The sequence below is a fragment of the Streptomyces sp. NPDC003327 genome, assembly GCF_053589515.1.
Genome location: NZ_JBSFSA010000019.1, coordinates 1 through 100,395, shown reverse-complemented (window position 1 = coordinate 100,395; position 100,395 = coordinate 1). Strand labels below are relative to the sequence as shown.

The 100,395-nt window shown below is 73.4% G+C and carries 83 protein-coding genes, 3 tRNA genes and 3 pseudogenes; 39 read left to right on the top strand and 50 right to left on the bottom strand.

The genetic code is table 11. The features are described 5' to 3' along the window. Positions 1 to 210 (bottom strand): annotated as a pseudogene (locus tag ACWDVG_RS17555) (hypothetical protein); the annotation flags it as partial. Positions 211 to 292: 82 nt separating this feature from the next. Between ACWDVG_RS17555 and ACWDVG_RS17550 the strand changes: the two are divergent. From ACWDVG_RS17550 to ACWDVG_RS17535, 4 genes are all read left to right on the top strand, one after another. Then, a complete protein-coding gene (locus ACWDVG_RS17550; RefSeq protein ID WP_451700105.1) occupies positions 293 to 2,227 on the top strand; it encodes an SPFH domain-containing protein in 1,935 nt (644 codons plus the stop codon). A gap of 132 nt (positions 2,228 to 2,359) precedes the next feature. Beyond that, on the top strand, positions 2,360 to 2,953 hold the full coding sequence (locus tag ACWDVG_RS17545; RefSeq protein ID WP_451700104.1) for a lytic polysaccharide monooxygenase auxiliary activity family 9 protein: 594 nt from the start codon (positions 2,360 to 2,362) through the stop codon (positions 2,951 to 2,953). Positions 2,954 to 3,131: 178 nt separating this feature from the next. Next, positions 3,132 to 4,424 carry a sensor histidine kinase gene (locus ACWDVG_RS17540; RefSeq protein ID WP_451700103.1) on the top strand — a complete coding sequence of 431 codons (1,293 nt, stop codon included), beginning with the start codon at positions 3,132 to 3,134 and terminating at the stop codon, positions 4,422 to 4,424. Further along, positions 4,364 to 5,017, top strand: a complete 654-nt coding sequence (locus ACWDVG_RS17535; RefSeq protein WP_451700102.1) for a response regulator — start codon at positions 4,364 to 4,366, stop codon at positions 5,015 to 5,017. Before ACWDVG_RS17540 ends, ACWDVG_RS17535 begins: the two co-directional genes overlap by 61 nt. A gap of 82 nt (positions 5,018 to 5,099) precedes the next feature. Here ACWDVG_RS17535 and ACWDVG_RS17530 read toward each other — a convergent pair. Together ACWDVG_RS17530 and ACWDVG_RS17525 are read right to left on the bottom strand one after the other, a co-directional pair. Next, a tRNA-Lys gene (locus ACWDVG_RS17530) sits at positions 5,100 to 5,173 on the bottom strand. Between the two features lie 98 nt (positions 5,174 to 5,271). Further along, complete coding sequence (locus tag ACWDVG_RS17525) at positions 5,272 to 6,030, bottom strand: IclR family transcriptional regulator (RefSeq protein ID WP_451700100.1); 759 nt, start codon at positions 6,028 to 6,030, stop codon at positions 5,272 to 5,274. Between the two features lie 468 nt (positions 6,031 to 6,498). Here ACWDVG_RS17525 and ACWDVG_RS17520 point away from each other — a divergent pair, with 468 nt between their 5' ends. Together ACWDVG_RS17520 and ACWDVG_RS17515 are read left to right on the top strand one after the other, a co-directional pair. Beyond that, positions 6,499 to 7,527 (top strand): LLM class flavin-dependent oxidoreductase, encoded by a 1,029-nt coding sequence (locus ACWDVG_RS17520; RefSeq protein WP_451700110.1) that lies wholly within the window; start codon positions 6,499 to 6,501, stop codon positions 7,525 to 7,527. A 347-nt stretch (positions 7,528 to 7,874) separates the two neighbouring features. Beyond that, on the top strand, positions 7,875 to 9,569 hold the full coding sequence (locus ACWDVG_RS17515) for a glycosyl hydrolase family 18 protein (protein WP_451700099.1): 1,695 nt from the start codon (positions 7,875 to 7,877) through the stop codon (positions 9,567 to 9,569). 121 nt (positions 9,570 to 9,690) lie between these two features. Here the strand turns inward: ACWDVG_RS17515 and ACWDVG_RS17510 are convergent, their stop codons facing one another. Beyond that, positions 9,691 to 11,700, bottom strand: coding sequence for a putative bifunctional diguanylate cyclase/phosphodiesterase (locus ACWDVG_RS17510; protein WP_451700098.1), 2,010 nt, complete (start codon positions 11,698 to 11,700; stop codon positions 9,691 to 9,693). Between the two features lie 354 nt (positions 11,701 to 12,054). On the opposite strand from ACWDVG_RS17510, the gene ACWDVG_RS17505 reads away from it, so the two are divergent. Beyond that, positions 12,055 to 13,308 carry a M6 family metalloprotease domain-containing protein gene (locus tag ACWDVG_RS17505; RefSeq protein WP_451700109.1) on the top strand — a complete coding sequence of 418 codons (1,254 nt, stop codon included), beginning with the start codon at positions 12,055 to 12,057 and terminating at the stop codon, positions 13,306 to 13,308. 70 nt (positions 13,309 to 13,378) lie between these two features. Here the strand turns inward: ACWDVG_RS17505 and ACWDVG_RS17500 are convergent. The 4 genes from ACWDVG_RS17500 to ACWDVG_RS17485 all read right to left on the bottom strand — a co-directional run bounded on the left by ACWDVG_RS17500 (position 13,379) and on the right by ACWDVG_RS17485 (position 15,311). Further along, positions 13,379 to 13,452: transfer RNA gene (locus ACWDVG_RS17500), tRNA-Lys, on the bottom strand. After that, positions 13,443 to 14,072 (bottom strand): hypothetical protein, encoded by a 630-nt coding sequence (locus tag ACWDVG_RS17495; RefSeq protein ID WP_451700097.1) that lies wholly within the window; start codon positions 14,070 to 14,072, stop codon positions 13,443 to 13,445. The genes ACWDVG_RS17500 and ACWDVG_RS17495 overlap by 10 nt, the downstream gene beginning before the upstream one ends. A gap of 155 nt (positions 14,073 to 14,227) precedes the next feature. After that, the gene (locus ACWDVG_RS17490; protein WP_451700095.1) at positions 14,228 to 14,584 is read right to left on the bottom strand and encodes a hypothetical protein; all 357 of its coding nucleotides are present in this window, start codon (positions 14,582 to 14,584) and stop codon (positions 14,228 to 14,230) included. Between the two features lie 64 nt (positions 14,585 to 14,648). Continuing rightward, entirely contained in the window at positions 14,649 to 15,311 is a 663-nt protein-coding gene (locus ACWDVG_RS17485; RefSeq protein ID WP_451700093.1) for a TetR/AcrR family transcriptional regulator C-terminal domain-containing protein, read from the bottom strand. An 81-nt stretch (positions 15,312 to 15,392) separates the two neighbouring features. Here ACWDVG_RS17485 and ACWDVG_RS17480 point away from each other — a divergent pair, with 81 nt between their 5' ends. Beyond that, a complete protein-coding gene (locus ACWDVG_RS17480; protein ID WP_451700092.1) occupies positions 15,393 to 15,974 on the top strand; it encodes a peroxiredoxin-like family protein in 582 nt (193 codons plus the stop codon). Between the two features lie 4 nt (positions 15,975 to 15,978). Here the strand turns inward: ACWDVG_RS17480 and ACWDVG_RS17475 are convergent, their stop codons facing one another. The 4 genes from ACWDVG_RS17475 to ACWDVG_RS17460 are packed head-to-tail and all read right to left on the bottom strand — an operon-like array spanning position 15,979 to position 20,849. Continuing rightward, entirely contained in the window at positions 15,979 to 17,310 is a 1,332-nt protein-coding gene (locus ACWDVG_RS17475; protein WP_451700091.1) for an AAA domain-containing protein, read from the bottom strand. Continuing rightward, complete coding sequence (locus ACWDVG_RS17470; protein ID WP_451700090.1) at positions 17,307 to 18,896, bottom strand: hypothetical protein; 1,590 nt, start codon at positions 18,894 to 18,896, stop codon at positions 17,307 to 17,309. The genes ACWDVG_RS17475 and ACWDVG_RS17470 overlap by 4 nt, the downstream gene beginning before the upstream one ends. Further along, entirely contained in the window at positions 18,887 to 20,029 is a 1,143-nt protein-coding gene (locus tag ACWDVG_RS17465) for a hypothetical protein (RefSeq protein ID WP_451700089.1), read from the bottom strand. The genes ACWDVG_RS17470 and ACWDVG_RS17465 overlap by 10 nt, the downstream gene beginning before the upstream one ends. After that, a complete protein-coding gene (locus ACWDVG_RS17460) occupies positions 19,962 to 20,849 on the bottom strand; it encodes a phosphatase PAP2 family protein (RefSeq protein ID WP_451700088.1) in 888 nt (295 codons plus the stop codon). Before ACWDVG_RS17460 ends, ACWDVG_RS17465 begins: the two co-directional genes overlap by 68 nt. Positions 20,850 to 21,019: 170 nt before the next feature. Here ACWDVG_RS17460 and ACWDVG_RS17455 point away from each other — a divergent pair, with 170 nt between their 5' ends. Beyond that, a complete protein-coding gene (locus ACWDVG_RS17455; protein ID WP_451700087.1) occupies positions 21,020 to 21,616 on the top strand; it encodes a histidine phosphatase family protein in 597 nt (198 codons plus the stop codon). Positions 21,617 to 21,670: 54 nt separating this feature from the next. On the opposite strand, the gene ACWDVG_RS17450 is transcribed toward ACWDVG_RS17455, so the two are convergent. After that, positions 21,671 to 22,960 carry a tetratricopeptide repeat protein gene (locus ACWDVG_RS17450; protein WP_451700086.1) on the bottom strand — a complete coding sequence of 430 codons (1,290 nt, stop codon included), beginning with the start codon at positions 22,958 to 22,960 and terminating at the stop codon, positions 21,671 to 21,673. Positions 22,961 to 23,183: 223 nt separating this feature from the next. Between ACWDVG_RS17450 and ACWDVG_RS17445 the strand changes: the two genes are divergently transcribed. Together ACWDVG_RS17445 and ACWDVG_RS17440 are read left to right on the top strand one after the other, a co-directional pair. Then, on the top strand, positions 23,184 to 23,627 hold the full coding sequence (locus ACWDVG_RS17445) for a hypothetical protein (RefSeq protein WP_451700085.1): 444 nt from the start codon (positions 23,184 to 23,186) through the stop codon (positions 23,625 to 23,627). Between the two features lie 54 nt (positions 23,628 to 23,681). Further along, positions 23,682 to 24,548 carry a spermidine synthase gene (locus ACWDVG_RS17440; RefSeq protein WP_451700084.1) on the top strand — a complete coding sequence of 289 codons (867 nt, stop codon included), beginning with the start codon at positions 23,682 to 23,684 and terminating at the stop codon, positions 24,546 to 24,548. A gap of 20 nt (positions 24,549 to 24,568) precedes the next feature. Here the strand turns inward: ACWDVG_RS17440 and ACWDVG_RS17435 are convergent, their stop codons facing one another. Continuing rightward, positions 24,569 to 25,207 (bottom strand): hypothetical protein, encoded by a 639-nt coding sequence (locus tag ACWDVG_RS17435; protein WP_451700083.1) that lies wholly within the window; start codon positions 25,205 to 25,207, stop codon positions 24,569 to 24,571. A gap of 79 nt (positions 25,208 to 25,286) precedes the next feature. On the opposite strand from ACWDVG_RS17435, the gene ACWDVG_RS17430 reads away from it, so the two are divergent. The 3 genes from ACWDVG_RS17430 (at position 25,287) to ACWDVG_RS17420 (ending at position 29,077) form a co-directional block, all read left to right on the top strand. Then, positions 25,287 to 26,027 (top strand): response regulator transcription factor, encoded by a 741-nt coding sequence (locus tag ACWDVG_RS17430; RefSeq protein ID WP_451700081.1) that lies wholly within the window; start codon positions 25,287 to 25,289, stop codon positions 26,025 to 26,027. After that, positions 26,024 to 27,433, top strand: coding sequence for an ATP-binding protein (locus tag ACWDVG_RS17425; RefSeq protein ID WP_451700080.1), 1,410 nt, complete (start codon positions 26,024 to 26,026; stop codon positions 27,431 to 27,433). Before ACWDVG_RS17430 ends, ACWDVG_RS17425 begins: the two co-directional genes overlap by 4 nt. Before the next feature lie 141 nt (positions 27,434 to 27,574). Next, on the top strand, positions 27,575 to 29,077 hold the full coding sequence (locus ACWDVG_RS17420; RefSeq protein ID WP_451700079.1) for a glycoside hydrolase family 18 protein: 1,503 nt from the start codon (positions 27,575 to 27,577) through the stop codon (positions 29,075 to 29,077). Positions 29,078 to 29,159: 82 nt separating this feature from the next. Here ACWDVG_RS17420 and ACWDVG_RS17415 read toward each other — a convergent pair whose 3' ends face one another. The 6 genes from ACWDVG_RS17415 to ACWDVG_RS17390 form a co-directional block, all read right to left on the bottom strand. Then, positions 29,160 to 30,815 carry a bifunctional aspartate transaminase/aspartate 4-decarboxylase gene (locus tag ACWDVG_RS17415; protein WP_451700078.1) on the bottom strand — a complete coding sequence of 552 codons (1,656 nt, stop codon included), beginning with the start codon at positions 30,813 to 30,815 and terminating at the stop codon, positions 29,160 to 29,162. A gap of 85 nt (positions 30,816 to 30,900) precedes the next feature. Continuing rightward, the gene (gene aspT, locus ACWDVG_RS17410) at positions 30,901 to 32,604 is read right to left on the bottom strand and encodes an aspartate-alanine antiporter (RefSeq protein WP_451700077.1); all 1,704 of its coding nucleotides are present in this window, start codon (positions 32,602 to 32,604) and stop codon (positions 30,901 to 30,903) included. 17 nt (positions 32,605 to 32,621) lie between these two features. Next, positions 32,622 to 34,304 carry an aspartate-alanine antiporter gene (aspT, locus tag ACWDVG_RS17405; protein WP_451700076.1) on the bottom strand — a complete coding sequence of 561 codons (1,683 nt, stop codon included), beginning with the start codon at positions 34,302 to 34,304 and terminating at the stop codon, positions 32,622 to 32,624. Positions 34,305 to 34,468: 164 nt separating this feature from the next. Next, on the bottom strand, positions 34,469 to 35,293 hold the full coding sequence (locus tag ACWDVG_RS17400) for a carbohydrate ABC transporter permease (protein WP_451700075.1): 825 nt from the start codon (positions 35,291 to 35,293) through the stop codon (positions 34,469 to 34,471). Next, positions 35,293 to 36,297, bottom strand: a complete 1,005-nt coding sequence (locus tag ACWDVG_RS17395) for a carbohydrate ABC transporter permease (RefSeq protein ID WP_451700074.1) — start codon at positions 36,295 to 36,297, stop codon at positions 35,293 to 35,295. The genes ACWDVG_RS17400 and ACWDVG_RS17395 overlap by 1 nt, the downstream gene beginning before the upstream one ends. 88 nt (positions 36,298 to 36,385) lie before the next feature. Continuing rightward, positions 36,386 to 37,702: an ABC transporter substrate-binding protein gene (locus ACWDVG_RS17390; protein WP_451700108.1), complete on the bottom strand. Its 1,317-nt coding sequence runs from the start codon at positions 37,700 to 37,702 to the stop codon at positions 36,386 to 36,388. 286 nt (positions 37,703 to 37,988) lie between these two features. Between ACWDVG_RS17390 and ACWDVG_RS17385 the strand changes: the two are divergent. Beyond that, a pseudogene (locus ACWDVG_RS17385) lies at positions 37,989 to 38,204 on the top strand (hypothetical protein); the annotation flags it as partial. 107 nt (positions 38,205 to 38,311) lie between these two features. Here the strand turns inward: ACWDVG_RS17385 and ACWDVG_RS17380 are convergent. The 4 genes from ACWDVG_RS17380 to ACWDVG_RS17365 all read right to left on the bottom strand — a co-directional run bounded on the left by ACWDVG_RS17380 (position 38,312) and on the right by ACWDVG_RS17365 (position 41,225). Continuing rightward, positions 38,312 to 38,384, bottom strand: a tRNA-His gene (locus ACWDVG_RS17380). 151 nt (positions 38,385 to 38,535) lie between these two features. Continuing rightward, positions 38,536 to 39,138 carry an oligoribonuclease gene (gene orn, locus ACWDVG_RS17375; protein WP_451700073.1) on the bottom strand — a complete coding sequence of 201 codons (603 nt, stop codon included), beginning with the start codon at positions 39,136 to 39,138 and terminating at the stop codon, positions 38,536 to 38,538. Between the two features lie 117 nt (positions 39,139 to 39,255). Then, entirely contained in the window at positions 39,256 to 40,425 is a 1,170-nt protein-coding gene (locus tag ACWDVG_RS17370) for a helix-turn-helix domain-containing protein (protein WP_451700072.1), read from the bottom strand. Positions 40,426 to 40,823: 398 nt separating this feature from the next. Further along, complete coding sequence (locus tag ACWDVG_RS17365) at positions 40,824 to 41,225, bottom strand: hypothetical protein (RefSeq protein WP_451700071.1); 402 nt, start codon at positions 41,223 to 41,225, stop codon at positions 40,824 to 40,826. A gap of 346 nt (positions 41,226 to 41,571) precedes the next feature. On the opposite strand from ACWDVG_RS17365, the gene ACWDVG_RS17360 reads away from it, so the two are divergent. Together ACWDVG_RS17360 and ACWDVG_RS17355 are read left to right on the top strand one after the other, a co-directional pair. Next, complete coding sequence (locus ACWDVG_RS17360; RefSeq protein WP_451700070.1) at positions 41,572 to 42,093, top strand: universal stress protein; 522 nt, start codon at positions 41,572 to 41,574, stop codon at positions 42,091 to 42,093. A 175-nt stretch (positions 42,094 to 42,268) separates the two neighbouring features. Next, positions 42,269 to 42,832 (top strand): GPR1/FUN34/YaaH family transporter, encoded by a 564-nt coding sequence (locus tag ACWDVG_RS17355; protein ID WP_451700069.1) that lies wholly within the window; start codon positions 42,269 to 42,271, stop codon positions 42,830 to 42,832. 119 nt (positions 42,833 to 42,951) lie between these two features. On the opposite strand, the gene glmS is transcribed toward ACWDVG_RS17355, so the two are convergent. Both glmS and ACWDVG_RS17345 read right to left on the bottom strand, forming a co-directional pair. Then, positions 42,952 to 44,769 carry a glutamine--fructose-6-phosphate transaminase (isomerizing) gene (glmS, locus tag ACWDVG_RS17350; RefSeq protein ID WP_451700068.1) on the bottom strand — a complete coding sequence of 606 codons (1,818 nt, stop codon included), beginning with the start codon at positions 44,767 to 44,769 and terminating at the stop codon, positions 42,952 to 42,954. Between the two features lie 36 nt (positions 44,770 to 44,805). Then, positions 44,806 to 45,081, bottom strand: a complete 276-nt coding sequence (locus ACWDVG_RS17345) for a hypothetical protein (RefSeq protein WP_451700067.1) — start codon at positions 45,079 to 45,081, stop codon at positions 44,806 to 44,808. A gap of 195 nt (positions 45,082 to 45,276) precedes the next feature. Here ACWDVG_RS17345 and ACWDVG_RS17340 point away from each other — a divergent pair, with 195 nt between their 5' ends. After that, the gene (locus ACWDVG_RS17340) at positions 45,277 to 46,935 is read left to right on the top strand and encodes a beta-N-acetylhexosaminidase (protein ID WP_451700066.1); all 1,659 of its coding nucleotides are present in this window, start codon (positions 45,277 to 45,279) and stop codon (positions 46,933 to 46,935) included. A 91-nt stretch (positions 46,936 to 47,026) separates the two neighbouring features. Here the strand turns inward: ACWDVG_RS17340 and ACWDVG_RS17335 are convergent, their stop codons facing one another. The 8 genes from ACWDVG_RS17335 to ACWDVG_RS17300 form a co-directional block, all read right to left on the bottom strand. Next, positions 47,027 to 48,886: an IucA/IucC family protein gene (locus ACWDVG_RS17335; protein WP_451700065.1), complete on the bottom strand. Its 1,860-nt coding sequence runs from the start codon at positions 48,884 to 48,886 to the stop codon at positions 47,027 to 47,029. After that, entirely contained in the window at positions 48,883 to 49,413 is a 531-nt protein-coding gene (locus ACWDVG_RS17330; protein WP_451700064.1) for a GNAT family N-acetyltransferase, read from the bottom strand. The genes ACWDVG_RS17335 and ACWDVG_RS17330 overlap by 4 nt, the downstream gene beginning before the upstream one ends. After that, on the bottom strand, positions 49,410 to 50,684 hold the full coding sequence (locus ACWDVG_RS17325) for a lysine N(6)-hydroxylase/L-ornithine N(5)-oxygenase family protein (RefSeq protein WP_451700063.1): 1,275 nt from the start codon (positions 50,682 to 50,684) through the stop codon (positions 49,410 to 49,412). The genes ACWDVG_RS17330 and ACWDVG_RS17325 overlap by 4 nt, the downstream gene beginning before the upstream one ends. Then, positions 50,671 to 52,110 carry a pyridoxal phosphate-dependent decarboxylase family protein gene (locus tag ACWDVG_RS17320; protein ID WP_451700062.1) on the bottom strand — a complete coding sequence of 480 codons (1,440 nt, stop codon included), beginning with the start codon at positions 52,108 to 52,110 and terminating at the stop codon, positions 50,671 to 50,673. Before ACWDVG_RS17320 ends, ACWDVG_RS17325 begins: the two co-directional genes overlap by 14 nt. 164 nt (positions 52,111 to 52,274) lie before the next feature. After that, a complete protein-coding gene (locus ACWDVG_RS17315) occupies positions 52,275 to 53,159 on the bottom strand; it encodes a siderophore-interacting protein (protein WP_451700061.1) in 885 nt (294 codons plus the stop codon). A gap of 3 nt (positions 53,160 to 53,162) precedes the next feature. After that, a complete protein-coding gene (locus ACWDVG_RS17310) occupies positions 53,163 to 54,221 on the bottom strand; it encodes an ABC transporter substrate-binding protein (RefSeq protein ID WP_451700060.1) in 1,059 nt (352 codons plus the stop codon). A 377-nt stretch (positions 54,222 to 54,598) separates the two neighbouring features. Further along, entirely contained in the window at positions 54,599 to 55,021 is a 423-nt protein-coding gene (locus ACWDVG_RS17305) for an ATP-binding protein (protein WP_451700059.1), read from the bottom strand. Continuing rightward, positions 55,021 to 55,341: a hypothetical protein gene (locus tag ACWDVG_RS17300; RefSeq protein WP_451700058.1), complete on the bottom strand. Its 321-nt coding sequence runs from the start codon at positions 55,339 to 55,341 to the stop codon at positions 55,021 to 55,023. Before ACWDVG_RS17300 ends, ACWDVG_RS17305 begins: the two co-directional genes overlap by 1 nt. Positions 55,342 to 55,598: 257 nt before the next feature. On the opposite strand from ACWDVG_RS17300, the gene ACWDVG_RS17295 reads away from it, so the two are divergent. Both ACWDVG_RS17295 and ACWDVG_RS17290 read left to right on the top strand, forming a co-directional pair. Continuing rightward, positions 55,599 to 56,462 (top strand): helix-turn-helix domain-containing protein, encoded by an 864-nt coding sequence (locus ACWDVG_RS17295; protein WP_451700056.1) that lies wholly within the window; start codon positions 55,599 to 55,601, stop codon positions 56,460 to 56,462. 6 nt (positions 56,463 to 56,468) lie between these two features. Further along, on the top strand, positions 56,469 to 56,678 hold the full coding sequence (locus tag ACWDVG_RS17290; RefSeq protein WP_451700055.1) for a DUF397 domain-containing protein: 210 nt from the start codon (positions 56,469 to 56,471) through the stop codon (positions 56,676 to 56,678). Between the two features lie 101 nt (positions 56,679 to 56,779). Here ACWDVG_RS17290 and ACWDVG_RS17285 read toward each other — a convergent pair whose 3' ends face one another. From ACWDVG_RS17285 to ACWDVG_RS17270, 4 genes are read right to left on the bottom strand one after another with little or no spacing between them, the layout of a single operon-like run. Beyond that, positions 56,780 to 57,940: an acyl-CoA dehydrogenase family protein gene (locus tag ACWDVG_RS17285; protein ID WP_451700054.1), complete on the bottom strand. Its 1,161-nt coding sequence runs from the start codon at positions 57,938 to 57,940 to the stop codon at positions 56,780 to 56,782. Between the two features lie 2 nt (positions 57,941 to 57,942). Continuing rightward, positions 57,943 to 58,881, bottom strand: a complete 939-nt coding sequence (locus ACWDVG_RS17280) for a hydroxymethylglutaryl-CoA lyase (protein WP_451700053.1) — start codon at positions 58,879 to 58,881, stop codon at positions 57,943 to 57,945. Next, positions 58,878 to 60,815: an acetyl/propionyl/methylcrotonyl-CoA carboxylase subunit alpha gene (locus ACWDVG_RS17275; protein ID WP_451700052.1), complete on the bottom strand. Its 1,938-nt coding sequence runs from the start codon at positions 60,813 to 60,815 to the stop codon at positions 58,878 to 58,880. The genes ACWDVG_RS17280 and ACWDVG_RS17275 overlap by 4 nt, the downstream gene beginning before the upstream one ends. Before the next feature lie 11 nt (positions 60,816 to 60,826). After that, complete coding sequence (locus ACWDVG_RS17270; RefSeq protein ID WP_451700051.1) at positions 60,827 to 62,434, bottom strand: carboxyl transferase domain-containing protein; 1,608 nt, start codon at positions 62,432 to 62,434, stop codon at positions 60,827 to 60,829. An 87-nt stretch (positions 62,435 to 62,521) separates the two neighbouring features. Between ACWDVG_RS17270 and ACWDVG_RS17265 the strand changes: the two genes are divergently transcribed. Next, a complete protein-coding gene (locus ACWDVG_RS17265; protein WP_451700050.1) occupies positions 62,522 to 63,109 on the top strand; it encodes an SACE_7040 family transcriptional regulator in 588 nt (195 codons plus the stop codon). Between the two features lie 76 nt (positions 63,110 to 63,185). After that, a complete protein-coding gene (locus tag ACWDVG_RS17260; RefSeq protein ID WP_451700049.1) occupies positions 63,186 to 63,968 on the top strand; it encodes a phosphatase in 783 nt (260 codons plus the stop codon). 2 nt (positions 63,969 to 63,970) lie between these two features. On the opposite strand, the gene ACWDVG_RS17255 is transcribed toward ACWDVG_RS17260, so the two are convergent. From ACWDVG_RS17255 to ACWDVG_RS17240, 4 genes are all read right to left on the bottom strand, one after another. Beyond that, positions 63,971 to 64,909, bottom strand: coding sequence for a cation diffusion facilitator family transporter (locus tag ACWDVG_RS17255; RefSeq protein WP_451700048.1), 939 nt, complete (start codon positions 64,907 to 64,909; stop codon positions 63,971 to 63,973). A gap of 22 nt (positions 64,910 to 64,931) precedes the next feature. Further along, the gene (locus tag ACWDVG_RS17250; RefSeq protein ID WP_451700047.1) at positions 64,932 to 65,792 is read right to left on the bottom strand and encodes an acyl-CoA thioesterase; all 861 of its coding nucleotides are present in this window, start codon (positions 65,790 to 65,792) and stop codon (positions 64,932 to 64,934) included. Then, a complete protein-coding gene (locus tag ACWDVG_RS17245; RefSeq protein ID WP_451700046.1) occupies positions 65,793 to 66,950 on the bottom strand; it encodes an acyl-CoA dehydrogenase family protein in 1,158 nt (385 codons plus the stop codon). It lies immediately after the preceding gene. A 76-nt stretch (positions 66,951 to 67,026) separates the two neighbouring features. Further along, a complete protein-coding gene (locus tag ACWDVG_RS17240) occupies positions 67,027 to 68,256 on the bottom strand; it encodes a helix-turn-helix domain-containing protein (protein ID WP_451700045.1) in 1,230 nt (409 codons plus the stop codon). 164 nt (positions 68,257 to 68,420) lie between these two features. Here ACWDVG_RS17240 and ACWDVG_RS17235 point away from each other — a divergent pair, with 164 nt between their 5' ends. Beyond that, entirely contained in the window at positions 68,421 to 69,026 is a 606-nt protein-coding gene (locus ACWDVG_RS17235; RefSeq protein WP_451700044.1) for a hypothetical protein, read from the top strand. Between the two features lie 12 nt (positions 69,027 to 69,038). On the opposite strand, the gene ACWDVG_RS17230 is transcribed toward ACWDVG_RS17235, so the two are convergent. Next, a complete protein-coding gene (locus ACWDVG_RS17230; protein ID WP_451700043.1) occupies positions 69,039 to 70,478 on the bottom strand; it encodes a PucR family transcriptional regulator ligand-binding domain-containing protein in 1,440 nt (479 codons plus the stop codon). A 119-nt stretch (positions 70,479 to 70,597) separates the two neighbouring features. Here ACWDVG_RS17230 and speB point away from each other — a divergent pair, with 119 nt between their 5' ends. The 5 genes from speB (at position 70,598) to ACWDVG_RS17205 (ending at position 79,437) form a co-directional block, all read left to right on the top strand. Beyond that, complete coding sequence (speB, locus tag ACWDVG_RS17225; protein ID WP_451700042.1) at positions 70,598 to 71,575, top strand: agmatinase; 978 nt, start codon at positions 70,598 to 70,600, stop codon at positions 71,573 to 71,575. A 118-nt stretch (positions 71,576 to 71,693) separates the two neighbouring features. Next, complete coding sequence (locus ACWDVG_RS17220; RefSeq protein ID WP_451700041.1) at positions 71,694 to 73,376, top strand: thiamine pyrophosphate-binding protein; 1,683 nt, start codon at positions 71,694 to 71,696, stop codon at positions 73,374 to 73,376. 137 nt (positions 73,377 to 73,513) lie between these two features. Further along, complete coding sequence (locus tag ACWDVG_RS17215; protein ID WP_451700040.1) at positions 73,514 to 77,293, top strand: ABC transporter ATP-binding protein; 3,780 nt, start codon at positions 73,514 to 73,516, stop codon at positions 77,291 to 77,293. A gap of 170 nt (positions 77,294 to 77,463) precedes the next feature. Further along, positions 77,464 to 77,892, top strand: a complete 429-nt coding sequence (locus tag ACWDVG_RS17210) for a hypothetical protein (RefSeq protein ID WP_451700039.1) — start codon at positions 77,464 to 77,466, stop codon at positions 77,890 to 77,892. Positions 77,893 to 77,991: 99 nt separating this feature from the next. Beyond that, a complete protein-coding gene (locus tag ACWDVG_RS17205; RefSeq protein ID WP_451700037.1) occupies positions 77,992 to 79,437 on the top strand; it encodes an aminopeptidase in 1,446 nt (481 codons plus the stop codon). A gap of 85 nt (positions 79,438 to 79,522) precedes the next feature. On the opposite strand, the gene ACWDVG_RS17200 is transcribed toward ACWDVG_RS17205, so the two are convergent. Both ACWDVG_RS17200 and ACWDVG_RS17195 read right to left on the bottom strand, forming a co-directional pair. Continuing rightward, positions 79,523 to 81,313 carry a glycoside hydrolase family 3 protein gene (locus tag ACWDVG_RS17200; RefSeq protein WP_451700036.1) on the bottom strand — a complete coding sequence of 597 codons (1,791 nt, stop codon included), beginning with the start codon at positions 81,311 to 81,313 and terminating at the stop codon, positions 79,523 to 79,525. Positions 81,314 to 81,466: 153 nt separating this feature from the next. Further along, positions 81,467 to 82,378 carry a LysR family transcriptional regulator gene (locus ACWDVG_RS17195; RefSeq protein WP_451700106.1) on the bottom strand — a complete coding sequence of 304 codons (912 nt, stop codon included), beginning with the start codon at positions 82,376 to 82,378 and terminating at the stop codon, positions 81,467 to 81,469. A gap of 101 nt (positions 82,379 to 82,479) precedes the next feature. On the opposite strand from ACWDVG_RS17195, the gene ACWDVG_RS17190 reads away from it, so the two are divergent. Together ACWDVG_RS17190 and ACWDVG_RS17185 are read left to right on the top strand one after the other, a co-directional pair. Continuing rightward, positions 82,480 to 83,454, top strand: a complete 975-nt coding sequence (locus tag ACWDVG_RS17190) for an EamA family transporter (protein ID WP_451700035.1) — start codon at positions 82,480 to 82,482, stop codon at positions 83,452 to 83,454. Between the two features lie 22 nt (positions 83,455 to 83,476). Beyond that, positions 83,477 to 84,031 (top strand): AAA family ATPase, encoded by a 555-nt coding sequence (locus tag ACWDVG_RS17185; protein ID WP_451700034.1) that lies wholly within the window; start codon positions 83,477 to 83,479, stop codon positions 84,029 to 84,031. A gap of 1 nt (position 84,032) precedes the next feature. On the opposite strand, the gene ACWDVG_RS17180 is transcribed toward ACWDVG_RS17185, so the two are convergent. Continuing rightward, positions 84,033 to 84,311: a hypothetical protein gene (locus ACWDVG_RS17180; RefSeq protein WP_451700032.1), complete on the bottom strand. Its 279-nt coding sequence runs from the start codon at positions 84,309 to 84,311 to the stop codon at positions 84,033 to 84,035. Positions 84,312 to 84,352: 41 nt separating this feature from the next. After that, positions 84,353 to 85,399 carry a LacI family DNA-binding transcriptional regulator gene (locus tag ACWDVG_RS17175; protein WP_451700031.1) on the bottom strand — a complete coding sequence of 349 codons (1,047 nt, stop codon included), beginning with the start codon at positions 85,397 to 85,399 and terminating at the stop codon, positions 84,353 to 84,355. Between the two features lie 110 nt (positions 85,400 to 85,509). On the opposite strand from ACWDVG_RS17175, the gene ACWDVG_RS17170 reads away from it, so the two are divergent. The 7 genes from ACWDVG_RS17170 to ACWDVG_RS17140 all read left to right on the top strand — a co-directional run bounded on the left by ACWDVG_RS17170 (position 85,510) and on the right by ACWDVG_RS17140 (position 94,757). Next, positions 85,510 to 86,661 carry a Gfo/Idh/MocA family protein gene (locus ACWDVG_RS17170; protein WP_451700030.1) on the top strand — a complete coding sequence of 384 codons (1,152 nt, stop codon included), beginning with the start codon at positions 85,510 to 85,512 and terminating at the stop codon, positions 86,659 to 86,661. Beyond that, a complete protein-coding gene (locus ACWDVG_RS17165) occupies positions 86,658 to 87,806 on the top strand; it encodes a dihydrodipicolinate synthase family protein (RefSeq protein ID WP_451700029.1) in 1,149 nt (382 codons plus the stop codon). Before ACWDVG_RS17170 ends, ACWDVG_RS17165 begins: the two co-directional genes overlap by 4 nt. After that, complete coding sequence (locus ACWDVG_RS17160) at positions 87,803 to 88,606, top strand: sugar phosphate isomerase/epimerase family protein (RefSeq protein WP_451700027.1); 804 nt, start codon at positions 87,803 to 87,805, stop codon at positions 88,604 to 88,606. The genes ACWDVG_RS17165 and ACWDVG_RS17160 overlap by 4 nt, the downstream gene beginning before the upstream one ends. A 245-nt stretch (positions 88,607 to 88,851) precedes the next feature. After that, the gene (locus ACWDVG_RS17155; RefSeq protein ID WP_451700026.1) at positions 88,852 to 90,237 is read left to right on the top strand and encodes an AAA family ATPase; all 1,386 of its coding nucleotides are present in this window, start codon (positions 88,852 to 88,854) and stop codon (positions 90,235 to 90,237) included. Next, positions 90,234 to 90,983 carry an HNH endonuclease gene (locus tag ACWDVG_RS17150; RefSeq protein ID WP_451700025.1) on the top strand — a complete coding sequence of 250 codons (750 nt, stop codon included), beginning with the start codon at positions 90,234 to 90,236 and terminating at the stop codon, positions 90,981 to 90,983. Before ACWDVG_RS17155 ends, ACWDVG_RS17150 begins: the two co-directional genes overlap by 4 nt. 79 nt (positions 90,984 to 91,062) lie before the next feature. Next, on the top strand, positions 91,063 to 93,288 hold the full coding sequence (gene recD2, locus ACWDVG_RS17145; RefSeq protein ID WP_451700024.1) for an SF1B family DNA helicase RecD2: 2,226 nt from the start codon (positions 91,063 to 91,065) through the stop codon (positions 93,286 to 93,288). Between the two features lie 179 nt (positions 93,289 to 93,467). Beyond that, positions 93,468 to 94,757 carry a citrate synthase gene (locus ACWDVG_RS17140; protein WP_451700023.1) on the top strand — a complete coding sequence of 430 codons (1,290 nt, stop codon included), beginning with the start codon at positions 93,468 to 93,470 and terminating at the stop codon, positions 94,755 to 94,757. 374 nt (positions 94,758 to 95,131) lie between these two features. Here the strand turns inward: ACWDVG_RS17140 and ACWDVG_RS17135 are convergent, their stop codons facing one another. Together ACWDVG_RS17135 and ACWDVG_RS17130 are read right to left on the bottom strand one after the other, a co-directional pair. Beyond that, complete coding sequence (locus ACWDVG_RS17135; RefSeq protein WP_451700021.1) at positions 95,132 to 97,387, bottom strand: heavy metal translocating P-type ATPase; 2,256 nt, start codon at positions 97,385 to 97,387, stop codon at positions 95,132 to 95,134. A gap of 115 nt (positions 97,388 to 97,502) precedes the next feature. Beyond that, on the bottom strand, positions 97,503 to 97,727 hold the full coding sequence (locus ACWDVG_RS17130; protein ID WP_451700020.1) for a heavy-metal-associated domain-containing protein: 225 nt from the start codon (positions 97,725 to 97,727) through the stop codon (positions 97,503 to 97,505). A gap of 151 nt (positions 97,728 to 97,878) precedes the next feature. Here ACWDVG_RS17130 and ACWDVG_RS17125 point away from each other — a divergent pair, with 151 nt between their 5' ends. Then, positions 97,879 to 99,132 (top strand): cation:proton antiporter, encoded by a 1,254-nt coding sequence (locus ACWDVG_RS17125; protein ID WP_451700019.1) that lies wholly within the window; start codon positions 97,879 to 97,881, stop codon positions 99,130 to 99,132. Between the two features lie 46 nt (positions 99,133 to 99,178). Here ACWDVG_RS17125 and ACWDVG_RS17120 read toward each other — a convergent pair whose 3' ends face one another. Then, positions 99,179 to 99,820, bottom strand: coding sequence for a TetR/AcrR family transcriptional regulator (locus ACWDVG_RS17120; protein ID WP_451700018.1), 642 nt, complete (start codon positions 99,818 to 99,820; stop codon positions 99,179 to 99,181). Between the two features lie 163 nt (positions 99,821 to 99,983). Between ACWDVG_RS17120 and ACWDVG_RS17115 the strand changes: the two are divergent. After that, positions 99,984 to 100,395, top strand: a pseudogene (locus ACWDVG_RS17115) (MMPL family transporter); the annotation flags it as partial.

Below are 100,395 nucleotides of genomic sequence, written 5' to 3'. Positions count from 1 at the left end.
GTGACGGGTGCGGGAGGGGCGGAACCAGGTGCCGATGGAGCCGGTGAGGCGGCGGAGCCGGGCGGCGGGTGGGGCGGTCTCGGGTACGGCCGCGGCTCCGGGCACGGGACGGCCGGTCGCCCGCGAGGACGCGGCGCCCGGCGCCGAGGGCGGCGCGTCCTCGGCGCCGGGGGTTCCCTCCGCGTCGGGCGCGGCCGAGTCCCCGGCCACGGGCGGTGCCCCGCCTGCGGCCCCGGGCACGGCACGGCCCGTCGGCGGTGCGGCCTCATCGGTCGCGGGCCCGTCCGGCACCGTGCGCCCTGTCGGCGGGGAGCGCGCGGCGGCTGCCGGGCCGGGCGGCTCGCCCTCGCCGGCGGGGCACACCGCTGCCGCGTCGGCTCCCCGGGCCACCCCGGCCGACACCGTACGGGCGGTCGGCCGCGAGGCCGTGGCCTCGACCGTCACGGACCCGTCCGGAGGCGCCGGGGCGGCCGGGCTCGGGGCTGCGCCGGTCGCCGGGGCGGCCGCGCCCCGCGTCGCGGGAGGTGCGGTGCCGCCGCTCGCCGGTGCGGCCGCGTCCCGCGCCACCGAGGGCTCGCCCGCGTCGGGGCGGGCGGTGCCGTCGGCCGGGGCGGCCGGGGCGTCGCCCGGCTCCGGCGCTGCCGCTTCCCAGGCCCCGGCGACCCCGGCGGCCCCCGCCGCCGCGTCCGACACCGTACGGCCGGTCGGCCGCGAGGCCGTGGCCTCGCCTGTGACGGACCCGTCCGGAGGCGCCGGGGCGGCCGCACCCCGCGTCGCGGGAGGTTCGGTGACCCCGCTCGCCGGTGCGGCTTCGGCCCCGCTCGCCGGTACGGCCAACGCGGCGCCGGTCAACGGGGCGGCCGCGCCCCACGCGGCGGGGGCCTCGGCCTCGGCGGCACCAACCCTCTCGCCCGCCTCCGCGCCGGACGCCCCCGGCACCGTACGGCCCGCGACGGCCGGGGGTGCCGCGGGAGGGGGGTTCCGGGTGGCGTTCGGGGAGAAGCCCGACTTCCGGGTGATCACGACGGCACGCATCGGCGCCCTCGCCGAACCCGTCGCCGGCGTCGTCCGCGTCGTACGGCGCAAGAACGTGATCGGCACCGAGACCACCGGCTCCATCCCCGTCCACCTGCTGTTCCGCGACGAGCCGCACACCGCGCCCAAGGGCGACGCCGACGACGGCGGCCCCGACACCGTCGCCATGGACGCGCCCGGCGCGAAGCCGCGCAGGACCGTGATCCCGTCCCCCGGGGCCGTCCAGGCACAGGGCAGGAAGACCGCCCGGCACGCCGCCGCCGTCTCGCGGCCGGCGCCGACCGCCGACCCGGATCTCGTGGAGCGGCCGGGACGGGCGCTGCCCGGCTGGGTCGGCGTCGTGGGGGGCGCGCTGGCCGTCGCCGGATCGGCGGCGGTCGTGTGGTGGGCGGGGGCCGTGCCCGCCGAGCTCGCGCGGATGCTGCGGCTGCCGGTCCGCCCGTACCACGGCATCCACCTCGGCCAGTGGGCGCTGCTCGCGCTCGGCGTGGTCGCCACCCTCTTCGCGCTCGGCGGCCTCGGCCGCGGCCGGGTCGGCTACGCCTGGGTCCTGACGCTGTTCGGCGACTACCGGGGCACGGTCCGCCGCACCGGTCTCGTCTGGATCAGCCCGCTGCTGCTGCGCCGCAGGGTCGACGTACGGCTGCGGCACTGGCGCAGCGAGCCGCTGCCCGCCGTCGACGCGAAGGGCACCGCGCTCGACGTCGTGGTCCTGGTGGTGTGGCGGGTGCGGGACACCGTCCGGGCGGCGCTCGGGGTGGACGGTCACGAGGACTACCTGCGGGAGCAGGTGGAGGCGGCGATGGCCCGGGTGCTGTCGCAGCTCCCGGCGGACGCGTTCCACGAGGACGCGCCGACGCTCCGGGACGCGGAGGCGGTGGGGGAGGCGCTCACCCGGATGCTGTCGGCGGAGTGCGCCCCGGTCGGTGTGGACGTGTTCTCGGCGCAGCCGACCCGCATCGAGTACGCCCCTGCGGTGGCGGCCGCGATGCAGCGGCGCCGGATCGCGGCGATCGACGCCAAGCACCGGGACAGCGTGCTGACGTCGGTGGTGGACGCGGTGGACGACGTGGTCCACCGGCTGACCAGTCGTGGTCTGGTGGAGCTGGACGACTACGAGCGCAAGGCGCTGGTGAAGGACCTGACGGTGGCGTTCTACACGGGCCGCACGGCTCCGGCGGAAGGTGCGTGACGGCCGTGTGACGGGGATGGACAGCGCGAACTTCCGTCCATACCTTGTTACTTGGTCCAGACCAAAGCAGTGACATCCGTACGCGCGCGCACGGCCCCACGGAACTCCCCCACGTTCTCCAGGAGCGTCAGCATGCGCAAAAAGTCAGTCGGAGCGGGACTGGTGGCGCTCGGCGTCGCCGGTGCCACCCTCCTCGCCACCGGCAGCGCCGGAAGCCACGGCTACACCGACGCGCCGATCAGCCGCCAGAAGCTCTGCGCCAACGGCACCGTGACCAACTGCGGCTCCATCCAGTGGGAGCCGCAGTCGGTCGAGGGGCCGAAGGGCTTCCCGTCCGCCGGCCCCGCCGACGGCCGGATCTGTTCGGGCGGGCTCTCGCAGTTCGCCCAGCTCGACGACCCCCGGGGCGGCACCTGGCCGGCGACCAGACTCACGGCGGGGCAGAGCTACAGCTTCCGCTGGCAGTTCACCGCCCGCCACCGCACCACCGACTTCCGGTACTACATCACCAGGAACGGCTGGGACCCGAGCCAGAAGCTCACCCGGGCCGCGCTCGACCCCCAGCCGTTCCTGACCGTCCCCTACAACAGCCAGCAGCCGCCGTCGACCCTCTCGCACTCCGGGACGATCCCGGCGGGCAAGACGGGCCGGCACCTCATCCTGGCGGTGTGGACGATCGCGGACACCGCGAACGCCTTCTACGCCTGCTCGGACGTCCAGTTCTGACGGAGCACCAGCCGCCGTCCGCCCCATGAGGGCAGGGCCACGGCGGCCCCTCGCGGGGGGCCGCCGTGGCCGCGACCACCCGGTGGGGCACCCGCCCCGCCCGGTAGGGCGGGCACCACCTCCGGTACGCCCCCCAGGCCCATGGTCCCGGCCCCCGCCGCCGCCTAGCGTGGGGGCCATGGACGCCCGAAACCTCTGGCAGGCACTCGCCCGGTCCCGCTACCCCCGCGGCTCCTGGCCCTGGCGCGCCGCCGGGTACCTGGCGAGCGGGGCCGTCGCCGGAGCCACCGCCTGCGCGGTGCTCGTGGTGCTCGCCGCGTTCTCGCTGGTCCTCGTCGGGCTTCCGCTGCTCCTCCTCGCCGGGGTCGCCCTCGGCGGCGCCGAACGCCGCCGCCTCCGGCTCGTCGACCGGGGCCCGGCCCACGACCCGCACCGCGTCCCCGGCGCGCCCGGCCTCGCCGCCTGGCTTCGGCTGCGCGCGGGGGAGCAGGCGACCTGGCGGGAGCTGGCGTACGCGCTCCTCTTCGCCACCGTCCTGTGGCCGCTCGACGCCCTCGCGCTCGCCGTCGGCGTCGGACTGCCCGCGGCCCTGCTGAGCGCCCCGCTCCAGCTGGCGGCCGACGGCCGGGAGGCCAAGGTCGTCAAGGCCTATCTGGTCACCTCGTACCCCGAGGCCCTCGCCGCCGCCCTCCTCGGCGCACTGCTCCTCGTCGTCCTCGCCTATCCGCTGGGCGCCGTCGCCGGGTCCCGCGCCGCCCTCGCCCGCGCCCTCCTCACCCCGCGCGAGGCGGAGGAGGACGGCATCGGCGAGGTCATCGCCTCCCGGGCGCGTCTCGTCGACGCCTTCGAGGCCGAGCGCCGCCGCATCGAGCGCGACCTGCACGACGGGGCGCAGCAGCGGCTCGTCGCGCTCACGATGACCCTGGGTCTCGCCAGGCTCGACGCCCCGCCCGGCGGCCCGCTCGCCGAGCAGCTGGCGAAGGCCCACGCCGAGGCCGGTCGGGTCCTGACCGAGCTGCGGGAGCTGATCCACGGCATCCGGCCGCAGGTCCTCGCCGACTACGGGCTCGGCGCGGCCCTCGCGGACGCCGCCGACCGCTCGGCCGTGCCCGTCGACACGGACGTCGACCTGCCCCGGCTGCCGGACGCCGTCGAGAGCGCCGGGTACTTCGCCGGCTGCGAGGCGCTCGCCAACGTCGCCCGCCACAGCGGCGCCTCCCGGGCCCGGATCACCGCCCGCCTCACGGACGGGGTGCTCCGCATCGAGGTCACGGACGACGGCCGGGGCGGCGCCGATCCCGCGCGGGGCTCGGGTCTCACCGGACTCGCCGACCGGCTCGCCGTCCTCGATGGCACACTGAAGATCATCAGCCCGCCGGGCGGGCCGACCGTCCTCCGAGTGGAGATCCCGTGCAGCGCTCTCTCCGTGTCGTCCTCGCCGAGGACAGCGTCCTCCTCAGGGAAGGCCTGATCGGACTCCTGGCGCGTTTCGGCCACGAGGTGGTGGCCGCGGTGGGGGACGCCGACGCCCTCCGGGAGGCCGTCGCCGCCCACGACCCGGACATCGTGGTCACCGACGTCCGGATGCCGCCCGGCTTCCAGGACGAGGGGCTGCGCGCCGCCGTCGCCCTGCGCGCCGAGCGCCCGCGCCTGCCGGTCCTGGTCCTCAGCCAGTACGTGCAGCGCAGCTACGCCGCCGACCTGCTCGACGCGGGCGACGGCACGGGCGTCGGCTACCTCCTGAAGGACCGGGTCGGCCAGGTCGAGGAGTTCGTCGAGGCCCTGGCCCGGGTCGCCCGCGGGGGCACGGTCGTCGACCCCGAGGTCGTACGCCAGCTGCTGCGGCGCCACCGCGACCCGCTGGAGGCGCTGACCCCGCGCGAGCGGGAGGTGCTGGCCCTGGTCGCGGAGGGGCACTCGAACGCGGAGATCGCCCGCCGTCTGGTCGTGACGGAGGCGGCGGTCGGCAAGCACATCGGCAACATCCTGGCCAAGCTGCGCCTGCCGCCGGCCGAGGACACCCACCGCCGGGTCCTCGCCGTCCTCACCTACCTCCGGGCCTGAGGCGCGGGAGGGCAGGGGGGCGAAGGCGAGGGGAGACGAAACAAGGGAGCCCCTCGCTTCCGCGAGGGGCTCCCTCTGTCTGTGCGCCGCCAGGGACTCGAACCCCGGACCCGCTGATTAAGAGTCAGCTGCTCTAACCAACTGAGCTAGCGGCGCCTGCTGACAGAGAAAATACTACCCGGTCCCGCGAGGTGCTCGTGACCACCCCGCCGGGACCGGGTTTCCGGTGCGGCTCCCCTCCGCTCCGGTACGGCTCAGATCGCCAGCGACAGCACCACCGGAGCCGCCCTGCGGTTCAGCGTGTCGGCCGCCGCGCGCAGCCGGTGGGCGTGCTCGATCGGCAGGGACAGGGCCAGACAGCCCACCGCCGAGCCCGCCGTCAGCGGGACGGCGGCGCAGACCGTGCCGACCGCGTACTCCTGGAGGTCCAGGACGGGGACGGTCGCCGGCTGGCTGTCGAGCTTGGAGAAGAGGATCTTCTCGTTGGTGATCGTCCGGGAGGTCAGCCGGGCGATCTTGTGCCGGGCGAGGTGGTCGCGGCGGCCGTTCTGGTCGAGCTGGGTGAGCAGGCACTTGCCGACGGCGCTCGCGTGCGCGGCCGAGCGGAAGTCCACCCATTCGTTGACCTTGGGCGTGCGCGGGCCGTCGGCGAACTGGGTGATCTTCACCTCGCCGTCGATGTACCGGCTGATGTAGACGGCGGCTCCCACGGAGTCGCGGAGTTCGGTCAGGGTCTCCTGGAGCTTGGCCTCCAGGGCTTCGCGGCGGGTCAGGCCGGAACCGAGGAGGACGAGGGAGTCCCCGATCACATAGGCGCCGTCGGCGACCTGCTCGACGTACCCCTCGCGGCGGAGCATGAGCAGCAGCGACGACAGGTGGGCGACGGGCAGTCCGGTCTCACGCGCGATCTGGACGTCCGTCACCCCGCCACCGTGCCGCGAGACCGTCTCGAGGACGCGCAGGGCGTATTGCACCGAGTGGAACGGTGCGGTGGGCTCGGGCTTCAGCGCCACGGTTTCCCCCTACCAGGTTGTGACCGCAAGCTTCCGTACCACGATAGCCGCCAAGGGCCGTTTGCGGGGCGGCTGTTGGCGAGAATGATGCGCCGGATCCGGGCCGTACGCTGGGCCGCGCCCCCTTGGCATATGCCCCTGTCACGCGTGCTCCGTAGAGGCTCAGGTCAGCGGGGTGAGCGACGGGCCGGAGCACCTGTGGCCGACCCGTGGAGGGCGCGGGATTTTTTTCGGAGAACCCGGCCTCCGGGGGCCTCGGCGACGTCCCGGGAACAAACGGAGTCACCCTCCTGTTGTGTTCCGGATGTATTCCCACAGGTGCCGAGGAGGGTCCAGACGGTGAGCGACAGCGTGCGAGGGGACAGCGTCCCGAGCGAGGCCGTCCGGGGCGAGGTCGTCCCGGACGAGAGCGTCCGGGGCGAGGCCCCCCGCGACAGCGTCCGGGGCGAGGCGCGGGGGACCGCCCCCGTGCCCCTGTCCGTACTCGACCTGGTGACCGTCGGCAGCGGGCGCACCGCGTCCCAGGCGCTCGCCACGAGCGTCGCGCTCAGCCGGCTCGCCGAGCGGCGCGGCTTCCACCGGCACTGGGTGGCCGAACACCACTCCATGCCCGGCGTCGCCTCCAGCTCCCCCGCGGTGATCCTCGCCCACCTCGCCGCCCACACCCGCCGCATCCGGCTCGGCTCCGGCGGCGTCATGCTGCCCAACCACGCGCCCCTCGTCGTCGCCGAGCAGTTCGGCACCCTGGAGGCCCTCGCGCCCGGCCGGATCGACCTCGGCCTCGGGCGCGCCCCCGGCACCGACGGGGCCACGGCCGCCGCGCTGCGCCGCTCCGACTCCCTGAACGAGGGCGCCGACGACTTCCCCGAGCAGCTCTCCGAGCTGACCCGGTTCCTCGACGACGACTTCCCCGACGGCCATCCGTACGCCCGGATCCACGCCGTCCCCGGCCCGGTGCAGGGGCCGAAGGGCCGTCCGCCGATCTGGCTGCTCGGCTCCTCCGGTTTCAGCGCGCGGCTCGCCGGACTGCTCGGGCTGCCCTTCGCCTTCGCCCACCACTTCTCGGCCAGGAACACGATCCCGGCGCTCGACCTCTACCGCGACTCCTTCCGGCCCTCCGCCGTCCTCGACGAGCCGTACGCGCTGATCGGCGTGGCCGCGCTCGCCGCGGACGACCCGAAGGAGGCGTACCGGCAGGTCCTCACCGGTGCGCTGTCGATGCTGCGGCTGCGCACCGGCCGGCCCGGGCTCATCCCGACGCCGGAGGAGGCGGAGGCGTACGGATTCAGCCAGGCCGAGCGGGAGTTCGTGGACGGCTGGCTCGCCAACGTCGTCCACGGCACGCCGGACGAGGTCCGGACCGGCCTGGACGACCTGCGGAAGCGGACCGGGGCCGACGAGCTGATGATCACGGCGAACGCGCACGGCGGGGACGCCCGGCTGCGGAGCTACGAACTGATCGCCGACGCCTACGACCTGCCGGACCTCCCCGCGTAGGACCGCAGCAGCACCGCAGCACGCGCGGGACCCGCAGAACACGGACACCCCGCACGCCCGCGGGAGCCCGAGGAGGCGCGGCCGCGACCGTGGAACCGCGGATTCGTGGGCGGTTGGTTCATCCTCGAACGAACCGCAGCCGCACCCTAAGCGAACCTTAAACCGCTCGTCACCGATGGTGGCGGGCGGTTCCGCTTTGTGCTGCGCGCCTCTGACAAGGGCTTTCTTCCGCGAATTGGTCTAGTCCTCAATCTGGTTCAGACCATTGACGCGCTGTTCGTGCGCCGGTTATCACTTCTCCAACTCCTGTACGGCACATCCCAGTACCCCCCCATCGGAGGCCGCACGTGCACCCCCGTAAGCCCCTGCTCGCCGCGCTGCTCAGCTCGGCCCTCGCCGCCGGCGCGCTCGCCGCGACCGCCGGTCTCGGATCCGCCCAGGCTGCCGACTCGACGACCACCGCCGCTGCGGGCAACGTGCGCATCGCGTACTACGACCAGTGGAGCGTGTACGGCAACGCGTTCTACCCCAAGCACCTCGACACCCGGGGCATCGCGAGCCAGCTGGACGTCATCAACTACTCGTTCGGCAACATCCACCCCACCAACCTCACCTGTTTCATGGCCAACAAGGCCGCGGGCGACGACAACAACCCCAACGCGGGTGACGGCGCGGGCGACTCGTACGCCGACTACCAGAAGTCCTTCTCCGCGGCCGACTCCGTCGACGGCGTCGCCGACAAGTGGGACCAGCCGATCGTGGGCGTCTTCAACCAGTTCAAGGAGCTGAAGGCGAAGTACCCCCACCTGAAGATCAACATCTCGCTCGGCGGCTGGACCTACTCCAAGTACTTCCACGACGCGGCGAAGACGGACGCGAGCCGCAAGAAGCTCGTCTCCTCCTGCATCGACCAGTACCTGAAGGGCAACCTGCCCGTCGAGGGCGGCTTCGGCGGCCCCGGCACGGCGGCCGGCATCTTCGACGGCATCGACATCGACTGGGAGTACCCCGGCTCCTCCGGCGGCCACCTCGGCAACCACTACGGCCCCGAGGACAAGCAGAACTTCACCCTCCTGCTCGCCGAGTTCCGCAAGCAGCTCGACGCGTACGGCGCCGCCAACGGCGGCAAGAAGTACCTGCTGACCGCGGCCCTTCCGGCCGGCCAGGACAAGATCAAGTACATCGAGACGGACAAGATCGGCGCGTACCTCGACTACGCGAACATCATGACGTACGACATGCACGGCGCCTGGGACGGCGACGGGCCGACGTACCACCAGTCCCCGCTGTACCCCTCCCCGAACGACCCGACCGACGTCATCGCGCCGGGCACCGAGAAGTACTCGATCGACGCGGCCATCGACTCCTGGATCGACGGCAACCCGGCGTACGGCATCGCGGGCGGCTTCCCGGCGGGCAAGCTGACCCTCGGCTACGAGTTCTACTACCGCGGCTGGAAGGGCGTCCCCGCCGGCACCACCAACGGCCTCGCCCAGACCGCGACCGGCGGCTCCGGCGCCCGTCCGCTCAGCCAGCAGGCCGGCATCGCCCACTACAAGGAGCTGGGCGGCATCGTCGACAACGCGGCGACCACCTTCTGGGACGACCAGTCGAAGTCCTCGTACTTCTACAAGGACGGCGAGTTCTTCACCGGCCTCAACCAGCGCTCCATCCAGGCGCGGGTGGACTACGGCAAGCAGCGCGGCCTGGCCGGCGCGATGATGTACTCGCTCCTCGGCCTGGACGAGAACGCCACCCTGCTGAAGCAGATCAACACCGCGCTCGGCACTCCCACCACCCCGCCGACCACGCCTCCGACCACTCCGCCCACCACCCCGCCGACGACTCCCCCGACCACGCCCCCGACGACGCCGCCCACCACGGGCTGCACCGCCCCGGCGTACGTGGCCGGCACCGTCTACACCGGCGGCAGCCTTGTCTCGCACAAGGGCCGCACCTGGAAGGCCCAGTGGTGGACGCAGAACGAGGAGCCCGGCACCACCGGCGAGTGGGGCGTCTGGAAGGACCAGGGCGCCTGCTGACGCCGAGGCCCTGATCCGCACGACCCCCTCATGAGCGCTGCCCCCGCCCGGAATGTCCCTCCGGCCGGGGGCAGTTCCATGCCCGGGCGTACGTCCCCGGGTACGCTCGCACCGCCCCGGCTCAGACCCGCAGCGGCTCGGTGCCGATCAGCGCGGCGATGCGGTCCGGGGCGACGGCCCGCGAGTACAGCCAGCCCTGCCCCGTGTCGCAGCCGATCCGCCGCAGCCGGCTCGCCTGGCCCGAGGTCTCCACGCACTCGGCGGTGACCGTGAGCCCCAGCCGGTGCGCGAGCTGGACCAGCGCCTCCACGATCAGCTCGTCCGCCGGGTTGGCGTGCTCCTCGTCCTGGAAGCCGCGGACGAAGGAACCGTCCAGCTTCAGGACCGAGACCGGCAGCCGGCTCAGATAGGCGAGGTTCGAGTAGCCCGTGCCGAAGTCGTCGATCGCGATCCGCACGCCCATGTCGCTGAGGGCCTGGAGCGCCTGGAGCGGGCGGCCCGCCGAGCCCATCACTGCCGACTCGGTCAGCTCCAGCTGGAGGAGGTGCGGCGCGAGACCCGTCTCGGAGAGGATCCCGGCCACGTCCGCGACCAGGTCGGAGTCCCACACCTGGCGGACCGCCACGTTGACGCTCACGAAGAGCGGGCGCTCGCGCGGATGGTCCTTCTGCCACTGCCGGGCCTGCCGGCACGCGGTCCGCAGCACCCACCGCCCCAGCTCGACGATGGTGCCGTCCTCCTCGGCGATCCCGACGAACCGATTCGGCGCCAGCGTGCCGAACTGCGGGTGGTTCCAGCGCACCAGCGCCTCCACCCCGCGCACGGCCCCGTCCGCCAGATCGACCAGCGGCTGGTACTCCAGGGCGAACTCCCCGCGCTCCAGCGCCGGCCGCAGCGTGGAGGAGAGCGCCTGCCGGGTCATGCGGTGCGCGTTGCGCTCCGGGTCGAAGAGCGTCCAGCGGGCCTTGCCGTCGGCCTTCGCCCAGTACAGCGTGGTGTCGGCGGCCTGCATGAGGCCGGTCGCCGTCGTCCCGGTCGCCCCGCGCTCGACGACCCCGATCGAGGCCGAGACCGAGAGCCGCTGCCCGGCCAGGTCGAAGGGCCGCTGGAGTGCGTCGAGCACCGAGCGCGCCAGGTCGGCCAGTTGTTCCGTACCGGTGGAGTCCTCGACCAGGATGGCGAACTCGTCGCCGCCGAGCCGCGCCACGAGGTGCCCGCCGCTGCGGGTGTAGCCGTCGCTGTCCGCGCACTCCGTGAGCCGGGCGGCGACGGCGGCGAGCAGCCGGTCGCCGACGCGGTGGCCGAGCGTGTCGTTGACGGCCTTGAACCCGTCGAGGTCGAGGTAGCAGATGCCGATCCGCCCTGTTCTGCCATACCCGTACGACTGGTGCGACCGGTACGGGTGGGGGGCGGCGTGCTCCCGTCCGGCGCCGTCGCGGGGACCGCCGTCCCGGGAGGCGGGGCCGCCGCCGCGCCGCTCCTCCGCCAGGGCGGCGGCGTCCTGGACCGCGGAGTCCAGGGCGGCGGAGAGGCGCTCGAAGAACAGGGCGCGGTTGGGCAGCCGGGTCACCGGGTCGTGCATCTGCAGGTGGCGCAGGCGGGCCTGGAGCTCGCGGCGGTCGCTGATGTCCGCGACCGAGAGGAGGACGCGCCGGCTCTCCGGCATGGGCGCGACGGTGACCTCGGCCCACAGGGAGCGGCCGTCGGGGTGCTTGAGCCGGCGGGTGCAGCGGAAGCGGGAGCGGTGGCCGCGCAGCACCTCGTGGTACGCGTGCCAGGTGCGGCCGTCGGCGGCGAGGTCGACGAGGTCGGCGGCGGCCTGCTCGCGGAACGAGGCGGCCTCGGCCCCCAGGAGGGAGCCGAAGGAGTCGTTGGCGTCGACGACGACGCCGTCCTCGTCGACGAGGGCCATCGCGAGGCGGGCGGCCATGAACGCGGCCCGGTGGTCGCGGAGTTCGGCCTCCCGGCGGGCGTCGGCTCCGGTGGAAGCTCCGGGGTGTGGTCCGGCGAGGCGTCCGGCTCCGGCTCCGGCGGAAGCTCCGGGGTCCGCGTGACGCTCCGTGAGCGCCCGTTCGGCGGGGGTCGTGCCCGGCGGCTCTGGGTGCACCGGTCCTTCGGGGGTTCCGCTCACCGCTCGCTCCCGTAGTGCAGTCGGGCCGTTCACATGTGGTCGGGATGGTCGGCCAAGGAAAGTGAGCCGATCATAGAGCCAGGCCGGGGGGCCGTTCCAGCTCCGGAGCCGCCGCCGGGGGCGTGCGGGACTGTGAGGCTCCCCACCGCCCGCTCCCGCCCGATCGTTTCTGCGCGGGTCTGACGGGGGTCGACGCCCCCTGACCGAATGTGACTTTCCGTGAGCTGATGCCCGCTCGTGTCGCGTCGACCCAGCGCCACGCCCTCACCCGACCGGGGCAGCGGAAATATGCGAAACCCGGCGAATCATCACAAGGTGGGTGGGGTGTCCCGCATTCGCGAACCGGAGGTCCACGTGAGGGGTCAGCAGCCACCCGGGGGAGTGGAGCGCCCGCGTCTGCGTGCCGGTGCGGCGGCCTTCACCGCCCTCGCCGCGCTCGCCGCGACCGGGCTCGTCGCGGGCCCCGCCGTCGGCGCGCCGACGGCCGGACCCTGCGCCCTGCCGCGTACGGCCGCCCACCACTCGCTGGGACTCGACACCTGGAACAGCTCCTACCCCCGGCCGACCCGCTCGCTCGACGCGATCATGGTCTTCCTGTCGTTCCCGGACGCGACCCCGCTCACCACCCCGGCCGAGCTGGCCGCCGACCACTTCCCGGCCACCAGCGAGTTCTTCGACCGCGCCTCGTACGGGCGCTTCACGCTCCGCCCGCACCCCCGGGCCGCGTGGACGCCGATGCCGCGCCCGTCGACCGCGTACGACATACGGCGTGACTGGGACCCGGGGCAGCGCGCCGCCTATCTGCGGGACGCGATCGCCGCCGCCGACGACGGCGTGGACTTCTCCCGGTACGACATCGTCTATCTGGTCGCCGACCCCGACGCGCCCGGCGTGGACTCGGACGCGACGAAGGTCGTCAACCTGGAGCGGCCGCTGGAGGTCGACGGCGCCCGGATCAAGCGGGTCGTCACCGTCTTCGAGCGGCACCCGCCCGACCGGAACGTCCTCGCCCACGAGACCGGCCACGTCTTCGACCTGCCCGACCTCTACCGCCGCCCGGTGGACGGCAAGGGCGACTGGGACACGCACGTGGGGGACTGGGACGTCATGGGCAGCCAGTTCGGCCTCGCCCCGGACCTCTTCGCCTGGCACAAGTGGAAGCTCGGCTGGCTCGCCCGCGGCCAGGTGGCCTGCGTCCAGGGCGCAGCGCCCGAGGTCCTGAGCCTGGAGCCCGTCGCCGCCGCGGCCGCCGCCGGGTCGACGCCCGGCACCCGCCTCGCCGTGGTCCGTACGGGCCGGGACAGCGTCCTCGCGATCGAGGCGCGCGCCGCGACCGGCAACGACGCCGACACCTGCACCGAGGGGGTCCTCGTCTACCACGTACGGGGCGGGGCGGCGTCCGGCGACGGCCCGGTGGAGGTGGTCGACGCCCACCCCGAGACGGAGGCCTGCTGGGAGCGCTCGGTCTACCCTCCGCTCGCCGACGCGCCCCTGGAGGAGGGCGAGACGCTGACCGTGCCCGGCACCGGCGTGCGGGTGGAGGTCGTGGAGCGCACGGGGACCGGCGTGTGGACGGTGAAGGTCACGCCCCCGCCCCCGGGCGACTGAGCGCCGCGGCGGGAGCGGTGCCGGGAACACGAAGAAGCCCCCCGCTTCCGCGAAGGGCTTCTTCCGTCTGTGCGCCGCCAGGGACTCGAACCCCGGACCCGCTGATTAAGAGTCAGCTGCTCTAACCAACTGAGCTAGCGGCGCCTGCTGACGTCGTAGACATTAGCATCCGAATCGGCGGGAGCAAAAATCGATACCCGCACGTCGGCCGCCGAAACCGCCCGGGCGGCCCGGACGCAGGCCCAGAGCATCACCTCGGGTCCCGGAAGCCAGGGGCTCCGCGTGTCGGGGGCGACCAGCCAGCGCGGACCCGACGCCCCGGAGGGCAGCAGCGGCGGTACGGTCACGGCGTCCCCGACGCCGTGACAGAGCGGGCGCGGCACGGCCTCGCTCCACTCCTCCCAGTCGAGCAGCGCGGGCAGCCGCTGGGCGGTACCCGGGGCGGCGAACAGCATCATCCGGCCCCGGTGCACGGCCACGGGGCCGGAGCCCGGGCCCTCCTCCCACAGCCGGTCCAGCATCCGGCGCCCGAAGACCGGGTCCACGTTGACGACGTCGAAGAGCGTCCCGCAGGGCAGGGCCGCCGGCGCGGCGGGCCTGGCCTCCCAGCGGGCGAGCGCCGCGCCGCCCCCGGCGGCGGAGGCCAGCCAGGCGGCGCCGTCGGAGGTCACCCGTGCGGTCTGGTGCCGTTCGTCACCGCCCTCGGCGAGGAAGCGGAAGACGTCGTGGGCGGTCTGGTCGCGGAGCCAGGTCGTCGTCGTCATGCGTCCAGGTGTACCGGCGGTGACGGACCGGTTTCCGAGAGTTCCCGGAATCCCGGACAGGAGGGGTGCGGGCGCAGTATCGTGCGCACCGCATATGCCAGGGGTGGCGTCCGGCGGACTACTCCCGAGGCCGCTCCCCGCCCCGCTTCCGGGGGCTACTCCTCGGCGTGGCGGCCGCTCGTACGGATCAGGTCGCGGCCGAACTCGATCATCTTGTGCGCGTAGTCCTCGGTCCAGTCGGCCCGCTCGGCGACGTCCGCCGCCGTCAGCCGGTCGAACCGCCGCGGGTCGGCGAGCCGGGCCGCCGCGATCGCCTGGAACTCCACCGCCCGGTCCGTCGCGGCCCGGAAGGCGTGCGTCAGTTCCGTCGCGCGGGCGAGCAGCTCGCGCGGGTCCTCCATCGACTCCAGGTCGAAGAAGTGCTCCGGGTCGGCGGTCGCCTCGGCAGGCTCGAAGATCAGCTGGGCCGGCCTGAGCCGCCGCTGTCCGCTCCGCTCCGCGGGTTCCGCCATCGCTCGTCTCCTCTTCGCGCACGTGCCCGCGGCACACGGGCGGCCCGGACACCCGGGCCGCTTCTCATTGTCCCGCGCCCCGCAAGGGGGTGCCCTGGCCAGGGGTGGACGGTCGGTCGTCGAGCCCGCGCAGGAGCAGACGCAGCCCGCCGAGGAACTCCTCGTCGGGGCCGACCCCGCCGGCGGTCCGCGCCGTCTCCGCGAGGAGCGGGAACCGGTCCCCGGGCAGGGCCGCGATGGCCGCCGTGCCGTCCCCGGCGAGCGGCCCGAGGTGTCCGAGCTGGATCGCCCCGGTGACGTACGCGTGGAGCGCGCGCAGGGCCACGACCCGCCGGGCGCCCGTGACGCCCGCCTCGGTGAGGATGCCGAGCACCGTCTCGGACCAGCGCAGCCCGGCGGGCGCGCGGTGCCGGTGGGCGACGGTCAGCGGGATCGCGCCCGGGTGCCGGACGACGGCGTCGCGCAGCCGTCCGGCCATCGTCTCGACGCGCTCCCGCCAGGGGGCGCCGGGGGCGGGCGGGGTGGTGTCGACGGCGGCGAGGACGCGGTCGACGACGAGTCCCTCCAGCTCCTCGCGGTCGGCGACGTACCGGTAGAGCCCCATCGGGCTCATGCCGAGTTCCGCGGCGACCGAGCGCATGGAGAGGGCGGCGAGCCCGTCGCGGTCGATGACGGCGAGGGCGGCGGCGGCCAGGGCGTCGGGGGTGAGGGAGCGTGGTCGAGGCATGGCGGTTGACAGCGTACGCCTTACGCCTACGCTGATGGGAGTACGCCGTACGCCTACACCTCCCGTGAAGGAAGGCGCCCCATGCGCACGCCCCTGACCCGCACCCGTCTCGCACCCGGGGCCGTCGTCCCGGCCCGGCGGCTGGACCCCGTGATCGGAACGCCGCTGACGGTTCCCGACCCCGAACGCCTCACCCACGTGCAGTTCCGGCGCTTCGCCGGCTGCCCCGTCTGCAACCTCCACCTGCGGTCGGTGGTCCGGCGCCACCAGGAGATCGAACGGGCCGGGATCCGCGAGGTGGTCCTCTTCCACTCACCCGCGCCGGAACTCCGCGCGCACGTGGCGGACCTGCCGTTCGCCGTCGTCGCCGACCCGGACAAGCTGCTGTACGCGGAGTTCGGCGTGGAGGCCCACCGCAGGGCCCTGCTCGACCCGCGCGCCTGGCCCGCGATCGTCCGGTCCGTCGCGAGCGGCGCCCGGGAACTCGACGCGGGCCGGGGCCGGCTGCCCGCCGCCGCCCAGCCCGCGGGCAGGCTGGGCCTCCCCGCGGACTTCCTGCTCACCCCGGACGGCCGCGTCGCCGCCGCCGGGTACGGCGAGCACGTCTACGACCAGTGGTCGGTCGACGAACTCCTCGCCCTGGCCGCCGCCACCGGCCGCTGACGCCTCAGGGCGTCCAGCGCACGCGGTGTTCCGCCAGGTGGGAGAGGACCGCGTGGTTGGCCTCCCAGCCGTCCGGGAACTTCACCGTGACCCCGAGCTGCACCGGCTCCGTCGAGGGGTGTTCGTCGAGGAGTTCGGCGACGCCCGCGCGGCAGACCACGACGCACGCGTGGCGGTGGCGGGAGGCGAGCACGCAGAGGCGGCCCGTCTCCAGGTGGAAGGCGGTCGCGTCCGGACGGCCCGACAACGGGTGGAGGACCACCGTCACGTCGTACTCGCGGCCCTGGAGGCGGTTCGCGGTGTCCACCGTCACGCCCGCGACGCCGAGGTCCGCGAGCGCCGCGCGGACCGCCGCCGCCTGGTCGCGGTGGGCGGTCCCGACCGCGATCCGGTCGGGGGTCAGCGGCACCGGGTGCTCCGAGCGCTCCGAGACCGCCGCCCCGCCCCGGTCGAGGAGGCGCCGCACGACCAGGGCGATCGCGCCGACCGCCTCGGGGTCGGTGCGCGGCGTGTGGCGGGCCGGCAGTTCGAGCAGGCCCCAGCCGGAGGCGGCGGCCTCGTCGAGGACCCGGTCGGGGCCCGAGCCGTCCGACGGCACCCCGAACGCCAGCCGCCGGTCCCCGTGCCCCGTACCGCTGCGGAACGGGGTGTACGGGTAGAAGGCGTCGGACACCAGCGGCGCCGCCGAGGCGGGCAGCCGCCACGACACCGGGAGGCGGTGCTGCGGCAGCTCCGGGTTGTGGGCGAGCAGCGTGGAGACGGCGCTCGCCGACGGGTCGTACGACAGGCCCGCCCACTGCTCGGCGCCCACCACCGAGAACGGGTCGAGCTGGCCCGGGTCGCCCACGAACAGGGCCCGCTCGAAGAGCCCGGCCACGGCGAGCAGCGCGTCGGAGCGCATCTGGTACGCCTCGTCGACGATCGCGTGCGACCACGGCTCGACGTTCTTCACGTGCGCCCACTTCGCGGCCGTCGAGACGACCACGGGAAGCCCCACCAGATCACCCGCCTTCGCCGACTTCCGTACCTGCGCGAGGTCGTCGAGCGCCTTGTCGTAGGCGTCGCTGTCGCTGGAGTGCAGCCGGCCCACCTCCAGGTCCGGCTCCTTCTCGGCGAGCCGCAGCACCAGGTCGTCGACCTGCGCGTTCGTCTGGGCGACCACCATCAACGGCCGCCCGGCAGCGGCCAGTTCGAGGGCGGCCCGCACCACGAGGGTCGACTTGCCGGCGCCGGGCGGGGAGTCGACGACCACGCCGCGGGAGGTGCCGTGCAGGGTGTCGGCCAGGATCGCGGCCGTGGCCCGCGCCGCCTCGGCGGAAGGATCGAACTCGGTCACAGCAGGTCCTCGGGGGTCACGGCGTCGGGCAGTTCGGGGGCGTCCGTGCGCGGCGGTCCGCCGTGCGTCCAGGGCGTCTCCTCCGGGTCCGGCAGCTTCGGCCCGACCCGCTGGTCGTGCTCGAAGAGCGTCCAGGAGATCCGCTCGCCCTTCTCCGGCACCGAGCCCTCGGCCGGCTCCTTCGACCGGCCCATCCGGTCGAGGAGCCGCAGCACCAGCGCGCCGTCGTCCTCGTACCGCACGAACTCCGCCGCCTGCGGCTTGCCGTCGAGCGAGCGGAACACCCGCACCTTCTCGGCCAGGTGCGGCCGGTCGTCGGTGCGGACCGTGAGCAGCGGGCGCGGCGCCGGGCGCTTCGACTCGGTCCACGCCATCGTCACCTCGACGACCTCCGCCGCGAACGCCTCCCCGGCGAGCCGCCGCCCGGCCAGCACGAGCGGATCGTCGAGGGCCTCGTGCGCCTCCAGCTGGCCCTGCGCCTGCTCGCGCGCGGCGAGCTTCGCGGCCGCCGTCACGGCGTCGTCCCGGCGCGGCTGAGGCGGCTCCCCGGCCGTGATCCGGTCCCGGTGGGCGGTGAACGACCAGCGGTCCCGGGTCCAGCGGTCGGCGACCCTGGACCCCTCGGGCAGCGCCCGCAGCAGCCCGAGGGCCCGCCACACGGCGTCCCAGGTCGGCTTCAGCTGGGAGGCGACCAGACGCCGCAGCTCCCCCTCGGCCCGGTGCAGCTCGGCGAGGCCGCTGTCGGCGGCCTCCCCGTCCTCGGCCGCGCCGAGCGCCTGCCGGGCCCGGTCGTACCGCTCGATCGCGGGCGCCAGGAGCGTGTTGTCGAACGCCGGGTCGGTCGCGGGACCGGCCGGCGGGCAGAGCAGCCGGCCCTGCGCGTCCCGGCCCAGCTCGGCCCGGAGCGCCCCCTCGGCGCCCGGCTCGCCGTCGGCCGGGTCGATCCAGGCGAGCAGGGCGCCCAGGTGCTGGTCCTCCAGGGACGACTGGCCGGTCGCCCAGTGCCGGTTCAGCAGGTCGGTCGCCGCGAGCAGGAGCGAGGAGCCCGGCACCCGGGCCCGCTCCCCGTAGTGCGTCAGCCAGCGGCCGAGCAGCGGCACCCGGGGCGGCGCGGGGAACGGCGTCTCCGGGTCCTGCTCGGCCGTGCGCCGGAACCGCATCGAGCGCCCGAGGAGCCGTACGTACTCCACGCCCGCCCGGCTGGGCACGATCAGCTGCGGCGCGTCCGCGCACAGCTCGACCTCGACCTTCACCTTCTTGCCGGTCTCGGGGTCCGTCTCGCTGCGCTCGGCCGGCCCGACGACGTCCGCGTACGCGTCGATGTACGGCAGGACCTCCTCCGCCAGGTCGGCGAGGAACGCGAACCGCAGGTCCCGGTCGCGGGGCTGGGCGACCACCAGGAGCCGCGGCTCCGCCGGGTCGGTGCCGACGAGGGCGCCCAGCGGGGCGCCCGCCTCGCCGGCGGTGGTCAGCGGGACGAGGACGAGCGGCCGGGACGACAGGTGCCGGTGCCGGACGGTGGCCAGCGGCTGCGCGCGGCCCGACTCGACGGCCTCCAGCCGGGCCAGGGTGGCGATCAGTGACACGCCGCCACCCCCGCGGACCCGGCGGCCTCCGTCAGGGCCTCGTCCCGCAGGGCGCGCGCCCGCCGCAGTGCCGCGACCGCCGGGTCCTCGGGGTCGCCCTCCTCGCCGCGCGCCGCGGCCAGGACCGAGCCGACCGTCGTCAGGCCGCCCAGCTCGCCCCGCACCGAACGGCCCAGGGTCTCGACGGCGCCCGCCTCGCGGGCCCGCGCCCGGCAGTGGAAGGCCAGCTCGCAGGCGGCCAGGCACTCCGGCGCGTACGCGTGGGGCACGCACTCCACGGACCGGGCAAGCTCCTGCGGGGTCCGCTCCGACACGTCGAAGCTGGTGCCCTCCGGCAGGGCGTCCGCGATCTCCTCGATGCGGGTCAGCCGGGCCAGCTGGCGGCGGGTGACCGAGCGCTGTTTGCGGACGTCGACCGGGGTGGCCGTCGGCACGTTCGAGAAGTCCTTCGGGCAGACGAGGAGCACCGTGTGCGCCACCTCCGCGCCCTCGGTCCTGGCGGCGACCCGCTCCAGGGCGAGGACGTAGACGGCCGCCTGGCGGGCCGCCGCCCCCACCTTCGCGGCGTCGGCGGCGCCGTCGACCGTCGGGAAGGACTTGATCTCCACAACCGTCCACCGGCCGTCGGGGTGCACGACGACCGCGTCCGGCTCCAGGTAGACGGGCGAGCCCGCCACGTCGAGGGCGAGCAGCGGATGGTCGAGGAGCGTCCACGCCCCCGCCGCGGTCGCCTCGCGCAGCGCGAGCGCGGTGCGGGCCGTGCGTCCCTCGGGTCCCGAGGCCGCCAGGTCGGGCACGGCGACCGCGTCGGGCTCCGGGGCGCCGAGCAGCCGGACCAGCTCGCGGCCGCCGTCCGCCTTGACCTTGGCCTCGAAGGAGTTCCCCCGGACGATCGCGAACTGCGACTGGCCGAACGGCGCGGGCGAGCCGAGCTTCGACGCCAGCGCCGCCTTGTCGACCCCGGCGCCGTCGAGCAGGGCCCGCCGCTTGCAGCCGGGGTTGGCGGCGAGCGCCGCGAGCGCCCGCGCGTCCAGGGGACGCGGGGCGACGGCCGGTCCGCGCAGCTCAGCGAGCAGATGCCGGAGTGTCGTCTGCGGCGGTCGTGGCAGACCGCCGCCCAGGGATGTGCTCACCCGTGGAAGTCTCGCATCCGCCACTGACAACCGGGGCGGGTTCCGGGCTTCCCCCACCCCGTCCGGCGATCCCGCCCCGTCCGGTGACCCTGTCCCGTCCGGCGATCCGGTCCGCGTACCGCAGCACGTGCGGGGCGAGCAGCAGCCCGGCGCCCATCACGGCCGCCCCGGCGACCGCGTCGAGCAGGTAGTGGTTGGCGGTGCCCATCACCACGAACGTGGTGACCAGCGGATAGGCCACGCCCAGGGCGCGCGGGAGCGGAGTCCGCCCGTACCGCCAGAGCAGCACCCCGCACCACAGCGCCCAGCCGACGTGGAGGCTGGGCATCGCCGCGTACTGGTTCGTCATCCCGCCGAGCCCCCGCGGCGCGCTGGCCTCGCCGCCCCACCAGCCGTACGAGGCGAAGTGGGCCATCGTGTCGGTGAAGCCGTGCACCGGGTCGAGCAACCGGGGCGGGCAGGTGGGCAGCAGGGTGAAGCCGACCAGGCCGAGGAGGGTGGAGACCATCAGCCAGGTGCGGGCGGACCGGTAGGCGGCGGGCCGCCGCCGGAAGAGCCAGACGAGGACCGCCGGGGTGACCAGGTAGTGGAGCGAGGCGTACGCGAAGTCCGCCGGGACGCCGAACGCGGCGACGTCCGTGAAGAGGCGGTTCAGCGGGCGCTCGGCGTCGATGCCGAGGTTCCCCTCCAGGCGCAGGATCGCGAGGCCGTGCTCGACGGCGGTCGCCTCCCCGCCGCGCACCAGGAGCCGGGCCCCGGTGTAGGCCGCGTACACGGCCGCGAGCAGCAGAAGTTCGGCCCACCAGCGTGGCTTGCGCATGACACGGTCCCCCGGATGATGTCGATCGCCCCGGAGGGGGGACGCGCCACGACGCCGCGGGGTTGCCCGCCGGTCGCCCGCGGCTCGCCGCCGGCTTGCCCGTCATTCACCTGGGCGATGATGGAGGGGCACCACGCACCGCACCCGTGAACCCCAGGAGAGCCCTTCCCATGGCACCGCGCATCCTGCTCGCCCGGCACGGCCAGACCGAGTGGTCCCTGCTCGGCCGGCACACCGGCAGGACCGACATACCGCTGCTCGACGAGGGCCGGCGCGGCGCCAAGCTGCTCGGCGAGCGCCTGCACCGCGGCCCCTGGCAGGCCCTGCCCGACGTCGAGGTGCGCACCAGCCCGCTGGTCCGCGCGAGCGAGACCTGCGGGCTCGCGGGCTTCGGCGACCGGGCCGAGCCGTGGGACGCGCTCATGGAGTGGGACTACGGGGCGTACGAGGGGCTGACCCCGGCCCAGATCCACGCGCGGCGGCCGGGCTGGCTGATCTGGCGCGACGGCGTCGAGGAGGGCGAGACGCTGGCGCAGCTCTCCGCGCGGGCGGACGAGGTCGTGGAGTGGGCCCGTTCGGCCGACCGTGACGTGCTGGTCTTCGCGCACGGCCACATCCTGCGGTCGATCGGCGCGCGCTGGCTCGGCGAGGACGTCTCCTTCGCCTCCCGCATCCGCCTGGACCCGACGAGCCTGTCCGTCCTCGGCTGGGCGTACGGCGCCCCGGCGCTCGAACGCTGGAACGACACGGGCCACCTGGAGCAGTAGCCCCCCGGGCCGCCCGCCTCGGCCCGGACCGCGCCCCTCCCTCACCCCCCGGCCTCAGGTCGACGCGGCGAGGACCCGCCGGGTGTCGGCGAGGAGGTGCTCGACGCGGGCCGAGCCGATGTCCGCGAGGGAGTCTTCGACGCGCCGGGCCTCGGCGGCGGCCTCGTCGAGGCGCCCGGCGCGGGCGAGGTTCCCGGCGAACTGCGCGCGGTAGAGCGCGAGGTTCCGGGCGAAGTGCGGGTTCTGCAGGACGGTGGCCCGGTGCGCGTGGCGGGCCGCGCGGCCCCACTCGCCCAGCGCCGACCAGCAGTGCGCCTCCAGGGCCTCCAGTTCGGGCTCGCCGAAGAACGACATCCACTCGGGGTCGTCCTCGTGCGCGCCCCGGTCGAAGTGGCCGTGGGCGCGGCCGAGGGCCTCCTCGCACGCCGAGCGGTCGCCGAGCCCGGCCCAGGCGGCGGCCTCGCGCAGCGAGAGCAGCGCGAGGAGCCGGGACGAGCCGAGCGGCCGGGCGGCGCGCAGGCCGGCCTGCGCGGCCCGGACCGCCTCGCGGAACCGACCGGTGTCCTTGGCGAGGAAGGACGTGTTGCAGAAGGCGTGCGCCTCCAGGGCCGCGTTCCCGGCGACCCGGGCGGTGGCGAGGGCCTCGGCGTAGTGGGAGCGGGCGTCCTCGTGGCGGCCCGAGTCGTGGGCCAGCCAGCCCACCGAGAGGGACAGTTCGCCCGCGCCGGCGTGCAGCCGGTCCTCGGTGGAGCGGCGGGCCGCGGTCCCGGCGTCGAGCAGGGCGTAGGCGGTGCGGAGCGGCTGGGCGGCGACCTTGTAGAGCCCGTCGCCGCCGTGCCGGTCGTCGAGCAGCCGGATCCGTCGTACGGCCTCCTCGACGGCCCGCACCTCGGTCTCGCCGATCCGGTGCGTGCCCCGGGGGGCGGGGATCGCGACGGCCGTGCCGCCGAGTCCCAGAGAGGCCGCCGCCAGGGTGGCGGTGCCGCTCGTCATGAATGCGCGACGCAGCACGTCGCTCTCCTCATCGTTCCGGGTTGTGACGGCGGGGGGCGCCGGTGATCCGGCCGGGACGCCGTGTCTCCGGCCGCGCACCGCCTCCCGCGCGGAGAAGCCCAGGTCGGCGAGGGTGAGACCGGGGAACATGTGCAGGAAGACCCGCTCGTACGCGTAGTTGGGACAGCGGATCTCGCCCGCCTCCACGCGCCCGATGTAGCGGGCGTCGCACGCGACCTGTTCGCCGATCTCCCGTGCCGCCCGGCGGACCGTGGCGGCGAACTCCGCGGGGGAGTGCTGTCCGCGGAGCCGTCGGAAGGCGAGATTGGGAACTGCCCGTGACATGGCCATGGCCGAGCCCTCTCCTGGTGCTGCCGGGTGGTCCGGCGGCAAGAACGTACCTGCTGTGACCGGATGCCTACGCAGAGTTTGGCTACAAACCGGATATCTCGCCTGCGATCTGCCATGAACTGCCATCCTTTGCGGCGGCGTGCCGCCGTAGCCGTTGACGCGCACGGGCGTTGAACCGTAGGGGAGACGGAACGCGTCTCCTCCCGAGCGAGGAGGGGTCCCCATGACGGAGATCGGATCGCAGACGGCCACCCGGGCCGTGACCGCCCCGGACACCGGAGCGGGCCTGCCCCCCGCGGGCCCCTGCGACCTGGTGACCGTGCCGGCCCGCCAGGGTCTGGAGGCCGTCGACATCCTGCGCCGCGGCGGCGCCCCCGCGGTCGGCCCCGTCCTGCACGACGGCGCCTGCGACACCCTCGGCTTCCTCGTGCCGCCCGGCACGGCGGCGGCCTGGGACATGCCGGGCAGCGCCTGTACGCAGACCAGCGGGCGCGGTCTGCGCCTGCCGGAACTCCCCGAACTGCCCGAACCGGCGGGCGACGCGCCCCGCCCCGCCGGCTGGCTCCTGCCCCCCGACGACACCGGGGCGGTCACCGACCCGGCCGTCCTGCGCGAGGCCCTCGGCGAGGCCGCCCGCCTCATCGAGGCCGCCGACGGCTGCCACTGAGCCCCGCCCCGGCGCGGTGGGCCGCTCCGGTGCGGCCGCCCCGATAATGGGGACGTGGCCAGGAACAAGCAGCGTGAGCGGGGTGCGGGGGACGCCTCCGTCGTCGAGACCGTCGACGGGGGGCTCGCCGAGCTGATACCCGACCGGGAACGGCCCCGCGCCTGGACGCTGCTCATCGACGGCGCCCCGCAGTCGCACGTCGACCTTGACGACCCGGCGCGCCTCACCTTCGAGTACCAGCGGCGCCTCGGGCACGTCGCCGACCTCGCCGCCCCGCCGAACCGGCCGCTCCAGGCCGTCCACCTCGGCGGCGGCGCCTTCACCCTCGCCCGGTACGTCGCCGCGACCCGGCCCCGCTCCACCCAGCAGGTCGTCGAGGTCGACACGCCCCTCGTCCAGCTGGTCCGCAGGGAACTGCCGCTCGACCCCGGGGCCCGCGTCCGGGTCCGCTCCACCGACGCCCGCGCCGGACTCGCCAAGGTCCAGGACGGCTGGGCCGACCTGATCATCGCCGACGTCTTCAGCGGGGCCCGCACCCCGGCACACCTCACCAGCACCGAGTTCCTCGCCGAGGTGCGGCGGGCGCTGCGGCCCGGCGGGTTCTACGCGGCGAACCTCGCCGACGGCCCGCCCCTGGCCCACCTCCGCGGCCAGATCGCCACCGCCGCCACCGTCTTCCCCGAACTGGCCCTCGTCGCCGACCCGACCGTGCTGCGCGGCCGCCGCTTCGGCAACGCGGTGCTGCTCGCCTCGGACCGTGCCCTGCCCGTCGCCGAGCTGACCCGGCGGGTCGCCACCGACCCGCACCCCGGCCGCCTCGAACACGGCCGGGCCCTCGCCGACTTCACCGGCGGCGCCGCGCCCGTCACCGACGCGAGCGCCAAGCCCTCGCCCGTACCGCCCGCGTCCGCCTTCCGCTGAGCGCGGCCCGCCGCCGGACGTCAGATCCGGCGGTCGTCGATCTCCACCCGGGGCGCGGTGTCGTGCCAGACGCAGAAGACGGACAGTTCGCGGCCGTCCTGCGTGAACGTCACCCGGATCCAGGACGGCTGCTTCCACACCTGCATCCGCCAGCCGGACGCCGGGGTCGCGGAGACCAGCTCCGCCGAGGTCTCGCCCAGGTCGAAGGCGACCCGGCCGCCGTCCACGGAGTAGCTCTTCACCCCGGACGGGTCGTCACCGGCGGCGGTCGTCGCCCCGGCCGCCGGGAGCTCCGGGCCGGGCGAGGGCGTCGCCGTCCGGGACGGCGCGGCCGTGGGCGCGGTCGGCGTGGCCGCGGACGGGGTGCGGCTCGTGGCGGGGGCGGCCGGCGGCGACCCGCCGGCCGTGTCCGGGCGGTGGGTCGAGGAGGTCAGCGGGGTGCCGCCCGCACCGGCCGTGCCTCCGTCGGCTCCCGTGCCGGTTCCGGCGTCCGTGCCGGCGTCCGCGCCGGTTCCGGCGGGCAGGGGCAGCGCGCGCGGCGGGTCGTACACCGTGCCGGACAGCACCGTGTGCACCCCCCACCAGGAGAGCGTGACCGCCGCGCCGGTGGCGAGCGACCAGGCCAGGGCGTGAACGAGTCCTCTTCGCACGCGGGTCATACTGCACCACCCCGGCCGGGGACGTACCGGAGGGTGGACCCTGCCGACGGGCTCACCCGAATGGCGTACGGTGCCGCCCATGGCAAGTGTGCTCGTGGTCGAGGACGACCAGTTCGTGCGCTCCGCCCTCATCAGGCACCTGTCCGACGCCTCCCACACCGTACGGAGCGTCGGCACGGCCCTGGAGGCGCTGCGCGAGGTCGCCCACGTCCGCTTCGACGTCGTGATCCTGGACCTGGGGCTGCCCGATCTCGACGGGTCCGAGGCGCTCAAGATGCTGCGCGGCATCACCGACGTACCGGTGATCATCGCGACGGCCAGGGACGACGAGGCCGAGATCGTACGGCTGCTGCACGCGGGCGCCGACGACTACCTCGTCAAGCCCTTCTCGGTCGACCACCTCTCCGCCCGGATGGCCGCGGTCCTGCGCCGGGCGCGGTCCGCGGGCGGTGACGCGCCCGCCTCGACCGTGATCCGGGTCGGCGGGCTCACCGTCGACCCGCTGCGGCGGCAGGCGGAACTCGACGGCGCCCGGCTCGACCTGACCCGGCGCGAGTTCGACCTGCTGGCCTTCCTCGCCGGGCGGCCCGGGGTCGTGGTCCCGCGCAAGGAGCTGCTCGCCGAGGTGTGGCAGCAGTCCTACGGCGACGACCAGACGATCGACGTCCATCTGTCGTGGCTGCGGCGGAAGCTGGGCGAGACGGCCGCGCGGCCCCGCTACCTCCACACCCTGCGCGGTGTCGGCGTGAAGCTCGAACCGCCGGCGGAGTCCCCGGCGGAGACCCCCGCGGAGCCCTGGCGCCAGGAGCCGCGGCCGTGAGATGGGCCCTCGTCAAGGTGGCGCTCGCCGTCACCGCCATGGTCGTCGTCGCCTTCGCCGTCCCCCTCGGGCTCGTCGTCAAGGAGATGGCCCGCGACCGGGCCTTCTCCAACGCCGAGCGGCGGGCCGCCGGGCTCGCCCCGGTCCTCGCCATCACCACCGACCGCGCCGAGCTCGACAAGGCCGTCGCCACCACCGAGGACGGCGCCGCCGGTCGCCTCGCCGTCCACGTGCCCGCCGCCGGACCCGGGGGCACGGACCTGGAGATCGGCACCCGCAGGGCCGGTGCCCGGTCCGTCGCCGCCACCCGGGAACTCGGCCGCGCCTCGATCGCCGCCGTCCCCGGCGGCTTCGCGCTGCTCCAGCCCACCGCGCTCAGCAGCGGAAAGGTCGCCGTCGTCGAACTCTTCGTCCCCGAGGGCGAGGTGAGCAACGGCGTCGCCACCGCCTGGCTCGTGCTCGCCGGGGTCGGCGTCGCCCTGATCGTCGGCTCCGTCGCCGTCGCCGACCGGCTCGGCGTCCGCATGGTCCGGCCCGCCCAGCGGCTCGCGGGCGCCGCCCACGACCTGGGCGAGGGCAGGCTCGGCGCACGCGTCCCCGAGGAGGGGCCGCCCGAGCTCAAGTCGGCGGCCGTCGCCTTCAACTCGATGGCCGACCAGGTCGTCCAGCTCCTCGCCAACGAGCGGGAACTGGCCGCCGACCTCTCCCACCGGCTGCGCACCCCGCTCACCGTGCTGCGCCTCAACGCCGCCTCGCTCGGCGGCTCCCCGGCCGCCGAGCAGACCAGGACCGCCGTCGAGCAGCTGGAGCGGGAGGTCGACATCATCATCCGTACGGCCAGGGAGGCGAAGCCGCAGACCCAGGGCCCCGGACCGGGCGCGGGTTGCGACGCCGCCGAGGTGGTGCGCGAGCGGATGGGCTTCTGGTCCGCGCTCGCCGAGGACGAGGGGCGGCGCGTACGCGTCGCGGGCGTGGAGCGTCCCGTACGCATCCCGGTCGCCCGGCCCGAACTCGTCGCCGCGCTCGACGCCCTGCTCGGCAACGTCTTCCGGCACACCCCTGAGGGCACCGCCTTCTCCGTCGACGTCCACAACGGGGAGGACGCCGTCATCGTCCTCGTCTCCGACGCCGGACAGGGCATCGCCGACCCGGCCGCCGCCCTGGCGCGCGGCAACCGCGGCGACCGGGCCGGTTCGACCGGGCTCGGCCTGGACATCGTGCGGCGCATGGCCGAGTCCACCGGCGGGGACGTCCGCATCGGCCACTCGGTCCTCGGCGGCACCGAGGTCCGCGTCTGGATCGGCCTCGACGGCCGGGCCGGGGCCGGCGCCCCGGCCCGCCGCGGCCACCGTCCGGCCCGCCGCCGCCTCGGTGCCACCGGCTCCCGGCGGGCCGACGCGTCCTGAACCTTTGCTGGTTCCGATGGCTTCCTTAAGCGGAGCCTAAGGATCCCGGCCCCCGTCCGTGCCGGGGCTTTTGTCCGGTTCGGCGGCGCTAGCGTGCTGCCGCACCCCCACCCCACCCCGGCACGCAGAGGCAGGCACCCGATGGGCACGAGATCGCACCGGCGCACGGCGAGCACCAGGACCAAGGTGGTCGGTGCGGTCGTCGCGGCGGCCGTCGTCGGCGGGACCGTTCTCGCCCTCACCGGCACGGCGCAGGCCGCCGCCGTCGGAGCCGCCTACACCCGCACCAGCTCCTGGACCGGCGGCTACACCGGGCAGTACGTCGTCACCAACGAGACCAGCACCGCCCAGTCCGACTGGACCCTGGAGTTCGACCTGCCCGCGGGGACCACCATCGGCTCCCTCTGGAACGGCGAGCACACCGTCTCCGGCCGCCACGTCACCGTGCGGCCCGCGAGCTGGAACCGGCAGCTGGCCCCCGGCCAGTCCGTCACCGTCGGCTTCGTCACCTCCGCCGGCGGCCAGGCCGGCGACCCCACCGGCTGCCTCATCAACAAGACCGTCTGTTCGGCCGGAGGCCCCGCCCCCACCCCCAGCGGCCGCCCCACCGAGCAGCCCACCGCGACCGCGAGCCCGCGGCCGACCGCCACCGCCACGCCGACCGCCACCGCGAGCCCGCGGCCGACCGCCACCGCCACCGCGACGGCGAGCCCGAAGCCGACGGCCACCACCACCGCAACCCCCGCCGCCGGAGCCGCGAAGTACGCCCCGTACGTCGACACCTCGCTCTACCCGGCGTACGACCTCCTCGCCACCGCCGACGCCACCGGTGTGAAGGAGTTCAACCTCGCCTTCATCACCTCCGGCGGCGGCTGCGCACCCCTGTGGGGCGGCGTCACCGACCTGGCCAACGACAAGGTGGCCGCCCAGATCGGCGCCCTGCGCGCCAGGGGCGGTGACGTCCGCGTCTCCTTCGGCGGCGCCGCCGGCCGCGAACTGGCCCTCAACTGCGCGACCTCCGCCGACCTCGCGACGGCGTACGGCAAGGTGATCGACCACTACGGGCTCACCAAGGTCGACTTCGACGTCGAGGGCGCCGCCCTCCCCGACACGGCCGCGAACACCCGCCGATCCCAGGCCATCGCCCAGCTCCAGAGGACCCACCCCGGCCTGAACGTCTCCTTCACGCTGCCGGTCATGCCCGAGGGCCTCACGCAGCCGGGCGTCGACCTGCTCGCCGACGCCCGCCGCAACGGCGTCCGCGTCGACGCCGTCAACATCATGGCGATGGACTACGGACCGGCCTACAGCGCCGACATGGGCACCTACGCCGTGCAGGCCGCCACCGCGACCCAGGCCCAGATCAAGGGCGTGCTCGGCCTCTCCGACGCCGCCGCCTGGAAGACCGTCGCCGTCACCCCCATGATCGGAGTGAACGACGTGGCCAGCGAGGTCTTCCGGGTCGACGACGCCACCCAGCTCGTCGAGTTCGCACGGTCGAAGGGCATCGGCTGGCTCTCCATGTGGTCCTCGACCCGCGACAAGCAGTGCGCGGCCGGGGCCGTCTCCTACGCCGACGCCACCTGCTCCTCGATCCTCCAGCAGCCGCTGGCCTTCACGAAGGCCTTCGCCGCCTACAAGTAGCCGGACCCCCGAGTCCCCCCACACCGCGCGCCCCGGCCGGCACCACCCCACCCCGGCCGGGGCGCGCACCCGTCCCCGTACGTCAGCCGGCGGCCCGGGCGGCCTTCCACTCCTCCGCGTAGTCGGTGAAGATCGCCCGCAGGTGGTGGCCGATCTTCAGGTAGTCGAGGTCGTCGAGATTGGCGAGGGAGACCCGGACCGACCACTGGGGGCCGTCGAAGCCGCCGCCGTTGAGGAGGACGACGCGGGTCTGCTCGGCCAGCCGGAAGAGCGGGTCCACCGGCTCGTAGTTCTTCTCCAGGAACTCCGCGAAGTCCTTGCCGTGGACCCGCTCGGCCTCCGCGAGGAGGTCCAGTTCGACGTAGTACCCGGCCCGCTGCGGGTCGTCCGCGATCTTCATCCGGGCGCCTTCGAGGAGCAGGTCGAGCCGCCGGCGCACGATGCCGCGGATCCGCCGCTTGTACGCCTGCCCCTCCTCCAGCATGTCGAAGAGGGAGAAGAGCACCATCATCGTCTGCTGCGGCAGCGAGAGCCCGGCGGTGTGGTTGAGGGCGACCTGACGGGAGTCGGCGACTAGGCGGTCGATGAACCGGATCTTCTCCGGCTCCAGGGACAGCGAGCCGTACCGCTTGTTCAGGCGGTCCTTCTCGGCCTGCGGCAGCGCGGCGATCATGTCGTCGACGACGTTGTCGTCGTGGAGGCCGATGACGCCGAGCCGGTGGCCGGTGCAGCCGTAGTGCTTGGAGTACGAGTACACGAGCAGCGTGTTGCGCGGGAGGTCGGCGGCGAGCGAGCGGAAGCCCTCCACGAACGTGCCGTAGACGTCGTCCGTGACGATCAGCAGGTTCGGGTTCCGCGTCGCGACGATGTCCCCGATCTGGCGCGCCACGCGCTCGCTCATCGCGAGCGACGGCGGGTTGGAGGGGTTGACGACGCAGACCAGCTTCACCGACGGGTCGGCCAGCTTCTCCACCTCCTCCGCCGGGTAGCGCCACTCGCGCACACCGGTCTCGGCGAACAGCGAGGCCTCGACGTGGACGACGTCGAACTCGTACGTGTCCAGCTCGGGGATCTCGATGTACGGCGTGAAGACCGGGACCATCAGGGCGATCCGGTCGCCCTTGCGCAGGATCCCGTTCTTCACGAGGGAGTCGAAGACGTAGCACATGGCGGCGGTGCCGCCCTCGGTCGCGAAGTACGAGATGTTCCCGGCGGGCGGGCGGCCGGCGAACAGCTCGTCGCTGACGTAGCCGCGGACGACCTCCTCGGTGTGGGCGAGGATCCGGTCCGGCACCGGGTAGTTGTCGCCGATGGAGCTGTCGGTCAGCTCGTGGACGAACGCGTCCCGGTCGAAGCCGAAGCGCTCGACGGCGTACGCGACGCATTTCTGGAGCAGGTCGATGCCGGGCAGGTCCGGGTGGCGCCGCACGAACGTGTCGAAGCGGTCGCCGGAGCCGACCAGCTCCGGCATCCCGCCGAGGTCGTCGGCGGTCCAGACGCGGCGCGACTCGGAGAGGGCGAAGTAGCCGAGCGCGTGGAAGGCCTCGCGGGGGCCGGTGGCAACCCAGTTCGGGTTGCCGCGGCCCGCGTTCAGCATCTGCGTCTGCGACTTCTCCTTCTGGCCCGGCTCGTCCGCCTGCGTCGCCTGCGCGAGCTGGATGAACTTGTCCTTCAGCTCGAACGGCGACAGCTGCGCGAAGGACTTGATTTCCTCACGGGTGAACGTGGTCTTGGGCACGGCATGTCCTCTGGGTGCGTCGGGTCAGTCGGGTCAGTGGGGTCAGTGGGCCAGTGGGCCAGCGGGATCAGTGGGGTCAGTGGGGTCAGTGGTGGAGGATGACGATGACGGCGCCCCAGATCGTCAGCAGGACGTTGCCCACCGCGTAGGGGATCGTGTAGCCGAGCGTCGGGATCTGCGACCTGGCCTGTTCGTTGATCGCGCCGATGGCCGCGGTCGTCGTCTGGCCGCCCGCGAGGACGCCCATCAGGATCGGGAAGCGGATCCGCTGGACGTAGTGGCCGACGAGGAAGCCGACGAGCAGCGGGACCAGGGTGGCGACCGCGCCCCAGAGCAGCAGGCCCCAGCCGGCCGTGGACAGGCCGCTGGTGAAACTGGGCCCCGCGTTGATGCCGACGACCGCGACGAAGGCGCACAGCCCGAAGGTGTCCATGAACCACTGGGCTCCCGGCGGCACGTTGCCGTACGTGGGGTACTTGCCCCGGATCCAGCCGAAGACCAGGCCCATGATGAGCGCGCCGCCCGAGGTCGACAGCGAGATCGGCACCCCGGAGACGGTGAGCGCCGGGATCCCGACGCAGCCGCCGAGGAAGACGCCGAGGCCCACCCAGAGCATGTCGGTGGCGAAGGAGGTCGGCACGGGCTTGCCGATCGCCCGGCCCGCCGGGTCCACGAGCCGCTTCGGCCCGGTCAGGACGACGGTGTCGCCGCGCTCCAGCTTCGTGGAGAGCCGGTAGGGGAACGCGGCGCCGGAGCGGTAGATCCGGTCGACGTACACACCGACCATGAAGGGTTCGCGGCGCAGCTCCGCCACCGTCTTCCCGAGCTGCTCCTTCTCCGACGCGACGACGTGCAGCGTCTCGGTCCGGTAGCCGAGCAGCTCGACGTCGTCGGTCTCGGCGCCGATGTGGGTGCGGGCGTCGAACGCGACGAGCGAGCCGCGCAGGGCCGAGACGGCGACGGTGTCGCCCGCGCGGAGCACGGTCTCCTGGTCGTGGTCGAGGATCGCCCCGTCCCGCCGTACCCGGGTGAGGTAGACGCGGTGCCCGAGCTCCTGCTGCTGCTTCTCGAAGTCGCCGATGGTGCGGCCGACGAGGTCGGGACGGTCGATGCGGTACGCGCGGGGCACCACCTCGTAGTAGCCCTCGCCGAGGTCCGGGTCGTCGCCGGGCGCGTCCAGCTCCTCCGCGAGCCGCGCCGACTCGGCGGCCAGGTCCCGCCGGTAGAGCCGGGGCAGGACGTTGGCGAGGAGGATCGCGCAGAGAATGGTGCCGAGCGGGTACGTGACGGCGTAGCCGATCGCGACGAGGTTCTCCTCGGTCTTGATCTGGTCGGCGGAGAGCCCCGGCAGGTTGCCGATGGCGTCCTGCGCCACGCCGATGACCGCGGACTGGGTGAGGGCGCCGCCGAGGAGGCCGGCCGAGAGGCCGGGGCCGTACCCGAGCATCGCGGCGAAGCCCCAGGAGACGAGGAGTCCGGTCACGCAGACCACGAGCGCGTTGACGACCTGCGGCAGGCCGTCCTTGCGCAGGCCCCGGAAGAACTGCGGGCCGACCTTGTAGCCGAGGGCGAAGAGGAAGAGGGTGAAGAAGAGGTTCTTCACCGTGCCGTCGATCGTGACCTCGAACTGGGCGCCGAGCAGCAGTCCCGCCACCAGGCAGCCGGTGACCGCGCCGAGCGCGATGGCCCGGTAGCGCAGCTTCCCGAAGAGGAAGCCGAGGGCGACGGTGAGGAAGACGAGCAGCTCGGGGTGGGGCTGGAAGATGTTCCGGTTGAGGAAGTCGGTCATGTCGTCGGGGTCGCCTCTCAGGCTCCGAGGATGCCGACGAGCAGCGGGCCCGTCAGCGGGAGCAGGAAGTTGGAGAGGGTGTAGGTGATCGTGTAGCCGAGCATCGGGACCGAGCTCTGGGCCACCTGGGTGATGGAGGTGATCGCCGGGGTGGAGCACTGCTGACCCGCGATGGCGCCGATCAGCAGCGGTTTCTCGATCTTCAGGAGCTTGCGGCCGACGATCAGCGAGAGGGTCGCGGGGACGAGGACCATCGCGATCCCGGCGAACGGCAGCAGCGCCCCGTACTCCTTCAGGAGCGGCCAGGCCTGCGGGCCCGACACCAGACCGGTGCAGGCGATGAAGATCGCGAGGCCCATGTCCTTCAGGGTCGTCGCGGCCTGCGGCGGGAAGGCGCCGAACGTCTGCGTGCGGGAGCGGAACCAGCCGAAGAGCAGCCCTGAGATCAGGCAGCCTCCGCCGGTGCCGAGCGACATCGGGACGTCGCCGAACTCCACCACGACCTGGCCGAGGAGCGAGCCGGCCGCGATGCCGAGGCCCAGGTAGATGAAGTCGGTGGCGTCGTTCCTGACCGTCGCCCCGATCTTCGACGCCAGCCTGCCGAGGCCCGAGCGGGAGCCGACCAGGGTGAGGACGTCGCCGCGCTGCACCACGGTCTCCGGGGTGGCGGGCAGGTTCTGGTCGCCGCGCAGGACGTCCGTCACGTACACGCCGCCGGAGGCGAACTCCGGGTGCTCCTCGGTGAGCGTGTCGATCGACTTGCCGATCGCCGCCTTGTCGGTCAGCGAGACCTGGGTGGTGGCGAGCGGGGTGTCGAGTCCCGGGATCGCCGGGGTCTCCGGGCCGATCAGCCGGCTCGCCTCGATGATGTTGGCCCGCCGGCCGACGGTGAGCACCAGGTCGGAGAGGGTCAGTTCGAAGTCGGGCGGGGGAGGGGTGAGGACCCGGCTGCCCCGCTTGACGGCCTCGACGGTGACCCGGCCGCCCAGCTGGCGCTCCAGGTCGAGGACCGTGGCGCCGTCGGCGTGCGTGACCAGGAACGTCCGGCCGACCATGCCGGGCAGCGCCTCGCGCTCGTCGGGCTCCAGACCGCCGCCGGAGCCGCGCATCCGCTCCCACAGCTCTCGGGAGGCGTCGCGGAGGTTGATCCGCATCATCATCGGCATGATCTGGCTGGTGTAGATGACGATGGTGACGAGGCCGAAGAGGTAGCAGACCGTGTACGCGGTGGCCACGTGGCCCTGGTACTGGGTGATCTGCTCCTGTGTCAGGTCGGAGAGCTTGCCGATGGCCTCGGTGGCCGTGCCGACGACGGCGGACTCGGTGGCCGCGCCCGCGAGGATGCCGGCGGCGGTGCCCACGTCGAGGTCGAAGGCCTTGGCGAGGCCGAGCGCGATGCCGACGACACAGACGACCTCGATGAGGCAGAGGGCGAAGAAGCGCAGGCTCTTGCGGTTGAGGTTGGCGAAGAACTGCGGTCCCGCCAGGTAGCCGAGGGAGAAGATGAAGAGCGCGAAGAAGATCGTCTTGACGTCGTCGGAGACGGTGACCTTCGCCCAGGCGCCGAGCAGCAGCGAGACGATCAGGGTGCCGCAGATGCCGCCGAGGGTGATGGGGCCCACCCGGAGCTTGCCCACGAGATAGCCGGCGGCGAGGCAGAGGAAGAGGGCGAGTTCGGGGTGGTCGCGGAGGACTCCCATGCGGCCTCACCCCGCCCACGAGGGAGCAAAAATCAATATCTCGGACATATGGGGACGCTAGCAGCGGGGCAGGGGAAGTGGATCAACGGCACGGCCGTACGGGTGAGGCCCCTCGCGGGCGCGGGCGTGCGGGCGCGGGCGTGCGGGCGGGGGCGGGCGCGGGGTCAGCCCTTCACCGCGCCCCGCATCACCCCGCCCACGATCTGGCGCCCGAAGACCGCGAGCACCGCCAGCAGCGGCAGCGTCCCGAGCAGGGCCCCCGCCATCACCACGGACGTGTCCGGCACATGGCCGCGCCCCAATCCCGTCAGCGCCACCTGCACCGTCGGGTTGCCGGTCTGCGTCAGGACGAGCACCGGCCAGAAGAAGTCGTTCCAGGCCGCCACGAACGACAGCATCCCCAGGACCGCCATCGCCGGACGCGCCGCCGGGAACACCAGGTGCCACACCACCCGCAGCGTCCCCGCCCCGTCGACCCGCGCCGCCTCCAGGAGCTCCGCCGGCAGCGCCCGCTGGAGGTGCTGGCGCATGAAGAACACCCCGAACGCCGAGACGAGCGCGGGCAGCACGACCGCCTGGAGCTCGTCCGTCCAGCGCAGCCGCGCGATCAGCAGATAGAGCGGAACCACCCCCAGCTGCGGCGGGACCAGCATCGTCGCGCCCACGAGCAGCAGCAGCGTCCCCCGGAACCGGAAGCGCAGCCGGGCGAAGGCGAAGCCGGCGAGCGTCGAGAACAGCACCGTGCCCGCCGCCACCGCCCCCGCGACCAGCGTGGTGTTGGCGAGCGCCTCGCCGAGCCCGCCCTCGGTCCAGGCGATCCCCAGGTTCCTCGGCAGGTTCCGCCCGAACCGGAACGGCGGCGGCGCCGACGCCAGCCGCGTGCTCGTCCGCGAGGCCGCCACCGCCGTCCACACCAGGGGGAAGAGCGAGACCACCGTGAACAGCCCGAGCAGCGTGTACGTGCCCCAGCCCGCCCGCACCGTCCGCATCAGGCACCCCTTCCGCGCAGCACCGGCCGCAGCAGCCGGGCCGCCCCGAACACCACCACCAGGATCAGCAGCATCGCCCAGGCGATCGCCGCCGCCCGCCCGAGGTGCAGGTTCAACCAGCCCTGCTCGTACAGATAGAGACCCAGCGTCTGGTACTGGTGGTCCGCCCCGCCCGAGGCGCCCGCCCCGCTGTTGAACAGCAGCGGCTCACCGAACAGCTGGGTCGCGCCGATCGTCGACACCAGGACCGTGAAGAGCAGCGCGGGCCGCAGCCCCGGCAGTGTCACGTGCAGGAACTGCCGCCACCGCGACGCCCCGTCGAGCGCCGCCGCCTCGTACAGCTCGCGCGGGACGGTCTGCATCGCCGCCAGGTAGATGAGCGCGTTGTAGCCGGTCCAGCGCCAGATCACGATCGACGAGACGGCCACCTTCGACGCCCACGGGCCGTTCTGCCAGTCCACCGGGGCGATCCCGACGAGGCCGAGCGCCCAGTTGACCATCCCCTGGTCGCGCCCGAAGAGCAGCGCGAAGACGAGCGTCGCCGCGGCCACCGAGGTCGCGTACGGGGCGAGCGCCACGACCCGGAAGGCGAGCCGCCCGCGCAGCCGCACGTCCAGCAGGTGCGCCACCCCGAGGGCGAGCAGCAGCTGCGGGACGGTCGCGAGGACGCCGATGGCCGCGGTGTTGAACAGGGCGTTCCAGAAGAACTCATCGTGCAGCAGGCGGGCGTAGTTGTGGAGCCCGACCCACTCGCGGGCCTCCGGCGCGGTCAGCTCGACCCGGAACAGCGAGGTCCAGACGGTGGCGACCAGCGGGAACAGCCCGAACGCCCCGAACAGCAGGAAGAAGGGCGCCACCAGGACGTACGGAGCGGAGCGCGACCGCAGCCGCCCGCGCCCCGGCCCGGCGTCGCCGCTCCGCCGCGTCGGCGGCTCCACCGGCGGGGGGACGGGCGTGCCGGCGGGCGGCAGGAACGGATCCACTGGCTCCCTCGTCTCGGTCACGGCACTCCTCCACGGGTCCTTCTCCCGGTGCCCTCCACCGGTGCTCTCCCCCCGGCGCACCCTCACCGGCGCTCCTCCCCGCGTGCGTTCAGCGGTCCAGCGCGTTGTCGATCGCCCGCATCGCCGCCCGCCAGGCCGCGTCGGACGGCCGCCCCGTCTGGTCGACCTGGAGCATCCCGGTGTCGGAGAGGATCTGGTTGACGAGCCCGTCCTTCGGCCCCACCGGGGCCAGCGGCACCCCCCGGGCCGCCGCCGCGTACAGCGGGCCGACCGGCGCGTCCCCGAAGTACGGGTGCCGCGCGTCCCGCACCTCCGGCAGCCGGTACGCGGCCGAGGCGCTCGGGAAGTTGCCGCGCCGGGCGAACAGCCGCGCCTGCTGCTCGGGCGCGGTCAGCCAGGCCGCGAGCCGGGCGGCCTCCTCCCGGTGCCGCCCCGCCGACGGCACGACGAGGAAGGAGCCGCCCCAGTTGCCCGGCCGGGGCGCCGCCGTCACGTCCCAGTGCCCGCGCGTGACGGGCCCCGACTTGTCCTGGATGTAGGCGAGCATCCAGGCCGGGCAGGCGATCGTCGCGAAGGCCCCCCGCGCGAAGGCCTGGTCCCAGTCGGGCGTGAACTGCTGGAGCCGGGCGGTCAGCCCCTGCCGGGCGAAGTCGGCGGCGAGGTCCCAGGCGGCCCGTACGTACGGATTGGTGGCGACGACCAGCTCGCCCCGCGCGTCGTAGTAGCGCAGCGGCGCGCCCGAGACCGCCGCGGCGAGCACCCCGGAGGCCGAGTCCGTGAACGCCACGCCCCGCGGGGCCCTAGCGGCGAAGCGGCGGCCGACCTCCTCGTACCTCCGCCAGTCACCGGCCCACAGGCGTCCGACCGCCTCCCGGTCGGTGGGCAGCCCGGCCGCCGCGAAGTGGTCCTTGCGGTAGCAGAGGGCCAGCGGGCCGATGTCCGTGCCGAGCCCGAGGGTCCGGCCGTCGGGCGTGGTGGCCTGCGCCCACTTCCACGGCAGGAAGGCGCCCTCGCTGACGCCGGGTGCCGGGCCGAGGTCGTCGAGCCGCCCGGCCTGCGTGGCGACGACCTCGGCGATGTTGCCGACCTCGACGGCCTGGACGTCGGCGAGGCCCGAGCCCGCGGTGAGGCGGGTGAGCAGCTGCGGGTAGTAGACGTCGTTGCGGGAGAGCGAGGTCTGCCGGACCGCGACGTCCGGCCGGAGCCGCATGTACGCGTCGTAGAGCCCGGCCTCCTGGTAGCCGAACTCGCCGAAGACGCCGACGGTGAGGGTGACCCGCCGCCCGGAGCCGTCGACGCGTTCGCGGGCGGGTACGGGGGAGGGCTCGGCGGGATCGGTGGCGCACCCGGCCGCGAGGCCGGCGCCCAGCGCGAGCGGCAGGACGAGGGCGACCGCCCGCCGCAGCACGCCGTGGCGCGCCGCCCGGGACCGGCGCGCGGACCGGTGTGCGGCCCGGAGCGCGAGGTCCGCCGCGCCCGGTCGGGTCCGCAGCACGCCGTGGCGCGCCCGTCGTGTCCACCGCACGTGGCCCTCTCCTCCCCGCATCGCACCGAGCCCCGACCGTAGTGCGCGGGCCGGGCGCGGGCGGGGACCCACCCGGCCGCGCCACCCGTCCGGCGGAGCCCCGTCGAACGTCCTCGACGATTCCCGGACCTTGACCGCGGGGAGCGCTCCCACTTCTACGCCCCCGCAAGCCCACCAGTGGGGCTGGACCGGCGCCACCATCACCGGTGACCCGCGCGTCTACGGCCGGGTGTACGTCGCCACGAACGGGCGCGGGATCGTCTACGGCGACACCGGGAAGACCGGCGACGGCGGAGGCCCCGGCCCCACCGGCAGCTGGACCGGGACCAACCCCGTACCCGCCGCCTTCACCCTCGGAGGTGCCCCGTGCTCCACCGGCTGACCGCGGCGGCCGCCGACGGGACGCGCCGCCGCACGTAGGAGAGGGCACGGACCCCGCACACACGACCGAGGCCCCGGTTCTTCCGAACCGGGGCCTCGAGCCATCAGGGTGAGTAACGGGACTCGAACCCGCGACATCCTGGACCACAACCAGGTGCTCTACCAGCTGAGCTATACCCACCACGACCGGCGGTTTTCCCGAAGGTTTCCCCGACCGGCCGAGAAGAAGTCTACAGGGTCCGGGAGGGTGCTCGCGCCCGCGTTTCCGCGAGGGGGTCCGGAGGCGCGAGCGGGCCCCTCACGGGGCCGCTCCGGGGGTCCGCCCGGCGGTGCTACTCCGCGGGGACGACGTGCCGCGCGGCGATCTGCTTCGCGGTCTCCGAGTCCGGTCCCGGCTGCGGCACGAAGACCGCCTCCCGGTAGTAGCGCAGCTCGGCGATCGACTCGCGGATGTCGGCGAGCGCCCGGTGGTTGCCGTTCTTCTCCGGACTGTTGAAGTACGCCCTCGGGTACCAGCGGCGGGCCAGCTCCTTGACCGAGGACACATCGACGATCCGGTAGTGCAGGTGGCTCTCCAGCGCCGGCATGTCCCGCGCGAGGAAGCCGCGGTCCGTGGAGACCGAGTTCCCGCACAGCGGCGCCTTGCCGGGCTCCTTCACGTGCTCGCGGATGTAGGCGAGCACCTGCGCCTCGGCGTCGGCGAGGGTGGTGCCGTCCGGCAGCTCGTCGAGCAGCCCCGAGGCCGTGTGCATCTGGCGCACGATCTCGGGCATGGTCTCCAGGGCCGCGTCCGGCGGGCGGATCACGATGTCCACGCCTTCGCCGAGCACGTTCAGTTCCGAGTCGGTGACCAGCGCGGCCACCTCGATGAGTGCGTCGTCCGTCAACGAGAGCCCGGTCATCTCGCAGTCGATCCACACCATGCGGTCGTTCATGCGTCCTACCTTAGGGGGAGCCGTGGCACGGGAGCAGGCCGACGGGCCCCCGGGGAGAGGTGTCCCCGGGGGCCCGTCGGTCCCGCGTCGCGCCGCTCGTGGCGGCGCCGTCCGGAGTTACGGCGCGCTGCGCTGGCCCGGCAGGGCGGCCCGGCCGGTGGCGTACGCGTCCGGGGTGGGCTTGCCCGGCTCCAGCGGGGCGCCGGGGCGCCGGACGCCGGAGGCGACCTGCGCGGGCACCACCGGGTCGAGCACCGCCGTGGCCGGCTCGCCCTGCGGACGCCTGGCGCGGTACGCGGCCCGGTAGGCGGCCGGCGAGGAGCCGAGCTGCCGCCGGAAGTGACCGCGCAGCGCCACGGGCGAGCGGAAGCCGCACCGGCCCGCGACCTCGTCGACCGAGTAGTCGGAGGTCTCCAGGAGCCGCTGCGCCTGGAGCACCCGCTGCGTGATCAGCCACTGGAGCGGGGCGGAGCCCGTCAGCGAGCGGAACCTGCGGTCGAAGGTGCGCCGCGACATGTACGCACGGGCGGCGAGGGTCTCCACGTCGAACTGCTCGTGGAGGTGCTCCAGCGCCCAGGCGACGACCTCGGCCAGCGGGTCGGCGCCGATCTCCTCGGGTAAAGACCTGTCGAGGTAGCGCTCCTGACCGCCGCTGCGCCGCGGCGGGACGACCAGCCGGCGCGCCAGGGCGCCCGCGGCCTCCGTGCCGTGGTCGGTCCGCACGATGTGCAGACACAGGTCGATTCCGGCCGCGGTGCCCGCCGAGGTCAGCACGTCGCCGTCGTCGACGAAGAGCTCCCGCGGGTCCACGTGGACCGAGGGGTAGCGCTTGGCGAGCGTCGGCGCGTACATCCAGTGGGTGGTGGCCGGGCGGCCGTCGAGGAGTCCGGCCGCGGCGAGGACGAACGCCCCCGTGCAGAGCCCGACGATCCTGGCGCCCTCCTCGTGGGCGCGGCGCAGCGCCTCGAGTGCTTCCGGCGGCGGCGGGGAGGTGATCGACCGCCAGGCCGGGACGACGACGGTCCCGGCGCGGCCGATGGCCTCCAGGCCGTAGGGTGCGGTCAGTTCGAGCCCGCCCGTGGTGCGCAGGGGGCCTTCCTCGCCGGCGCAGACGAGCAGCCGGTAGCGCGGCACTCCGGCGTCCTGCCGGTCGATGCCGAAAACGGAGAGCGGGATCGAGCTCTCGAAGATGGGGCCGCCGCTGAACAGCAGCACCGCGACGACCTCACGACGGCGGCGCCCGGACAGCTTCCGTGCGGCCTCCGGTACGGCGGAGTCCTGGCTCATGACGCTAAGCCCCCCTCGGTGTTGGCGTCTCCCTGGTCGTGTCGCAGCTGCACGTTTCCCCTCGGTTTTGCACGAGACCCCAGTCTTCGGTATCCATGATCGAATCTACTGCGTCCCGTGGCGCCGCCGTGACAAGTTCTCCGTCCGGCAGATTGTCGACAAGGCCACTTGGCGTGAAGCGATCGTTGGCGACGTCCGTCCCCCGACGGCCGCGGGGAGTGGCGCGGGTGGCGGTGAACGCCCCGTACGCGATGGGTACGGGCCCGTGACCGGGGGGCCTCGGCGCGCGTGGAGCAGAGGTTGAGGGACCGTTTCGCCAAGGACGCGCCGATAACAGGAACTTGGCTGAAAACCGATGGGATCGAGTGTACGAGCCTGTCAACTCGACGGGGGGTGGCTCAGCTCCGGCGCCGCGCTTTGGCCCGATCCGTACGGGATCGTCCCGCCCGGGAGCGGGCCCCCCGGGGGCGCTCCGCCGGTGACGGTTCCGCCCGCAGACCGCGCTCCGAACGCCGCAGCAGCAGGCGACAGGCGGCCGTGACCGCGGCGAGCCCCAGCGCGGTGCCGGCGGCCCCGCCCAGCGAGGTGCCGTAGGCGACGAGGACGACGGGGACGAGGACGCAGCAGAAGGCCGCCCAGCGGACCACCTCCTCGGCGGGGGCGGGCCCGGCTCCGGCCGCCGGGGAGTGGGGGGAGCCGGGCGCCGGGGCGTGCTGGACGGGGATCGGGGCGGCGCTCCGCGTGGGCGGGTGGGCGGGCGTCTGGGCGGGCGTCTGGGTCGGGGTCGACGGTGCGGCCACGGGCGGTCTCCCTGCGACGGTGGGCTGGACCTGTGGCAACGAGGAGCGGAACGTTCCGGTCACTGCGAGCGACGTCCGTTTGGCCCCCGTACGGACGCTTGTAGGGCGCAACCGGCATTGCCAGATCCCGAGCCCCTCGTGCATGCTCCCTGGAACGCCGCGCGCGAGCCGTGCGTACGCCGGGAGGGGTGCGGCGGGCCCTGGGCAGGAGAGGAGTGTCGCCGTACCCTTGGGGGTATGGGGTTGGGAAGATGATTCCCGGACACAGCTCCGCCGCCACCCGTTGTTCCTCCCCCCGTCACCTTCACCGTCCCTTCCCACGAGGACCCTCTTCGCCGAGACACCGATGGCCGGTCACGAATTCTCCGAACCCGCGGACCGCAAGCGCGTCGCCGACTCCACGGTCGACCCCCTCGCGGTGGAACAGCCACGCCACTCCTGCGACCCGGCCTTCCGGCACGGGGTGGTCGTCGGTTTCGACGGCTCCACGTCCAGTGAGCGCGCCCTCGCGTACGCCATCGGCATGGCCAGGCGCTCCGGCTCGGGCCTGATCATCGTGCACGTGGCCAACCGGCTGCCCACCACCGTGTGGGCCGGCTGCGAGCCGCCCGTCTTCGTCGACGTACCGGATCACCGCACGGAAGTCCTCGGTCTTGAGCTGGCCTGTGCCGACCACCTCTCCGAGGTGCCGTGGATCCTCGTCGAGCGCGGCGGCGACATCTGCCACGAGCTGGAGGAGGTCGGCCGGGAGTACTCCGCCGACGCGATCGTGGTGGGCTCCACGCACGGGATCGTCGGGCGGATCTTCGGCTCGGTGGCCGGCCGGCTCGCGCGGCGCGCGCAGCGGCCCGTGATCGTCATCCCGTAGCCCCGGCTCCCTCCCTCACGGCCCCGGGCCCGGCTCCCGACTCTTCGTCAACTTCCCTCATCCGGCCATAATTTCGGCCTTCCTCAGGTGATTTGTGCGCTTGTGAAGGGTAGCTAAAGAGCACCGGAACAAAGCGGCCCAAGCGGCACCACCGCACATCTGAAGGGAGCCCGCCGTGGACAAGGACGTCGCCGCGGGAAACAGCACCTCCACCCTCGGTCACCTCGCACTCGGACTGACCCTCCTGGCCTTCGGCCTGGGCGGCACGGGTGTCATCGACAACGTCGCGGCAGCGGATGCCGCGGGCCTCGCCACCTGGGTCGGCGGGGTGGCGCTCTTCCTGGTCGGCCTGCTGGCCCTGCGCGCGGGCGGCACCGGCGAGGGCACGGCGTACGCCGCGCTCGGCGCCTTCTGGTTCACCTGGGGCACCGGAGTGGGCGGCGGCACCTCGGCCGAGGCCGCCGGGCTCTTCCTGCTCCTGTGGGCGCTCCTGGCGCTGACGCTGACCGTGGCCTCCTCGGGCAGCGGCCTCCTGGGACAGGGCGTGTACGGGCTGCTGTGCGTCGCGCTGCTGCTCTCCGGCATAGCCGCCCTCGCCGGCAACGGCGGCCTCGCGAAGGCGGGCGGCTGGGTCGCCGCGGTGGCGGGCCTCGCGGCCTGGTACGGCGCGACGGCGGCGGTCGCGGGCTGGCCGACGGCCCTGGGCCGCACGGGCCGGAGCGCACCGGCCGCGGGCTGAGCGCGCGGAAGGGCCCCCGCACTCCCCTGGGTGTGTGCGGGGGCCCTTCGCGTGTCCGGTCGAACCGCCGGGGGACAGGCCCGGCGGCGGCGGGCGGGGGGACAGGCCCCGCCCGGCCGCTACTCGACCGTGACGGACTTGGCCAGGTTGCGCGGCTTGTCGATGTCGCGGCCCATGGCGAGGGCGGTGTGGTACGCGAAGAGCTGGAGCGGGATGCCCATGAGGATCGGGTCGAGCTCGTCCTCGTTCTTCGGGACCACGATGGTGTGGTCGGCCTTCTCCTGCGGCTGGTGGGCCACGGCGAGGATGCGGCCGCTGCGGGCCTTGATCTCCTCCAGGGCGGCGCGGTTCTTCTCCAGCAGGTCGTCGTCGGGGACGATCGCGACCGTCGGCAGGGCCGGCTCGATGAGGGCGAGCGGGCCGTGCTTCAGCTCGGAGGCCGGGTAGGCCTCGGCGTGGATGTAGGAGATCTCCTTGAGCTTGAGGGAGGCCTCCAGGGCGACCGGGTAGCCGCGCACCCGGCCGATGAACATCATCGACTGGGCGCCCGCGTACTCCTTGGCGAGCTCCTTGATCTCGTCCTCGCTCTTGAGGATCTCCTCGATCTGCGCGGGGAGCTTGCGCAGGCCCTCGATGATCCGCTTGCCGTCGGTGACGGACAGGTCGCGGATGCGGCCGAGGTGCAGGGCGAGGAGCGCGAAGGCGACGACCGTGTTGGTGAAGCACTTGGTGGAGACGACGCAGACCTCGGGGCCGGCGTGGACGTACACGCCGCCGTCGGCCTCGCGGGCGATGGCGGAGCCGACCACGTTGACCACGCCGAGGACGCGGGCGCCCTTGCGCTTGAGCTCCTGGACCGCGGCGAGCACGTCGTACGTCTCGCCGGACTGCGAGACGGCGATGTAGAGGGTGTCGGGGTCGACGACGGGGTTGCGGTAGCGGAACTCGGACGCCGGCTCGGCGTCGGCCGGGATGCGGGCCATGCCCTCGATGAGGGAGGCGCCGATCAGACCGGCGTGGTACGAGGTGCCGCAGCCGAGGATCTTGATGCGGCGGATGGTCCGGGCCTCGCGCGGGTCGAGGTTCAGGCCGCCGAGGTGCACGGTGGAGAAGCGGTCGTCGATGCGGCCGCGCAGCACGCGGTCGACCGCGTCGGGCTGCTCCGAGATCTCCTTGTGCATGTACGTGTCGTGGCCGCCCATGTCGTAGGAGGCGGCCTCCCACTCCACGGTCTCCGGGGTGGCGGTGGTGGAGGCGCCGGCCACGGTGTACGTGCGGAAGTCGTCGGCCTTGAGCGTGGCCATCTCGCCGTCGTCGAGGGTGACGACCTGGCGGGTGTGGGCGATCAGGGCGGCGACGTCGGAGGCGACCAGCATCTCCTTCTCGCCGATGCCGAGGATGACCGGCGAGCCGTTGCGGGCCACGACGATGCGGTCGTTGAAGTCGGCGTGCATGACGGCGATGCCGTAGGTGCCCTCGATGACCTTCAGCGCCTCGCGGACGCGGTCCTCCAGGGTCTCGGCCTGCGACCGGGCGATGAGGTGGGTGATGACCTCGGTGTCGGTCTCGGAGGCGAAGACGACGCCCTCGGCCTCCAGCTTGACGCGGAGCTCGGCGGCGTTGTCGACGATGCCGTTGTGGACGACGGCGACCTTGTTCTCGGGGTCCAGGTGCGGGTGCGAGTTGACGTCGCTCGGCGCGCCGTGGGTGGCCCAGCGGGTGTGGGCGATGCCGGTGGTGCCGGTGAAGCGCTTGGGGACGCGGGCCTCCAGGTCGCGGACGCGGCCCTTGGCCTTCACCATCTTCAGGCCCGAGGCCTTCGGGCTGGTGATCACGAGGCCGGCGGAGTCGTATCCGCGGTACTCCAGGCGCGCCAGGCCCTCCAGGAGCAGCGGCGCCACGTCACGCTTTCCGATGTAACCGACAATTCCGCACATAAAGGTGAAACCCCTCCAGGTCAGTGATGGTGCTGCTCAGCCGTAGACGATGCGGCGCAGCTGCCGGAGCGAGAGCTCCGGCGGCGCCACGGCGCGGTGCGGCAGCTCCGCCGCGATCCGTTCGAAGATCTGGGCGTTCACGGCCCCGCCGGACTGCAGTTCGCGGTGACGGCGGCGGACGAACTCCTCGGTCGTCTCGTCGAAGTACGCCAGCACGTCGAGCACCACCCGGGCGGCCTCACCGCGCTGGAGCGCGGTGCTGCGGACCAGATGGTCGATGAGGTCGTCGTGCGACGGACGGCGTTCGAGCACCCATGAATACTGAGGGAAGCCCCCGCCGTCCGCAAGAATCCTGCCCGGAATCGGGCAGGAGAGGCCCGGTTGAGCCCGTGATCGAGCTCCTTGGTCCATACCTTGACCCGTGGTGAGGCGGGCGGTACGCAAGGTGGCGGACCGGATATACAGAAGAACGACAGACGCGTCGATCACCTGAAGGGGAGACCGCCTGTGACCCAGCGCCGAACGATTCCGCGCCTGATCGGATCCCTCCTGCTCCTCGCCACCGCCGGGATGGCCTGCGGGGCCGCCTCCGGCGAGAGCCGGGCCGCCGCGACCCGCGCCGCCGACGGCAAGCCCGGCGGCGCGGTCCTCGCCGCCGAACCCGAGGTCCGGCCGCTCGGCCGCATCGTGCCCGCCCCCGCCTCCGTCGCCCCCGACGGCGAGCCGTACACCCTCACCCGCACCACCCGCATCGGCGTCGACGAGACCTCACCCGAATCCCGGGCCCTCGGCCGCTACCTCGCCGGGCTCCTGCGCCCCGCCACCGGCTACCCCCTCCCCGTCGTCGACGACGCCGCGGCCCGCGGCGGCATCCGCCTGCGGCTCAGCCCCGGCGAGACCGCGCTCGGCGACGAGGGCTACCGGCTCCAGTCGGCCCCCGAGGGCCTCACCCTCACCGCCCGCGCGCCCGCCGGACTCTTCCGCGGCGTCCAGACCCTCCGCCAGCAGCTGCCCTCCGCCGTCGAGCGGAAGACCGCCCAGCGCGGGCCCTGGAAGATCGCCGGCGGCACCATCACCGACACCCCCCGCTACGCCTACCGGGGCGCCATGCTCGACGTCGCCCGCCACTTCTTCACCGTCGACGAGGTCAAGCGCTACATCGACCAGCTCGCCCTGTACAAGATCAACACCCTCCATCTGCACCTCTCCGACGACCAGGGCTGGCGCATCGCCGTCGACTCCTGGCCGCGGCTCACCACCCACGGCGGCTCCACCGAGGTCGGCGGCGGCGCCGGCGGCTTCTACACCAAGGCCGAGTACCGGGAGATCGTCGACTACGCCGCCTCCCGCTACCAGGAGGTGATCCCCGAGATCGACATGCCCGGCCACACCAACGCCGCCCTCTCCTCCTACGCCGAACTCAACTGCGACGGCGTCGCCCCGCCCCTCTACACCGGCACCAAGGTCGGCTTCAGCTCCCTGTGCGTGCCCAAGCCCGTCACGTACGACTTCGTCGACGACGTCCTCCGCGAGATCGCCGCCCTCACCCCCGGCCGCTACCTCCACATCGGCGGCGACGAGGCCCACTCCACCAGCCACGCCGACTACGTCGCCTTCATGAACCGGGTGCAGCCGCTCGTCGCGAAGTACGGCAAGACCGTCGTCGGCTGGCACCAGCTCACCGGCGCCACCCCCGCCGCGGGCGCCCTCGCCCAGTACTGGGGCCTGGACCGCACCCCCGCCGCCGAGAAGGAGAAGGTCGCCGCGGCCGCCCGCAACGGCACCGGGCTGATCCTCTCGCCCGCCGACCGGACGTACCTCGACATGAAGTACACCAAGGACACTCCGCTCGGCCTCGCCTGGGCCGGGTACGTCGACGTCAAGCGGTCCTACGACTGGAACCCCGCCACCTACCTGCCCGGCGCGCCCCCGAGCGCCGTCCGGGGCGTCGAGGCCCCGCTGTGGACCGAGACCCTCGACACCGTGGCCGACCTCGACGTCATGGCCTTCCCGCGCCTCCCGGGCGTCGCCGAACTCGGCTGGTCACCGGCCGACACCCACGACTGGGAGGCCTACAAGGTCCGCCTCGCCGAACAGGCCCCGCGCTTCGAGGCCCTCGGCATCACCTACCACCGCTCGCCCGAGGTGCCCTGGCCCGTGGCCTGAGACCGGTCGCCGACCGGGCGCCGGACAGCACAGATGCGAGCCCCGGCGGAGGACCGTACTCCGCCGGGGCTCGCACCGGTCTTCGGGGGGATCAGGCGAACCGCGCGATCGGGTTCACCAGGTCGCCGACGAGCTGCAGCGCCGCCGACGGGTCCGCCAGGTCCACCATCTGCCTGTTGTTGCGCAGCTGGAGGCGGTTGAGCGCGGACAGCGCGAAGGTCTCCGCGAACATGTCGTACTGCGCGAAGCGGTCCGCCAGCTCCGGCTTCGACTCCTGGTAGCCGCGCACGCACTCCGCGACCGTCCGCCAGAAGGCGTCCTCGTCGAGCGTGCCCTCCGCCGCCAGCGTCGCGGCGAGGAAGCGGAAGAAGCAGTCGAAGACGTCCGTGAAGACGGACAGCAGCTTCATGTCCTCGGGCACCTCGGCCCGCACCCGCTCCACGGCCGGCGGCAGCACCGCGTCCGGGTCCATGACGACGATCTCCTCGGCGATGTCCTTGAAGACCGCCCGCGCCACCGCGCCCCGCTCGTCGAGGACGAGGATCACGTTCTCGCCGTGCGGCATGAACGCCAGGTCGTAGGCGTAGAAGCTGTGCAGCACCGGCAGCAGGTAGGCGTCCAGGTACCGCCGCAGCCACACCGTCGGTTCGAGGCCCGACTCCTTGATCAGCGCGCCCGCGAAGGAGGCGCCGGCGTGGTCGACGTGCAGCAGCGAGGCCATCGTCGCCAGGCGCTCGCCCTCCGCGAGGGAGGCCACCGGCGACTCGCGCCAGAGCGCGGCCAGCATCTTGCGGTACGGCGAGTAGCGGTCCGTGGCGGCCTCGTACTCCAGGTGCCGGTAACCGACCGCCGCCCGCTCGCGGATGATCGAGAAGCGGGCCGCCGCGAAGACGGAGTCCGACTCGATCAGCCGGTGCAGCCAGTCGTTGATCGCCGGGGTCGCCTCCATGTAGGCCGCCGAGAGACCCCGCATGAAGCCCATGTTCAGGACCGACAGCGCGGTCTTGACGTAGTGCTTGGCCGGGTCGGAGGTGTTGAAGAAGGTACGGATCGACTGCTGCGCCAGGTAGGCGTCGTCGCCCTCGCCCAGGTACACCAGGCGCTGCTGCGCCACCTCGGCGGCGAAGGTGACCGACAGCTTGTTCCACCACTGCCAGGGGTGGACCGGCATCAGGAGGTAGTCGGCCGGGTCCAGGCCCCGCGCGGCGAGGGTCGCGGCGAAGCCGTCGACGGCCGCGTCGCCGAGCTCGGCCCGCACGAAGGCGTCGTACTCGATCCCGGCGCCGGCGGTGAACGCGGCCCGGTCGCGGTGGGCCGCGAGCCAGACCAGGTGGATCGGGGACGCGGCCTCGGGGGCGTACGCCCGGTACTCGTCGACGCCGAAGCCGAGCCGGCCGTTGTTGGCGACGAAGCAGGGGTGGCCCTCGGTCATCCCCGTCTCGATCGCCTGGAAGCCGGCGCGGGCCAGCTCGGCCGAGGTCACCTCGGGCTTGGTCGACTTGAACGCCGTACCGGCCAGGGTCGAGGAGATCTCCTCCAGGTAGACCGGGAGGATCTCGTCGCTCAGGCCGAGCGCGCCGCGCAGCTCGGTGACGAAACGGAGCGCGTCCAGCGGCAGCTGCTCCTCGTCCCGGTGGCAGCTGATCGACTCGGCGTAGACCTGCCAGTGGTCGAGGGCGAACCGGTCGGCGGTGAAGCGGTACTCGGTGGCGCCGTCGTCGCTGAGGACGCGGTAGCGGCCCTCGCCCAGCTCCTGCGGGTCGAGCAGGCGCTCGTGGGCGAACTCGGCGAGGCCCTTGCGGATCAGGGCGCGGTTGGCGGCGGCCCAGCGCTCGGGGGTGAGGTGGGCGACGGGGTCGCCGGCGCGCGGGGCGGTGTGCGGCGCCGCGGTGCGCTGCGGGGCCGGGGTGACGGACGCGGTCCCCGGGGCCGGGGTGACGGGCGCGGTCATATCGTCACCGCCACGGCGGCCTCGAACTGCGCGCGGGTGCAGAAGCTCAGCAGGGCCTTCTTCTCCGGCTTCTGGATCTCGCGCTCCGGGACGAAGCCGACGGCCTCGTTGAGCGCGTGGACGGCGGTGTTGGCGACGTCGGGCTCGACGACCACGCGGGCGGTCGCCGGGTCGGCGAACAGCTCGCGCATGACCTCGGTGATCACCATGCGGGTGAAGCCGTGCACCGGGGTGTCGGACGGCGCGACGAGGAAGTGCATGCCGACGTCACCGGGCCGCGGGTCGTACAGGCCGACCAGCTCCAGCTCCGACGGGTCGTACCGCTCCATGAGGATCGCGGGCACCTCGTCGACGAGGCCGACGAACGCCTGGTGGTGCGGGTGGGCGGCGATGGCCGCGTACTCGCGCTCGACGTCCTCCACCGAGGCGTCCTGCATCATCCAGAAGGCGGCCTTGGGGTGGGTGACCCAGGCGTGGATCATCGCCGCGTCCTGGGCGGGGTCGAGCGGGCGGAAGCGGACGGTCATACGGTGAACTCCTGGAACGCGATGGACTTCTCGACGGGGTAGTACTCGGAGCCCAGCATCTCGCGGATGATGTAGGCGTTGCGGTACGCCCCCATGCCCAGGTCGGGCGAGGTGATGGAGTGCGTGTGCACGCCGGCGTTCTGCAGGAAGACGCCGCGGCCCGTGGTGTCGACCGCGTAGTTGCGGGCCACGTCGAAGCGGCCGCGGGAGTCCCAGCGGAGCCGGTCGCGGACCGGCTCCAGGAAAGCGGGGACGGCGTACTTGTAGCCGGTGGCGAGGATCAGGCCCTCGGTGTCGAGGGTGAAGTCCTTCTCCTGCTCCTCCTGGCGGAAGCCGAGCGTGTACGTGCCGGACTCCTCGTCGTACGCGGCGGTGTGCAGCGCGGCGTTGGTGAGGAGCCGGGTGGGCACGGGCCCGTCGAGGTTCTTCTGGTAGAGCAGGTCGAAGATGGCGTCGATGAGCTCGCCGTCGATGCCCTTGAACAGGCCCTTCTGCTCCGTCTCCAGGCGGTAGCGGGTCCGCTCGGGCAGCGCGTGGAAGTAGTCCACGTACTCCGGGGAGGTCATCTCCAGCGTGAGCTTGGTGTACTCCAGCGGGAAGAAGCGCGGCGAGCGGGTCACCCAGTTCAGCCGGTAGCCGTGGACGTCGATCTCGCTCAGGAGGTCGTAGTAGATCTCGGCGGCGCTCTGGCCGCTGCCGACCAGGGTGATCGACTTCTTCTTCTGCAGCGCCGCCTTGTGGGTGAGGTAGCGCGAGTTGTGGATCAGGTCGCCGCCGAGGCCCTGGCAGGACTCGGGGACGTACGGCGGGGTGCCGGTGCCGAGGACGAGACGGCGGGAGCGGAAGGTCTCGCCGGCCTCGGTGGCGACCGCGTACAGCTCGGTGGCCTCGTCGTACGTGACGGCCGTGACCGTGGTGGAGAAGCGGACGGAGGAGAGTTTCCCGGCGGCCCAGCGGCAGTAGTCGTTGTACTCGGTCCGCAGCGGGTAGAAGTTCTCGCGGATGTAGAACGAGTACAGCCGGCCCTTCTCCTTCAAGTAGTTGAGGAAGGAGTACGGCGAGGTGGGATCGGCCAGGGTGACCAGGTCCGACATGAACGGGGTCTGGAGGTGCGCGCCCTCCAGGAACATCCCGGAGTGCCACTCGAAGTCCGGCTTGGACTCCAGGAAGACGCCGTTCAGCTCGTCGATGGGCTCGGTCAGGCAGGCGAGACCGAGGTTGAACGGGCCGAGCCCGATACCGATGAAGTCGTGGGTCTCAGGCGTGGACAAGGGTCTCTCCCAGGTACTGCTCGGCGTGGCCGGCTATCAGATCAAGGACGGCGGCGATGTCGGACACCGTCGTCTCGGGGTTGAGCAGGGTGAACTTGAGGTACTGGCGGCCGTCCACCTTGGTCCCGGCGACGACGGCCTCGCCCGAGGCGAACAGCGCCTTGCGGGCGTAGAGGTTGGCCCGGTCGATCTCGGCGGGGGAGGTGACGTTCTCCGGGACGTAGCGGTAGACGAGCGTGGAGAGCTGCGGCTCGACCACGACGTCGTAGCGGGGGTCGGCGGCGAGGAGGTCGAAGCCCTCGCGGGCCAGGTCGCAGACCTCGTCGAAGAGCTCGCCGACGCCGTCGGCGCCCATCACGCGCAGCGTCATCCACAGCTTGAGCGCGTCGAAGCGGCGGGTCGTCTGGAGCGACTTGTCGACCTGGTTCGGGATCTGCTCGGCGACCGTCCGGCGCGGGTTGAGGTAGTCCGCGTGGTACGTCGCGTGGCGCAGCGTGGCCCCGTCGCGGACCAGCACGGCGGAGGAACTCACGGGCTGGAAGAAGGACTTGTGGTAGTCGACGGTGACCGAGTCGGCCCGCTCGATGCCGTCGAGGAGGTGGCGGCGCTTGCGCGAGGCGAGCAGGCCGCAGCCGTAGGCCGCGTCGACGTGCATCCAGGCGCCGTACTCCTCGGCGAGGGCGGCGATCTCGGGCAGCGGGTCGATGGAGCCGAAGTCGGTGGTGCCGGCGGTGGCGACGATCGCCATCGGGACGAGGCCCTCGGCGCGGCAGGCCTCCAGCTCGGCGGCGAGGACGACGGACTGCATGCGCTTGTTCCGGTCGACGGGCACGGAGACGACGGCGTCGCGGCCGAGGCCGAGGAGGGTGGCCGACTTCTGGACGCTGAAGTGGCTGCACTCGGAGGAGAAGATCCGCAGCTTCGACAGGTCGTCGGTCTTGGCCTCCTCGCGGGCCAGGAGCAGCGCCTGGAGGTTGGACTGGGTGCCGCCGCTGGTGAACACGCCGTCGGCGGCGGCGCCGAGGCCGATGCGGCCGGCGGTCCAGTCGATGAGCTTGCGCTCGATGAGGGTGCCGCCCGCGCTCTGGTCCCAGGTGTCGAGCGAGGAGTTGACCGCGGAGAGGACGGCCTCGCCGAGGACGGCGGGGATCACGACTGGGCAGTTGAGGTGGCCGAGGTAGCGCGGGTGGTGGAAGTACACCGCGTCGCGGAGGTACACGTCCTCCAGCTCGTCCAGGGCGGCGGAGGCGTCGCCCAGGGGCCGGTCGAGGTCGACGGCGTCGATGACGGGAGCGAGCTCGGCGGGGGTCACTCCGGTGAACGGACCGCGGGTCGTGGCGAGTTTCTCCGCCACCCGCTCGACTCCTTCGGTGACGGAGCGCCGGTAGCTCTCCGCCGTGGCGTCGTTGAGCAGGTGCGAGCGCATGTGGGGGGCCTCCGGACAGCGGTGAGGGACGAGGGGGCGATGCGAAGTAAGGTTAGCCTAACCTTACTTCGCATCGCAATGCCCCTCGCCCCTCATGAGGCCTCAAAGGCCCCGGGCCGACGTGACGTTCGCCTCGTCGGCCCGCGCCGAGGCGGTCGCACCCCCTACGGGGTGCCCTCCTGCCGGGCGTCCTCCTGCCGGGCGTCCTCCTGCGTCTCGTCCGGCACCTCGCGCAGCGCGTCCTCGGAGAGGCCCTTGCGCCAGTACCCGACGAACGTCACGCGGCGGCGGTCGAGTTCACGCTCGCGCACGAAGTGCCTGCGCAGCGCCTTCACCGCGCCGGACTCGCCCGCGATCCAGACGTACGGAGCCGCGCCGGGCAGCTCCACGCCGCGCACCGCCTCGACCGCGGAGGGCGCCCCCTCCTCCCGTACGAGCCAGGTGATCGTGGCGTCGGCCTCCGTCGCAAGGTCCATCCGGTCACCGGAGAACGGCACTTCGATGAACACCTGGGCGCGGGTCTCGGCCGGCAGCCACTCCAGGATCGCCGAGGCGGCCGGAAGCGCGGTCTCGTCGGCCCAGATCAGGACCGAGTCGGCGTCCTCGGGCAGCTGGAAGCGGACGCCCGAGTTCGCGGCGACGGCCGGGCCGAGCACGACCACCCGGTCACCGGCCTTCGCGCGCCCGGCCCACCGGCAGGCGGGGCCGCCGTCCTCGTGGAACGCGAAGTCGATGTCGACCTCGGCGACCGGCTCGGTGCGCTGCTCGCGGACGGTGTACGAGCGCATGACGGCCCGCTCGTCGTCGGGCATGGCCCGCCAGGCGCCCAGGATCGCGTACATGTCCGGGTTGTCCAGCGGCGGCAGGACCGGGGCCTCCTGGCCCGGGTGCGGCAGGAAGAGGGAGAGCGACTGGTCGCGGCCCCCGGAGACGAAGGACTTCAGGTCCTCGCCGGTGAAGGTGACGCGGACCAGGGACGGGCCGAGCCGCCTCGTCCGGTCGACCTGGAGGGAGAAGAACTGGAACGGGGCGGTCTCGGCGGTCGTCATGGGTCAGGACACCTTCTTCGCGTTCTCCAGCGCCTTCGCCAGGTCCTCCAGGAGCGGGGCGCACTTGGCGTAGGAGTAGATCGGCTCCGTCACGCGCGGGACGACCTGGCCGGCCTTGACGGCGGGCAGGGCGTTCCAGGTCGGCTTGGCCTTCAGCTGCTCCGGCTGGAGGGTGCCGGTGCGGTTGTCGAGGAGGATGACGTCGGCCTTGTACTTGTCGACGTTCTCCCAGCTGAGGAGCTCGAACCAGCCGCTCGGGTCCAGCTTGTCGGGCACGACGATGTCGACGCCCAGCTCCTTGAAGAAGAGGGTGTCGGTCGGGCGGACCGGCGTGGAGACGTAGAAGACGTCCGGGGCGCCGGAGCCGATGAGGACCTTGATGCCCTTCTTCGCCTTGGCGGCCTTGCGGACGCGCTCGGCGGCTGCCTCGAAGCGGGCCTTGTCGGCCTTGACCTTCGCGCTCTGCACGTCGCCGCCGAGGGAGGCGGCCAGGTCGGCGTGGCGCTGGAGGACGGACGGCATGGACTGGCCGGCGGCCCACAGCGCGACGCTCGGGGCGATCTTCAGGATCTTGGCCTTCTGCTCCTCGGGCACGTACCAGAGGGCGTTCTTCTCCCACATGTCCGTGATGAGGACCTCGGGCTGGAGCTTGAGGTACTCCTCGATCTTGAACTCGCCCCAGACGTTGCCGATGACCTTGACCTTCTCGATGTCGAGGTCGCCGGCCTGGACGTCGGCCGTCTTCTTCTTGGTCTTGGGGTCCTCGACGTACGTCGGGCCGAAGACGCCCACGACCTCGACGCCGAAGTCCTTGAGGGCGGCGGCCGTGCCGGTGAAGGCGACGATGTTCTTCGGGACGGACTTGGCCTTCACGACCTCGCCGCGGTCGTCCTTGAACTCCCAGGCGCCGGACTTGGCGGAGGCGGAGGAGGAGGGCGCGGAACCGCCGTCCTTCTTCGTGTCGCTGCCGCAGGCGGCGAGCGCGGCGCCGAGCCCGAGGGCGCCGCCGGCCGCGAGCAGGCCGCGGCGGGTGAGGGAAGTGGCTCGGGCGTTGCTGGGCATGGCGGTGTCGCTTTCGGTACGTGCCGGGGTCGGCCTGGGCAAGTCGAGGGTAGGTTAGCCTAACCTTCGTGCGATCAGTAGGGGTGGGGTCGCGAGCGGTAGATCACACGGGCAAGAGCTTGTCCGGCCAGGGGCTCGTCGATAACCGGCCACGGTGGGGCGGAGGCTGACCGAGCCTCCGGTGGTGCGGGCCGCTTGGGCGGGCTGGCGCCGCCCGATGGCGACACGTCCGGCGGACGAGGCCGCCGCCCCCGTGCCACGGCCGTCCGCCAGACGTTTCCTGGACCGTGCGTCTCCGGCCGCCCCGATGCCCGACGTGAAACGGCCCCGGCCGCCCGCCTGACGGAGGCGTCGGCGGGCGGTCGGGGGCGTGCCGGCTACGGCAGGTGGTGTGCCGTCAGTTCGGCCCAGACCAGCTTGCCCGGGCCCGGGCGGTCCGAGACGCCCCACTTCTCCGCGAGCGTGTCCACGAGCGGAAGCCCCCAGCCGCCCCCCGCGTCCGCCTCGGGCAGGGCCATCAGCGGCCGTTCCTCCGACGCGTCGTGGACCTCGATGCGGAGTCCGCCCGCGGTCGCGGCGAAGTGCGTCTCGATCTCCCGCCCCGGCACCCGTCCGTGCCGGACCGCGTTGGTCAGCAGCTCCGAGAGCACGAGCGACGCCGTGTCCTCGATGCCGCGCAAGCCCCACGCGTCCAGCGCCTCGCGCAGCGCGCGCCGGGCCAGGGGGACGCTCCTCGGGCCCTGGGGCCACCTCAGGACGAGGGGTTCGCCTTCGTGCGGGGCGGTGGTGGGCTGCTCCATCAGGCCGCCACCTCCACACCGTGGATCCGCCGGGGCCCCACGTCGACACCGTGGACGGCCAGCCACAGCGCCCGTCGCCGCTGCCGCTGCAACCGGGCCTGTTCTCTTTCCTCGTGGGCGACGACGTACGGACGTACGAGCCGGCAGTCCTCGCCCCTGAGGACGGGCACGCCGCGGTGGGGAGGCGCGACGGGCCCGCAGGGCGCGACGGCCACCGCCGCCGGGGGCCGGGCCGAGCCGGCGGGCCGCCGCCGGCGACCGGTCGGCGGAAGTAACAGACGCAGGAGCAGCCCGACGAGACGGGCGATAGGGTGACGCACGTTGACGCTCCTTCGAAGCGTTGGCCATGCCCCCGGACCGCTGCAACGGTCGCGGGGGTCTCCTGTTTCACGCAGGTCAGCGGGACACCGTTCCCGTCGCGTGGCGCGACCGGGCGGTGACCGTACGCGCAGCATGCCTTCGCAGTGCTGAAGAACGCAAGGGTTGCGAAATTCCGCTACGTGTTCGAACGAGTTGAGCTTCTGCGGGGTGAGCACGCACACTCCCAGGTACCACCCGGCAGAGAGGGGAACGCAGCATGCCGGAGAAGCGCCCGCGTCCACCGACCGTCAGACTGCGGCGGCTCGCCGCCGAGTTGAGGAAGCTGCGCGCGTCGGCGGGGCTCACGCGTGAGGACGTGACGGAGCGGACGGGGATCAACGCGGTGACGCTCTACCGCATCGAGCGGTCGCGCGCACGACCGCAGAAGCGCACTCTCGTCGGCCTGCTGGACCTGTACGAGGCCGACGACAAGCAGCGGTCAGATCTGCTGGCGCTCCAGAGCGGTTCGTACGATCAGGGCTGGCTGCGGCCGTATCACTCCGAACTGCCGGAGGAGTACACCGCGTACATCGGATTCGAGGCGGAAGCCCGGACAGTCCGGAACTACGAGTCGCTGTTCATCCCCGGCCTCGCGCAGACCGAGCACTACGCCCGGGAAGTGATCAAGGGCGTACTGCCGATGGCCGGTCAGAAGCAGGTCGAGCAGCGCGTCCAGGCACGCATGGAGCGGCAGACCGTCCTGGCCAAGGACCGACCGCTTCAACTCCGGGCCATCGTGGACGAGGCCGCCTTGCGGCGCCGGGTCGGCGGCCCGCACGTCATGCGGGAGCAGGTGCGTCATCTGCTGCGGCTCGCTTCCGAGCCGAACGTGACGTTCCAGGTGATCCCTTTCGAGAAGGGCGCCCATGCCGGGATGACGGGCAGCTTCGTGCACATGGACTTTCCGGACCCGGACGACCCGGAGCTGGTCTACCTGGACACGCCCGCCGGCGATCTGTTCCTGGAGTCGGAAACGGAGATCCGGCGCTACACATCGATGTTCGAGCACCTGCAAGCGGTGGCTCTGGGGCCGACCGGCAGCGCCGACCTGCTGGCGAGGCTCGCGGAAGAGAGAGGGTGAAAGGGAATGCTGGAAAGGCCGTACGATCCGGCGACGCTCGCGTGGCGGAGCAGCAGCCACAGCAGTGGGGACGGGCAGTGCGTCGAGGTCTCGGACGACCTCCGGGGAGCTGTGCCCGTACGCGACAGCAAGGCGCCCGCCGGGCCGCACGTGGCCTTCGGGGCGCAGGCGTGGACGTCGTTCGTCGGAGCGCTGAAGGACCGGCGCCTGGGGTGATCCCCCGACCCTCCGTGGGGGCGCCGTCAGGCACGCGTGCCCGTCGCCCACCGAGGGGTGGGCGACGGGCACACGGAAGACCCGCGGCACCGACTCACGCGTCAGGCCGGAAGCCCCAGTTCCCGGGCGATCAGCATGCGCTGGACCTCGCTCGTGCCCTCGCCGATCTCCAGGATCTTGGAGTCGCGCCACATCCGGGCCACCGGGTACTCGTTCATGAAGCCGTAGCCGCCGTGGATCTGGGTCGCCTCGCGGGCGTTGTCCACCGCCACCGTGGAGGAATAGAGCTTCGCGAGCGCCGCCTCCTTCTTGAACGGCTCGCCCATGACGAGGCGCGAGGCCGCGTCCCGCCAGCCGATGCGGGCCATGTGGGCCCGCATCTCCATGTCGGCGATCTTGAACTGGATGGCCTGGTTCTCGGCGATCGGACGGCCGAAGGCGTGACGTTCCTTCGCGTACGTCACCGACTCGTCGACACAGCCCTGGGCGAGGCCCGTCGCCAGCGCGGCGATCGCCACCCGGCCCTCGTCCAGGATCCGCAGGAACTGGGCGTAGCCGCGGCCCTCCTCGCCGAGGAGGTTCTCCACCGGGACGCGGACGTCGTCGAAGGAGAGCTCCCGGGTGTCCGAGGCGTTCCAGCCGACCTTCGAGTACGGGGCGGCGACCGTGAAGCCGGGGGTGCCCGAGGGGACGATGATCGAGGAGATCAGGGGGCGGCCGTCCGGCTTGCGTCCGGTGACCGCCGTGACCGTCACCAGACCCGTGATGTCCGTACCGGAGTTGGTGATGAAGCACTTCGAGCCGTTGATGACCCAGTGGTCGCCGTCCCGGACGGCGGTCGTGCGGGTGCCGCCCGCGTCGCTGCCCGCGCCGGGCTCGGTCAGGCCGAACGCGCCGAGCACCTCGCCCGCGCACAGCTTCGGCAGCCACTCCCGCTTCTGCTCCTCGGTGCCGAAGCGGTAGACCGGCATGGCGCCCAGCGAGACGCCCGCCTCCAGGGTGATGGCCACGGAGGAGTCCACCCGCGCCAGTTCCTCCAGGGCGATGCCGAGCGCCAGGTAGTCGCCGCCCATGCCGCCGTACTCCTCGGGGAACGGCAGGCCGAACAGGCCCATGCGGCCCATCTCGGCGACGATCTCGTACGGGAACTCGTGCCGCTCGTAGTAGTCGCCGATCTTCGGCGCCACGACGTCGTGGGCGAACTGCTCGACGGTGCGGCGCAGTTCCTCGTGCTCTTCGGAGAGCCGGTGGTCGAGGGACATGGTCAGGACTCCTTGTGGGAGAGCGCGCGGACGGTACGGGACGGGCTCGGGCGGCCCAGTTGGTCGGCCATCCACCCGCTCGTGGCGGTGAGGGCGGCCAGGTCGACCCCGGTCTCGATGCCGAGGCCGTCGAGCATCCACACGAGGTCCTCGGTGGCGAGGTTGCCGGTCGCGCTCTTCGCGTACGGGCAGCCGCCGAGGCCGCCCGCGGAGGCGTCGACCGTGGTCACCCCGTGCCGCAGCGCGGCCAGGGTGTTGGACAGGGCCTGCCCGTAGGTGTCGTGGAAGTGCACGGCGATACGGGAGGTGGGCACCCCGGCCGCGTTCAGCGCGGTCAGCAGCGCCCCCACGTGGCCCGGGGTGGCGACGCCGATGGTGTCGCCGAGGCTCAGCTCGTCGCAGCCCATGTCGGCGAGCGCCTTCGTGACCCGGACGACCTGCTCGATCGGGACGGCGCCCTCCCAGGGGTCGCCGAAGCACATCGACAGGTAGCCGCGGACCCGCAGCCCCGCCTCTATGGCCCGGGTGACGACCGGCCGGAACATGGCGAGCGCCTCGTCGACCGTCCGGTTGAGGTTCGCCCGGGCGAAGGACTCGGTGGCGGAGGCGAAGACGGCGACCTCACGGGCCCCCAGATCGAGGGCCCGGTCGAGCCCCCGCTCGTTCGGCACCAGCACCGGCAGCCGGACGGGCAGGTCCCGGACCTGCGGGAACAGCGCCTCGGCGTCGGCGAGCTGGGGGACCCACTTCGGGTGGACGAAGCTGGTCGCCTCGACGGTCCCGAGCCCGGCGGCGGCGAGCCGCCGGACGAACTCCGCCTTCACCTCGGTCGGGACGGCCGTCTTCTCGTTCTGCAGCCCGTCCCGGGGCCCCACCTCGTGGATCCGGACCCGCGCCGGGAGCGCCGGGTCGGCCACGGTCATCGGCAGACCGCCGCTCATGCCGTTCCCTCCTCGTCGCGGGGCGCCACGACCGCCAGGACCTGGTCCATGGCGACGGCCGTGCCGGGCGTGACGTCCAGTTCGGTGACGGTGCCGGCGTGCGGGGCGGAGATGACGTGCTCCATCTTCATCGCCTCCACGACGAGCAGGCTCTGCCCGGCCTCCACCTCGTCCCCGACGGCCACCTTCACGACGGTGACGGTGCCGGGCATCGGCGCGGCGAGCGTGTCGGCCCCGCCGTGCCGGGCACCGGACAGGGCCGCGGCCACGGGGTCGTGGTCCTGCACGTGCCAGGCGTCGCCGTCCCGGCCCAGCCAGGCCCCGGCGCGCCGGAAGTGGTGGGTGACGCCGTCGACGGTGACGGTCACCGTCCGGTCCGTCACCCGCGCGCCCGCGGGCACCCCGTGAGTGACGGGGTCGAGGCCCGGCACGCGGAACGGGAAGGCGAGCGGGCGCGGGGCACCGCCGAGGCGCCAGCCGCTCGGCACCGAGAACGGGTCCGTCCAGCCGTCCCGCTCCACCGGGGCCAGCTCCGCGTGCCGTACCGCCGCGGCCGCCGCGTACACCTCGTCCGGCACGCCCCGCGGGATCAGCGACTCCGCGTCACGCTCCACCAGGCCGGTGTCCAGGTCGCCGGAGACGACGTCGGGGTGGGCGAGCAGGCGGCGCAGGAAGCCCGCGTTGGTGGGGACGCCGAGCGTCACCGTCTCCGCGAGCGCGGCGCGCAGCCTGCGCAGGGCCGTGGGGCGGTCCTTGGCGTGGACGATGACCTTCGACAGCATCGGGTCGTAGAGGGACGAGACCTCCGCGCCCTCCGTCAGGCCCGAGTCCGTGCGGACGCCGTTCCCCTGCGGCTCGTCCAGCGCGAGGACCGTGCCGCCGGACGGCAGGAAGCCGCGCGAGGGGTCCTCCGCGCAGATCCGGGCCTCGATCGCCCAGCCGTCGAGCCGCACCTCGTCCTGCGCGAAGTCGAGCGGCTCGCCCGCCGCCACCCGCAGCTGCCACTCCACCAGGTCGAGGCCGGTGATCAGCTCGGTCACCGGGTGCTCGACCTGGAGGCGGGTGTTCATCTCCATGAAGTAGTACTGGGACGGGTCGCCGCCCGGCACGATGAACTCGACCGTGCCCGCGCCCACATAGCCGCAGGACCGGGCCGCCTCCACCGCCGCCGCGCCCATCGCCGCGCGGGTCTCCGCGTCGAGGAGGACGCTCGGGGCCTCCTCGATGATCTTCTGGTGGCGGCGCTGGAGCGAGCACTCGCGCTCGCCGAGGTGCACCACGTTCCCGTGGGCGTCGGCGAGGACCTGGATCTCGATGTGCCGGGGCCGGTCGATCCACCGCTCCACGAGCAGCGTGTCGTCGCCGAACGAGGCCCGCGCCTCGCGCCGCGCCGCCGCGATCTCCTCGTCCAGGACGGCGAGGTCCCGCACCAGCCGCATGCCCTTGCCGCCGCCGCCCGCGCTCGGCTTGAGCAGCACGGGAGCGCCCAGCGCGCGGGCCGCGTCCGCGAGTTCGGGGTCGGCGGCGCCGGGGACCACGGGGACGCCCGCGGCCTTCACGGTCTCCTTGGCGCGGATCTTGTCGCCCATGAGGGCGATCGCCTCGGCGGACGGGCCGATGAAGACGAGGCCCGCGTCGGCGCAGGCCTGCGCGAACCCGGCGTTCTCCGCGAGGAAGCCGTAGCCGGGGTGGACGGCCTGCGCGCCGGTGCGGCGGGCGGCGTCGAGCAGGGCGGGGACGGAGAGGTAGGACTCGGTGGCCGGCGGCGGACCGATCCGTACCGCCGTGTCCGCCTCCCGTACGTGCCGGGCGTCGGCGTCGGCGTCGCTGTACACGGCCACCGAGCGGACGCCGAGCGCCCGCAGGGTGCGGATGACGCGGACGGCGATCTCGCCCCGGTTGGCCACCAGGACGGTGTCGAACATGTGCTGCATCCTCTGGGTCCTCACATCCGGAAGACGCCGAACTGGGGGTCACCCAGGGGCGCGTTGGCACAGGCGGTCAGGGCGAGGCCGAGGACCTGCCGGGTCTCCAGCGGGTCGATGACGCCGTCGTCCCAGAGCCGGGCGGTCGCGTAGTAGGCGTTGCCCTGGCTGTCGTACTGCTCGCGGATCGGCGCCTTGAAGGCCTCTTCCTCCTCCGCGCTCCACGCGTCGCCGAGCTGGTCGCGCTTGACGGTGGCGAGGACGGAGGCGGCCTGCTCGCCGCCCATGACCGAGATCTTGGCGTTGGGCCACATCCACAGGAAGCGGGGGGAGTACGCCCGGCCGCACATGGAGTAGTTGCCCGCGCCGTACGAACCGCCGACGACCACCGTCAGCTTGGGGACGCGGGTGGTGGCCACCGCCGTCACCATCTTGGCGCCGTGCTTGGCGATGCCGCCGTGCTCGTACGCCTTGCCGACCATGAAGCCGGTGATGTTCTGGAGGAACACCAGCGGGATGCCGCGCTGGTCGCACAGCTCGATGAAGTGCGCGCCCTTCTGCGCCGACTCGGCGAACAGGATGCCGTTGTTGGCGACGATCCCGACCGGGTGGCCGTGGATCCGGGCGAAGCCGGTGACCAGCGTCTGCCCGTACTCGGCCTTGAACTCCTGGAAGCGGGAGCCGTCCACCACGCGGGCGATGACCTCGCGCACGTCGTACGGGGTGCGGGAGTCGACCGGCACCGCGCCGTACAGCCCCGCCGGGTCGACCTTCGGCTCCTCGGCCGGCTCGACCGACCAGGGCAGCGGGCCGCGCTCGGGCAGGGTCGCCACGATGTTCCGGACGATGCGCAGCGCGTGGGCGTCGTCCTCCGCGAGGTGGTCGGTGACGCCGGAGGTGCGGGAGTGGACCTCGCCGCCGCCCAGCTCCTCGGCGGTGACCACCTCGCCGGTCGCCGCCTTCACGAGCGGCGGACCGCCCAGGAAGATCGTCCCCTGGTTCCGTACGATCACGGCCTCGTCGCTCATCGCGGGGACGTACGCGCCGCCGGCGGTGCAGGAGCCGAGGACGGCCGCGATCTGCGGGATGCCGGCGCCGGACATCCGGGCCTGGTTGTAGAAGATCCGGCCGAAGTGCTCGCGGTCCGGGAAGACCTCGTCCTGCATCGGCAGGAAGGCGCCGCCGGAGTCCACCAGGTAGAGGCAGGGGAGACGATTCTCCAGCGCCACCTCCTGGGCCCGGAGGTGCTTCTTGACGGTCATCGGGTAGTACGTGCCGCCCTTGACGGTCGCGTCGTTGGCGACGATCACGCACTCCCGGCCGGAGACCCGGCCGATGCCCGCGATGACGCCCGCCGCCGGGGCCTGGTCGTCGTACATGCCGTTGGCCGCGAGGGGGGCCAGCTCCAGGAAGGGCGAACCCGGGTCGAGGAGGGTGTCCACCCGGTCGCGCGGCAGCAGCTTCCCCCGCGCGGTGTGGCGGGCGCGCGACTTCTCGCCGCCGCCGAGCGCCGCCGCGGCGAGCTTGGCGCGCAGGGTCCCGGCCAGCTCCAGATGGGCCGCCTCGTTGGCCTGCCAGGCCTCCGACGCGGGATCCGCCGCGCTCGTCAGCACAGGTGCCTGCTGCATCGATCGAGCTCCCTTGCTCGGTTAATGAGCGTTAACGTACGGCGTTCAGGTTAACGACCGCTAACCGGGTTGTCTAGAATCGAATCCATGACCACGAGCCCGACCCGGACGGACGCGCCGACCCGGCGCGAGCAGATCCTCAAGGAGGCCGCGCGCCTCTTCGCCGAGCGCGGGTTCCACGGCGTCGGCGTCGACGAGATAGGCGCCGCCGTCGGCATCAGCGGCCCCGGCCTCTACCGGCACTTCCCCGGCAAGGACGCGATGCTCGCCGAGCTGCTCATCGGCATCAGCGAGCGGCTCCTCGACGGCGGGCGGCTGCGGGCGTCGGCGTCCCACGGCGACGCCGAGGCCGTCCTCGCCTCCCTCATCGACGGCCACATCGACTTCGCGCTGGACGACCGGCCGCTCATCACCCTCCACGACCGGGAGCTGGACCGGCTGCGGGAGGAGGACCGCAAGCGCGTGCGGCAGCTCCAGCGGCGGTACGTCGAGCTGTGGGTGGAGGTCGTACGGGAGCTGTACCCGGCCCCGTCCGAGGACGAGGCCCGGACGGCGGTCCACGCCGTGTTCGGCCTCCTGAACTCCACCCCGCACCTGGCGGCCCTGGCCCGCGCCGACCTCGAACGGCTCCTGCGCAACCTCGCCCACGGCGCCTTCGCCGCCCTCTCCGGCTGACCGGGAGGCCCCCGTCCGCCCGCCCGGCGGCCGGGTACGGGCCCGGGGGAGGGGCGGGGGCGGCAGAATGACGGTCATGCCGATACTCAGCCGCGAAGCCCTCGTCGAGCACCTCGTCCGCACCCGCATCGCGGGCGACGTCGCCACCCCCCGCGACAACAACCTCGCCCACTACCGCCGCCTCGCCAACGGCGACCGCCACTACTGGCTCGGCCTGGAGCTCGGGGACCGGTGGACCGACGAGCAGGACGTGCTCGCGGTGATGGCGGAGCGCTGCGGCGTCGTCGACGACCCGGCGCACCGGACCGGCCAGGACACCATCGACCCCGAGCTGACGGTGGACGCGCTCGACCGCATGGCGGAGCGGCTGAAGCAGGCCGCTGCCGCCCGCGAGAGGGTGCTCTTCGCGACCGGCCACCCCGGCTCGCTCATCGACGCGCACAGCCGGGTCGCCGCCGCGCTGCGCGCCCAGGGCTGCGACGTCGTCCGCATCCCGGGCGGTCTCGTCGCCGACGAGGGGTACGTCGTGCAGTTCGCCGACGTCGCCGTCTTCGAGCGGGGTGCCAGCCTCTGGCACACCCACTCCCCGGAGCCGATGAACGCGATCCTGGACGGCCTGGAGCGGCTCGGCGAGCCCGCCCCCGACCTGGTGGTCGCCGACCACGGCTGGGCGGGCCGGGCGGCGCAGCGGGGCCTGGACTCCGTCGGCTACGCGGACTGCAACGACCCGGCGCTGTTCCTCGCGGAGGCCGAGGGCACGATGCGGGTCACGGTCCCGCTCGACGACCACGTGGTCGACCCCCGTTACTACGAGCCGCTGACGGCGTACGTGCTGCACGCCGCGGGCCTCCTGGTCTGACCTCACGGCCGCGGGGCGACCCCGGGGGTCGGATCGAGGTAGACACGGCGGATCGCGGGGAAGCGCTCGCGCAGCTGCTGTTCGGCGTCCTCGCAGGCCCACTCGACCTGCGCCGCCGAGGCCACGTCCCGGAAGTCGACCTTCGCGGCGACGAGGACCTCGCCGGGGCCCTGGATGAGGGTGACCAGGTCGAGGACGCCGACGACGTGCGGGACGGAGAGGATCTCCTCGCGGATGCCGTCCCGCACCGGCCGGGGCACCGGCCGCCCGACGAGCAGCTCGGCGTTGGAGCGGCCGAGCACCCAGGCGACGTACACGAGGAGCGTGCCGATCAGGATCGAGGCGACGCCGTCCCAGACGCCGGAGCCGGTGAGCTGCCCGCCGAGCAGGCCGCCGGCGGCGAGCAGCAGGCCGACGAGAGCGGCGGAGTCCTCCAGGACGACCGCCTTGACGGTGGTGTCGGGGGTGAGTCGCAGGTACGCGGCGAAGGAGGCCCGCCTCCGCTCGGCCTCCGCCCTGACCTGCCGGACGCCGGTGCGCAGGGAGAAGCCCTCCAGGACGAAGGCGACGCCGAGCACGACGTACGAGAGGAGCGGGTCGCCGAGCTCCTCGCCGTGGGTGAGGGTGTGGACGCCGTCGTAGACGGAGAAGACGGCGCCGCCGACGAAGGTGGCGACGGCGGCGAGCATCGCCCACACGTACCGCTCGCCCGCGTACCCGACCGGGTGGTCCTCGTCGGCGGGCTTCTCGCTCCGCTTGAGCGCGGTGAGCAGCATGACCTCGGTGACGGTGTCGGCCACCGAGTGGGCGGCCTCCGAGAGCATCGCGCTCGACCCGCTGACGACGCCCGCGACGGCCTTGGCGGCGGCGATCCCGAGGTTCGCCGCCGCCGCCACGATCACGGTGAAGGTGCTCTCACCGTTCTGTCCGTTGCTCGCCATGACGGGACGGTATGTCCGGTCGTCAACGCGGGACGCGAACGACACCCTCCTGGATGACGGAGATCGCGAGCTTCCCGTCCCGGGTCCAGATCCGGGCCTGGCCGAGTCCGCGCCCCGCCGACGAGGAGGGCGACTCCTGGTCGTACAGGAGCCACTCGTCGGCGCGGAAGGGCCGGTGGAACCACATGGCGTGGTCCAGGGAGGCCCCGACGACGTCCCCGACGGCCCAGCCGCCGCGCCCGTGGGCGAGCAGCACGGAGTCGAGGAGCGTCATGTCGGAGACGTAGGTGGCGAGCACGACGTGGAGCAGCGGGGCGTCGGCGAGCTTGCCGCGCGTGCGGAACCACACCTGCGAGCGCGGCTCGCGCGGCTCCCCGACGGTGCCCCACGGCGGGGTCTCGACGTACCGCAGGTCGACCGCGGCCCGCGCCTCGATCAGCCGCCGGGCCACGTGCTCGGGCAGGTGCCGCGGCAGCGTCTCCTCGGCGGTCGGCAGCGTCTCCGGGTCCGGCGCGGCCGGCATGTCCGCCTGGTGGTCGAGCCCTTCCTCGTACGCCTGGAAGGAGGCGGAGAGGTGGAAGACCGGCTGCCCGTGCTGGACGGCGACGACCCGGCGGGTGGTGAAGGAGCGGCCGTCGCGGATGCGGTCGACGTTGTAGACGATCGGCGCGCCCGGGTCTCCGGCGCGCAGGAAGTACGCGTGCAGGGAGTGGGCGAGACGGTCCCCGGGGACGGTCCGCCCCGCCGCGACCAGCGCCTGGGCGGCCACCTGGCCGCCGAAGACGCGGGGGACGACGGCGGAGCGGGACCGGCCGCGGAAGATGTCCCGCTCGATCCGCTCCAGGTCGAGCAGATCGAGCAGGTCGTCGAGCGCTTCGGGCACTTACAGGCCCATCGACTTGGCGATGATCGACTTCATGATCTCGCTGGTGCCGCCGTAGATGCGGTTGACGCGGTTGTCGGCGTACAGACGGGCGATCGGGTACTCGTTCATGTAGCCGTAGCCGCCGTGCAGCTGGAGGCAGCGGTCGATCACGCGGTGGGCGACCTCGGTGCAGAACAGCTTGGCGCTCGCGGCCTCGGCCGGGGTCAGCTCGCCCGCGTCCAGGGCCTCCAGGGCGCGGTCGGCGACGGCCTCGGCCGCGTCCACCTCGGCCTGGCAGGCGGCCAGCTCGAACTTGGTGTTCTGGAAGTGGGCGACCGGCTTGCCGAAGACGGTGCGGTCGGTCACGTACTGCTGCGCGAACCGGACCGCGGCCTTGGCCTGCGCGTACGCGCCGAAGGCGATGCCCCAGCGCTCGGAGGCGAGGTTGTGGCCGAGGTAGGAGAAGCCCTTGCCCTCCTCGCCGAGCAGGTCCTCGACGGGCACCTTCACGTCGACGAACGCCAGCTCGGCGGTGTCGGAGGTGCGCAGGCCCAGCTTGTCCAGCTTGCGGCCGATGGAGTAGCCCTCGGACGTGGTGTCGACGGCGAAGAGGGAGATGCCGAAGCGGCGGTCCTCGGCGCTCGGGGCGGAGGTCCGGGCGCAGACGATGACGCGGTCGGCGTGGACGCCACCGGTGATGAAGGTCTTGGCGCCGTTGAGGACGTAGTGAGTGCCGTCCTCGGAGAGCTTGGCGGTGGTCTTCATGCCCGCGACGTCGGAGCCGGTGCCCGGCTCGGTCATCGCGAGGGCCCACATCTCCTCGCCGGTGACGAACTTCGGCAGGTAGCGCTTCTTCTGGTCCGCGGAGGCCAGCATCTTGATGTACGGCAGCGCGAGCAGCACGTGCACGCCGGAGCCGCCGAACTGGACGCCGGCGCGGGCGGTCTCCTCGTAGAGGACGGCCTCGAACTTGTGGGTGTCGAGCCCGGCCCCGCCGAACTCCTCGGGCACGTTGATGCCGAAGATCCCCAGCTCACCGAGCTTGTGGTAGAAGTCCCGCGGCGCCTGCCCGGCCGCGAACCACTCGTCGTAGACGGGAACGACCTCGGCCTCGATGAAGGCGCGGATGGTCTCCCGGAACGCCTCGTGGTCCTCGTTGAATACGGTACGGCGCACGGTACGACTCCTCCGGTGTGCGGGCCCACTTGCCTAAGCGCTTGCTCAGCGTGTCGTCTCCGAAGTTACCCAGCAGTCACCCACCCTGTCCAGACTCCTCCCCTGTGATCCAGGCACGCTTCACCGGGTCGTACCCGTACACGGGCCGCCCCTTCACCCCGCTCGTCCGGAAGGGCTTCCCGTCCTCGTCCCCGATCCGGACCGTGCCCCGGCGCCCCTCCGAGCTCCACTCCAGCTCCAGGTACCAGCGGCAGTCGCACCCCGCCGTCGCCGCCGTCACCAGCAGCTCCTCCGGCTCGGTGAGGCTGACCGCGTACGGGAAGGAGACCGCGGGCAGCGTCCGGCCCTCCGCACCGGAGGCGTCGTACCCGTCCAGCGCCCGCGCGACCGGCCGCGGCCGGTCGAGGTCCACCTCGAAGCGGCGCGGCGTCACCGCCCCGCCGCACCCCCCGTCCGTCCGGTACGCCGTCCACGGCAGCGGCGCGTCCCGCTGGACCACGCGCACGTGCAGCGCCTGGAGCACCACCGCCGCGGCGCCCTTCCCCTGCACCGACACCCGCACCTGCGTCTCCCCGCCGTGCACCGCCCCCTGCGCGGCCGCCCAGCGCTGCGCCTCGGCCGACTCCGGCGGGGGCGGCGGCGTCCGCTCCGCGAGGTAGGTGTGCCCGCACCCGTCCTGCCAGAGGTGCGACGCGGCCGTCCACGTCAGCGGCGCGGGCGGCACCTCCACCGCCCGCTCCCGCGCCTTTCCGGGCAGGAGTACGGCTCCGAGGGTCATCGCCCCCACGACCGCCAGCGCCCCGCCGACCAGGACCGGCCACGCCCACCGGCGGCGCCGTCGCGCGGACGGGAGGCCCGGCACGCGCGTGCGCACGGGCTCCAGCTCGGTCTCGGCGCCCGACTCGGCGCCCGGCCCGGCGTCGGGCCCGGGGCCGGGCGCGGGCTCCGGCTTCGGCGCCGCGGCGGGCTCCGGCTTCGACTCCTGCTCCGGCTTGGACTCCTGCTCCGGCTGGGGCGCCGGCCGCGGGACAGCGGCGGGCTTCGGGACCGGAGGGCGACGGGTGCGGTCCGCGCGGGTCCACGCGGCCTCCAGGACGCGCCGCTCCTCCTCCCCGGCCCCGCACAGCAGGGCCAGCCGGTCGACCACGGCGAACTCCTCCGGGACGGTCGCGCCCGAGCAGTAGCGGTGCAGCGTGGACGCGCTGACGCTCAGGCGCCGCCCCAGCGCCTCGAAACTCCGCCCGTCCCGCGCCTTCAGCGCGCGCACCAGCCCCGCGAACTCCTCGACGGCGGCGTCCTTCGGCATTCCATCCCCCTCGCCCCTGCGTCCCAGCCCTCACGTCCTTGCACGTCAGCGGGGGTGGAATGGTTCCGGGACGGGCGAGGGGCGCGTCACCGTTGCGGGCGGCGGGCGCCGGGCCCGAGGCTGGTGGAGCACTGACCGAACCACCCGACGGGGGATCCACCACCATGCGCTCGTTCCGCACCGCACTCGCCACCGCCGCCGCTGCCGCCCTGGGCCTCGCGGCCCTCGCCACGGCCCCGGCGCAGGCCGCCGCCCAGCCCGCCTTCCTCGCCGCCTCCCAGATGCCGCCGTCGTCCACGCCGTGGACCGCCACCCAGGTCTTCGCCGGCGTCCCGGAGAACGGCGGCGCCCTCTGCGCCACGTACAAGATCCCGGCGCAGAACTCCCGCTACCGCGAGTTCAGCACCGAGCTCGACACCAACGGCGTCCAGATCACCAACGTCGCCCGCACCGAGGCCGACGCCGTGAAGCTGGTCAACACCCTCCGCACGTCCCTCGCCGGCTGCGCCTCCCAGCTGGAGCAGCAGAACCCGGGCCTGGAGGCAGTCGGCGCGTACCACGGCAAGCTCGCCGTGGAGGAGGGCGCCTGGGTCTACAGCCTCGACACCGCCGACCCGCAGATCGGCAACTCCGACGTCCACCTCTTCTCCGTCGGCCGCGACGGCCGCACCGTCACCTTCGTCCGCTGGGGCCAGATGGGCGACCTCGCGGACGCCCCGCTGACCGCCTTCCGCACCACGACGAAGACGGCCGTGAACAAGCTGTACTGACCCGCCCCGTCCTCACCTGAGGGCGAACCACAGCTCCATCCGCGCGTCCGCGTCGTCCAGGTCGCGGTCGAGGAGCACCGCGCAGCGGGCGATCCGCTGCCGGACCGTGTTGCGGTGGACGCCGAGCGCGGCGGCCGTGCGGTCCCAGCTGCCGTGCAGGGACAGCCAGGTGCGCAGCGTCTCCGCCTGCGGCTCGCTGAGGGGAGCGAGCAGCACGCGCGCGTGGGCGGCGGCCTCGTCGGGATCCACCAGACCGGCGAGGCCGTCCGCCCGGTGCCGCACCAGAGGGCTCCGGGTCGCCTCCGCGCGGCGCAGCGCCCGCGCGGCCTGGGCGTCCGCCGCCAGGAGGGCGTCGGGGGCGGCGGCGCCGGGGGCGGCGGCCGCGCTCACCCCGAGGGTCCAGCCCGGCTGGACGCTCGCCGCCGCGCCCGGCGGCAGCAGGAGCCGTACGGTGGGGCCCGCCTCCACCAGGTCCGTGCCCAGCGCCGCCGCCAGGCCGGCCGCCGCGAACGGGGTGCCGTCGCCGCCCCGCGCGTGCACCACCGTCCACGGGCCCGGGGAGAGCGCGGCGGCCGTCTCCGCAGGGGAGGCGCCCAGGAGCAGCCGCACCAGGGCCCCCTCCCGCGCCGCCGCGTCCGCACCCCGGTGCGGGGCCGTCAGGAGGGAGAGCAGGACCACCGCGACGCCCGCGATCGTGTGGTCGCCGGGGTTCCGCCGGTCCGTCGCCACCCCCAGGGTCAGCCCGTCTCCGCCCCCGAGGGCGTACGCCGCCAGGCGCAGGCCCCCGTCCTCACCGCTCGCCGAGGCCGGACCACCGGGGCGCGGCCCCACGACCCCCGCCAGCTCCCGCAGCGCCCGCGCCGTCTCCGCCGGGACCTCCCGCCCGGCCGCCGCCGACTCCGTGCCGTCCGAGCCGAACAGCACCGCCCGGCCGCCCAGCCGGGACGCCAGCGCGCCCAGCACCGCCGGGACCGGGGCCGGCCGGGCCGCCGCCGTCGCCAGGGACTGCTGCGCCTCCGTCACCCGGCGCAGCTCCTGCAGCCGGGCCTCGGCCATCAGCCGCCACAGCGCCCGCGCCACCGCGGTGAACGGCGTCTCCGGCGGCACCTCGATCAGCGGCAGGCCGTGCCGGGCGCACGCCTCGACGAGCGCCGACGGCACCGTGTCGTACACGGGCGCGACCCCGAACCCGAGCGCCGCGGCGCCCGCCTCCACCACCCGCGTCACGTACCGCGCCGGGTCCGACAGCTGCACGCCCGCGGTCAGGAGCAGCTCACCGCCGAGCAGGTACGGGTACGGGTCGGCCATCTCCGAGGTGTGCACCCAGTGGAGCGAGGCGTCCCCGGGTCCGGCGAGCAGCCGCAGGCCCAGGTCCCGGCGGGCGAGCAGCGCGGCGAGCGGCACCGGCGGGGCCGGGGGAGTGGCAGCGGGGTGCGCGGGGCTCGTCGTCATGGACCCTTCGTACACCAACGGCTCGTACAGTGGAGGAAACGCACACTTCTGCGCCGTCTTCCCGGCGCCTACCGTCGTGCCGGAGAACCATCCCCCTCGCCTTCCCCGGAGGACCGACCATGAGCAGCAGCGACCAGAGCACCCCGCGCGGCCCGATCGACTCGTCCCGCATCCCGCGGTACGCCGGTCCCGCGACGTTCGCCCGGCTGCCGCGGCTCGACGAGGTCGGCACCGCCGACGTCGCCGTGGTCGGCATCCCCTTCGACAGCGGCGTCTCCTACCGCCCCGGCGCCCGCTTCGGCGGCAACGCCATCCGCGAGGCCTCCCGCCTCCTGCGCCCCTACAACCCGGCGCAGGACGCCTCCCCGTTCGCCCTCGCCCAGGTCGCGGACGCCGGTGACATCGCCGCCAACCCGTTCAACATCAACGAGGCCGTCGAGACCATCGAGGCCGCCGCCGACGACCTCCTCGCCACCGGCGCCCGCATGATGACCCTCGGCGGCGACCACACCGTCGCCCTGCCGCTGCTGCGGTCGGTCGCGAAGAAGCACGGCCCCGTCGCCCTGCTCCACTTCGACGCCCACCTCGACACCTGGGACACCTACTTCGGCGCCGAGTACACCCACGGCACCCCGTTCCGCCGGGCTGTCGAGGAGGGCATCCTCGACACCTCCGCCCTGTCGCACGTCGGCATCCGCGGCCCGCTCTACGGCAAGCAGGACCTCACCGACGACGAGAAGATGGGCTTCGGCATCGTCACCTCGGCGGACGTCTACCGCCGCGGCGCCGACGAGGTCGCCGACCAGCTCCGCCAGCGCATCGGCGACCGCCCGCTGTACATCTCCATCGACATCGACTGCCTCGACCCGGCCCACGCCCCCGGCACCGGCACCCCGGAGGCGGGCGGCATGACCTCCCGCGAGCTCCTGGAGATCCTGCGCGGCCTCGCCTCCTGCAACCTCGTCGGCGCCGACGTCGTCGAGGTCGCCCCGGCCTACGACCACGCCGAGATCACCGCCGTCGCCGCCTCGCACACCGCGTACGAGCTGACCACGATCATGTCCCGCCAGATCGCGGCGAGCCGCACGGCGCAGTAGCCGGCGGTGCCCGAAGGACGCGCGGGGCGGGGCACGCCCCTCCCCGCGCGACACTGGTGAGCGCCGGGCGCGGCCGTCCCGGCCCGCCCGACCGACCACGCCAGCCCCGAGGGACCCCATGACCCACGACCACGACCTGGTCCTGCGCCCCACCGCCGCCCAGACGGAGGCCGCGCTCCACCCGCCCGCCGGGCGTCACGGCGGCGACCTCGTCGTCGAGACCCTCGCCGGCCTCGGCGCCACCACCGTCTTCGGCCTCCCCGGGCAGCACGCCCTCGGCATGTTCGACGCCCTGCGCCGCTCCTCCCTCCGGTACGTCGGCCTGCGCGTCGAGAACAACGCGGGCTTCGCCGCCGACGCGTACGGCCGGATCACCGGCGAGGCCGCCCCGCTGCTGCTCTCCACAGGACCCGGCGCCCTCATGTCGCTCGCCGCGCTCCAGGAGGCCGCCGCCGCCTCCGCGCCCGTCCTCGCGATCGCCAGCCAGATCCCCGTCGCCGGGCTCGGCGGCGGCCGCCACGGCTACCTGCACGAGCTGCGCGACCAGCAGGCCTCCTTCCGGGACTTGGTGAAGTCTGTCCACACCGTCCGTACGCAGTCCCAGATCCCGTCCGCGATCGCCGCCGCCTGGGAGTCCGCCCTCACCGCCCCGCACGGGCCCGTCTGGGTCGAGATCCCGCAGGACGTCCTCCTCGCCGCGACCCACCTGCCCGTCGTGACGGCGCTGGACGCCACCCCCGAGGACGTCGTCCCGCGGCCCGAGCTGACCGCCGTCGCCGCCGACCTCCTCGCGAAGGCCGCCCGGCCCGCGATCGTCGCGGGCGGCGGAGTCGTCCGCTCCGACGCCTCCGGGAAGCTCCGCGCCCTCGCCGAGCGCGTCAACGCCCCCGTCGTCACCACCTTCGGCGGCAAGGGCGCCTTCCCCTGGGAGCACCCGCTCTCCCTCCAGTCCTGGATGGAGGACCGGCACACCACCGCCTTCCTGGAGGACGCCGACGTCCTCCTCGTCGTCGGCTCCGGCCTCGGCGAGCTGTCCTCGAACTACCACACCTTCGCGCCCCGCGGCCGGGTCATCCAGATCGAGGCCGACGCGGGCAAGCTGGAGGCCAACCACCCGGCGCTCGGCATCCACGCCGACGCCCGCATCGCCCTCCAAGCCCTCCTGGAGACCGTCCCCGAGCGCCCCGACGCCACCGCGCCGGAGCGGGTCCGCGCGGTCCTCACCCAGGTCCGCGACCGGCTCGCCGCCCAGGACCTCGGCCTGGAACAGCGGGTCGTCGCCGCGGTGCGGGAGGCGCTCCCCGACCGGTCGCCGAGCTTCTGGGACATGACGATCCTGGCCTACTGGGCCTGGTCCGCCTTCGACGCCCGGCACCCCAACACCATGCACTCCGCCCAGGGCGCCGGCGGCCTCGGCTACGCCTTCCCCGCCGCCCTCGGCGCGGCCGCCGCCGACCCGGGCCACCCGGTGCTCGCGGTCTCCGGCGACGGCGGCGCCATGTACTCGATCGCGGAGCTGGCCACGGCGAGGCAGTACGACCTCGACGTGACCTGGCTGATCGTCGACGACGGCGGCTACGGCATCCTGCGCACCTACATGACGGACGCGTTCGGCGAGGCCACCGGCACGGAGCTGGCCCGCCCGGACTTCGTTGCCCTCGCCGAGTCCTTCGGCGTCCCCGCGTCCCGTACGACCCCCCGGACGCTGGCGGCCGACCTCGCGAAGGCGCTCGCCACCCCCGGCCCGTCGGTGGTGGTCCTCCCCGCCCTCCTGCGCATGTTCGAACCGACCCACCTGTGAACCACTGAGGTTCCGCCGGGCCCCGCGGGTCCCAGGACCAGCGCCCGATCTTCCGCCGGTTTCGTTACGGCGGGATGAAACGGCACGTCGGCGGCGTTGCGCCTTCCGGTAGACCAGGAGCGGACGGGAGGCGCCACGTGGCGGCGGTGGGGCAGAAACAGGCGGGGGACCGGCAGCGCGGCTGGGCCCGGAGGCTGACGGAGTACGCGTGGCGGTACAAGGCGAACACCCTGCTCGCGCTGGGCTCCTCGCTCGCCGGCATGGCGGTGCTCGCCCTCGTCCCGCTCATCACCAAGGTGATCATCGACGACGTGATCGGGACGAGGACCCGCTCCCTCGCCGTCTGGACCGGGCTGCTCATCGGCGCGGCCGTCGTCGTCTACGCCCTCACCTACGTCCGCCGCTACTACGGAGGACGCCTCGCCCTCGACATCCAGCACGACCTCCGTACCGACATGTACGGCACGATCACCCGGCTCGACGGGCGGCGGCAGGACCAGCTGTCCACCGGGCAGGTCGTCGGACGGGCCACCAGTGACCTCCAGCTGATCCAGGGCCTCCTGTTCATGCTCCCGATGACCATCGGGAACTTCCTGCTCTTCCTCATCAGCCTCGTCGTCATGGCCTGGCTGTCGATTCCCCTCACCCTCGTCGCCCTCGCCGTCGCCCCGGCGCTCTGGTTCATCGCCCAGCGCAGCCGCACCCGCCTCCACCCGGCGACCTGGTCGGCGCAGCAGGAGGCCGGGGCCGTCGCCGGGGTCGTCGACGGCGCCGTCACCGGCGTCCGCGTCGTGAAGGGCTTCGGCCAGGAGGCGCAGGAGACCGGCAAGATCCGCGCGGCCGGCCGCAGGCTCTTCGCCGCCCGGCTCCGCACCATCCGCCTCAACGCGCGCTACACCCCCGCCCTCCAGGCCGTCCCCGCCCTCGGCCAGGTCGCCGTCCTCGCGCTCGGCGGCTGGCTCGCCTACAAGGGCCAGATCACCCTCGGCACCTTCGTCGCCTTCTCCGCCTACCTCGCCTCCCTCGTCGGCCCGGTCCGGATGCTCGCCGTTGTCCTCACCGTCGGCCAGCAGGCCCGCGCGGGCGTCGAGCGGGTCGTCGAGCTCATCGACACCGAGCCGGTCATCCAGGACGGCACCAAGGAACTGCCGGCCGACGCGCCCGCCACCGTCGAGTTCGACGACGTCACCTTCGCGTACGAAGGAGCCGGCGGCGGCAGCGCCGGTCCCGTCCTCGACGGCTTCTCCCTGGAGATCCGCCCCGGCGAGACCGTCGCGCTCGTCGGCGCCTCCGGCTCCGGCAAGTCGACCGTCTCGCTCCTCCTCCCCCGCTTCTACGACGTCGACCGCGGCGCCGTCCTCGTCGGCGGCCACGACGTCCGCGAGCTCACCCTCGACTCGCTGCGCGCCGCCGTCGGCCTGGTCCCCGAGGACTCCTTCCTCTTCTCCGACACGGTCCGCGCCAACATCGCGTACGGCCTGCCGGACGCCACCCAGGAGCAGATCGAGACCGCGGCCCGCGCCGCCCAGGCCGACGGCTTCATCGCCGACCTGCCCGAGGGGTACGACACCAAGGTCGGCGAGCACGGCCTCACCCTCTCCGGCGGCCAGCGCCAGCGCCTCGCCCTCGCCCGCGCGATCCTCGCCGACCCGCGGCTCCTCCTCCTCGACGACGCCACCTCGGCCGTCGACGCCCGCGTCGAGCACGAGATCCACGAGGCCCTGAAGTCGGTCATGGCGGGCCGCACCACCCTGCTGATCGCCCACCGCCGCTCCACCCTCGGCCTCGCCGACCGCATCGCCGTCCTGGAGCACGGCCGGGTCTCCGACATCGGCACCCACGAGGAACTCCAGGAGCGGTCCGCGCTCTACCGCCGCCTCCTCACCGACCCCGACGAGCTGGGCGCCGTCTCGCCCGGTCACGTCGCCCCAGCGCGGGTCGAGGAGACGGAGGACCACACCCTCCGCGACGAGCTGGACGCCGAGTTCGACGCCGAGCGGGGCATCACCCCGGCGCTCTGGGTGCGGGACGAGACCACCGACGACAGTCCGGCGCCGGGCGCCACGCCCGAGCTGCGCGCCGCCGTCGCGGCCCTGCCGCCCGCCACCGACACCCCGGACGTCGACGAGACGCGGGCGGTCGCCCCCGAGGACGGCTACGGGCTGCGCAGGCTGCTGCGCGGCTTCGGCCTGCCGCTCCTCATCAGCCTGGGCCTCGTCGCCCTCGACGCGGGCGCGGGCCTGCTGCTGCCCGTGCTGATCCGGCACGGCATCGACGAGGGCGTGAACCGGCTCGCCCTCGGCGCCGTCTGGGCCGCGTCCCTGCTCGCCCTCGGCACGGTGCTGGTGCAGTGGGTCGCCCAGACCGCCGAGACCCGGATGACCGGCCGCACCGGCGAGCGGGTGCTCTACTCGCTGCGCCTGAAGATCTTCGCCCAGCTCCAGCGGCTCGGCCTCGACTACTACGAGCGCGAGCTCACCGGCCGGATCATGACCCGGATGACCACGGACGTGGACGCACTGTCCACCTTCCTCCAGACCGGCCTTGTCACCGCGTTCGTCTCCGTCGTGACCTTCTTCGGGATCATGGTCGCGCTGCTCGTGCTCGACCTCCAGCTCGCCCTGGTCGTCTTCGCGACCCTGCCGGTCCTCGCCGTCGCCACGTACTTCTTCCGCCGCTCCAGCGTCCGGGCGTACGAGCTGGCGCGCGATCGGATCAGCGCCGTCAACGCCGACCTCCAGGAGTCCGTCACCGGCCTGCGGATCGTCCAGGCCTTCCGCCGCGAGCGCTCGGTCGTCGAGCGGTTCACCGAGCGCAGCGACGGCTACCGCGAGGCCCGCGTGCACGGCCAGTGGCTGATCTCGATCTACTTCCCGTTCGTCACCCTGCTGTCCTCGGCGGCGGCCGCCGCCGTCATGGTCGTCGGCGCGAACCGGATCGAGGCGGGCACCCTCACCACCGGCGCCCTCGTCGCCTACCTCCTCTACATCGACCTGTTCTTCGCCCCGGTGCAGCAGCTCTCCCAGGTCTTCGACGGCTACCAGCAGGCCTCCGTCTCGCTGCGCCGCATGCAGGAGCTGCTGCGCGAGCCGACGTCGACGGCGCCCGCCGCCTCCCCGCGGCCGGTCGAGAAGCTGCGCGGCGAGATCGCCTTCGAGGACGTGTCCTTCGCGTACGGCTCCGAGGAGGAGGCGCTCACCGGCATCGACCTGCGCATCCCGGCCGGGCAGACCGTCGCCTTCGTGGGCGAGACGGGCGCGGGCAAGTCCACCCTGGTCAAGCTGGTCGCGCGGTTCTACGACCCGACGGCCGGCCGGGTCACCGCCGACGGCACCGACCTGCGGGAGCTGGACCTCACCGCCTACCGGCACCGGCTCGGCGTCGTCCCCCAGGAGGCGTACCTCTTCGCCGGGACGGTCCGGGACGCCATCGCGTACGGCCGTCCGGAGGCGAGCGACGCCGAGGTCGAGGCGGCGGCCCGCGCGGTCGGCGCCCACGACATGATCGCCACGCTCGACGGCGGCTACCTCCACGAGGTCGCCGAGCGCGGCCGGAACCTCTCCGCCGGCCAGCGGCAGCTGATCGCCCTGGCCCGCGCCGAGCTGGTCGACCCGGACGTGCTGCTCCTCGACGAGGCCACGGCGGCCCTGGACCTGGCGACCGAGGCCCAGGTCAACCAGGCCACCGAGCGGCTCGCCGGGCGCCGCACGACCCTGGTCGTCGCCCACCGCCTCACCACGGCGGCCCGCGCCGACCGGGTGGTCGTCATGGACCACGGCCGGGTCGCGGAGGACGGCACCCACGACGAGCTGCTGGCGCGGGGCGGGACGTACGCGACGCTGTGGCGGACGTTCATCGGCGAGGGGACGGACGAGGAGGACGGGGACCGGGACCTCACGGCGGGCGAACGCGTCTGACCGGGCGGGGCCCGGGGCGCGGCGGCCGGACGGGCGGCCGCGGCCCGGCGCCCCGGTGATCTCGTCCCGGATCCGGCGTCCCGCCGGTCCGCGCCCCGGGTGCGGAGGCAACCATTCCGGTGCCTCGTGCGTCGTACGGCCGTACGACGTCTCGCCCGGGAGGGGAACGCATGGCCACGGACAGGACCGCGGGGCGCGGCCCCCGTACCCTCAGCCGCCTTCTCGTACCGCTCCTCACCGCCCTCGCGCTGCTCGTCCTCCCGTGGCCGGGTGCCGGCGGCGCGGGGCCCGGCACCGGGACGGCCGAGGCGGCGTCCCTCTGCCGCGGGCGGCCCACCGTGACGGTGCCCTTCGCCACCGGCGAGCTGCGGCTCTACCGGAGCCGGCACTACGTCTGCGCCGTCACCGTCGGCAAGGGGAACGGCCCCCGGCGGTCCATGAGCGTCTCGCTCCAGGCGCGCGGCGGGCGGCCCGCCGTCAAGTCCGGCCGGTTCGACCGGCAGACGGGCCCCGTCACCGTCCACGCCCTCAACCGCTGCGTCCGCGCCTCCGGCCGGGTGGGCGCCCGGGGCACATCGACCGGGTGGATCCTGTGCTGATGTGGGGGAAAGTCCACGGGTAAGGACCAACTGGGTCTGGCGGTCCACACGTTGTCCCCGCTAGGTTCGCGACACCGTTGTGAACCAAGGGGAGGGTGAATGCGCAAGTCGCTGAGATGGGCGCTGTCGCTTTCGGTGCTCATAGGCACCGTGGGCTCCACCGGCGTGGCCACCGCCGCGGACGCGGAGACCGGCGGAACGGCCGTCGTCGACTCGCAGAGCACGGACATCAAGGACCGCATCCTGGCGATCCCCGGGATGAGCCTGATCGAGGAGAAGCCGTACGCCGGCTACCGCTTCTTCGTCCTGGAGTACGTCCAGCCGGTCGACCACCACCGCCCGTGGGCGGGCACGTTCAAGCAGCGGCTCTCGGTCCTCCACAAGGACACGAGCCGCCCCACCGTCTTCCGCACCAGCGGCTACGGGCTGAGCACCACCCCGAGCCGGGCCGAGCCGACCCGGATCGTCGACGGCAACCAGGTCTCCATGGAGTACCGCTTCTTCACGCCGTCCCGCCCGCAGCCCGCCGACTGGTCGAAGCTCGACATCTGGCAGGCCGCCAGCGACCAGCACCGGATCTTCACGGCCCTGAAGAAGATCTACGGCCAGAACTGGCTCTCGACCGGCGGCTCCAAGGGCGGCATGACCGCCACCTACTACGAGCGCTTCTACCCCAGGGACATGGACGGCGTCGTCGCCTATGTCGCCCCGAACGACGTGGTCAACAAGGAGGACTCGGCCTACGACCGGTTCTTCGAGAACGTCGGCACCAAGGAGTGCCGCGACCGCCTGAACAGCATGCAGCGCGAGGCCCTCGTCCGCCGTGACGCGCTGCAGAAGAAGTACAAGGCCTGGGCCGAGACGGAGGGCGCCACCTTCAACACGGTCGGCTCGCTCGACAAGGCGTACGAGGCCGTCGTCCTCGACTTCGTCTGGGGCTTCTGGCAGTACTACGGCGAGAGCGTCTGCGACCAGATCCCGGACGCGGCGACCGCGAGCGACGACACCGTCTACGAGACGATCGACGCCTACGCCGGCTGGTCCTCCTACGCCGACCAGGGCCTGGAGTACTACACGCCGTACTACTACCAGGCGGCCACCCAGCTCGGCTCGCCCACCATCAAGCAGCCGCACCTGGAGGGCCTGAGCCGCTACGGCTACCAGCCGGCCAGCAGCTTCGTGCCGCGCGAGATCCCGATGAAGTTCCAGCCGTGGGTCATGCGGGACATCGACGACTGGGTCCGCAAGAACGCGAACCGGATGCTCTTCGTCAACGGCCAGAACGACCCGTGGAGCGCCGAGCCGTTCCGCCTCGGCAAGGGCGCGCGCGACAGCTACGTGTTCACCGCGCCGGGTGCCAACCACGGCGCGAACGTCGCCGGTCTCGCCGAGGCCGAGCGCGAGCACGCCACCGCCCGCATCCTGGCCTGGGCCGGCGTCCCCGCCCCGGCCGTGCAGGCGGCGCAGCCGCTCGCCCGCTTCGACGCCCGCCTCGACAGGGCGGTCGACGAGGACGTGACGCGGGAGCACGGCCTGCGTCCGTAGCTCCGCACCGCTGGGAGGCGACGGGGTGCGTCCGGACCGGACGCACCCCGTCGTCGTCCCGGGGCCCCTCGTCCTCCCGCGCGGGTCAGCGCGTGTACGAGAGGCCGTGGCCGACCGGGTACAGCACCTGCGACGGGTCGTCGGCGCTCTGCACCGGCACCGGGAGGCGGCCTCGCGGCCGGGCCCGGCCGGCCAGGACCCGGGCGGCGGCGCGGAGTTCGACGTCGGTCCAGGAGTAGGCGGCGAGCGTGGCCCGCTGCCCGGAGAGCCGGGCGACGTCGTACGGGTTGCGGATCGCGATCGTCACCACGGGCACCCCGGTCGCCACCAGCCGGGCGACGAGCGTGCGCTGCGGACTGGTCGCCGAGACGTTGTACGTGCCGACGACGACCACGTCCTTGCCGGCCGCCGCGGCCACCGCCTCCTCGATCCGCGCCGCCGTCGGGGTGATCCCGGTGGACAGCGCGGTCGCGGTGAAGCCCAGCTCCGTCAGGGCCCGCGCGAGCGTGGTGGTCGGAGGGCCCGTCGTACCGGACGGGGAGGCCGGGTCGGCTCCCACCACCAGGACCGAGCCGTGCGTGGCCGGGCTCAGCGGCAGGAACGCGTCCTCGTTGAGGAGGAGCGTGGTGGTGGCCTCGGCGATGCGGTCGGCGTGAGCGCGGTGGGCGGCGGTGCCGACCACCCGGTCGACCCCGGCCCGCGTGGCGTACGGCTGCCGGAACAGGCCCAGCTTCGCCTTCAGGCGCAGGATCCGCAGGATCGATTCGTCGAGCCGGGCCTCGGTCAGCTCGCCGCCCTTCACCGCCGCCAGGACCGCGTTCCAGGCCACGTCGAGCTTCGGCGGGTTGAGCAGCTGGTCCACGCCGGCCTTCAGCGCCAGGACGGGGACGCGGTCGTCGCCGTACTTCGTCCGCACCCCCTCCATGCCGAGGGAGTCGGTCACCACCACCCCGTCGTAGCCGAGCTGTTCGCGCAGGATGCCGGTGAGGATCGGCCGGGAGAGCGTGGCCGGGTCCTCGCTCGGGTCGAGCGCGGGCACCACGATGTGCGCCGTCATGATCGAGTCGATCCCGGCCTCGATCGCCGACGCGAACGGCGGGGCGTCGAGCTCGGCCCACTGCGCCCGCGTGTGGGTGATCGTCGGCAGGCCGTAGTGGCTGTCGACGGCGGTGTCGCCGTGCCCGGGGAAGTGCTTGGAGGTGGCCGCCACGCCCGCCCGCTGGTAGCCCTTCACCTGGGCGGCGACGAGACCGGCCACCGCCCACGGGTCGGAGCCGAAGGAGCGGACGCCGATGACCGGGTTGGCCGGGTTGACGTTGACGTCCGCGACCGGCGCGTAGTTCTGCCGGATGCCGACGGCGGCCAGCTCGGCGCCCGCGATCTGGGCGGCCTTGCGGGCGTCCGCGAGCGAACCGCCCGCCCCGAGGGCCATCGCCCCCGGCACCAGGGTGGCGGGCTCGCCGACCCGGCAGACGATCCCGTGCTCCTGGTCGGTGGAGATCAGCACCGGCACCGGGGTGCGCTGGGCGAGGGCGGCCTGCTGGATGCCGTTGGAGAGCTCGGCGATCTGCTGCGGGTCGCGGGTGTTGTGGGCCCACGTGAAGTAGATGACGCCGCCCACGTGGTAGCGCTCCACGAGTTCGGCGGCCGTGCGGACGCCGATCTCCTTGACGTTGGCGTCGACGTCGGCCTGGTCCGGGGCGGTCGCCGAATGGCCGTACACCCGCATGACGAAGAGCTGGCCGACCTTCTCCTCCAGCGACATGCGGTCGATGATCTGCCGGAGCTTCCGGTCGTCGGCGCGGTCGTCGGTCTCCGCGCGGGCGGCGGGGGCGACGACGCCGGTGACGGCCGCCGCGGCGGCCGCGGCGGTCACCGTGAGGAGAGTGCGTCGGGAGGGGGAGGGGACGGGGGCGCGGTGGTGCAACTGATGCTCCTTCCGGCCGTGCAAGGTTGAAGGAAACTTCCAAGGGGACACGGATAGCCCGAAAGTAACTGCCAGGTCAAGGATCCGCGCACGAAACGGTGCTCAGACCGCCGAGGAGACCGACGGCCAGAGCTCCTGGAGCGTACGGACCGTCTCGCGGATCGCCGGCCGCCGCGCCGCACCCGTCCGCCACATGGCGTGCAGCCGCCGCGTCGGCACCGGTTCGAGCCGGACCGGAACCACCTCGGACGGCAGCGCCCCGCGCCCCAGCCGCGGCACCAGCGCGATGCCGAGACCGGCCGCCACCAGCGCCACCTGCGTGTGGTTCTCCTCCGCCTGATGGACGATCAGCGGCTCGTACCCCGTCGCCCGCAGCGTCCGCGTCAGCCAGTCGTGGCACACCGTCCCCGGCGGCTGCGAGATCCACCGCTCCGCCGCCAGCTCCTCCCGGCGCACCGCGTCCCGCACCGCCAGCGGATGGTCCCCGTGCACCAGGATGTCGCACAGGTCGTCGCCGATCACCGCCTGCTCCACACCCGGCGGCGCCGGCAGCGGGGCGATGTCCCAGTCGTGCGCCACGGCCAGATCGATCACCCCGCGCGCCACCAGGTCCACCGACAGGTGCGGGTCCACCTCCGAGAGCCGGGCGTCGAGGTCAGGGTGGAGCCGCGCCAGCTCCGCGAGCACCCGGGGCATCAGACCGCGCGCCGCGCTCGCGAAGCAGCCGATCGCGAGCCGCCCGGCGGGCAGCCCGCGCTGCTCCTCAAGACGGACCTCCGCCTCCTCGACGAGCGCCAGCAACTGCCGGGCGGTGGCGGCCAGATGGTGAGCCTCGTCGGTGAGCCGCACACCGCGCCCGCTCCGTTCGAGCAGGGTCGTACGGGTCTCGCGCTCCAGCTTCGCGATCTGCTGCGAGACGGCCGACGGGGTGTAGCCGAGGGCGGTGGCGGCGGCGCCGACACTGCCGTGGACGGCGACGGCGTGCAGGGCGCGCAGGCGGCCGAGATCGAGCACCCTCGTCTCCTCACGGGCGCGGTGGATGAAGCATCGCTTCATCCAACCATGTAGAGACCCGTGCTGGTGCTTCACGGTCCGGGGCGGCCATGCTCGACGGCATGCGCCCGTCCCACCTCGCCCTCGCCGCCCTGGTCGCCGCCGTCTGGGGCGTCAACTTCGTCGTCATCGAGATCGGCCTCGACCACTTCCCGCCGCTGCTCTTCTCCGCCCTCCGCTTCCTCGCGGCCGCCCTCCCCGCCGTCTTCCTCGTGGGCCGCCCCACCGTGGCCTGGAAGTGGATCGTCGGCGTCGGACTCGTCCTCGGCGTGGCCAAGTTCGGACTGCTCTTCACCGGCATGGACCTCGGCGCCCCCGCCGGGCTGTCCTCCCTCGTCCTCCAGGTCCAGGCCGTCTTCACGGCCCTCTTCGCCTTCGCCGTCCTCGGCGAGCGGCCCGGCCGCCTCGCCCTCGCCGGCATGGGCGTCGCCCTCGCGGGCATCGGCGTCGCCGCCGTCGACGAGGGCGCCGCGGGCCCGGTGACCGGCTTCGTCCTGGTGGTCGCCGCCGCGGCCTGCTGGGGCGTCTCCAACGTTCTCACCCGCAGGGCCGCCCCGCCCGACGCCCTCAACTTCATGGTGTGGGTGAGCACCGTCCCCGTCCTGCCGCTGCTCGGCCTCTCCCTCCTCCTCGAAGGACCGGAGCGCGACCTCGCCGCCCTCCGCGGCCTCGACTGGACCGGTGCGGGCGTCATCGTCTACGTCGCCTGGATCACCACCGTCTTCGGCTTCGGGGCCTGGGGGTGGCTGCTGCGACGCCACCCGGCCTCCTCCGTCGCGCCCTTCTCGCTCCTCGTCCCCGTCTTCGGGATGTCCTCCGCCGCGCTCTTCCTCGGCGAGGCCGTGAGCCCGCTCCGCTGGTGCGCGGCGGCGCTGCTCGTCGGCGGGGTCGCCCTGACGTCGTTCGCGCCGAGGCGCCCGGGCGACGCGACGCGCACGGCGCCGCCCGCGCCGACGCCCGCCTCGGCGGCTCCCGACGCGCCCGCGCCGACGCCCGGGGCGGCGGCTTCCGAGTCACCCGCCACGGCGGCGCGTTGAGCCGTTGTCCTACGCTGCGGGGATGGATCTCGTCCCCGTCGACCGCACCCCGGCTCCCGGAATCGTCCTGCTCAGCGGCATCCCCGGCAGCGGCAAGTCCACCGTCGCGGCCGCCCTCGCGGCCCGGTTCACCGCCTCCGCGCACATCGAGGTCGACGAGCTCCAGAACCTCATCGTCCGCGGCGGCCACTGGCCGACCCCGGACGGCGACCCGGAGGCGGACCGCCAGATCTTCCTCCGCGCCCGCAACGCCTGCCTCCTCGCGGACAGCTTCGTCACGGCCGGCTTCCTGCCGGTCGTCGACGACGTGGTCGTCCGCCGCTCCCACCTCGGCTTCTACCGCTCCCAGGCGCGTACGGGCCCGCTCCACGCGGTCTTCCTGACGCCCGGCCCGGACAAGGCCTGGGAGCGCAACAACGCCCGCCACAAGAAGCTGACGACCAACTGGGCCTTCCTGGACGAGGCGATGCGCGACGAACTCGTCGACGAGGGCACGTGGATCGACAACGCCGACCTGACGGTGGAGGAGACGGTCGACGCGGTCCTCACGGCGACGGGCCTGACGCCGGAGGCGTGACTCAGCCCCCGGAGCGCGGGAACCCGTCGGTCCTGACGACGATCTCGCGCCCTTCGAGGGGCAGGACGAGGTCCTCGCCGAAGGCGATCGTCTCCTGGTCCAGGTAGGTCCCCGTACGGGTCGGGGTGCGGTGGACGGTGCAGGTCTGGTCCGACCGGTCCTCGCCCTGCGGCGTCATGATGATCTTCCCGTTGGTGATCTCGACGCGGTAGCCGTCGGGCAGGGGGACGCCGTCGAGGACGTCCCAGGCGCTCGGAAGGTCCATCAGTATGGTCGCCATCCGCTCCTCCGTGTGTCGTCGCTCACAACGGTAGCGGCCCGTCACCCCCGGGGCGCCGCCGTCGACCCCCGCACCACCAGCTCCCCAGGGACCGTCTGCGGGCCCCCCGCCGGGGGCTCCTCCGCGCCCACCGCGAGGCGGCCCGCCCGTACGCCCGCGTCGTGGAGCGGGAGCCGTACGGTCGTGAGCGCGGGGACGGCGTCCACCGAGAACGGCAGGTCGTCGAAGCCGGCCACCGACACGTCGTCCGGGATGGACAGGCCCCGCTCGCGCAGGGCGGCGCAGACGCCGAGGGCCACCGTGTCGTTGGCGGCCACGATCGCCGTGAGGTCCGGGTCGCGGGCGAGGAGTGCGGCCGTCGCCGTGTGCCCCGAGCGGCGGTCGTACGGGCCGTGCACGGTCGGCCCCTCGGCGACGCCCGCCGCGGCGAGCGCCTCCCGGTGGCCCTCCAGGCGGTGCCGGGTGGTGGTGCGGTCGGCGGGCCCCGCCACGTAACCGATCCGGCGGTGGCCGAGGCCGAGGAGGTGCTCGGTGAGCAGCCGGGCCCCGGCGCGGTTGTCGAAGACGAGCGCCGCCGCGTTGGCGTCGCCCGGCACCGGCGGCCGCCCGCACAGGACGACCCGCGTCCCGGCCTCCGCGAGCCGGCTGAGCTTGCCGGCCGTCGCCGCGAGGTGCCCCGGGTCCTCCAGGGAGCCGCCCATGAGGATGACGGCCGCGGCCCGCTGCCGCTGGAGCAGGGTCAGGTAGGTCAGCTCGCGTTCGGGCGAGCCGCCCGTGTTGCAGACGACGGCCAGCTTCTCGCCCCCGGCCCGCCCCGACCCGCCCTCCCCGATCGCGCCCTGCGCGGCGCTCGCCATGATCCCGAAGAAGGGGTCGGCGATGTCGTTGACGAGGACGCCGATCAGGTCGGACGTGGCGGCGGCGAGCGAGCTCGCGGGCCCGTTGAGGACGTAGTCCAGCTCGTCGACGGCCCGCAGCACCCGTTCCCGGGTCGAGGCGGCGACCGGGTAGTTGCCGTTGAGGACGCGGGAGACGGTGGCGGGGGAGACCCGGGCGCGGGCTGCCACGTCCGCCAGGGTGACGGTCATCGTGTGCGTACCTCCAGGGCTCTTGTCGGCGGCGATGTCGGCAGGCTAGCGTCATCGCCGACAGAAAGCGCTTTCTATCGAGCGCGGAACGCCGGGGAGAGGAAACCTCCGTGACACGCAGGACAGTCCGCATCGCCATGAACGGCGTCACCGGGCGCATGGGCTACCGCCAGCACCTCGTCCGCTCGATCCTCGCGCTGCGCGAGCAGGGCGGCCTCGACCTCGGCAACGGCGAGACCCTCTGGCCCGAACCGGTCCTCGTCGGCCGCCGCGAACCCGCCCTCCGCGCCCTCGCCGAGAAGCACGGCCTCACCGAGTGGTCCACCGACCTCGACGCCGTCCTCGCCGACGACACCGTCGACATCTACTTCGACGCCCAGGTCACCTCCGCCCGCGTCGACGCGCTCACCCGCGCCATCGGCGCCGGAAAGCACATCTACACCGAGAAGCCGACGGCAGCCGACCTCGCCGGCGCCCTCGAACTCGCCCGCCTCGCCGAGGCTAGGGGCATCAAGCACGGCGTCGTCCAGGACAAGCTCTTCCTCCCCGGCCTGCTCAAGCTGAAGCGGCTCGTCGACGGCGGCTTCTTCGGCGAGATCCTCTCCGTGCGCGGCGAGTTCGGCTACTGGGTCTTCGAGGGCGACTGGCAGGAGGCCCAGCGCCCCAGCTGGAACTACCGCGCCGAGGACGGCGGCGGCATCGTCGTCGACATGTTCCCGCACTGGGAGTACGTGCTCCACGAGCTGTTCGGCCGCGTCACCTCCGTCAGCGCCCACGTCGCCACCCACGTCCCGCGCCGCTGGGACGAGCACGGCAAGCCCTACGAGGCGACCGCCGACGACGCCGCCTACGGCATCTTCCAGCTGGAGGGCGGCACCGTCGCCCAGATCAACTCCTCCTGGGCCGTCCGCGTCCACCGCGACGAACTCGTCGAGTTCCAGGTCGACGGCACCCACGGCTCCGCCGTCGCCGGACTGCGCGGCTGCCGCGTCCAGCACCGCTCCGCCACCCCCAAGCCCGTCTGGAACCCGGACATCCCCGCCACCGAGTCCTTCCGCGACCAGTGGCAGGAGGTCCCCGACAACACCGAGTTCGACAACGGCTTCAAGGCCCAGTGGGAGCTGTTCCTGCGCCACGTCACCCTCGGCGAGCCCTACCACTGGGACCTCCTCGCCGGCGCCCGCGGCGTCCAGCTCGCCGAGCTCGGCCTGAGGTCCGCCGCCGAGGGCCGCCGCCTCGACGTCCCGGAGGTCTCCCTGTGATCCGCCTCCCCGGACCCGACGGCGCGCTCCGCGCGTACGCGCCCCGCGCCGAGCCCCTCGCGCTCGCCCCGGGCGGCGCCCCGGCCTCCCGTACGGTCTTCTCCGCCGCCCACGTCGTCGCCGACCCGTACGCCGACACCACCCCCGACGGCCCCGCCGCCGTCGACTGGGACGCCACCCTCGCCTTCCGCCGCCACCTGTGGGCCCACGGCCTGGGCGTCGCCGAGGCCATGGACACCGCCCAGCGCGGCATGGGCCTCGACTGGGCCGGCGCCGCCGAACTGATCCGCCGCTCCTCCGCCGAGGCTAAGGCCGTCGGCGGCCGCATCGCCTGCGGCGTCGGCACCGACCAGCTCGCCGCCGGCACCCTGCCGGAGATCCGCGCCGCCTACGAGGAACAGCTCGCCGTCGTCGAGGAGTCGGGCGCCCAGGCGATCCTGATGGCCTCCCGCGCCCTGGCCGCCGAGGCCGCAGGCCCCGAGGACTACCTCGACCTCTACGGCCACCTCCTGCGCCAGGCGAGCGAGCCCGTCGTCCTGCACTGGCTCGGCCCGATGTTCGACCCGGCCCTGGAGGGCTACTGGGGCTCCGCCGACCTCGACGCCGCCACCGAGACCTTCCTCGACGTCATCAGGGCCCACCCCGACAAGGTCGACGGCATCAAGATCTCCCTCCTCGACGCGGGCCGCGAGGTCGCCCTGCGCCGCCGCCTCCCCGAGGGCGTCCGCTGCTACACCGGCGACGACTTCCACTACCCGGAGCTGATCGCCGGGGACGAGCAGGGCTTCAGCCACGCCCTCCTCGGCATCTTCGACCCGCTGGGCCCGCTCGCCGCCGAGGCCGTCCGGGTCCTCGACACGGGGGACACCGACGGCTTCCGCAAGCTCCTCGACCCGACCGTCGCACTCTCCCGCCACCTCTTCCGGGCGCCGACCCGCTTCTACAAGACGGGCGTCGTGCTCCTCGCCTGGCTCGCCGGCCACCAGGACCACTTCACCATGGTCGGCGGCCTCCAGTCCGCCCGCTCGCTGCCGCACCTCGCCCGCGCGTACGAACTCGCCGACGGCCTCGGCCTCTTCCCGGACCCGGCCCTCGCCGAGACCCGGATGCGGGCCCTCCTCACGGTCCACGGAGTACCGGCATGAACCTCGACCGCTTCGGCATCAACCAGATGACGGTGAAGCAGCTCGCGCTGCCCGACCTGGTCGCGCAGTGCGTCCGGCTCGGCGTCCCCGGCGTCGGCCTCTGGCGCGAACCCGTCCGGGCGTACGGGACCGAGGCCGCCGCCGCGCTCGTACGGGACGCCGGACTCACCGTCACCACCCTCTGCCGGGGCGGCTTCTTCACCTCCGACGGCTGGGAGGCGGAGAACCGCGCGGCCGTCGACGAGGCGGTGGCGCTCGGCACCGACACCCTCGTCCTGGTCTCCGGCGGCCTCACCCCCGCCTGCCCCGACCTGCCCGCCGCCCGGGCCCGCATCACCGAGGCGATCGGCGCCCTCGCCCCGTACGCGGGCGAGCGGGGCGTCCGCCTCGCCATCGAGCCCCTCCACCCGATGTACGCCTCCGACCGGTGCGCCGTCTCCACCCTGGACCAGGCCCTGGAGATCGCCGAGCACTTCCCGGCGGACCAGGTGGGCGTCACCGTCGACACGTACCACCTGTGGTGGGACGACCGGGCCCCGGCGGCGGTCGCCCGCGCGGGCGCGGCGGGCCGCATCCACTCCTTCCAGCTCGCCGACTGGACCACCCCCCTCCCGGCGGGCGTCCTCAACGGCCGCGGCCAGCTCGGCACGGGCGTCATCGACCTGACGGCCTGGGCGGCCCTGGTCGAGGAGGCGGGTTACACGGGCCCGGTGGAGGTCGAACTCTTCAACGACGACCTGTGGACCCGGGACGGCACCGAGGTCCTGGAGGAGACCCTGACCGCCTACCTGGCGGTCTGAGCCCGAAGGGGTGCGGCCCTCCACCCCGCCGGGGCCGGCCGGTGAGGGATGTGCGGCCCCCACCACCCGGCCCCGGCCGTTCCCGTGCCCGGCGTCCGGAGTCGGGGCGCGACACCGGGCTTCGCGCGGGGCCGCGAGAGTACGGGGCGCCCGCACCGCCTTCCGTAGAATCGGCCGTCCGGGTCGGCAGGTCGTCTCCAGCCCTGGTTCCGCCCCCAGGACCGAGCGAACGGACAACGGCTCCCATGTACGTCAGCAGGCTCCACATCGAGAACATCAAGTCCTTCCACGGTTCCCGCACGGTCGACCTGACGCTGACGCGGCCGGACGGCGGACACGCCGGCTGGACGGTGCTCGCGGGCCGCAACGGCTCGGGCAAGACGACGCTGCTGCGCGCGCTGGCGCTGGCCCTGAGCGGACCCGTGGCGGCACGCGGGCTCGTGCAGAGCTTCGAGAACTGGATCTCGCGGGGAACGAGGGTCGCCCTGGCCGAGGTCGACATCGTGCGGGACCGGACCTTCGACAGGTTCAGCGCCGGGGGCAGGACCGTGGACGAGTTCTGGGCCGGACTCAAGTGGACCGCCCCGAGCGAGCCGAGCGGCCACCGGGTCGCGCAGCCCGCCCTGGAGGAGGTCCGCTACCCGAAGGCACGGGCGACCAGTGCGACCCCGGCCGGGCGCGGCCCGTGGGCCGACAACCCGTCGGGCTGGTTCTGCGCCGCGTACGGGCCGTTCCGGCGCATGGCGGGAGGATCCGGAGACGTACAGCGGCTGATGCTGGCCGCCGGCCCGGTCGCCCGGCAGGCCAGCCTGTTCCACGAGGACGCTTCCCTCGCCGAGGGCGTCGCGTGGCTGATCGAGCAGCACCTGCGCGCGCTGGAGGGGAAGGAGGGCGCCGAGTCCCTGAAGAGGGCGGCCCTGTCCGTCCTGGGCGACGGGCTCCTCCCGGACGGATACCGCGTGGACGACGTGGACTCGGAGGGACTCTGGGTCACGCGCGACGGGCAGCGCTTCCCCCTGCGCGAGATGAGCGACGGCTTCCGCACGGTCGCCTCCCTCGTCGTCGACCTGCTCAAGCAGATCCACGAGTCGTTCGGTGACGCGGCGTTCCCTGCGGAGGGCGAAGGGCTGCGGGCGATCCGCGTCCCCGGCGTCGTGATCATCGACGAGATCGACGCCCACCTCCACATCACCTGGCAGCGGCGCATCGGACCGTGGCTGACCTCCCGCTTCCCCCACATCCAGTTCATCGTCACCACCCACAGCCCGTACATCTGTCAGGCGGCCGACCCCGGAGGTCTCGTTCGCCTCCCCGGAGTGGGCGAGGAGGCCGCGCCCGAGGTGGTGGCGCACGACCTGTACGAGCGGGTGGTCTTCGGCAGCGGAGACGACGCCGTCCTCTCGGAGCTGTTCGGTCTGGACACCCCGTACTCCGAGCGGGCCGAGCTGCTCCGGGCCGAGTTCGTGGAGCTGGAGGCCAGCGTCTACGAAGGCGACGCATCGCCGGAGACCCTCTCCCGGTACAAGGAGCTGAAGAACCGGCTCACCAGTTCGCCGACGGCTCGGCTCGACGAGATGTCCGCCCGTCTGAACCGCCTCTCCGGCGAGAGCGCGGAGGGCAAGGCGGGATGATCCGGCTTCGGCGCGTCGCGCTGCCGCCGGGGACGGTGACGCGGCTGGGGGAGTACACCGAGGAGATCGCGGAGCAGGCCACGGACAAGGCCCGGAAGGACCGGGCCAGGGAGCTGTGGGCGGCGCGTCGCACGGTACGTCCCGCGCTCCTCGCCGCGCTCACGGAGATGGCGCCCGGCCACGCGCGCTGCATGTACTGCGGCGAGAGCCAGGGCACGGACATCGACCACTTCGACCCGAAGAGCCGTACCCCCCTCCGGACCTTCGACTGGTCCAACCACCTGCTCGCCTGCTCGTACTGCAACAGCAACCAGAAGCGCAGCCTGTTCCCGCTCGACGCCGACGGCGCGGCCCTCCTCGTCGACCCGACCCTGGGGGAACCGCTGGACCACCTGCGCCTGGTGCTGCCCCTCGGCGAGTACCGGGCGAGGACACCCCAGGGCCAGGCGTGCATCGACGTGTTCGGACTGAACAGCAGACCGGTCCTGGTCAAGGGACGGGTGGACGCCTACGCGCTGTCCCGGCAAGCCCTCCGACTGTGGCGCATCGTCACGGACGAGGGCCAGCACGACCAGGCGCGGGAAATCGTCCAGGTCTCCTGGAACCGCCCGCTGGTCGATGTGCTCGTCGCGATGTTCCACCAGTCCGAACACCCGGCGGCCGAGGCCCTTTTCGCGGGCGAGGACGGCGTACTGACCCTCCTGCGCGACCCGGAACTCCGAGAGGGCTTCCTGAACCGAGGCTGACGCGCACCGGGCCCTCCCGCGCGGCCCGTTGTCCACAGGCGCGCCCCCCGCTGTCCGAGGGCTTCGCTACCGTCGGGGCATGTCCAATGAGGGTCGGGGTCCGGCGGTGGTCGAGGGGGTCCTTGAGCGGATCACCTACGCCAATGAGGAGAACGGGTACACGGTCGCCCGGGTCGACACCGGGCGGGGCGGCGGGGAGCTGCTGACCGTGGTGGGGGCGCTGCTCGGGGCGCAGCCCGGGGAGTCGCTGCGGATGGAGGGGCGTTGGGGGTCCCATCCGCAGTACGGGAAGCAGTTCACGGTCGACAACTACACGACGGTGCTGCCCGCCACCATCCAGGGCATACGCCGCTACCTCGGCTCCGGTCTGATCAAGGGCATCGGGCCGCGGATCGCCGAGCGGATCGTGGACCACTTCGGTACGGACACGCTGGACGTCATCGAGAGCGAGCCGAAGCGGCTGATCGAGGTGCCGGGGCTCGGGCCGAAGCGGACGAAGCTGATCGGGGCTGCCTGGGAGGAGCAGAAGGCGATCAAGGAGGTGATGGTCTTCCTCCAGGGGGTCGGCGTCTCCACCTCGATCGCGGTGCGGATCTACAAGCAGTACGGCGACGCCTCGATCTCCGTCGTGCGCAACCAGCCCTACCGCCTCGCCGCCGACGTGTGGGGCATCGGCTTCCTGACCGCCGACCGGATCGCGCAGGCCGTCGGCATCCCGCACGACAGCCCCGACCGGGTGAAGGCGGGCCTGCAGTACGCGCTGTCGCAGTCCACCGACCAGGGCCACTGCTTCCTGCCCGAGGAGCGGCTCATCGCGGACGCCGTGAAGCTGCTCCAGGTGGACACCGGCCTCGTCATCGAGTGCCTCGCCGAGCTGGCGGCGGACCCCGAGGGGGTCGTACGGGAGGTGGTGCCGGGCCCGGAGGGGGCGCCCGTCACGGCCGTGTTCCTGGTGCCGTTCCACCGGGCGGAGCTGTCCCTCGCCGGGCAGCTGCGGCGGCTGCTGCGGGCCGAGGAGGACCGGCTGGCGGCCTTCGGGGACGTGGCCTGGGACAAGGCGCTGGCGTGGCTCGCGGACCGTACGGGGGCGACGCTGGCGCCCGAGCAGGAGGAGGCGGTCCGGCTCGCCCTGACCCGGAAGGTGGCGGTCCTGACGGGCGGCCCCGGCTGCGGGAAGTCCTTCACCGTGCGGTCCGTCGTGGAGCTGGCCCGGGCCAAGCGGGCCAAGGTGGTGCTGGCGGCGCCGACGGGCCGGGCGGCCAAGCGGCTGGCCGAGCTGACCGGCGCGGAGGCCTCCACGGTCCACCGGCTCCTGGAGCTGAAGCCGGGCGGGGACGCGGCCTACGACCGGGACAGGCCGCTCGACGCGGACCTGATCGTGGTCGACGAGGCCTCGATGCTCGACCTGCTGCTCGCGAACAAGCTGGTGAAGGCGGTGGCGCCGGGCGCCCATCTGCTGCTCGTCGGGGACGTCGACCAGCTGCCGTCGGTCGGCGCGGGCGAGGTCCTCGGGGACCTCCTCGCCCCCGACAGCCCCGTGCCGGCGGTGCGGCTGACCCGGATCTTCCGCCAGGCCCAGGAGTCCGGGGTGGTCACCAACGCGCACCGGATCAACGCCGGGACCCCGCCCCTCACCCAGGGGCTGCCGGACTTCTTCCTCTTCGCCGAGGAGGAGACGGAGGACGCGGCCCGGGTCGCCGTGGAGGTCGCGGCCCGGCGGATTCCGGCCAAGTTCGGCCTCGATCCGCGCCGGGACGTCCAGGTCCTCGCCCCGATGCACCGGGGACCGGCCGGCGCGGGCGCGCTCAACGGACTGCTCCAGCAGGCGATCACCCCGGCCCGTCCGGACCTCCCGGAGAAGCGGTTCGGCGGCCGGGTCTTCCGGGTGGGCGACAAAGTCACCCAGATCCGGAACAACTACGAAAAGGGCGCCAATGGGGTCTTCAACGGTACGGTCGGCGTGGTGACGTCACTGGACCCCGTCGAGCAGCGGCTCACCGTGCGGACGGACGAGGACGAGGAGGTGCCGTACGACTTCGACGAGCTGGACGAACTCGCCCACGCGTACGCGGTCACCATCCACCGTTCGCAGGGCAGCGAGTATCCGGCGGTGGTGATTCCGGTCACCATGAGCGCGTGGATGATGCTGCAGCGCAACCTGCTCTACACGGCCGTGACCCGGGCGCGGAAGCTCGTCGTCCTGGTCGGCTCCCGCCGGGCGATCGCCCAGGCGGTCCGTACGGTCTCCGCCGGCCGGCGCTTTACCGCACTGGCCCATCGGCTCACAGGGGGCACCCTCGTGTGAAAGATCACGGAGGGCTACCGGAACCGGGGCGAAGGGGGCAGGATAAGCAGGTTGGCGGCACTGAGTGCCGCCGATTGGCCCAATGGTCGACCCCGAGTGCACTCTCCTGAGCCAAATGGGGGATGGTAGAGACAGTCAGGGCACCTCGAAGAAGAGGCACTACGTCGGTGAGGGATGACGTGAGCGACAACTCTGTAGTACTGCGGTACGCGGACGGTGAATACACCTACCCGGTGGTCGAGAGCACCGTCGGCGACAAGGGCTTCGACATCGGGAAGCTGCGAGCCCAGACCGGTCTGGTCACCCTGGACAGCGGATACGGCAACACCGCCGCCTACAAATCCGCCATCACCTACCTCGACGGTGAGCAGGGCATTCTGCGGTACCGCGGCTACCCCATCGAGCAGCTGGCCGAGCGCTCCACCTTCCTCGAGGTGGCGTACCTGCTGATCAACGGTGAGCTTCCCAAGGTCGACGAGCTCGCGACCTTCCAGAACGAGATCACCCAGCACACGCTGGTCCACGAGGACGTCAAGAACTTCTTCCGCGGCTTCCCGCGGGACGCCCACCCGATGGCGATGCTGTCCTCCGTGGTGTCCGCGCTGTCCACCTTCTACCAGGACAGCCACAACCCGTTCGACGAGAAGCAGCGCCACCTCTCCACGATCCGGCTGCTCGCCAAGCTGCCGACGATCGCGGCGTACGCGTACAAGAAGTCGATCGGCCACCCCTTCGTCTACCCGCGCAACGACCTCGGCTACGTCGAGAACTTCCTGCGCATGACCTTCTCGGTCCCGGCGCAGGAGTACGAGCTCGACCCGGTCGTCGTCTCGGCGCTCGACAAGCTGCTGATCCTGCACGCGGACCACGAGCAGAACTGTTCGACCTCCACCGTGCGTCTGGTCGGCTCCTCGCAGGCGAACATGTTCGCCTCGATCTCCGCCGGCATCTCGGCCCTCTGGGGCCCGCTGCACGGCGGCGCCAACCAGTCGGTCCTGGAGATGCTGGAGGGCATCCAGGCCAACGGCGGCGACGTCGACTCCTTCATCCGCAAGGTGAAGAACAAGGAGGACGGCGTCCGCCTGATGGGCTTCGGCCACCGGGTGTACAAGTCCTTCGACCCCCGCGCCAAGATCATCAAGGCGGCGGCGCACGACGTCCTCTCGGCCCTCGGCAAGTCCGACGAGCTGCTGGACATCGCGCTCAAGCTGGAGGAGCACGCGCTCTCCGACGACTACTTCGTCTCGCGCAACCTCTACCCGAACGTGGACTTCTACACGGGTCTCATCTACCGCGCGATGGGCTTCCCGACCGAGATGTTCACCGTGCTCTTCGCGCTCGGTCGTCTCCCCGGCTGGATCGCCCAGTGGCACGAGATGATCAAGGAGCCGGGCTCCCGCATCGGCCGCCCGCGCCAGATCTACACCGGCGAGGTCCTGCGCGACTTCGTCCCGGTCGAGGCCCGCTGACCCTCGCGTCGCGCCTCCGGTCAAAGGAAAAGCGCCCCGCCGTCGATCCCCCCACGGGTCGACGAGCGGGGCGCTTCCCATATCCCCGGAGCGGATTCCCCCCACGGGATCCGGGCCGGGCGTCTGCCGGGTTCAGCAGAAGCTGCGCGGGTCTGCGCGGTCTGCCGGGGTACGTACGGGAGGGCCGCTCAAAGCTCCCCGACACGTGCCCCGGCCAACGCTCGCCTGGGACGTCCCCCAAGACATCCCATGAACGTCCCCCAAGACGTTCGTGGCTCGCCCACTTAGACTCGCGAACAGCCCAGATGGTTACCCCACAATATCTGTGATCTAGATCTCTTTGTGAAGGTCCTGTGCGTCACACGTAGGTGAATTCACACGAACCTCCGCAGCCGAAGGCTGTGGGAGACGACGAACACGGACGAAAGGGCCATCGCCAGGCCCGCGATCATCGGGTTGAGGAGTCCTGCCGCCGCGAGCGGGATCGCCGCGACGTTGTAGCCGAAGGCCCACCCGAGGTTGCCCTTGATCGTCGCCAGGGTGCGCCGGGAGAGCCGGATCGCGTCCGCCGCGACCCGCAGGTCGCCCCGGACCAGGGTCAGGTCGCTCGCCTCGATCGCCGCGTCCGTCCCCGTCCCCATCGCGAGGCCCAGATCGGCGGTGGCGAGCGCGGCGGCGTCGTTCACGCCGTCGCCGACCATGGCGACCGTCCGGCCCTCCGCCTGCAGTCGCCGCACCACCCCGGCCTTCTCCTCGGGCAGCACGTCGGCGATCACCTCGTCGATGCCGACCTCGGCCGCCACGGCCTCCGCGACCGCCCGGTGGTCCCCGGTCAGGAGCACGGGCCGCAGCCCCAGCGCGCGCAGCCGGGCGACCGCTTCCGCGCTGGTCTCCCTGACCGTGTCGGCGACGGTGAGGGTGCCGCGGGCCCGCCCGTCCCACGCGACGTGGACGACGCCGGGGCCGCCCGCCTCCCCGGGCACCTCGATCTCCTCGGCCGCGAGCAGCGCCGCCCGCCCCACGACGACGAGCCGGCCGTCGACGGAGCCGCGCACGCCGAGGCCGGGGACGTTCTCGAAGGTCTTCGGTACGGGCAGCTCGCCGACCCGCGCCGCGGCGCCGGCCGCCACGGCGCGCGCCACCGGGTGCTCGGAGGCGTGCTCCAGGGCGCCCGCGAGGCGCAGCAGCTCGGTCTCGTCGGTGCCCTCGGTGCCGTACGTCCCGCCGTACACCCGCACCCCGGTCAGCTCCATGCGCCCGGTGGTGACGGTGCCGGTCTTGTCGAGGACGACGGTGTCGACGCGGCGGGTGGACTCCAGGACCTCGGGGCCCTTGATGAGGATGCCGAGCTGGGCGCCCCGGCCGGTGCCGACCATCAGGGCGGTCGGGGTCGCCAGGCCCAGCGCGCAGGGGCAGGCGATGATCAGGACCGCCACGGCGGCGGTGAAGGAGGCGGTGACGTCGTCGGTGGCGAGGAGCTGTCCGACGAGGGTGCCGAGCGCGATCAGGAGGACGACCGGGACGAAGACGGCGGAGATCCGGTCGGCGAGCCGCTGCACCTCCGCCTTGCCGTTCTGGGCCTCCTCGACGAGCCTCGCCATCCGGGCGAGCCGGGTGTCGGCCCCGACGCGGGTGGCGCGGACGACGAGCCGCCCGGAGACGTTCACGAGCGCGCCGCTGACCGGGTCGCCGGCGGTGACGTCCACGGGCAGGGACTCGCCGGTCAGGAGCGAGGCGTCGACGGCGGAGTCGCCCTCGACGACGGTGCCGTCGGTGGCGACCTTCTCCCCGGGCCGTACGACGAAGAGGTCGCCGGTACGGAGGGCGGCGACCGGCACCCGTACCTCCGCGCCGTCCCTGAGGACGGCCACGTCCTTGGCGCCGAGGTCCATCAGGGCCCGCAGCGCGGCGCCCGCCTTCCGCTTGGCGCGGGCCTCCAGGAAGCGGCCGAGCAGGATGAAGGTGACGACCCCGGCCGCGACCTCCAGGTAGATCGTCGAGGAGGCGTCGGCGCGGTCCGCCGTGAGGTCGAAGCCGTGCCGCATGCCGGTCATGCCCGCGTCGCCGAGGAAGAGCGCCCAGAGCGACCAGCCGAAGGCGGCGAGGGTGCCGAGCGAGACGAGGGTGTCCATGGTGGCGGCGCCGTGCCGGAGGTTGGTCCAGGCGGCCCGGTGGAAGGGCAGTCCGCCCCAGACGACGACGGGGGCGGCGAGGGTGAGCGAGAGCCACTGCCAGTTGTCGAACTGGAGGGCGGGGACCATCGCGAGCAGGACGACGGGGGCCGCCAGGACGGCGGAGACCGTGAGCCGCTGCCGGAGCGAGTCGAGCCGGGGGTCCTCGGTCTCGGGGGCCCCGGCCTCCGGCGCTTCCGCCGCCGGCTTGGGCTCCGGCTCCGGTTCGGGCGCGGGCGGCGGGGGTTCCTCGGCGGTGTAGCCGGTGCGCACGACGGTGGCGATCAGCTCGTCGACCCCGACCTCCGGCGCGTGCTCGACGCGCGCCTTCTCCGTGGCGTAGTTGACGGTCGCGGTCACGCCGTCCATCCGGTTGAGCTTCTTCTCGACGCGGGCCGCGCAGGAGGCGCAGGTCATCCCGCCGATGGTCAGCTCGGTGACGGTGGTGGTGGGGGTCATGTGCGGTTCCAGGAAGGGGAGCAGGGCCGTACCGGTAACGGTACGGCCCTGCGGAGCGGCGCGGGACGGCGGTCGGACCTGCCGCCCGGCAGAGGTCCCGGTCCGGCGGCGGGTCTCAGACCAGCTCGTAGCCGGCCTCGTCCACGGCGGCGGCGACGGCCTCGCGGTCGAGCGGCGCGGCGGAGACGACGGTGACCTCGCCGGTCTTGGCGACGGCCGTGACGGAGGTGACGCCGGGGAGCGCGGAGATCTCGCCGGACACGGCACCCTCGCAGTGGCCGCAGGTCATGCCCTTGACCTGGTAGACGGTGGTGAGTTCGGTCTGGGTCTCTGCGGACATGGCGCTCTCCTCCTGAGGGGCGGGATCTCGTTCTCCGGTCAGACTATACCCCGAGGGGGTATCCGTGCCAGCGGGACGCCCGGGTTCTCGGGAGCCGCTGCCCCGTGAGGTCGACGGGGCGACCGGTCGGGATCCATGGTAAATACCCGATATGTCGCATTCGGGGACCACGCTCATCCTGATCATGGCGATCGCCGTCCTGGCGCCGCTCCTCGCCTACGGCGTGGGGCGCAGGCTCCCCGTCCCCCTCGTCATCTTCGAGATCCTCCTCGGCATCCTCATCGGCCCGGACGTCCTCGGCTGGGCCGAGTCCGACGACCTGATCGACGGCCTCTCCGAGCTCGGACTCACCATGCTGATCTTCCTCGCGGGGTACGAGATCGAGTTCGGCAAGGTCCGCGGGGACACCCTCCGGCGCGCCGTCCGGGCCTGGCTGATCGCCCTCGTCCTGGGGCTCGGCACCGGCGTTCTGCTCGGCGGCGGCTACACCAAGGGGGTCTTCGTCGGGGTCGCCCTGACCAGCACCGCGCTCGGCACCGTCCTGCCGGTGCTGCGGGACTCCGGGGAGCTGCACGGCCGGTTCGGATCGGTCGTCATGGCCTTCGGGGCGGTCGGCGAGTTCGGGCCGATCATCGCCATGGCCCTGCTGCTCAGCGGGCGCGGCGCCGCCGAGTCGACCGTCCTCCTCGCCGTCTTCGCGGCGCTCACGGCGGCCGCCGTCTACTGGGCGCTGCGGCCCCGGCCGCCGTGGTTCTCGACCGTCATCGCCAAGACCCTGCACAGCAGCGGGCAGTTCGCGGTCCGCTTCGTCTTCCTGCTCATCGCCCTCATGCTCGGGGCCTCCGAGGCACTCGGCCTCGACGTGCTGCTCGGCGCCTTCGCCGCCGGGCTCATCACCCGACTTGTCCTGACCGGGGCCGCGCCCGAGGCCGGGCCGCAGATCCTGGAGAAGGTCGAGGCCGTCGGCTTCGGCTTCCTCGTCCCGGTCTTCTTCGTCGTCACCGGGCTGGAGTTCGACCTGGACTCGCTCCTCTCCGGCGGCCGGACCCTCCTCCTGCTCCCCGTCTTCCTGCTGCTGTTCCTGGTGGTGCGCGGTGGGCCCCTGTGGCTCCTCGCCCCGCGCGACCTGGACCGGCGGGACCGGGGCGGGCTCGTCCTGTACGGCTCCACCGCCCTGCCGCTCGTCGTCGCCATCACCACCATCGGCGTGGACGAGGGGGCGATGACGGCCGGCGAGTCGGCGGCGCTGGTCGGGGCGGGCATGCTCTCCGTCCTCGTCTTCCCGCTGCTCGCGCTGAAGCTCCGGGCGCGGGCGGGGGCGGGGACGAGGACGGGGACGGCGGCGGACGCGGGGGAGCGGCCGGTCTCCACGGACCCGCCGGGGAGCGGCTCCGAGTCCTGGTGAGGACCGGCGTGCCGGCGGGGGCGTCAGGCCGTGGACGCTGGTGTCGTCAGGTGGTGGACGCGGGCTCGGGCGCCCCGTCGAGGAGCGGCGAGAGGTAGCGCAGGAGGACCTTCTTCAGCTCGTCGACGGTCGCGCGCCGGGCCGGGCCCTCGGGGGCGGCCAGGACGAGGGAGAGCCCTCCCTTGACCACCGCGAAGGTCATGTCCGCGATCCGGGCCAGCTCGTCCGGGGGCAGGCCGGGGGCGCGGTGGCCGATCACCTCGCGGACCCGGGCGAGCAGGGAGGCGTGCAGCTCGTCGTGCTCCTCGGCGATCCGGCCCGGTATCTCCGAGCCGTGCATCAGGGCGAGGAAGACCGGGTTGGCGCAGTTGAACTCGATCATCGGGTCGAGCACGGCGTCGAGGAGCCGGGGCAGCGGCAGCGCCAGGTTCTCCGGGGTGAAGGCCAGGCCGTGGGCCTCGCGCATCTGGTGGATGAGGCGGCCGCCCAGTTCGATCGCGATCGCTTCCTTGTTGGGGAAGTACTGGTAGAGCGTCCCGGGTGAGACGTGGGCCTCGCGGGCGATGGCGTTGGTGCTGGTCGCCGTGTAGCCGTTCGCGCAGAAGACGTCCGCGGCGGCCTGGAGCAGCTGCGCGATGCGGCGCTCGCCGCGCGCCTGACGCCGGCGCGGCTTCGGTTCTTCGGACATGGCTGTCCCCAGCTCTCCTCAACACGTTTGACAAACACGAGAGGTCGCTCGCATTCTTGAGAAACGCGAGTGATCGCTCGTGTTTGCCAGTCTATGGCAATGGGCGACCCATGCGACCTGCCGGGAAGCGAGCGCACGGGTCAGGTGAAGGGGACACCTCGTCATGGCCGAAGTCAAGGAAACGGCGCCCGCGGGACCGCAAGGGGGCAGGTCAGGGACCGGCTCAGGGGCGGAATCCAGGGGCAGGCCGGGGGCCGGGTCCGGAGTCAGGTCCGGAGGCAGGGCAGGGGGCTGGACGCGCTTCGTGACCGCACGGCCCCGCCTCACGCTCCTCGTCGCGCTCGTGATCACCGCGCTCGCCGTCCTCGCGGGCGGTGGCGTCGCCGACCGGATGGGCAGCGGCGGCTGGGAGGACCCGGCCGCCGAGTCCACGTACGCGACGGAGGCCCTGGAGCGCGAGTTCCCCGGCTCCCGGCCCAATCTGCTGCTCCTCGTCGACACCGGCGCCGCCGGGGCCGACGCGCCGGCGGTCGCGGCGGAGGCCCGCCGGCTCGCCGACCGCCTCGACGCCGAGC

Bases quoted from the DNA above. Each gene is read 5' to 3' on its own strand.
- ACWDVG_RS17495 (WP_451700097.1), bottom strand. From the start codon at position 14,072: ATGACGACGACGACCTGGCTCCGCGACCAGACCGCCCACGACGTCTTC.
- ACWDVG_RS17150 (WP_451700025.1), top strand. From the start codon at position 90,234: ATGATCCGGCTTCGGCGCGTCGCGCTGCCGCCGGGGACGGTGACGCGG.
- ACWDVG_RS17210 (WP_451700039.1), top strand. From the start codon at position 77,464: ATGGCCACGGACAGGACCGCGGGGCGCGGCCCCCGTACCCTCAGCCGC.
- ACWDVG_RS17175 (WP_451700031.1), bottom strand. From the start codon at position 85,399: ATGACCGTCACCCTGGCGGACGTGGCAGCCCGCGCCCGGGTCTCCCCC.
- ACWDVG_RS17260 (WP_451700049.1), top strand. From the start codon at position 63,186: ATGCCGATACTCAGCCGCGAAGCCCTCGTCGAGCACCTCGTCCGCACC.
- ACWDVG_RS17460 (WP_451700088.1), bottom strand. From the start codon at position 20,849: ATGCGCAAGCCACGCTGGTGGGCCGAACTTCTGCTGCTCGCGGCCGTG.
- ACWDVG_RS17275 (WP_451700052.1), bottom strand. From the start codon at position 60,815: ATGCAGCACATGTTCGACACCGTCCTGGTGGCCAACCGGGGCGAGATC.
- ACWDVG_RS17270 (WP_451700051.1), bottom strand. From the start codon at position 62,434: ATGCAGCAGGCACCTGTGCTGACGAGCGCGGCGGATCCCGCGTCGGAG.
- ACWDVG_RS17360 (WP_451700070.1), top strand. From the start codon at position 41,572: ATGGCCGGTCACGAATTCTCCGAACCCGCGGACCGCAAGCGCGTCGCC.
- ACWDVG_RS17330 (WP_451700064.1), bottom strand. From the start codon at position 49,413: ATGACCGTCCGCTTCCGCCCGCTCGACCCCGCCCAGGACGCGGCGATG.
- ACWDVG_RS17160 (WP_451700027.1), top strand. From the start codon at position 87,803: ATGAACCTCGACCGCTTCGGCATCAACCAGATGACGGTGAAGCAGCTC.
- ACWDVG_RS17205 (WP_451700037.1), top strand. From the start codon at position 77,992: ATGCGCAAGTCGCTGAGATGGGCGCTGTCGCTTTCGGTGCTCATAGGC.
- ACWDVG_RS17280 (WP_451700053.1), bottom strand. From the start codon at position 58,881: ATGAGCGGCGGTCTGCCGATGACCGTGGCCGACCCGGCGCTCCCGGCG.
- ACWDVG_RS17420 (WP_451700079.1), top strand. From the start codon at position 27,575: ATGGGCACGAGATCGCACCGGCGCACGGCGAGCACCAGGACCAAGGTG.
- ACWDVG_RS17490 (WP_451700095.1), bottom strand. From the start codon at position 14,584: ATGGCGGAACCCGCGGAGCGGAGCGGACAGCGGCGGCTCAGGCCGGCC.
- ACWDVG_RS17130 (WP_451700020.1), bottom strand. From the start codon at position 97,727: ATGTCCGCAGAGACCCAGACCGAACTCACCACCGTCTACCAGGTCAAG.
- aspT (WP_451700076.1), bottom strand. From the start codon at position 34,304: ATGGGAGTCCTCCGCGACCACCCCGAACTCGCCCTCTTCCTCTGCCTC.
- ACWDVG_RS17370 (WP_451700072.1), bottom strand. From the start codon at position 40,425: ATGAGCCAGGACTCCGCCGTACCGGAGGCCGCACGGAAGCTGTCCGGG.
- ACWDVG_RS17290 (WP_451700055.1), top strand. From the start codon at position 56,469: ATGCTGGAAAGGCCGTACGATCCGGCGACGCTCGCGTGGCGGAGCAGC.
- recD2 (WP_451700024.1), top strand. From the start codon at position 91,063: ATGTCCAATGAGGGTCGGGGTCCGGCGGTGGTCGAGGGGGTCCTTGAG.
- ACWDVG_RS17190 (WP_451700035.1), top strand. From the start codon at position 82,480: ATGCGCCCGTCCCACCTCGCCCTCGCCGCCCTGGTCGCCGCCGTCTGG.
- ACWDVG_RS17450 (WP_451700086.1), bottom strand. From the start codon at position 22,960: ATGGCCATGTCACGGGCAGTTCCCAATCTCGCCTTCCGACGGCTCCGC.
- speB (WP_451700042.1), top strand. From the start codon at position 70,598: ATGAGCAGCAGCGACCAGAGCACCCCGCGCGGCCCGATCGACTCGTCC.
- ACWDVG_RS17445 (WP_451700085.1), top strand. From the start codon at position 23,184: ATGACGGAGATCGGATCGCAGACGGCCACCCGGGCCGTGACCGCCCCG.
- ACWDVG_RS17400 (WP_451700075.1), bottom strand. From the start codon at position 35,293: ATGCGGACGGTGCGGGCGGGCTGGGGCACGTACACGCTGCTCGGGCTG.
- ACWDVG_RS17435 (WP_451700083.1), bottom strand. From the start codon at position 25,207: ATGACCCGCGTGCGAAGAGGACTCGTTCACGCCCTGGCCTGGTCGCTC.
- ACWDVG_RS17285 (WP_451700054.1), bottom strand. From the start codon at position 57,940: ATGTCCCTCGACCACCGGCTCTCCGAAGAGCACGAGGAACTGCGCCGC.
- ACWDVG_RS17220 (WP_451700041.1), top strand. From the start codon at position 71,694: ATGACCCACGACCACGACCTGGTCCTGCGCCCCACCGCCGCCCAGACG.
- ACWDVG_RS17135 (WP_451700021.1), bottom strand. From the start codon at position 97,387: ATGACCCCCACCACCACCGTCACCGAGCTGACCATCGGCGGGATGACC.
- ACWDVG_RS17305 (WP_451700059.1), bottom strand. From the start codon at position 55,021: ATGGAGCAGCCCACCACCGCCCCGCACGAAGGCGAACCCCTCGTCCTG.
- aspT (WP_451700077.1), bottom strand. From the start codon at position 32,604: ATGACCGACTTCCTCAACCGGAACATCTTCCAGCCCCACCCCGAGCTG.
- ACWDVG_RS17155 (WP_451700026.1), top strand. From the start codon at position 88,852: ATGTACGTCAGCAGGCTCCACATCGAGAACATCAAGTCCTTCCACGGT.
- ACWDVG_RS17180 (WP_451700032.1), bottom strand. From the start codon at position 84,311: ATGGCGACCATACTGATGGACCTTCCGAGCGCCTGGGACGTCCTCGAC.
- ACWDVG_RS17480 (WP_451700092.1), top strand. From the start codon at position 15,393: ATGCGCACGCCCCTGACCCGCACCCGTCTCGCACCCGGGGCCGTCGTC.
- ACWDVG_RS17240 (WP_451700045.1), bottom strand. From the start codon at position 68,256: ATGCCGAAGGACGCCGCCGTCGAGGAGTTCGCGGGGCTGGTGCGCGCG.
- ACWDVG_RS17185 (WP_451700034.1), top strand. From the start codon at position 83,477: ATGGATCTCGTCCCCGTCGACCGCACCCCGGCTCCCGGAATCGTCCTG.
- glmS (WP_451700068.1), bottom strand. From the start codon at position 44,769: ATGTGCGGAATTGTCGGTTACATCGGAAAGCGTGACGTGGCGCCGCTG.
- ACWDVG_RS17320 (WP_451700062.1), bottom strand. From the start codon at position 52,110: ATGCGCTCGCACCTGCTCAACGACGCCACGGCGGAGAGCTACCGGCGC.
- ACWDVG_RS17230 (WP_451700043.1), bottom strand. From the start codon at position 70,478: ATGACGACGAGCCCCGCGCACCCCGCTGCCACTCCCCCGGCCCCGCCG.
- orn (WP_451700073.1), bottom strand. From the start codon at position 39,138: ATGAACGACCGCATGGTGTGGATCGACTGCGAGATGACCGGGCTCTCG.
- ACWDVG_RS17265 (WP_451700050.1), top strand. From the start codon at position 62,522: ATGACCACGAGCCCGACCCGGACGGACGCGCCGACCCGGCGCGAGCAG.
- ACWDVG_RS17120 (WP_451700018.1), bottom strand. From the start codon at position 99,820: ATGTCCGAAGAACCGAAGCCGCGCCGGCGTCAGGCGCGCGGCGAGCGC.
- ACWDVG_RS17545 (WP_451700104.1), top strand. From the start codon at position 2,360: ATGCGCAAAAAGTCAGTCGGAGCGGGACTGGTGGCGCTCGGCGTCGCC.
- ACWDVG_RS17335 (WP_451700065.1), bottom strand. From the start codon at position 48,886: ATGACCGCGCCCGTCACCCCGGCCCCGGGGACCGCGTCCGTCACCCCG.
- ACWDVG_RS17255 (WP_451700048.1), bottom strand. From the start codon at position 64,909: ATGGCGAGCAACGGACAGAACGGTGAGAGCACCTTCACCGTGATCGTG.
- ACWDVG_RS17540 (WP_451700103.1), top strand. From the start codon at position 3,132: ATGGACGCCCGAAACCTCTGGCAGGCACTCGCCCGGTCCCGCTACCCC.
- ACWDVG_RS17315 (WP_451700061.1), bottom strand. From the start codon at position 53,159: ATGACGACCGCCGAGACCGCCCCGTTCCAGTTCTTCTCCCTCCAGGTC.
- ACWDVG_RS17485 (WP_451700093.1), bottom strand. From the start codon at position 15,311: ATGCCTCGACCACGCTCCCTCACCCCCGACGCCCTGGCCGCCGCCGCC.
- ACWDVG_RS17235 (WP_451700044.1), top strand. From the start codon at position 68,421: ATGCGCTCGTTCCGCACCGCACTCGCCACCGCCGCCGCTGCCGCCCTG.
- ACWDVG_RS17310 (WP_451700060.1), bottom strand. From the start codon at position 54,221: ATGCCCAGCAACGCCCGAGCCACTTCCCTCACCCGCCGCGGCCTGCTC.
- ACWDVG_RS17455 (WP_451700087.1), top strand. From the start codon at position 21,020: ATGGCACCGCGCATCCTGCTCGCCCGGCACGGCCAGACCGAGTGGTCC.
- ACWDVG_RS17125 (WP_451700019.1), top strand. From the start codon at position 97,879: ATGTCGCATTCGGGGACCACGCTCATCCTGATCATGGCGATCGCCGTC.
- ACWDVG_RS17430 (WP_451700081.1), top strand. From the start codon at position 25,287: ATGGCAAGTGTGCTCGTGGTCGAGGACGACCAGTTCGTGCGCTCCGCC.
- ACWDVG_RS17295 (WP_451700056.1), top strand. From the start codon at position 55,599: ATGCCGGAGAAGCGCCCGCGTCCACCGACCGTCAGACTGCGGCGGCTC.